The sequence below is a fragment of the Geothrix sp. genome, from assembly GCF_020622065.1.
Taxonomy (GTDB): Bacteria; Acidobacteriota; Holophagae; order Holophagales; family Holophagaceae; genus Geothrix.
This window is the reverse complement of record NZ_JAHRYQ010000001.1, coordinates 790,787-904,309: the sequence shown is the minus strand read 5'-3', so window position 1 is coordinate 904,309 and position 113,523 is coordinate 790,787. Positions and strand designations below refer to the sequence as shown.

98 protein-coding genes and 4 tRNA genes (2 of these 102 only partly in view) are annotated in these 113,523 nt (G+C 65.3%); 36 read left to right on the top strand and 66 right to left on the bottom strand.

What is annotated here, in order from left to right:
• The 3 genes in view from secD to tgt are tightly spaced (at most 57 nt apart) and all read right to left on the bottom strand, a layout consistent with a single transcriptional unit that may run on beyond the window.
• Positions 1-880, bottom strand: partial view of a protein translocase subunit SecD gene (secD, locus tag QZ647_RS04190; protein ID WP_291270963.1) — the 5' portion only. 1,967 nt of this gene lie to the left of the window's left edge; 880 of the gene's 2,847 nt are visible here — the first part of the coding sequence; its start codon is at positions 878-880; its stop codon lies beyond the left edge, outside the window.
• Positions 881-937: 57 nt separating this feature from the next.
• Positions 938-1,249, bottom strand: a complete 312-nt coding sequence (gene yajC, locus QZ647_RS04185; RefSeq protein WP_286353605.1) for a preprotein translocase subunit YajC — start codon at positions 1,247-1,249, stop codon at positions 938-940.
• Positions 1,250-2,398, bottom strand: a complete 1,149-nt coding sequence (tgt, locus tag QZ647_RS04180) for a tRNA guanosine(34) transglycosylase Tgt (RefSeq protein WP_291270962.1) — start codon at positions 2,396-2,398, stop codon at positions 1,250-1,252. It lies immediately after the preceding gene.
• A 264-nt stretch (positions 2,399-2,662) separates the two neighbouring features.
• Between tgt and QZ647_RS04175 the strand changes: the two genes are divergently transcribed.
• Genes QZ647_RS04175 through QZ647_RS04160 form a run of 4 tightly spaced genes read left to right on the top strand, consistent with a single transcriptional unit; the run spans position 2,663 to position 5,296 of the window.
• Positions 2,663-3,463, top strand: coding sequence for an energy transducer TonB (locus tag QZ647_RS04175; RefSeq protein WP_286353607.1), 801 nt, complete (start codon positions 2,663-2,665; stop codon positions 3,461-3,463).
• Between the two features lie 49 nt (positions 3,464-3,512).
• A complete protein-coding gene (locus QZ647_RS04170) occupies positions 3,513-4,235 on the top strand; it encodes a MotA/TolQ/ExbB proton channel family protein (protein ID WP_286353608.1) in 723 nt (240 codons plus the stop codon).
• Between the two features lie 60 nt (positions 4,236-4,295).
• The gene (locus QZ647_RS04165) at positions 4,296-4,796 is read left to right on the top strand and encodes a biopolymer transporter ExbD (RefSeq protein ID WP_286353609.1); all 501 of its coding nucleotides are present in this window, start codon (positions 4,296-4,298) and stop codon (positions 4,794-4,796) included.
• Entirely contained in the window at positions 4,796-5,296 is a 501-nt protein-coding gene (locus QZ647_RS04160; RefSeq protein ID WP_291270961.1) for a biopolymer transporter ExbD, read from the top strand. The genes QZ647_RS04165 and QZ647_RS04160 overlap by 1 nt, the downstream gene beginning before the upstream one ends.
• A gap of 43 nt (positions 5,297-5,339) precedes the next feature.
• On the opposite strand, the gene QZ647_RS04155 is transcribed toward QZ647_RS04160, so the two are convergent.
• From QZ647_RS04155 to QZ647_RS04135, 5 genes are all read right to left on the bottom strand, one after another.
• Entirely contained in the window at positions 5,340-6,236 is an 897-nt protein-coding gene (locus tag QZ647_RS04155) for a DMT family transporter (protein ID WP_291270960.1), read from the bottom strand.
• Positions 6,237-6,269: 33 nt separating this feature from the next.
• Complete coding sequence (locus QZ647_RS04150) at positions 6,270-7,745, bottom strand: DUF512 domain-containing protein (RefSeq protein WP_291270959.1); 1,476 nt, start codon at positions 7,743-7,745, stop codon at positions 6,270-6,272.
• 219 nt (positions 7,746-7,964) lie between these two features.
• Positions 7,965-10,004, bottom strand: a complete 2,040-nt coding sequence (locus QZ647_RS04145; protein ID WP_291270958.1) for an elongation factor G — start codon at positions 10,002-10,004, stop codon at positions 7,965-7,967.
• A 219-nt stretch (positions 10,005-10,223) separates the two neighbouring features.
• Positions 10,224-12,587 (bottom strand): 3-hydroxyacyl-CoA dehydrogenase/enoyl-CoA hydratase family protein, encoded by a 2,364-nt coding sequence (locus QZ647_RS04140; protein ID WP_291270957.1) that lies wholly within the window; start codon positions 12,585-12,587, stop codon positions 10,224-10,226.
• Between the two features lie 34 nt (positions 12,588-12,621).
• On the bottom strand, positions 12,622-13,770 hold the full coding sequence (locus QZ647_RS04135) for a thiolase family protein (protein WP_291270956.1): 1,149 nt from the start codon (positions 13,768-13,770) through the stop codon (positions 12,622-12,624).
• A gap of 148 nt (positions 13,771-13,918) precedes the next feature.
• Between QZ647_RS04135 and QZ647_RS04130 the strand changes: the two genes are divergently transcribed.
• From QZ647_RS04130 to QZ647_RS04115, 4 genes are all read left to right on the top strand, one after another.
• On the top strand, positions 13,919-14,869 hold the full coding sequence (locus QZ647_RS04130; protein ID WP_291270955.1) for a MoxR family ATPase: 951 nt from the start codon (positions 13,919-13,921) through the stop codon (positions 14,867-14,869).
• 233 nt (positions 14,870-15,102) lie between these two features.
• Positions 15,103-16,851, top strand: coding sequence for an ABC transporter permease subunit (locus QZ647_RS04125; protein WP_291270954.1), 1,749 nt, complete (start codon positions 15,103-15,105; stop codon positions 16,849-16,851).
• 7 nt (positions 16,852-16,858) lie between these two features.
• Complete coding sequence (locus QZ647_RS04120) at positions 16,859-18,142, top strand: nitrate/sulfonate/bicarbonate ABC transporter ATP-binding protein (protein ID WP_291270953.1); 1,284 nt, start codon at positions 16,859-16,861, stop codon at positions 18,140-18,142.
• 2 nt (positions 18,143-18,144) lie between these two features.
• Positions 18,145-19,467 (top strand): carbohydrate porin, encoded by a 1,323-nt coding sequence (locus QZ647_RS04115; RefSeq protein ID WP_291270952.1) that lies wholly within the window; start codon positions 18,145-18,147, stop codon positions 19,465-19,467.
• Here the strand turns inward: QZ647_RS04115 and QZ647_RS04110 are convergent.
• From QZ647_RS04110 to QZ647_RS04085, 6 genes are all read right to left on the bottom strand, one after another.
• The gene (locus tag QZ647_RS04110; protein WP_291270951.1) at positions 19,457-20,371 is read right to left on the bottom strand and encodes a DMT family transporter; all 915 of its coding nucleotides are present in this window, start codon (positions 20,369-20,371) and stop codon (positions 19,457-19,459) included. The genes QZ647_RS04115 and QZ647_RS04110 overlap by 11 nt on opposite strands.
• 24 nt (positions 20,372-20,395) lie before the next feature.
• A complete protein-coding gene (locus tag QZ647_RS04105; protein ID WP_286353621.1) occupies positions 20,396-20,767 on the bottom strand; it encodes a response regulator in 372 nt (123 codons plus the stop codon).
• Between the two features lie 83 nt (positions 20,768-20,850).
• Positions 20,851-21,987, bottom strand: a complete 1,137-nt coding sequence (locus QZ647_RS04100; protein ID WP_291270950.1) for a D-alanyl-D-alanine carboxypeptidase — start codon at positions 21,985-21,987, stop codon at positions 20,851-20,853.
• A gap of 6 nt (positions 21,988-21,993) precedes the next feature.
• Positions 21,994-22,554 (bottom strand): hypothetical protein, encoded by a 561-nt coding sequence (locus QZ647_RS04095; protein WP_291270949.1) that lies wholly within the window; start codon positions 22,552-22,554, stop codon positions 21,994-21,996.
• Between the two features lie 22 nt (positions 22,555-22,576).
• Complete coding sequence (locus tag QZ647_RS04090) at positions 22,577-24,367, bottom strand: HD domain-containing phosphohydrolase (RefSeq protein ID WP_291270948.1); 1,791 nt, start codon at positions 24,365-24,367, stop codon at positions 22,577-22,579.
• A 117-nt stretch (positions 24,368-24,484) separates the two neighbouring features.
• On the bottom strand, positions 24,485-25,405 hold the full coding sequence (locus QZ647_RS04085) for an ACP S-malonyltransferase (protein WP_291270947.1): 921 nt from the start codon (positions 25,403-25,405) through the stop codon (positions 24,485-24,487).
• A gap of 32 nt (positions 25,406-25,437) precedes the next feature.
• Between QZ647_RS04085 and QZ647_RS04080 the strand changes: the two genes are divergently transcribed.
• Positions 25,438-26,424 carry a hypothetical protein gene (locus QZ647_RS04080; RefSeq protein WP_291270946.1) on the top strand — a complete coding sequence of 329 codons (987 nt, stop codon included), beginning with the start codon at positions 25,438-25,440 and terminating at the stop codon, positions 26,422-26,424.
• An 87-nt stretch (positions 26,425-26,511) separates the two neighbouring features.
• Here QZ647_RS04080 and QZ647_RS04075 read toward each other — a convergent pair whose 3' ends face one another.
• From QZ647_RS04075 to carA, 3 genes are all read right to left on the bottom strand, one after another.
• Positions 26,512-26,913 carry a CoA-binding protein gene (locus QZ647_RS04075; protein WP_291270945.1) on the bottom strand — a complete coding sequence of 134 codons (402 nt, stop codon included), beginning with the start codon at positions 26,911-26,913 and terminating at the stop codon, positions 26,512-26,514.
• 105 nt (positions 26,914-27,018) lie between these two features.
• Positions 27,019-30,237, bottom strand: a complete 3,219-nt coding sequence (gene carB, locus QZ647_RS04070; protein ID WP_291270944.1) for a carbamoyl-phosphate synthase large subunit — start codon at positions 30,235-30,237, stop codon at positions 27,019-27,021.
• Positions 30,238-30,336: 99 nt separating this feature from the next.
• On the bottom strand, positions 30,337-31,416 hold the full coding sequence (gene carA / locus QZ647_RS04065) for a glutamine-hydrolyzing carbamoyl-phosphate synthase small subunit (protein ID WP_291270943.1): 1,080 nt from the start codon (positions 31,414-31,416) through the stop codon (positions 30,337-30,339).
• 299 nt (positions 31,417-31,715) lie between these two features.
• Between carA and tadA the strand changes: the two genes are divergently transcribed.
• Together tadA and QZ647_RS04055 are read left to right on the top strand one after the other, a co-directional pair.
• Positions 31,716-32,171, top strand: coding sequence for a tRNA adenosine(34) deaminase TadA (tadA, locus tag QZ647_RS04060; protein WP_291271922.1), 456 nt, complete (start codon positions 31,716-31,718; stop codon positions 32,169-32,171).
• Between the two features lie 61 nt (positions 32,172-32,232).
• Positions 32,233-33,339 (top strand): diguanylate cyclase, encoded by a 1,107-nt coding sequence (locus QZ647_RS04055; protein ID WP_291270942.1) that lies wholly within the window; start codon positions 32,233-32,235, stop codon positions 33,337-33,339.
• Between the two features lie 19 nt (positions 33,340-33,358).
• Here the strand turns inward: QZ647_RS04055 and QZ647_RS04050 are convergent, their stop codons facing one another.
• Both QZ647_RS04050 and QZ647_RS04045 read right to left on the bottom strand, forming a co-directional pair.
• A complete protein-coding gene (locus tag QZ647_RS04050) occupies positions 33,359-34,423 on the bottom strand; it encodes a DUF2891 domain-containing protein (RefSeq protein WP_291270941.1) in 1,065 nt (354 codons plus the stop codon).
• A 55-nt stretch (positions 34,424-34,478) separates the two neighbouring features.
• Positions 34,479-35,120, bottom strand: coding sequence for an HTH domain-containing protein (locus QZ647_RS04045; protein WP_291270940.1), 642 nt, complete (start codon positions 35,118-35,120; stop codon positions 34,479-34,481).
• Between the two features lie 125 nt (positions 35,121-35,245).
• Between QZ647_RS04045 and QZ647_RS04040 the strand changes: the two genes are divergently transcribed.
• The 5 genes from QZ647_RS04040 (at position 35,246) to QZ647_RS04020 (ending at position 39,033) form a co-directional block, all read left to right on the top strand.
• The gene (locus tag QZ647_RS04040; protein WP_291270939.1) at positions 35,246-36,472 is read left to right on the top strand and encodes a hypothetical protein; all 1,227 of its coding nucleotides are present in this window, start codon (positions 35,246-35,248) and stop codon (positions 36,470-36,472) included.
• Between the two features lie 31 nt (positions 36,473-36,503).
• The gene (locus tag QZ647_RS04035) at positions 36,504-36,902 is read left to right on the top strand and encodes a hypothetical protein (protein ID WP_291270938.1); all 399 of its coding nucleotides are present in this window, start codon (positions 36,504-36,506) and stop codon (positions 36,900-36,902) included.
• A 62-nt stretch (positions 36,903-36,964) separates the two neighbouring features.
• Positions 36,965-37,054 (top strand) — tRNA-Ser (locus QZ647_RS04030).
• Between the two features lie 357 nt (positions 37,055-37,411).
• Complete coding sequence (locus QZ647_RS04025; protein ID WP_291270937.1) at positions 37,412-38,866, top strand: aminoacyl-histidine dipeptidase; 1,455 nt, start codon at positions 37,412-37,414, stop codon at positions 38,864-38,866.
• 76 nt (positions 38,867-38,942) lie between these two features.
• Positions 38,943-39,033 (top strand) — tRNA-Ser (locus QZ647_RS04020).
• Positions 39,034-39,122: 89 nt separating this feature from the next.
• On the opposite strand, the gene QZ647_RS15565 is transcribed toward QZ647_RS04020, so the two are convergent.
• From QZ647_RS15565 to QZ647_RS04015, 3 genes are all read right to left on the bottom strand, one after another.
• On the bottom strand, positions 39,123-39,332 hold the full coding sequence (locus QZ647_RS15565; RefSeq protein ID WP_366526131.1) for a helix-turn-helix domain-containing protein: 210 nt from the start codon (positions 39,330-39,332) through the stop codon (positions 39,123-39,125).
• 738 nt (positions 39,333-40,070) lie between these two features.
• Positions 40,071-40,811, bottom strand: a complete 741-nt coding sequence (locus QZ647_RS15560; protein WP_366526130.1) for a response regulator transcription factor — start codon at positions 40,809-40,811, stop codon at positions 40,071-40,073.
• On the bottom strand, positions 40,783-41,958 hold the full coding sequence (locus QZ647_RS04015) for a histidine kinase (protein ID WP_291270936.1): 1,176 nt from the start codon (positions 41,956-41,958) through the stop codon (positions 40,783-40,785). Before QZ647_RS04015 ends, QZ647_RS15560 begins: the two co-directional genes overlap by 29 nt.
• 318 nt (positions 41,959-42,276) lie before the next feature.
• On the opposite strand from QZ647_RS04015, the gene QZ647_RS15555 reads away from it, so the two are divergent.
• Positions 42,277-43,047 (top strand): lantibiotic dehydratase, encoded by a 771-nt coding sequence (locus QZ647_RS15555; protein WP_366526129.1) that lies wholly within the window; start codon positions 42,277-42,279, stop codon positions 43,045-43,047.
• A gap of 361 nt (positions 43,048-43,408) precedes the next feature.
• Here QZ647_RS15555 and map read toward each other — a convergent pair whose 3' ends face one another.
• The 16 genes from map to QZ647_RS03940 form a co-directional block, all read right to left on the bottom strand.
• Positions 43,409-44,155: a type I methionyl aminopeptidase gene (gene map / locus QZ647_RS04010; protein ID WP_291270935.1), complete on the bottom strand. Its 747-nt coding sequence runs from the start codon at positions 44,153-44,155 to the stop codon at positions 43,409-43,411.
• A gap of 145 nt (positions 44,156-44,300) precedes the next feature.
• Positions 44,301-44,756, bottom strand: a complete 456-nt coding sequence (locus tag QZ647_RS04005) for a hypothetical protein (RefSeq protein ID WP_291270934.1) — start codon at positions 44,754-44,756, stop codon at positions 44,301-44,303.
• 855 nt (positions 44,757-45,611) lie between these two features.
• Positions 45,612-46,013 (bottom strand): hypothetical protein, encoded by a 402-nt coding sequence (locus tag QZ647_RS04000; RefSeq protein ID WP_291270933.1) that lies wholly within the window; start codon positions 46,011-46,013, stop codon positions 45,612-45,614.
• 981 nt (positions 46,014-46,994) lie between these two features.
• Positions 46,995-47,450 carry an energy transducer TonB gene (locus tag QZ647_RS15550; protein WP_366526128.1) on the bottom strand — a complete coding sequence of 152 codons (456 nt, stop codon included), beginning with the start codon at positions 47,448-47,450 and terminating at the stop codon, positions 46,995-46,997.
• Between the two features lie 557 nt (positions 47,451-48,007).
• Positions 48,008-48,502, bottom strand: a complete 495-nt coding sequence (locus QZ647_RS03995; RefSeq protein WP_291270932.1) for a hypothetical protein — start codon at positions 48,500-48,502, stop codon at positions 48,008-48,010.
• Positions 48,503-48,648: 146 nt separating this feature from the next.
• Entirely contained in the window at positions 48,649-49,782 is a 1,134-nt protein-coding gene (locus tag QZ647_RS03990) for a S1C family serine protease (protein ID WP_291270931.1), read from the bottom strand.
• 736 nt (positions 49,783-50,518) lie between these two features.
• The gene (locus tag QZ647_RS03985; RefSeq protein WP_291270930.1) at positions 50,519-50,935 is read right to left on the bottom strand and encodes a hypothetical protein; all 417 of its coding nucleotides are present in this window, start codon (positions 50,933-50,935) and stop codon (positions 50,519-50,521) included.
• Positions 50,936-51,928: 993 nt separating this feature from the next.
• Positions 51,929-52,525 carry a hypothetical protein gene (locus QZ647_RS03980; RefSeq protein WP_291270929.1) on the bottom strand — a complete coding sequence of 199 codons (597 nt, stop codon included), beginning with the start codon at positions 52,523-52,525 and terminating at the stop codon, positions 51,929-51,931.
• A 149-nt stretch (positions 52,526-52,674) separates the two neighbouring features.
• Positions 52,675-52,905: a hypothetical protein gene (locus QZ647_RS03975; RefSeq protein ID WP_291270928.1), complete on the bottom strand. Its 231-nt coding sequence runs from the start codon at positions 52,903-52,905 to the stop codon at positions 52,675-52,677.
• A gap of 290 nt (positions 52,906-53,195) precedes the next feature.
• Positions 53,196-53,765: a hypothetical protein gene (locus tag QZ647_RS03970; protein WP_291270927.1), complete on the bottom strand. Its 570-nt coding sequence runs from the start codon at positions 53,763-53,765 to the stop codon at positions 53,196-53,198.
• A 549-nt stretch (positions 53,766-54,314) separates the two neighbouring features.
• Complete coding sequence (locus tag QZ647_RS03965) at positions 54,315-54,806, bottom strand: hypothetical protein (RefSeq protein ID WP_291270926.1); 492 nt, start codon at positions 54,804-54,806, stop codon at positions 54,315-54,317.
• Positions 54,807-55,789: 983 nt separating this feature from the next.
• Complete coding sequence (locus QZ647_RS03960; RefSeq protein ID WP_291270925.1) at positions 55,790-56,164, bottom strand: hypothetical protein; 375 nt, start codon at positions 56,162-56,164, stop codon at positions 55,790-55,792.
• 32 nt (positions 56,165-56,196) lie between these two features.
• On the bottom strand, positions 56,197-56,661 hold the full coding sequence (locus QZ647_RS03955; RefSeq protein ID WP_291270924.1) for a hypothetical protein: 465 nt from the start codon (positions 56,659-56,661) through the stop codon (positions 56,197-56,199).
• A 142-nt stretch (positions 56,662-56,803) separates the two neighbouring features.
• The gene (locus QZ647_RS03950; RefSeq protein ID WP_291270923.1) at positions 56,804-57,226 is read right to left on the bottom strand and encodes a hypothetical protein; all 423 of its coding nucleotides are present in this window, start codon (positions 57,224-57,226) and stop codon (positions 56,804-56,806) included.
• Positions 57,227-57,351: 125 nt separating this feature from the next.
• A complete protein-coding gene (locus QZ647_RS03945; protein WP_291270922.1) occupies positions 57,352-57,834 on the bottom strand; it encodes a hypothetical protein in 483 nt (160 codons plus the stop codon).
• Positions 57,835-57,964: 130 nt separating this feature from the next.
• Positions 57,965-58,693 (bottom strand): hypothetical protein, encoded by a 729-nt coding sequence (locus tag QZ647_RS03940; protein ID WP_291270921.1) that lies wholly within the window; start codon positions 58,691-58,693, stop codon positions 57,965-57,967.
• A gap of 1,196 nt (positions 58,694-59,889) precedes the next feature.
• Between QZ647_RS03940 and QZ647_RS03935 the strand changes: the two genes are divergently transcribed.
• Positions 59,890-60,402: a hemerythrin domain-containing protein gene (locus tag QZ647_RS03935; protein WP_291270920.1), complete on the top strand. Its 513-nt coding sequence runs from the start codon at positions 59,890-59,892 to the stop codon at positions 60,400-60,402.
• A gap of 2 nt (positions 60,403-60,404) precedes the next feature.
• On the opposite strand, the gene QZ647_RS03930 is transcribed toward QZ647_RS03935, so the two are convergent.
• From QZ647_RS03930 to QZ647_RS03915, 4 genes are all read right to left on the bottom strand, one after another.
• Positions 60,405-60,926, bottom strand: coding sequence for a hypothetical protein (locus QZ647_RS03930; RefSeq protein ID WP_291270919.1), 522 nt, complete (start codon positions 60,924-60,926; stop codon positions 60,405-60,407).
• Positions 60,927-60,982: 56 nt separating this feature from the next.
• On the bottom strand, positions 60,983-61,771 hold the full coding sequence (locus QZ647_RS03925; RefSeq protein ID WP_291270918.1) for a sulfite exporter TauE/SafE family protein: 789 nt from the start codon (positions 61,769-61,771) through the stop codon (positions 60,983-60,985).
• Between the two features lie 41 nt (positions 61,772-61,812).
• Entirely contained in the window at positions 61,813-62,961 is a 1,149-nt protein-coding gene (locus QZ647_RS03920) for an ABC transporter substrate-binding protein (protein WP_291270917.1), read from the bottom strand.
• 67 nt (positions 62,962-63,028) lie between these two features.
• Positions 63,029-63,658 carry a HutD family protein gene (locus QZ647_RS03915; protein WP_291270916.1) on the bottom strand — a complete coding sequence of 210 codons (630 nt, stop codon included), beginning with the start codon at positions 63,656-63,658 and terminating at the stop codon, positions 63,029-63,031.
• A 32-nt stretch (positions 63,659-63,690) separates the two neighbouring features.
• Here QZ647_RS03915 and asd point away from each other — a divergent pair, with 32 nt between their 5' ends.
• The 3 genes from asd to QZ647_RS03900 are packed head-to-tail and all read left to right on the top strand — an operon-like array spanning position 63,691 to position 65,533.
• Positions 63,691-64,623 (top strand): archaetidylserine decarboxylase, encoded by a 933-nt coding sequence (gene asd / locus QZ647_RS03910; protein WP_291270915.1) that lies wholly within the window; start codon positions 63,691-63,693, stop codon positions 64,621-64,623.
• Positions 64,620-65,288 (top strand): SMC-Scp complex subunit ScpB, encoded by a 669-nt coding sequence (gene scpB, locus QZ647_RS03905; RefSeq protein ID WP_291270914.1) that lies wholly within the window; start codon positions 64,620-64,622, stop codon positions 65,286-65,288. The genes asd and scpB overlap by 4 nt, the downstream gene beginning before the upstream one ends.
• Positions 65,285-65,533: a hypothetical protein gene (locus tag QZ647_RS03900; protein ID WP_286353644.1), complete on the top strand. Its 249-nt coding sequence runs from the start codon at positions 65,285-65,287 to the stop codon at positions 65,531-65,533. Before scpB ends, QZ647_RS03900 begins: the two co-directional genes overlap by 4 nt.
• 27 nt (positions 65,534-65,560) lie before the next feature.
• Here the strand turns inward: QZ647_RS03900 and QZ647_RS03895 are convergent, their stop codons facing one another.
• The gene (locus tag QZ647_RS03895) at positions 65,561-65,791 is read right to left on the bottom strand and encodes a hypothetical protein (RefSeq protein ID WP_286353645.1); all 231 of its coding nucleotides are present in this window, start codon (positions 65,789-65,791) and stop codon (positions 65,561-65,563) included.
• Positions 65,792-65,922: 131 nt separating this feature from the next.
• Positions 65,923-68,022: a protein kinase gene (locus QZ647_RS03890; RefSeq protein ID WP_291270913.1), complete on the bottom strand. Its 2,100-nt coding sequence runs from the start codon at positions 68,020-68,022 to the stop codon at positions 65,923-65,925.
• Between the two features lie 146 nt (positions 68,023-68,168).
• Here QZ647_RS03890 and rpsU point away from each other — a divergent pair, with 146 nt between their 5' ends.
• The 3 genes from rpsU to QZ647_RS03875 all read left to right on the top strand — a co-directional run bounded on the left by rpsU (position 68,169) and on the right by QZ647_RS03875 (position 72,509).
• Positions 68,169-68,375: a 30S ribosomal protein S21 gene (gene rpsU, locus QZ647_RS03885; protein ID WP_026852993.1), complete on the top strand. Its 207-nt coding sequence runs from the start codon at positions 68,169-68,171 to the stop codon at positions 68,373-68,375.
• Between the two features lie 91 nt (positions 68,376-68,466).
• On the top strand, positions 68,467-70,887 hold the full coding sequence (locus QZ647_RS03880) for a Smr/MutS family protein (RefSeq protein ID WP_291270912.1): 2,421 nt from the start codon (positions 68,467-68,469) through the stop codon (positions 70,885-70,887).
• Between the two features lie 68 nt (positions 70,888-70,955).
• Entirely contained in the window at positions 70,956-72,509 is a 1,554-nt protein-coding gene (locus tag QZ647_RS03875; protein WP_291270911.1) for a methyl-accepting chemotaxis protein, read from the top strand.
• Positions 72,510-72,699: 190 nt separating this feature from the next.
• On the opposite strand, the gene QZ647_RS03870 is transcribed toward QZ647_RS03875, so the two are convergent.
• From QZ647_RS03870 to QZ647_RS03850, 5 genes are all read right to left on the bottom strand, one after another.
• A complete protein-coding gene (locus QZ647_RS03870) occupies positions 72,700-75,744 on the bottom strand; it encodes a TonB-dependent receptor (protein WP_291270910.1) in 3,045 nt (1,014 codons plus the stop codon).
• A gap of 204 nt (positions 75,745-75,948) precedes the next feature.
• The gene (locus QZ647_RS03865; protein ID WP_286353650.1) at positions 75,949-76,353 is read right to left on the bottom strand and encodes a bacteriohemerythrin; all 405 of its coding nucleotides are present in this window, start codon (positions 76,351-76,353) and stop codon (positions 75,949-75,951) included.
• Between the two features lie 175 nt (positions 76,354-76,528).
• Positions 76,529-76,615: transfer RNA gene (locus QZ647_RS03860), tRNA-Leu, on the bottom strand.
• Between the two features lie 34 nt (positions 76,616-76,649).
• A complete protein-coding gene (gene nadE, locus QZ647_RS03855) occupies positions 76,650-78,359 on the bottom strand; it encodes an NAD(+) synthase (protein WP_291270909.1) in 1,710 nt (569 codons plus the stop codon).
• A 140-nt stretch (positions 78,360-78,499) separates the two neighbouring features.
• On the bottom strand, positions 78,500-79,642 hold the full coding sequence (locus tag QZ647_RS03850) for an ATP-binding protein (protein ID WP_291270908.1): 1,143 nt from the start codon (positions 79,640-79,642) through the stop codon (positions 78,500-78,502).
• 23 nt (positions 79,643-79,665) lie between these two features.
• Here QZ647_RS03850 and QZ647_RS03845 point away from each other — a divergent pair, with 23 nt between their 5' ends.
• Positions 79,666-80,493 (top strand): pyruvate, water dikinase regulatory protein, encoded by an 828-nt coding sequence (locus QZ647_RS03845; RefSeq protein WP_286353653.1) that lies wholly within the window; start codon positions 79,666-79,668, stop codon positions 80,491-80,493.
• 14 nt (positions 80,494-80,507) lie between these two features.
• Here QZ647_RS03845 and pap read toward each other — a convergent pair whose 3' ends face one another.
• Positions 80,508-81,980, bottom strand: coding sequence for a polyphosphate:AMP phosphotransferase (gene pap, locus QZ647_RS03840; RefSeq protein ID WP_291270907.1), 1,473 nt, complete (start codon positions 81,978-81,980; stop codon positions 80,508-80,510).
• 103 nt (positions 81,981-82,083) lie between these two features.
• Between pap and QZ647_RS03835 the strand changes: the two genes are divergently transcribed.
• Positions 82,084-82,956, top strand: coding sequence for an energy transducer TonB (locus QZ647_RS03835; RefSeq protein WP_291270906.1), 873 nt, complete (start codon positions 82,084-82,086; stop codon positions 82,954-82,956).
• Between the two features lie 21 nt (positions 82,957-82,977).
• On the opposite strand, the gene QZ647_RS03830 is transcribed toward QZ647_RS03835, so the two are convergent.
• Entirely contained in the window at positions 82,978-84,621 is a 1,644-nt protein-coding gene (locus QZ647_RS03830; protein WP_291270905.1) for an FAD-dependent protein, read from the bottom strand.
• Between the two features lie 133 nt (positions 84,622-84,754).
• Between QZ647_RS03830 and QZ647_RS03825 the strand changes: the two genes are divergently transcribed.
• Positions 84,755-85,675, top strand: a complete 921-nt coding sequence (locus tag QZ647_RS03825; protein WP_291270904.1) for a TIGR01777 family oxidoreductase — start codon at positions 84,755-84,757, stop codon at positions 85,673-85,675.
• Positions 85,676-85,729: 54 nt separating this feature from the next.
• Here QZ647_RS03825 and QZ647_RS03820 read toward each other — a convergent pair whose 3' ends face one another.
• The 3 genes from QZ647_RS03820 to QZ647_RS03810 all read right to left on the bottom strand — a co-directional run bounded on the left by QZ647_RS03820 (position 85,730) and on the right by QZ647_RS03810 (position 88,808).
• On the bottom strand, positions 85,730-88,027 hold the full coding sequence (locus QZ647_RS03820) for a UvrD-helicase domain-containing protein (protein ID WP_291270903.1): 2,298 nt from the start codon (positions 88,025-88,027) through the stop codon (positions 85,730-85,732).
• 9 nt (positions 88,028-88,036) lie between these two features.
• Positions 88,037-88,417: a cytochrome c gene (locus QZ647_RS03815; protein WP_291270902.1), complete on the bottom strand. Its 381-nt coding sequence runs from the start codon at positions 88,415-88,417 to the stop codon at positions 88,037-88,039.
• Positions 88,418-88,481: 64 nt separating this feature from the next.
• Positions 88,482-88,808, bottom strand: coding sequence for a cytochrome c (locus QZ647_RS03810; RefSeq protein ID WP_291270901.1), 327 nt, complete (start codon positions 88,806-88,808; stop codon positions 88,482-88,484).
• A gap of 47 nt (positions 88,809-88,855) precedes the next feature.
• Here QZ647_RS03810 and QZ647_RS03805 point away from each other — a divergent pair.
• Positions 88,856-88,941, top strand: a tRNA-Leu gene (locus QZ647_RS03805).
• A gap of 29 nt (positions 88,942-88,970) precedes the next feature.
• On the opposite strand, the gene QZ647_RS03800 is transcribed toward QZ647_RS03805, so the two are convergent.
• Positions 88,971-89,513, bottom strand: a complete 543-nt coding sequence (locus tag QZ647_RS03800) for a hypothetical protein (protein ID WP_291270900.1) — start codon at positions 89,511-89,513, stop codon at positions 88,971-88,973.
• 65 nt (positions 89,514-89,578) lie between these two features.
• On the opposite strand from QZ647_RS03800, the gene QZ647_RS03795 reads away from it, so the two are divergent.
• Positions 89,579-90,499: an aldose 1-epimerase family protein gene (locus QZ647_RS03795; RefSeq protein WP_291270899.1), complete on the top strand. Its 921-nt coding sequence runs from the start codon at positions 89,579-89,581 to the stop codon at positions 90,497-90,499.
• On the opposite strand, the gene miaB is transcribed toward QZ647_RS03795, so the two are convergent.
• From miaB to QZ647_RS03765, 6 genes are all read right to left on the bottom strand, one after another.
• Positions 90,496-91,800 (bottom strand): tRNA (N6-isopentenyl adenosine(37)-C2)-methylthiotransferase MiaB, encoded by a 1,305-nt coding sequence (gene miaB / locus QZ647_RS03790; protein WP_291270898.1) that lies wholly within the window; start codon positions 91,798-91,800, stop codon positions 90,496-90,498. The two genes, QZ647_RS03795 and miaB, sit on opposite strands and share 4 nt — an antisense overlap.
• Positions 91,801-91,855: 55 nt before the next feature.
• A complete protein-coding gene (locus tag QZ647_RS03785; protein WP_291270897.1) occupies positions 91,856-93,973 on the bottom strand; it encodes a TonB-dependent receptor in 2,118 nt (705 codons plus the stop codon).
• Positions 93,974-94,017: 44 nt separating this feature from the next.
• Complete coding sequence (locus QZ647_RS03780; protein WP_291270896.1) at positions 94,018-96,777, bottom strand: TonB-dependent receptor; 2,760 nt, start codon at positions 96,775-96,777, stop codon at positions 94,018-94,020.
• 84 nt (positions 96,778-96,861) lie between these two features.
• Positions 96,862-98,238 carry an ATP-binding protein gene (locus QZ647_RS03775; RefSeq protein WP_291270895.1) on the bottom strand — a complete coding sequence of 459 codons (1,377 nt, stop codon included), beginning with the start codon at positions 98,236-98,238 and terminating at the stop codon, positions 96,862-96,864.
• Positions 98,225-98,956 (bottom strand): response regulator transcription factor, encoded by a 732-nt coding sequence (locus QZ647_RS03770; RefSeq protein WP_291270894.1) that lies wholly within the window; start codon positions 98,954-98,956, stop codon positions 98,225-98,227. The genes QZ647_RS03775 and QZ647_RS03770 overlap by 14 nt, the downstream gene beginning before the upstream one ends.
• On the bottom strand, positions 98,956-99,579 hold the full coding sequence (locus tag QZ647_RS03765) for a hypothetical protein (protein ID WP_291270893.1): 624 nt from the start codon (positions 99,577-99,579) through the stop codon (positions 98,956-98,958). Before QZ647_RS03765 ends, QZ647_RS03770 begins: the two co-directional genes overlap by 1 nt.
• Positions 99,580-99,666: 87 nt before the next feature.
• Here QZ647_RS03765 and QZ647_RS03760 point away from each other — a divergent pair, with 87 nt between their 5' ends.
• Positions 99,667-100,545, top strand: a complete 879-nt coding sequence (locus tag QZ647_RS03760) for a hypothetical protein (protein WP_291270892.1) — start codon at positions 99,667-99,669, stop codon at positions 100,543-100,545.
• Positions 100,546-100,557: 12 nt separating this feature from the next.
• On the opposite strand, the gene lepA is transcribed toward QZ647_RS03760, so the two are convergent.
• Positions 100,558-102,375, bottom strand: a complete 1,818-nt coding sequence (lepA, locus tag QZ647_RS03755; RefSeq protein WP_291270891.1) for a translation elongation factor 4 — start codon at positions 102,373-102,375, stop codon at positions 100,558-100,560.
• 137 nt (positions 102,376-102,512) lie between these two features.
• Between lepA and QZ647_RS03750 the strand changes: the two genes are divergently transcribed.
• Genes QZ647_RS03750 through QZ647_RS03735 form a run of 4 tightly spaced genes read left to right on the top strand, consistent with a single transcriptional unit; the run spans position 102,513 to position 106,726 of the window.
• The gene (locus QZ647_RS03750) at positions 102,513-103,322 is read left to right on the top strand and encodes a response regulator (RefSeq protein WP_291270890.1); all 810 of its coding nucleotides are present in this window, start codon (positions 102,513-102,515) and stop codon (positions 103,320-103,322) included.
• Positions 103,319-104,830 (top strand): carboxypeptidase-like regulatory domain-containing protein, encoded by a 1,512-nt coding sequence (locus QZ647_RS03745; protein ID WP_291270889.1) that lies wholly within the window; start codon positions 103,319-103,321, stop codon positions 104,828-104,830. The genes QZ647_RS03750 and QZ647_RS03745 overlap by 4 nt, the downstream gene beginning before the upstream one ends.
• Before the next feature lie 19 nt (positions 104,831-104,849).
• A complete protein-coding gene (locus QZ647_RS03740; RefSeq protein ID WP_291270888.1) occupies positions 104,850-105,329 on the top strand; it encodes a nuclear transport factor 2 family protein in 480 nt (159 codons plus the stop codon).
• 29 nt (positions 105,330-105,358) lie between these two features.
• Positions 105,359-106,726 (top strand): M20/M25/M40 family metallo-hydrolase, encoded by a 1,368-nt coding sequence (locus QZ647_RS03735; protein WP_291270887.1) that lies wholly within the window; start codon positions 105,359-105,361, stop codon positions 106,724-106,726.
• On the opposite strand, the gene QZ647_RS03730 is transcribed toward QZ647_RS03735, so the two are convergent.
• The 3 genes from QZ647_RS03730 to QZ647_RS03720 form a co-directional block, all read right to left on the bottom strand.
• Entirely contained in the window at positions 106,719-107,504 is a 786-nt protein-coding gene (locus QZ647_RS03730) for an FKBP-type peptidyl-prolyl cis-trans isomerase (RefSeq protein ID WP_291270886.1), read from the bottom strand. The two genes, QZ647_RS03735 and QZ647_RS03730, sit on opposite strands and share 8 nt — an antisense overlap.
• A gap of 89 nt (positions 107,505-107,593) precedes the next feature.
• Complete coding sequence (locus tag QZ647_RS03725) at positions 107,594-108,301, bottom strand: flagellar motor protein MotB (RefSeq protein WP_291270885.1); 708 nt, start codon at positions 108,299-108,301, stop codon at positions 107,594-107,596.
• Positions 108,276-109,043 carry a MotA/TolQ/ExbB proton channel family protein gene (locus tag QZ647_RS03720; protein ID WP_291270884.1) on the bottom strand — a complete coding sequence of 256 codons (768 nt, stop codon included), beginning with the start codon at positions 109,041-109,043 and terminating at the stop codon, positions 108,276-108,278. The genes QZ647_RS03725 and QZ647_RS03720 overlap by 26 nt, the downstream gene beginning before the upstream one ends.
• Positions 109,044-109,160: 117 nt before the next feature.
• Between QZ647_RS03720 and QZ647_RS03715 the strand changes: the two genes are divergently transcribed.
• The gene (locus QZ647_RS03715) at positions 109,161-110,918 is read left to right on the top strand and encodes a radical SAM protein (protein ID WP_291270883.1); all 1,758 of its coding nucleotides are present in this window, start codon (positions 109,161-109,163) and stop codon (positions 110,916-110,918) included.
• A 24-nt stretch (positions 110,919-110,942) separates the two neighbouring features.
• Here QZ647_RS03715 and QZ647_RS03710 read toward each other — a convergent pair whose 3' ends face one another.
• Positions 110,943-111,803: a methyltransferase gene (locus QZ647_RS03710; RefSeq protein ID WP_291270882.1), complete on the bottom strand. Its 861-nt coding sequence runs from the start codon at positions 111,801-111,803 to the stop codon at positions 110,943-110,945.
• 58 nt (positions 111,804-111,861) lie between these two features.
• Between QZ647_RS03710 and QZ647_RS03705 the strand changes: the two genes are divergently transcribed.
• A protein-coding gene (locus QZ647_RS03705) for a bifunctional (p)ppGpp synthetase/guanosine-3',5'-bis(diphosphate) 3'-pyrophosphohydrolase (RefSeq protein ID WP_291270881.1) crosses the window boundary here: on the top strand, positions 111,862-113,523 show its 5' portion. It continues 564 nt past the right edge of the window; only the first 1,662 of its 2,226 coding nucleotides appear in the window; the start codon lies at positions 111,862-111,864; the stop codon falls past the right edge of the window.

Sequence of the window (113,523 nt, the reverse complement as noted above, 5' to 3'; positions counted from 1 at the left end):
CGCCCTTCTTGTTCAGGGTGAAGTTGACTTCGTTGGCTTCGGTCTGCGAGTTCGAGGCCCGGTGCGAGTCGATGATGTCGGCACCGTCCACGGCCACGCGGCTTTCCAGCAGCACCCAGCGGCTGATCTTCTCTTCGCCGGGCTTGGCCTTCACCACGGGCTGGCCGGCGCGGCGCGCCTGGCGGTCGCTCTCGATTTCGGGCAGCAGCTCGAACTCGGGGGGAATCGCCCCCTTGAAGTAGGTGAGGGCGTCTTCCTTGGAGGCGAAGTAGATCTGCGGGGCCTTGGCCAGCAGACGCTGCTCCAGGTGGCCGGGGGTGGCCAGCAGGTTCTTGATGCGCTCGCGGTCGCCCTCCTCGATGCCGGGGATCTCGACCACGATGCGGTTGCCTTCGGCGCCGCTGGCGGTGATCTCGGGTTCCAGCACATTGGCGGGGTCGATGTCCCGGATGCGCTTCTCGATGACTTCCAGGGCCCGCTTGTTGGCGTCGTCCTTGAGGGTCTTCTGGTACTCAGTCTTCTGGGTGAGGCGGAACGAGCCCCCTTCCTGGGCCAGCGCGTAGCCGGGGAAGAAGTCCTTGGCGACCTTCTCCACCGTGGCCTTCTGATCCGCCGGCACGCCTTCGACGCGGAGGGCGTCGCCCTCCACGACGGCCGTGGCGCCCTGCAGGCCCTTCTCCTTGAGCCGGGAGGCGAGGCGGTCCTTGCCGTCGCGCAGATCGGCCGCCAGGGCCTCCTGGCCCTGGACCTCCAGCTCGAAGTGAACGCCGCCCCGAAGGTCGAGGCCGAGTTTCACCTTCGTCAGAGGCGTGAAGAAGTATCCGCAGCCGAACAGCACGGCCAGGAGGATGACGAGGCGCCAGAGGCTCCGCTTGGTCACGGGGCACTCCTCACAGAAGGCGGGCCGGATCGGATCCGGCCCGGGAGGTCAGGAAGGTCAGTTCTTGGTTTCCGGTTCGCTGGCCAGGGAGGCCACGGCCGCGCGCCGGGCCTTGACCACGGAGCCGCCGAGCTTCACCCAGATGTGCTTGTCCTCGACCCGGTCGATGGTGGCGTAGAGGCCGGAGGTCAGCACGACCTCGTCGCCGGCCTTCAGCTTGGACAGGCGGGCCTCCATCTCCTTCCGGGCCTTGCTCTGGGGGCGGATGAGAAGGAAGTAGAACATCAGGGCCATGCCGCCGATGAACACGAACTGGGTCCAGCCCGGAGGGCCGGCCGGGGCGGGCGACTGCAGAAGGGCGTACATCATTCAGGGCTCCTCGGTCATCCATCCGGAACGCGCGGACTGGGCGAAAGCTGGAAAACGGTTCTCCAGCAGGGCCTGCCGCGCGGCACGGGTGAGCCCCACAGTGTAGCTCAGGTTGTGGATCGTGTTCAGCGTGAAGCCCAGCAGCTCTCCGCAGCGGAACAGGTGGTGCAGGTAGGCCCGGCTGAAGGTCCGGCAGGTGTAGCAGGAACAGGCGGGATCCAGGGGCAGGTCCCCCTCCCGGTGGCGGGCGTTCTTCAGGTTGAGCCGACCCCGGCTGGTGAGGATGCGGCCGTGGCGGGCCTCGCGGCTGGGCAGCACGCAATCGAAGAGGTCCACCCCCTGTTCGATGCCGAAGAGCAGGTCCTCCGGCGTGCCCACGCCCATGAGGTAGCGGGGGCGGTCCGCCGGCAGCTCCGTCACGAACTCCGCCAGCACGGCGTTCATCTCCGCCTTGGGCTCCCCCACGCTGAGGCCGCCCACCGCGAAGCCCTGGAAGGGAGTCCCGGCATCGAGCTCCAGGGCCTCCGCCAGGTGCCGGCGCCGCAGGTCCAGGTGGGTGCCGCCCTGGTTGATGGCGAAGAGGCCCTGGTGGGGCTGCAGCGGCACGGCCCGGCTGCGGGCCAGCCAGCGGGTGGTGCGGGCCATGCTGATCTCGAGCTTCGCGCGCTCCATGCGCCCGGGCGGGCACTCGTCCAAGGCCATGCAGATGTCCGAACCCAGGTTGCGCTGGATCTCCATGCTCCGTTCCGGCGACAGGAACTGGGGACTGCCATCGATGTGGCTCTGGAAGGTGACGCCTTCTTCCGTCATCTTCCGCATGGAGGCCAGGGAAAAGACCTGGAAACCGCCGGAATCCGTGAGGATGGGCCCCTCCCAGCCCATGAAGCGGTGCAGGCCGCCCAGCTGGGCCACCAGGGCGTCTCCCGGCCGCAGGCCCAGGTGGTAGGTGTTCCCGAGAATGACCTGGGGGCCGATCTCCCGGAGCTGGACCGGCGTGATGCCCTTCACGGTGCCCTGGGTGCCCACCGGCATGAAGGCCGGGGTCAGGACCTCGCCATGAGAGGTAAGGAACCGGCCGGCCCTGGCGGGGCGCTGGGCCTCGCCCGTTTCGGGGATGAATGAGAAATCGCGACTTGTGATTTTCGACATGGGGCGGACCAGACTTCCTTACTAAAAATTAACAATCCCATCCTTTGAGGGGGTGGATAGGTGTCGCGGTAGGCAGTAAAAAACCGGGGGACGCCGTATTTACGGGGTATTCCGCCCGTTATCCGGGCTTGACCTGCCGCCGACCCTTTGCCATCTTAGCCGTTGGGCTCGTCCCAGTTCTTTACCCTATTTCTCGGTGGCCGATTCGATGTTCCCGTCGTATCGGCTCGCTGTTTTTTCCCCTGGATCTTTCAAGGGAGTCGCATGAGCAAAGATCCCCAGAAACCTGTTCCCGCCAAGTCGGCTGCTCCTGTGGAGACGCTGGAGGATGCTGTCTACAAATCCTCCCTCGCCGCCGGGAACGACGCCATCCGGCGGGGCAATCCCCTGGTCACCATCCCCACGACGGTGGCCATGTACGCCCTGTTCGGCTTCGTGGCTTTCCAGCTGGCCAAGCACACGGAGACCGGCAAGAAGGTGATCAAGACCGTGGGCATCGACCTCGCAGAGCAGGCTGATGCTGCGGCTCCCCCGCCTCCTCCTCCGCCGCCTCCGCCGCCGCCGCCGCCGCCGCCTCCGATGGCCGTGTCATCCGCCAAGGTGGATTCGACCCCCATCGACCCGCGCCAGGAAGTGGTGCCTGAGCAGGCGCCGAAGGAGCTCCCCAAGCAGGATCACTCCCTTGGCGGCGTCCCCGGCGGCGTCCCCGGCGGTGTTCCCGGCGGCGTCATCGGCGGTGTGGTCGGTGGCGTGGTCGGTGGCGTGGTCGGCGGCACCGGCAAGGTGGTGGACTTCGACTTCAGCCAGATCAAGGTGAAGTACCAGCCCCCCGCCCCGCCCTATCCGCCCCTCGCCAAGATCGCCAAGATCCAGGGCACGGTGGTCGTGGAGATCGTGGTGGGTCCCGATGGGATTCCGACTTCGGCCGCTGCGAAGGAAGGTCCTCCCCAGCTCCGTCCCACTGCCGAGGCCTATGCCATGCAGTGGAAGTTCGAACCGGCCCTTCTGAACGGCACCCCTCAGTACGCCCGCTTCAAGCTGACGATGCCTTTCCGGCTGAAGTAGTCCGCACTCCTTCCCACGCCACTCACTCTTCCTCCCATAAGGAACTCTCATGAACCTGCTTTTCGCTCCCCTGATGCTCGCCGAAGGCGGCGCCGACGCCTTCTCCGCCGCTGAAATCTGGCGCGCGGCTTCCATCGCCAACAAGTTCATCATCACCGTCCTCTTCATCCTGATGGCGTACCAGATCTATGTCGCCATCGAGCGCTTCGTGACCTACGCCCAGAGCAAGCAGGCCTCCGACAAGTTCCTCAAGCTCTTCATGGACACCCTCCGCCGCGGTGATTTCGAGGCCGCCAAGCGCGCCGCGACCACCCACAACAAGAGCCACATCGCCCTCGTGCTCAAGCACGGCCTGGACATCTTCCAGTACGAGAAGCAGCTCAAGACCATGAATCCCAACCACGACGCCATCCAGCCCGTGGAGCGTGCCATCCAGCGCGGCACCGCCGAGGTCGTCGAGCTCCTCAAGAAGGGCATGAGCGGCCTGGGCACCATCGGCGCGCTGGCCCCCTTCATCGGCCTGCTCGGCACCGTGATCGGCATCATCAAGGTCTTCTCCGACCTGAAGACCAAGGGCGCCGGCGACATCAACGCCCTGGCTGGCTCCATCGGTGAGGCCCTGGCCACCACCGCGCTCGGCCTGTTCGTCGCCATCCCGGCCGTGTGGATCTACAACCTGCTGACCACCAAGCAGGATGTGGTCGTCACCAACATCAACAACGCGGCTTCCCAGATGATCGACGAGTTCATCCGCCGCGAGAGCCAGAGCTAGGTTTTTCCACCCCCGCCCGGGGGCGCAAGCTCCCGGGCGATTTTCTGAGGAGAACACACCATGGATGCAGGTGGTTCCAAGGGTGGGATGAAGTCCGACATCAATGTCACGCCCCTCGTGGACATCGTGCTCGTGCTGCTGATCATCTTCATCGTGATCACGCCCGCCGTGAACGACAGCGTGAAGCTGCCGCTCTCCAAGCACAGCCCGAAGGTGGAGAAGGACCAGGGTGCCAAGTACCTCACCCTGATGCTGGCCTCCAAGCGCAACGCCAAATATGAAGTGATCGGCCCCGGCGCCGTGACCATCGACGACAGAGAAGCCAAGGACGAGCGGTTCTTCATCAACAACGAAGCCGAACGCCAGAAGCTCGAAGACTACATCAACCGCAATGTCTCCCAGTTGAACGACAAGCGGGTGTTCGTCAAGGCCGATGCCGACCTTCCCTTCAAGTACATCAACGATCTGTTCCAGTCCTGCCGGAAAGGTGGCGCCGATGAGGCCTCCATCGTGACCAGCGAAGTCAAGGACACGGACAAGAAGCCGGAAGGGGGCAAGTAATGGACGCCGGTGGTGCCAAGGGCAAAGCCAAAACCGATATCAATGTCACCCCCCTGATCGACATTGTGCTGGTGCTCCTGATCGTGTTCATCGTGATGGTGCCCGGCCTCAGCAGGGCCATGAAGGTGGTGGTTCCCCAGGTCCAGGTGACCTCGGCCCCCCCCAAGCCCGATCCGAACAACATCCTGATCCAGGTGGATCAGGACGGATCGCTCATGCTCCAGTCCGAGAAGATCGACGCCGAGGGCATCAAGGCCAAGCTCCCCGACGCGGTCATGCTCCAGCCCCTCAACTACCGGAAGGTCTTCCTGAAGGTGGACGAGGATGTGAAGTACCAGGTCATGGTGGATGTGCTCGATGCCATCCGCGTGGCATCGGACTCGGCCAAGAAGAAGTCTCTGGAACAGCTCGACAAGTTCCAGGGCCAGGATGGCGGCGATGTGAAAGTGGCCGTCTCCCTGAAGCGCCGGGCCGCCGCTGCCACCGCGCCGGTCAGCTAGAACGAATTCGACGATGAAAAAGGGCCCCGAACGGGGCCCTTTTTCATGCCCGTCGCCGGTGGCCAAAGGCGGTGCCGTAGGCCACGCCAGCGACGGTGATGAGCACCCCAGCCAAGCCGAAGCCCGTGGCGCGCTCGCCGAGCAGCGGCACCGCCAGCAGGAACTGGACGATGGGCAGCAGCTGGAGCCAGACTGCCGCCTCCGACACCGACAAGGTGCCGTAGGCCTCCGACATCAGGAGCTGCCCCCCGTAGGCCAGGAGACTCATCAGAACCCCCAGGCCCCAGATGCCGAAGCCTCCCGTCAGGCGGGGCCAGGGGTCCAGGGCGAAGGGCAGCACCACGGGCAGGCCTGCCAGGCAGAAATAGAAAAAGATGGTGGCCGCGTTTTCCGTGTGCCGGGCCGCCCGGATCGCGTTGGCGCTGGTGGCCGCGAAGACCGCCGCCGCCAGCGCCGCCACCCCGCCCCTGCCCAGGCTCAGTCCCGCATGGCCCTGCCCCAGGACCAGCACCACACCCAGGGAGGCCGCCAGCACCGCCAGCCAGAGGTGGATCGTGGGGCGCTCCCGGAAGAGGAACAGGGACATCACCACCGCGATCACCGGGAAGACATTGTAGAGGATGCCCGCCTCGCCGGCGGGCATGTGGGCCAGGGCGTAGAAGTAGAGCACCACCACGGCGCCGCCGGACAGGCCCCGGGTCACCAGCAGCCGGTAGTTGCTGGGCCAGTAGAGGCCCGGCAGCAGCCGGAAGGCCGCGAGGCTCACGAGGGCCCCCACCACGAAGCGCAGCACGGCCAGGTGCCCCGCCGTGAACCCCGCCCCGGGCAGCGTGAGCTTCCGCGCGAGAATGGCCATGAGCCCGAAGCAGACGGCGGAACCCGCCAATTCCACCCGGGCCATCAGGCGGCGGCGGGACAGGGCGGCGGTGGCGGCGGGCATGTCCTCCATCCTGCCGCGAATGCCGCCTTCAGGTCAGGGGTTGTACGCGCCCTGGGGAAGGTTCAGGCCCGCGGCGTGGAAGGCGGACTGGAGCGCTCCTCCCCGGAAGGCACCGCGGTCCGCGGCCTCCAGGTGATCCAGCAGGTGGGACAGGTTGGCGCCGCTGGGGACCGTGGGCACCCCGAGCTCCGCCGCCAGCTGGGGCAGGGTCAGGTCGTCCAGGAAGGTGCCCTCCTCCCGCACCACGGCGCCCCGCAGGGTGTACTGATCGGTGGGGCCGGTGTGGGTCCGCAGGCTGGCGGAGGGCACCACCACGGCATCCACCCAGCCGGAACCTCCCTTGGCCTCGCGGTCGGCGTGGGCCGCGTACTTCAGATCCTCGCCGCAGAGCAGACCCGCCACGGTGACGCTGTCGCCGAAGCTGAAGTTCTGGGCGGGCACCACGCGCAGGTGGCTGCCCACGGCCCGGTTCAGGTCGGTGGCCACGCGGGAGAGCGTGGGCGCAAAGCTCGACCCCGTCAGCAGCAGCACCCGGCGGCCGGCGAACCCCTTCGCCCGGGGGCTCTTGATGAAGCGGCGGCTATGCTCCAGGAAGCGGCGCACCAGGCCCACGCCGTTTTCCAACTGGGCCCAGGATTTCGAGTAGAAGGCACGGCCCGGCACCTCGATGCCCGCCCGGGTGAACCATTCGTCCGCCAGCAGCAGCCACGGCTCCCCATCGCTGGCCTTGGCGTACTTCCGCACCTCCGGCGTCCAGCGGGCCACCCAATCCCGGGCGAAAGCCGCGTCCACATCCTGCACCGAAGGCAGGTGCTCCCGGTGGGTCGTGAGGCCCACGGGCACGCAGGACAGGCTCAGCACGCTGCCCCGCCCCACACGATGGCGGGACCAGAGGTCGTCCACGGTCTGCTGCCAGATGGCTCCGTCGTTGAGCCCCGGCGCCACCACGGCCTGGGTGTGGACATCGATGCCGCCCTCCAGCAGACGGTCGATCTTGCGGAGGATGTCGCCCTCCCGGGGATTGCCCACCACCTTCACGCGAGCCGCGGGATCCGTGGCGTGGACCGACACATGGATGGGGCTCAGGCGCTCGCGCACGATGCGATCCAGCTCCGCGTCATCGCTGCTCGACAGGGTCGTGAAGTGGCCGTAGAGGAAGGAAAGGCGAACATCCTCGTCCTTCAAATAGAGAGACTTGCGGAAGCCCTTGGGCATCTGGTGCACGAAGCAGAAGACGCAATTCTGCTTGCAGACCTTCACCTCGTCCTGGGCCAGGTCCACCCCGATGCCCTCGCCGCCGTTCTCCACGAAGGCCTTGAACGAGCTGCCGTCCGGCCGCTGGACGAGCAGTTCCGCCTCGTCTTCCCGGGTGATGAGGAACTGGTAGTTCAGCTGGTCCAGCACCGCCTCGCCATGGATCTCCAGCAGGGTGTCCCCCGGGCGGATCCCAGCCTCCTCGGCCAGGCTGCCGGGCTCTACCGCGATGATCTGTACGCCTTTCTGGGCCAAGGGGACACTCCATGCTCCGGAGTCCCTGGGGAATCCGGAGATAGATTGTCTCATTGCGAAGGAATTATGGCTTTTCCTATTCTCCGGCCCGCCTGGGGCCAGGGCCTCGGTGGACTAGGCGCGGAGACCAAAGAACGAGCCCGGCTCGGCCGGGCTCGTTCGCGGGGGTCCCGGGGGTGTTCGCGCAGCACCGCGGCGCGAACACCCCCGGAGAAACAACTAGGCCGTGGCCTTCGCCTGTTTCCGCGCCTCGACCACCTTGTCGGCGTCGCGGCCCACGAGTTCCTGCAGGTGGTGGAAGGCCCAGGTGAAGGAGCCGACGCCCATGGTGAGGCTGCGGAGTTCCACGATGACATCGCTCATCTCGGCCTGGGGGATGTAGGCGGAGACCACATCCCAGCCGTTCCAGCCCGGTTTGGCGTCGAAGCCGAGGACCTGGCCGCCGCGCCTTCCCGTGACCAGTCGCTGGGCCTTGGGCGTGAACTCGCTGGGGACGCTGATGTGGACTTCGGAGATGGGCTCCAGCAGCACGGGATGGCAGACGGGAGCGGCCTCGGTCATGCCAATGCGGGCGGCGGTCTTGAAGGCCATGTCGGAGCTGTCCACGGTGTGGTAGCTGCCGTCCACCAGGGCCACATGAATGTCCACGACCGGGAAGCCCAGGGGACCCCGCTTCATCCACTCCACCACGCCGTGCTCGACGGCGCCGAAGAAGTTCTTGGGCACCACCCCGCCCACGATGCGCTCCTCGAACTGGAAGCCGGTGCCGCGCGGAAGGGGCTTGATCTCCAGCCACACATCGCCGAACTGGCCGTGGCCACCGGTCTGGTGCTTGTGGCGGCCGTGGACCTTGGCGGCTTTCGTGAAGGTCTCCCGGTAGGGGACCATGGGCGGATGCTGCTGGACATCGAGGCCGAAGCGGCTCTTGAGGCGGTCCAGGGCGCACTTGAGGTGCACTTCGCCCTGGCCCCAGAGGATGCGTTCCTGGGTTTCGGCGTTCTGCTCCACCTGCAGGGAGGCGTCCTCCTCGCAAAGCTTCTGCAGCGCAAGGGAGAGCTTCACATCGTCACCGCTCTTGGTGGTGTGCAGGCTGAGGGCCAGCATGGGCTGGAGGGGTTCCGGCCAAGCCAGCTCAACCTTGGCGGAAGGCGTGAGGGCCTCGCTGGTCTTCACCTCATCCATGCGGCCCAGGGCCACCACCTCACCCGCCGAGGCCTTCTGCTGCTTGACCTGCTGGGCGCCGAACAGCTTGTTGATGCCGCTCACCCGATTGCCGGCCAGGGAAGTGCCATCGGCCACTTCGCCGCGCCACACGCGGGAGATGCTGAGCTTGCCCACATGCTGGGCGTGGACGGTCTTGAACACCTGCACCAGGGTGTCCTTGCCTTCGGGAAGGCCCAGGCGCTTGGCCGTGGCGTCCACCCGGGGAGCTTCCTCGCAGAGGGCCTGGAAGAGCCGCCGGACGCCAGCATCCTTGTCGGCGGAGCCGAAGAAGACCGGCACCAGCAGGTCGTCACGCACATCCTTGGCCATGTCCTCCGCGACCTCCTCCAGCGTCGGCACCATGTCGCTGAGCAACTCCTCCATGAGGTGGTCGTCGAAGTCGGCCAGCTTCTCCAGCATCTGCTGGCGGGCCTCCCGTTCCTCGGGCAGCACGGACTCGGGCATCTGCAGGAGGTCCGCATCCTTGTCGGCCTCGTACCGATAGGCGTGCTCGCTGATGAGATCGACATAGCCCGTGACCTGGTCGCCCTCGCGGATGGGGACCTCCACCAGGACCAGCGGCCGCTCCGAGATGATCTGTAGGGCGTTGAGGGCATCCTTGAGCTTCCCCGCGCTGCCGGGGGCCTCCATCTTGTTGATGAAGACCACATGGGGGATCTGGTGATCGTCGAGGAACTTCAGGGCGGGCGCGGCCATGAGGGCCCGGGCCGGATCGGGATCGCAGACCACCACGGCGATGTCGGCGGCCATGAGCGCGTGCACCGTCTCCTGGCGGAACTCCACGGAGCCGGGGCAGTCGATGAGGGTCCAGGCCTCACCCTGGAACTCGCACGAGGCCAGGCTGGCCTCCACGCTCATCTGGCGCGCCTTGGCCTCCATGGAGGCATCACCCACGGTATTCCCCTCCTTGACGGAACCCTTGCGCGGCAGCGCACCCGCCGCGAAGAGAAGGCTCTCCATCAAGGAGGTCTTTCCAGAGAGGTAGGGACCCACGATGGCCGCTACGCGTGGAGTTGACTGAGAATTTCCGCTCACAGTGCCTCCTGATTGTCTGGTTCCATGTTGGACCGCCCCAAGTGTTCCGATCTGCCGTAACGCTGGCAACACAAAAAACAACCGCCTCGGAAAAGGCGGCTTAGGTCACAAATCAGGCAAGCAGGAGGACCCGCCCAAGGCTTTTTTTCACCACCGAGGGCGCCGAGAATAACGGGACCACCCGTTCCGTCCTCGGCGCCCTCTGCGGTTGGCCTCGTTTTAGTTTCTCAAGGGTTTACCGGTCTTCAGGATGGCGTCCATGCGGGCCTGGGTCTTCTCGTAGCCACACAGGCGGGCGAAGGCCTGCCGTTCCAGTTCGAGGATCCTCTCTTCGGTGATTTCCTGGACGAGGCTGACATCTCCGCCGCACAGGATGTTGGCCAGCTCGCCCATGATCACGGCGTCGTGCTCGCTGGCCAGACCCTGCAGCTGGAAGTCCCGCACGGCCATCTTGAGGGCCTCGCTGCCCCCCCGGCCCGGCAGGCGCAGGGTGCGCTCCTTCACAGGCTGGAAGTCCGCGGCCATCTTCAGGACTTCCTGCTTGGCCTCATGCAGCAAGAAGGCCTTGTTCATCACGCGGCGGTCCGTACGGCGCAGGTAGCCGTTGCGCTGCGCCTCGTCGAAGCTGGTGTTCACATTCGCCGTGCCGATGGCCTGGAAGGCCGCCTTCACCTTGGGCATGGGGCCCAGCTCGCCCTTGGCGGCCATGGCCTCTTCCATGCGGAGCAGCATCTGGAGGCAGCCGCCACCCGCCGGAATGACACCCACGCCCACTTCCACCAGGCCGATGTAGAGCTCGGCATGGCCCACGGCCCGCTGGCAGGCCATGGTCATCTCGCAGCCGCCGCCGAGGGCCAGGTTGAAGGGTGCCGACACCGTGGGGAACGGGGCGTAGGTAAGCATGCGGCCGGCATACTGCAGGCGCCGGGCCACTTCCTCGATCAGGTCGAACTGCTTGTCCTTGGCGGCGTTCAGCACCATCACCAGGTTGGCGCCGGCGCTGAAGTGCTGGCCCTGGTTGCCCAGCACCAGCCCCTTGAAGCGGCCGGGCACATGCTTCTGGACGGTGTCCTCCATCAGACCGATGATGCCGTCGTCCAGGGCGTTCATCTTGCTGCGGAAGCTGAGGCAGGCCACATCGTCGCCCAGATCGTAGAGCTGACAGCTGCCGTTCTCCGCGATCACCTTGCCCCGACCCTCCTCGCGCTTGAGGATGATCACGCGCCGGTCCTCGAGGATGGGATCGTAGGCCAGAGTCTTCGGATTGAGCTGGGCCACGGGAACGCCGTGCTCCCACCGGTAGAAGCTGGTGAGGCCCTTGGCCAGCATCTGTTCCACGAGGGGCGGCACGGGCAGCTCCTCGAACTTCATGCGGGCCACCACCCGGTCGACGCCCAGGGTGTCCCAGGTCTCGAAGGGCCCCAGCTCGAAGGCGAAACCGTTCTTGATGGCGCGATCCACATTCAGGGGGCCGTCCGTCACCTCGCCCAGCCGGTTCACGGCGTAGGTGAGGTTCGGTGCGATGCAGCGCCAAGCCAGGCGGCCCGCTTCGGTGTCGCTGGTGAGCAGCGTCTTCACCTTCTCCGCCGGATCATCGAGACCCTTCAGCTCCTTCAGGATGGGCCAGTCCCGCTTCACCTGCGGGATGTACTCGCGGGTGGCGGGATCCAGCGCCAGGAAGGTCTTCTTGCCCTTGGCGTCCTTGGGGCCCTTCTTGAAAAAGCCCTGCTTCGTCTTGTTGCCCAGGAGCTTGTTGTCCAGCATGTACTGGAGGAATGCCGGGAACTTGAAGGTGTCGCGCACCTCGTCGTTCGGGCAGAGGTCGTATACATTCTTGGCCGTGGCCGCGAGGATGTCCACGCCCGCGAGATCCGCGGTCCGGAAGGCCGCGCTCTTGGCCCGGGCCGCCGCATCGCCCAGCACCGAATCCAGCACCTCGAAGGGGATCTTATCGGCCAGCGCCATGTGCAGGGTGGCCATGATGCTGTGGATGCCGATGCGGTTGCCGATGAAGGTGGGGCTGTCATAGGCCGGCACCACTTCCTTGCCGAGGGCCTCCTCCAGCCAGGTGCGGAAGGCCAGGGCCTCCGCCTCGTCCACTTCGGGGCCCTTCACGAACTCCAGCAGCCGCAGGTAGCGCACGGGATTGAAGAAGTGCGTGATGACGAAGTGCTTCCGGAAGGCATCGGTCCGCCCCTCCACCAGCAGCTTCAGCGGAATGCCCGAGGTGTTCGAGCTGACCCAGGCGCCCGCCTTCAGCTGGGGCTCCAGGCGGCCGTACAGCTCGCGCTTGATGGCCAGATCCTCCTTCACCACTTCCACCACCCAGTCGCAGTCCGCCAGACGGTCGAGGTGATCCCGCAGGTTGCCAGGCCGGATCTTCTTCAGGAAGGAGGCGTGCATGGCCAGCGCCGGCTTGGACTTCGCCAGCGCCGCCAGGGCTCCCTCCGCCAATTTGTCCGGCGCCGCCTCGTCGATGACGATGTCCAGCAGCTCCACCTGACAGCCCGCCGACGCCACATGCGCCGCGATGCCCGAGCCCATCACGCCCGACCCGAGGACTCCGATCTTCTTGATGTTCATGTCCAACCTCCTGATGTCGATTCGCGTGGTTGGATCAGAGCTTCTCGATGATCGACGCGATGCCCTGGCCGCCGCCGATGCACATGGTGGCGATGCCGTACCTGCCGCCGTCGATCTCGAGGCGGTTGAGCAGGGTCGTCAGGATGCGGGCGCCGCTGGCGCCGAGGGGGTGACCGATGGCGATGGCGCCACCCCAGGCATTCACCTTCGCCAGGTCGTAGCCGCCCTCGCGGATCACGGCCAGGCTCTGCGCGGCGAAGGCCTCGTTCAGCTCCATGGCGTCGATCTGGTCGAGTTTCAGGCCGAAGCGGTCCAGCGCCTTCCGCACGGCGGGCACCGGGCCGATGCCCATGCGGTCCGGCTCCACGCCGGCCACGGCCCCGCCGAGGATGCGGGCGCGGGCCTTCAGGCCGAGGGACTTCGCGAGGCCCTCCTCCATGACCAGCAGGAAGGCGGCGCCATCGGTGATGGGTGAGCTGTTGCCGGCGGTGACGCACCCATCGGCCAGGAAGGCGGGCTTCAGTTCACCCAGCTTCTCCAGGCTGGTGTCGGCGCGGACGCACTCATCCTGCTTGAGGGTGACGGGCTTGCCGTCCAGCCCCTTGGTCTCGAAGCGGACCACCTCGTTCTCGAACTTCCCGGCCTTCCAGGCGGCGGCGGCCTTCTGGTGGCTCTGGTAGGCGAACTCGTCCTGTTCCTTGCGGCTGATCTTGTATTCCTTGGCCAGGTTCTCGGCCGTGATGCCCATGGAGCAGTAGGCCTCGGAGTAGGTCTCGGCGATGAAGGGATCCACGCTGGGGTTGAACCCCATCATCGGCACCTTGGACATGCTCTCCACGCCGCCGGTGAGGAAGAGGTCGCCCTGGTTGGCCATGATGGCCCGGGCTGCCATGAGCATGGTCTCCTGGCTGCTGCCGCAGAAGCGGTTGATGGTGGCGGCGCCCGCGGTGATGGGCAGGCCCGCGCGGAAGCTGATGAGGCGGGCCATGTTCATGCCCTGCTCCCCTTCGGGCATGGCGCAGCCCACCAGCACATCCTCCAGCCCCGACCAGTCCTTCAGGAGGGGCTTGATGGCCTCGATCACGACCGCGCCCAGCTGTTCGGGACGGGTGGCGGCATAGGAGCCCTTGATACCCCGGCCGACGGGAGTGCGCTTGGCTTCGACGATGACTGCGGATCGCATGGGTCCTCCGGTGACGATGGTTTGGAGATCTGGGAATCCGCTGAGCCTAGCACCCGCCGGAATCGGCGGAAGCACTTACCGTAGGTCAACGGGAGCGTTCCGGCCGGGACCCATTCCAGTCAAGATGGGGGAACTTCCGGGACACCCCATGGCCGCCTCCACCACCCCTCTGGAACCTCTCCTCGCCGAATGCCGCAAGGTGATCGTGGGCCAGCCCCAGCTGCTGAGTCGCCTGCTGGTGGCCCTGCTCTGCCGCGGCCATGTGCTGCTGGAGGGCCTGCCCGGCCTGGCGAAGACGCGCACCATCAAGACGCTGGCCGCGGCCAGCCACACCAGCTTCCGCCGCATCCAGTTCACGCCGGACCTGCTGCCCAGCGATGTCGTGGGCACCCTCATCTTCGACCCCAAGCAGCTCACCTTCACGCCCAAGCGGGGGCCCATCTTCGCGAACCTGCTGCTGGCCGACGAGATCAACCGCGCGCCCTCCAAGGTGCAGGCCGCTCTCCTCGAGGCCATGGAGGAACGGCAGGTGACCCTGGGCGACGAGAGCTTCCCTCTGCCCAACCCGTTCCTGGTGCTGGCCACGCAGAACCCCCTGGAGCAGGAGGGCACCTTCCCCCTGCCCGAAGCCCAGATGGACCGCTTCCTCTTCAAGCTCCGCGTGGACTATCCCAAGCAGGAGGAGGAGATCGAGGTGCTGCGCCGGGCCCATCTGAATGGCGATGAAGTCCGGCCGGTGGTGGATGGCCCCAGCCTGCTGGCCTTGGGCCGCGAGGCCGAGCAGGTCCGGCTCGACGACGCCATCCGCTCGTACATCGTCCGGCTCGTCCAGGCCACCCGGCCCGGTCATGGCAAGCCCTGGAAGGGCAAGGAGCTGCTCCGCTGCGGCGCCAGCCCCCGGGCCTCCCTGGCCCTGCAGGCCTCCTCGCGCGCCCTGGCCTACCTCCAGGGCCGCGACCATGTCCTGCCCCAGGATGTGGTCGACCTGGCGCCCGATGTGCTGCGTCACCGGCTGCTCCTCACCTTCGAAAGCGAGGCGGACGGGGCCACCACGGACCACGCCATCGCCCAGCTGCTCCAGGCCGTGCCGAGGCCCTGAACTTCCTGGGGATTCCCGGGTTGACCCCCCCCTTCATGGGCGGTCAGACTGGCTTTGGCCCTGGCGCCGGAAAGGAGGTTCGATGGGACGACAAGCCGACCTCTCCGAACCTCCGTCGAGTCGCGCCGCCCGCTGAGGCGGCACCCCTACGCTTTTCCGGCTCCCCCGAATCCGCACCCTGAACGGGATGGCGACGCACCCGACCGCGCCGCATCCACCTGACCGGACCGGCCATGATCCATCGCCTGCTCGACACCGTCTGGGGCCAAGCCGCGGCCCTCATGTACCCCATCAAACGCCGCCGCTGGGTGGACCTCCTGGTCCTCCTGGCGGGCTGCGCCATCCTCTATGGCCTGGTCATCATGGGCCGCCAATGGACCGGAGCGCACCGGCCCCTGGTGGAGATCAGCCTGTCGCCTTGGGCTCTGCCCAAGTACACCTTCTTTTCCATGATGCGGGGCCTGGTGGCCTATGCCATCAGCCTCGCCTTCACCCTCGTCTATGCGTTCTGGGCCGCCAAGGACAGCCGCGCCGAGAAGCTGCTCATCCCCCTGCTCGACATCCTCCAGAGCATTCCCGTGCTGGGTTTCATGCCCGGCCTGGTACTGGCCCTGGTGGCCCTGTTCCCCCGCAGCAACCTGGGTCTGGAGCTGGCTGCCGTGGTGATGATTTTCACCGGCCAGGCCTGGAACATGACCTTCAGCCTCTATCACTCACTGAAGTCGGTACCTCAGGACATGCAGGAGGCCGGTACGGTCTACGGCTTCAACTGGTGGCAGCGCTTCAAGTGGGTCGAGCTGCCTTACGGCACCACGGGCCTCGTCTGGAACAGCATGATGAGCATGGCCGGCGGGTGGTTCTTCCTCATGATCACGGAGGCCTTCAAGCTCGGCGACAAGGACTTCCGCCTGCCGGGTCTCGGCTCCTACATGAGCGTGGCTGTGGAACAGGGCAATGTGCCCGCCATGATCTACGCAGTCCTGGCCATGGTGATCATGATCGTGTTCCTCGACCAGCTTCTCTGGCGCCCGGTGGTGGTGTGGGCCCAGCGCTTCCGTGTCGAGGAGAGCAGCCAGGCTGAGGCACCCCGGAGCTGGCTGCTCAAGCTCGTCCGCCGCTCCCGACTCATCCGCTGGCTGGAGACCCGCCGCGTCCACCTGGTCAAGTCCGCCTCGTCTCGACCCGCCGCCCCGCGGAGCCTGCCCGAACGCCGGATGTCTCCGCGGCTGCGTGGCGGCCGCTGGCTCGCGAACCTCGCGCTCGTGGTCCTCATGGTCTTCTCCATCATTGCCGCCATACGGCTGCTCGGCGTCCTGAAGACCATCCCTCCGGCGCAGTGGTGGAATCTGCTCAAGGCCGGCGGCCTCACCCTGTCCCGGGTGCTGATTTCCACCATCCTCGGTTCGCTCTGGGCCGTTCCGGCCGGCCTCGCCATCGGGCTGTCCCCGCGCTTGTCCAAGATCCTCCAGCCCGTGGTGCAGGTGGCAGCCTCCTTCCCTGCTCCCATGCTCTTCCCCATTGTCATCGCCGTGCTTGCGGCCTTCGGCGTGGGACTCAACTACGGCTGCATTCTGCTGATGCTTCTCGGCACCCAGTGGTACATCCTCTTCAATGTCATCGCTGGCGCCATGGCCATTCCCGGCGACTTGCGGGAGGCGGCGACGAGCTTCCGCCTGTCGCGCTGGCACCGCATGAAGGCGCTCTACCTTCCGGCCATCTTCCCCTACCTGGTGACGGGCTGGGTGACCGCGGCGGGCGGGGCCTGGAACGCCAGCATCGTGGCCGAGTACGCTGAGATCAAGGGCCATGTCCTGAGCACCTGGGGCCTGGGATCCACCGTGAGCGCCGCGGCGTACCACAAGGACCTGCCCCTCCTCGCGGCGAGCGTCATGCTCATGTCCACCCTGGTGGTGGCCTTCAACCGCCTCGTCTGGAAGCCCTGCTACAAGCTCGCCTCCACCCGCTATTCCCTCACGAAGTAGGTGTCCCATGGCTGACGCTCCGATCTGCGAACTCAAGGCCGTCCAGAAATCCTTCGACCGCGGCAACGGCAACATGCTGCGCGTCCTGGAGGACATCAATCTCGACATCCGGCCCAACGAGGTGCTCTGCCTTATCGGCCCCTCCGGGTGTGGAAAGTCCACCATCCTGCGCATCTTCGCGGGCCTGATCGACCCCTCCAAGGGCGATGTGCGGTACCACGGCGCGCGCCTTGAAACCCTGAACCCCGGGGTCTCCATCGTGTTCCAGGGTTTCGCGCTCTATCCCTGGATGACCGTGGAGGAGAATGTCCGCACCGTGCTTCGCGCCAAGGGCATGCCCGAGGAGGAGGTCCGTTCCCGCGCCAATCGAGCCATCACCCTGGTGGGTCTGGAGGGCTTCGAGGAGGCCTATCCCCGTGAGCTGTCGGGTGGCATGAAGCAGCGCGTGGGCATGGCCCGGGCCCTGAGCGTGGATCCCGAGATCCTCTTCATGGACGAGCCCTTCAGCCAAGTGGACGCCCTCACGGCGGAAGGCCTCAGGGCGGAGATCCTCGACATCTGGGAGGATGCCGAACGCAATCCCTCCTCCATCCTGATGGTCAGCCACGACATCAAGGAAGTCGTCTACATGGCGGATCGCATCGCCGTGCTTTCCGCCAATCCGGGCCGGGTGCGCACCATCGTGGACAATCCCCTGCCCCGCCCCCGGAACATGCGCTCGCCCGAGTTCCTCCGGCTGGTGGACCAGCTCCACGACATCATCACCTCCACAGAACTGCCGGACATCCAGGTGACCACCGTGGAGCCTTCGCTGGAGCCCGATGTGGTCGAGCCGCTGCCGAGTGCCCAGAGCACGGACATCCTGGGCCTCATGGAGTATCTCGAGACCCAGGGCGGCAGCTCGGAACTCTTCCAGGTGGTCGCCGCCACCCATGTGGCCTTCGAAAAAGTGCTGTCCTCGGTGAAGGCCGCGGAGATGCTCGACCTGGTGGATACGCCCAAGCGCATGGTGCTGCTCACGCCGCTGGGCACCCGCTTCATCCGCGCCGGCATGGAGGAGCGCAAGGAGATCTGGAAGGAGCGCCTGCTGGACCTCAAGCTCTTCCGCGTCATCCGCGACATGCTGGAATTCCACGAGGGCAAACTGCCCCGGGAGGAGGTCCTGGCCGAGATCCATTCCCGGCTGCCCATGGAGAACCCCGACCTGACCTTCGAGACCCTCGTCGCCTGGGGCCGCTTCGGGGAGCTCTTCGCCTACCGCGAGGAACGGGGCGTTCTCACGCCGGAGTAGCCATGCGAATGATTTGGACCGCCTTTCTGGGCCTCGCCCTGCCTGCCCTCCTGATGGCGCAGGGACCCGCACCTGAGCTGCTGGGCCTCCAGGCCACCTTCATCGGCCAGGACCTGCGGCCCTTCACCAGCCCCTACGCGGGGCCGAACAGCCTCACCGGGGGCGGGGACCGGGCCATCACGCAGACCTACGGAGCCTACTTCGGAACCCAGTTCACGGCCCGCTTCCAGATCTATCTGGATGTGGAGCTGTTCCGGGGATCGGGCGTGGGAAAGACCATCGGTCTGGCCGGCCTGCCGAATGGGGATGCGGTGCGCCAGGGTTCCGGCGACCTCGGGCAGAGCCCCTACCTCGCCCGGCTTTTCGGCCGCTGGACCTTGCCCCTGGGAGGAACCGAGGAAACCGTCAGCCGCGCCATGGACCAGCTGCCCGGGCGGGTTCCCACCCGGCGCCTCGTTTTCACCCTGGGAAAACTGGCCGCCAACGATCTGTTCGACACCAGCGCTTTCGCCGGCGCGCCGCGGACCCAGTTCATGAACTGGAGCCTGTTCAACGCCCCGGCCTGGGACTTCGCGGCCGATACCCGCGGCTACACCCGCGGCCTGGCCGCGGAGCTGCACCAGCCGGGCTGGGCCCTGGCTCTGGGCCGTTTCCAGATGCCCACCGAGGCCAACGGCAACCAGCTCGACGCCGCCCTTCCCCAGGCCCACAGCGACAATGTCCAGCTCACCCTCCAGCCGGACGGGGGTCCCATCCTCCGCCTGCTGGCCTTTGCGAACCACGCCCGGATGGGTGATTACGCGGCGGCCCTCGCCCTCGCCGGGACCAGCGCCGGAACCAGCACCGGGACCGGCACCGGGGTCCCCGATGTCACCGCCACCCGCCGCCCCGGCCGCGCCAAACGCGGCTGGGTGCTGAACCTGGAGCAACCCCTCGACCCCGAAGCCACGAAGGGGTTGTTCCTCCGCCTGGCCTCGAACGACGGTCGCACCGAATCGTTCGCCTTCACCGAGGCGGATCGCTCCCTCTCCTTCGGGGGCCAGGCGCGGGGCCGGGGGAGCGAGGATCGGTGGGGCCTGGCGCTCTCCATCCAGGATCTGTCCCCCAGCCACCGGGCCTACCTGGCCGCGGGCGGGCAGGGCTTCGTCCTGGGCGATGGCCGCCTGGCGGCCGCCCGCGAGCAGGTGGTCGAGGCCTACTACGCCTGGGCACCCCGCCCCTGGTTGCGGCTGTCGCCCGACCTGCAGTGGATCCGCAACCCCGGCTACAACCGCGACCGGGGACCAGCCAAGGTCCTGGGCCTGCGGCTGCGCCTCAGCGTCTGACCTCCGGTTCACCGGCCGCCACGGGCGGCGCGAAGGCGCAGGCGGCGATGCCGGCCAACACCAGGAGCGTGCCGACGCCCTGCAGGGGCCGCACGGATTCGCCCAGCAGCAGCCAGCCCAGGATCACCGTGGCCACGGGCTGGACCATCAGGCCCATGGCACCCAGGTTGGTGGGCACATGGCCCATGCCCCAGGTGATGAGCCACCAGGCCACCACCTGCACCCCGAGCCCGAGCCCCGCCAGGGCCCACCAGGCCTGGGACGGGTACCCGTGGAAGGCCTCGCCCTGGGCGAGGCCCAGCGCCCCGAAGCCCGCCGTGCAGCAGAGGATGACCCAGAACAGCGCCTCGGGCGCGCTGAGGTCGCGCCGGGCCCGCCCCAGGGCCAGGGTGAAGGCCCCGTAGGCGAGGGAAGCCAGGGCGCCGAGCAGCTCGCCCAGGCCCGTGCCCCAGCGGGCCCCCTTGGCGAAGCCCAGCACCAGGGCCCCCGCCAGTGCAAGGACCACGCCCAGCCAGAACCGCTTCCGGAGCTTCGCGCCCATCCAGGTCACGGAGACGACCGCCACCCAGATGGGCGCCAGGGCCACCAGGAGCGTGGAGTTGGCCGCGCTCGTGTGGTGGAGGGAGGTGTGCCACATCCAGAGGTCTGCCACGAAGCAGACCCCCGCCACGGCCGCCCAGAGCCGGGCCCGGCTTGCGCCGGGCCCTCCGCTTCCGCGGGCGCGCCAGGCCAGCCAGGCCACAGGCGGCAGGGCGATGGCCATGCGGTAGAAGCCGATGGCCAAAGGTCCCGCCGGGGCGGACCAGCGCACGAGCATGGCCGCGAACCCCAGCAGGGAGGCCCCGAGCACCAGGGCCGTCAATCCCCTTGCGTCCGGGGTACCCGGCGCCACCGTTTCAGACATGGATCCAGCCTCTCCGCGGGGGGATCAACCCGCAAGGGCCTCGGCCACCCGGTCGGCCAGGGTCGAGGCATCCACGGGCTTCAGGAGGAACCCCGAGATGCCGAGCTGCTGGAGCCGGATCAGGCTGGCGTCGTCCCGATGGGCCGAGACCACGAGGATGGGCAGGTCCTGGAGGGCCCCGTCCTCCCGGCAGGCGCGGATCAGGCTTTCGCCGGGACAGGCCGGCATGAGGAAATCGGCCAGAAGCAGGTCCACGGGCGTCACCCTCAACACCCTCAGCACCTCGAAGAGCGAGGTGGGCTCCACTTCCACCGTCTCGAACCCCTTGGCCCGCAAGGCGGCCGCGGCGAAGGCCCGAACCAGCCGGCTGTCGTCCACGATGGCAATACGGGGCATGAGAACTCCTGCACCTCTCTATCGTCCCCTCGGCGGAGACCTTCAACAATGACCGATCTGAGGGTCATCAACCCGCGGAGCCTTCAGTTGGCCCAGCGGGACACCTGCTCCCAGACATCCTCGTCACGGGCCGGGCCGTTCAGCAGGATGGCAAACACGCGGACCTGGCCGTCGAGGGTCTGGAGGTAGCCGCAGAGGCTCGTGACGCGGTCCAGGTGCCCGGTCTTCACCCGCACCCGGCGGGTGAGGTTCGCATCCTTCACCCTCAGCTTCCAGGGTTCGCCCCCGATGATCTTCAGCGAGGCCACGAATTCGGGCCCCACCTCGAAATCGTAGTAGGCGCCCCGGAGGATGGTGCCCAGGGTGCGGGCCGACAGCCGGTTGTCCTTGCTGAGGCCCGATCCGTCCGTGATCTGGATGGCCTCCGGCCCCAGGTTGAAGGCCGTCCGGTAGAAGGCCTGGATGCGCTGGACCCCTCGGGGCCAGGATCCCGCGCCGAACCGGCGCACCAGCATCTCGATCATGAAGTTGTTCGACCATTTGTTGATGTCGAGCACCAGGGCGCGCAGTGGCGGCGAGGTCCAGGAGGCCAGCTTCCGGGGAGTGTCCTGGAGGTTGGCCCGGCCCTCCACGGCGATGCCGGTCTCCTGCAGGATCTTCTGGATGGTCTCCCGGGCCAGCCGGTCGGCATCCCCCGCCAGGCGGCCGTTCTCATCGCGGTTGAAGTTCACGGAAAGGGCCCGCACCTCGGGCAGCGTGTCGGCCGAGGTGTTTTCCCATCCCGACGGCTCGCGCTGGGCGTCGAAGGCGCTCTGATCCAGCCGGATGCTACCTGCGACGCGCCGGATCCCCTGCTTCTTCAGCGATTGGGCCAACAGCCAGATGCGCTCGCTGGTGAAAAGGGGATCCCCATCCCCTTTGAAGGTCAGGTCCCCCTGCACCACCCCGTCCTTGAGATCGCCCCAGACCTCGGTCTCGATCGTGGAGTCCGGCTTGAGCGTCTTGAGGAGCGCGTAGGTGGTGACCGCCTTGGTGGTGCTCGCGGGCACCAGGGCCTGGGTTTCCCGGTGGCGGTCCAGGGCCTTGCCGGTTTCCGCATCCCAGATCCCCGCAGATACGGCGATGCCCCGGGCTTCCAGGCCCCGGACCCAGCCCCGGAAATCCTGGGCGCCCAGGGCGAGGGCCGGCACCAGGAGGGCGGTCAGTACTTTCAGGTTCATGCACCCTCACAATTTCGGGGAAGCGGGCGTCACCGGGGTGGCACCGGGTTTGGTCCCGGTCTTGCTCCGGTCATCACCCGAGGCCGCGCCTGACGCCGCCCCCGGAGCCCCGCCAGGGCCAAACCCCAGCAGGTTCTGATCGGCGGTGAAGAGCCAGTCGTGGTACAGCTCCTTGTTCTGATAGATGCGGAAGCTGTCCTTGATGCTGCGGCTGCGCACGCCGACGATGGGAAGCCCCTCGGTGTTCCCCGAAGCCCCGGGCTGCACCTGGGTGATGAATTCCCAATCGCCCGCGGCGGTCATCGGATCCTTGTACTTCTGCCGCAGGATGCGGGGCCGGATCTTCATGACTTCCTCGAGATCGGTGGGGTAGCGACCGTTCTTGGCGAAATAGACCCGGAGCGCCGTGGCGATGGCCTCCCCCCGGAAGATCAGCTCGGCCTCGTTCTCCCGCTGGACCTCCGCGCTCACCAGGGGGCCGATCTTCAGCAGCATCACGCCCATCACCACGATCATGGCCAGGGCCAGGGCCATCGTGAATCCATGCTGGGAACGGGGGGTGGGCATGGGAGCTCCGGAACCTAAATTATCAGGCCCGCTCGCCCTTTCGTGTCATGAGCTCGGAAAACGCCTCCAGGACGGTGGGATCGAACTGGGAGCCGGATTCGTTCTGCAGCTCCGCCAGCACCTGGCGGAACCCCTTGGGCCGTCGGTAGCCCTTGCCGCTGGTCATCACCTCGTAGGCCTCGATGAGGCCGATGATGCGGCTGCCGATGGGGATGGCCGTCTCGCGCAGCCCGTCCGGGTAGCCGTGGCCGTCCCAGCGCTCGTGATGGTGCCGGATCATCTTCACCACATCGAAGGGGAAGCGCAGGTCCTTGAGGAAGACCGCCGCCAGCTCGGGATGGTTCCGCACCTTCTTGAGTTCCTCCTCCGTCAGCTGCGGTTTGGCGAGCATCTGGGGATCCAGCAGCAGCAGGCCCACATCGTGGAGGATGGCCGCGATGCTCACGGCTTCGACTTCCTCAGTGGGCAACTCGAGGCGCAGGGCCAGATCCCTGGCCAGGCGGGCCGTGGCCAGGCTGTGCGGCCGCAGGGTGGGCACGCGGCTTTCGCCGGACTGCAGGATGCGGTGGCTCACCGACAGGAACGCGTGGTGGTACCGCTCGTGGAGGCGGGCCTCCTGGAGGTAGAGCCCCAGCACCCGGCTCAACTGCTGGATGGCCTCGATCTCGGTGATGGAAAACGAGTGGTCCTCCGTCCGGAACACCATCATCAGGTCATGGCCCTGGGGCGTTTCGTTGAGCAGGAGGGGCATGTAGGTGGCGAAGGCACCCTTGAGCTCCGGCACCTCGGGCATCTCCGTCCGGGTGATGAGGCGGAGGTCCGTCTCCCGCACCGCGGGCAGGTGGAAGGTGGCGTGGGCCAGGATCTGCTGCTGCAGTTCCGGCGAGAGCGGAAGCGTGCTGAAGGCCAGGATGGGGCGGATCTCCTCGGGGTCCTCCACCCAGAGCGCCACTGCGCTGGCCGACAGGATCTGACACAGGAGGCCCGCGATCTCCCAGAAGAAGGCCCGCTGCTCGGGCGGCATCATCCCATGCTGGCGTTCCGGGCTCACCGGGGGAGGCGCCACCCAGCCGCTGAGGGTGCGGTCCGCTTCCCAGGGCAGCGCGGCATAGCCGTCCTGGCCCCCCGGGAATCCGTGAAGCTGCTCCTGGTCGGCGGGTCCGCTGGAGGGGAGGCGCGTTTCGGGGGCGCGGATGGCAGGCACCGCGGATCCCACCACCGGCAGCAATCGCTCGGGCACGGGGGCCACTTCATCGATGATGGCGGAGGCCGTGGGCAGGTCGCCGGGGGCCGGACCGGGATCGAGGTCCCCTGCGGGAACGGCCAGGGAGGAGCCGGTTCCCGACCCGCCGTAGAGGTGAAACTCCTTCAAGGACACGGCCAGATCCTCGCAGATGGCCACCGTGGGCGGGCCATCCCGATCCGCGTCGAAGGTCCCGCCCTTGATGCGGTCCCGCTGGATCAGCAACCCCACCCAGTCGCCCTGGAGGTAGACCGGCGTGATGAGGTAGCGGGGCCACTCCCCACCCTGCCCGAAGGCGGCCAGCTCCGGCGATTCCGAGGCGTCGTTCACCACGAAGGTCCGGCGTTCCCGCTGGGCCCGCACCGTCAGCGGGTGATCCAGGGGCAGGGAGACCGGGGGCCGGGTGCCCCGGGGCCAGCCGTAGAAGCTCACCACCTGGAAGCCGACTCCATCCGGCACCCGCAGGTAGAGGGCCCCCTTGGTGCTCCCGACCTCCTCGAGACAGCGGTAGAGCACCTGAGAGCACCGATTGGCGAGTGCTTCACCGAGGATGAGAGAGGATGCCGGCATCGGGCGCGTCCTGGGGAAGGGGGTGAGGTGCCCATCATGGCAGAGCCCCCGGCGGCATAGCTAGGGGACCGCGCCCATGTCGGAATCGCTTTTTACCAATCCATTCCGATGGGCGACTCAGGAAGGTTGCGGGGGGACCTGGAGCGAATCCACCATCAGTCCGCGCTCCGCCCAGCGGGTCAGGCCCGACAGCTGGCTGCCATAACCGCACTCCGCCAGGGGCGCGGCCAGCACCTTCAGACGCGCCACCACCGCCAGCCAATCCACGGGAAGGGCCACGGAGGCGAGGCCCTCATCCCAGGCCGCCGCCCCATCGACGATCAGACGCCCATCGAAATGGGAGATCAGCGGAAAGGCCGGCGCCGCAGGCTCCACCGCCGCCAGCCGGCGGGCCAGGGCGGGCAGCAGGGCCGCCATGTGGGGCCCATGGAGGGGATGCCGGACCGGCAGCAGCCCGGCCTTCATGGCCGAGGGACGAAGGGCCTCCACCAGACCTTCCAGGGACGGCAGCGGCCCGGACACCGTGAACTGGGCCCGGCCGTTGCGGTTGGACAGCACCAAGTCCGCGCGGTCGGATAGCGCCTGTCGGACCTCCGCCTCGGCCACGCCGATGACGAAGGCCATGCCCATGGGCGTGCCCGCGAAGGCCGCCGCGCTCAGATCCTCCACGGCCGAGATCAGCGCCAGGGCCGCCTCCAGGGGCACCACCCCCGCGGCCACCAGGGCCGAATAGAAGCCCATGCTGTGCCCGGTCGCCGCCACGGGGAGGGGCATGCCGGCCTCGCGCCGGGCCTGGAAGATGCCCACGGAATGGGCCAGCACCGCGAAGGGCGCGTGGCACTGCCGGCGGAGCTCCTCCAGGGGGCCTTCGGCCATCAGGCGTCTCAAGGGGCTGCCCGTGTGGGCCTCCGCGGCCTCCAGCGCGCGGCGCCAGGCCCCATGGGCTTCCCAGCCCGCGGACATGCCCACGGCCTCCGTGCCCTGGCCGGGAAAGAGGAGGATGCGCGCAGATTCGGACCGGGATTCTGAGGAGGACATGGCTCCGAGCATATCCCGCTAGGCTGGGGGTGATGCCCCCCGACCCGCTCCGCCCGCCGGCCCCCTGGCACCAGGTGCCCTGGCATGAGCGTCGCTCCTACTGGGAGCTGGAACCCGCGGAGCGGAGGGACCTCCGGGGGGCCCTGGAGGCCGAGGCCGCAGGCCTGGCCCGCCGCTCCGACGCCGCCTTGGACGACTACGCCGCCCGGCCCGGCACCCTCGACGGCCAGCTGGTCAACGGCGATGTGCTCGCCACCCTGCTGCCCAGCCTCCGCCGCAACCCCACGCAGGGCTACGAGGCCCTGGAGGATCCAGCGGGACGCGCCTCCATCCACCTGAACGCCCTGGGCAAGCGGCTGCGGGACCGCGCCCTCGCCCGCGCCCACGGCGAGCCCGTGATCCTCTTCATGGGCGGCCAGGCCACCGGCAAGACCACCGGCGCCCTGGCCCTGGGGCCGGCCTTCGGCGCCGTCTTCGACGCGCCCCACACGGACCCCGAGGGCGTCGCCTTCCTCCTGGGCCGCATCCGGCGTGAGGGCTGCGGCGAGATCCACCTGGCCTACACGGACCGCGACCCGGAGGGCTCGCTCCGGGCCATGCTGGCCCGCTCCGAGCGCGAGGGGCGCTATGTGCCCCTGGATCGCATGGCCCGGGCCCACGCCTGGGCGCCCTTCACCTTCCTGGGCCTGGCCCCGCGGGTGGGCCGCTCCCTGCAGGTCTACCATGTGCGGGTGGATGAGGAAGGATCGGGCCGCATGACCGAAGGCCAGGATGCCCTCGCCAGCGTGCGCGCACGGCCCAAGCCCGTGGAATCGGTGGTTGCCTACCAGCTCCAGACCGCTTACCTTTCTCTTCTGAGGAACCCCACCCATGATCCCCAAGCCTGGTACCCGCGAGATGTCCTCGCAGGACTCAATCGAACGCTCGACGCCTGGCGCCGAAGCGAAGCCGACCATCTCCTTCGCCGCTTTTTCGACGCTGTGGCGCAGCGAGGTGCCGAAGGTGATCCAGGCCCATGAGGAGCACCGCCTGGAAGTGCGGCGGAGCCTGGGGCTGGCCTAGGCTGATGGTCCAGCCCTTGTCCGAGTGAGGCCGCGCAAGCGGCCTCACTCGTGATACCCCATCACCACAAGCAGACACGGGCCGCCCGCGATGACGTTCATTCCCAGTGCTTCGGCCGTGGCGATGGCCGCGTCGCTCTCAGCGCCAGGCTGCATCCAGATGTGCTTCACACCTGCGGCCGCAGCCTCGCGCACCACCGACTCCGTGGCGGCGGGCGGCGTGATGATCGAGATGGCCGGCACCTGCACCGGCAGCGCCGCCAGCGAGGGATAGGCCTTCAGGCCCTCCACCTCCGGCGCCTTGGGGTTGATGGGATAGACCTCTTTCCCGTGCTGCTGGTAGCAGCGCAGCACCTTGTTGCCGTACTTCGAGCGGTCCGTGCTGGCGCCCACCACCGCGAAGGGGCCCGAGGCCAGGAAGGACTGGATGCGGTCGGTGACGGACATGGGAGCCTCCGGAGGAAAGACTCTAACCGCGAATGACGCCCATGGGCGCGAAGTCGCGAAAGCGACCTCGCTCCCCATGCGCGATTATTCACGCCATTCGCGGTTTCACGCCCCCGGGGCCAGATTCTGGATGGCCCGCACCTTCATTTCGCCGCGCAGGGTCTCCACGGCTTCGCAGGCGGCGAGGGCGGCGCTGAGGTTGGTGAGGCAGGGGATCTTCAGGCGCAGGGCCTCCTTGCGGATGGCGCCTTCGTCGAAGAACGCGTCGCGGCCCAGGGGCGTGTTGATGACCCACTGCACCTCGCCGTTCTTCAGCAGATCCACGGCGTTGGGGCGGCCTTCGTTCACCTTGAAGATGCGGCGCACCTTGAGGCCCACGGATTCCAGCGTGCGGGCCGTGCCTTCCGTGGCGCAGAGGCCGAAGCCCAGGGCCACGAGCTTCTGGGCCAGCTCCGGCAGCCGCGCCTTGTCGGCATCGTTCACCGTGAGGAACACCGTGCCCGACAGGGGCAGCGGAATCCCAGCCGCCAGCAAAGCCTTGGCATAGGCCTCGCCGAAGGTCTCGCCGATGCCCATGACCTCGCCGGTGCTCTTCATCTCGGGGCCCAGCACCGGATCCACGCCGGGGAACTTGGCGAAGGGGAAGACCACGCCCTTCACCGAGACCGCCCGGGGCACGCCGTCCGTGACGCCCTGGGCCTTCAGGCTCTGCCCCAGGCCGATGCGCGCGGCCACGCCGGCCCAGTCCATGCCCGTGGCCTTGCTCACGAAGGGTACCGTGCGGCTGGCCCGGGGGTTGGCCTCCAGGCAATAGGCGATGCCGTCCTTCACGGCGAACTGCAGGTTCATGAGGCCACGCACGCCCAGGTCCAGGGCCAGCTTGCGGGCGTAGCCCTTGACGGTCTCCAGGATGTCCCCGGGCACGCCCAGGGCGGGGATCACGGCGTAGCTGTCGCCGCTGTGGATGCCCGCCTCCTCGATGTGGGCCAGCAGGCCCGCGATGACCACCTGCTCGCCGTCGCAGACCACATCGATGTCCAGTTCCTGCGCGCCGTCCAGGAAGCGGTCCAGCAGCACGGGCTGGTCGTTGCTCACGGCCACGGCCTCCCGCATGTATTTTTCCAGACCCGCGTCGTCGAAGACCACGGCCATGGCCCGGCCCCCCAGCACGAAGCTGGGCCGCACCATCACCGGATAGGCGAGGCGGTGGGCGATCTCCTTGGCCTGCTCGAAGCTGGTGGCCATGCCCCAGGCGGGCGCGGGGATGTTCAGGCGCTTGAGGGCCTGGCCGAAGCGCTCGCGGTCCTCCGCGTCGAGGATGGCGCTCAGCGGCGTGCCCAGCAGCTTCACGCCCGCGGCATGCAGGGGCGAGGCCAGCTTCAGCGGCGTCTGGCCGCCGAACTGGGCGAAGACACCCAGAAGGTGGCCCCCCGCGGCTTCGCGGTCCACCACGGCCTTCACATGCTCGTAGGTGAGGGGCTCGAAGTAGAGGCGGTCGCTGGTGTCGAAGTCCGTGCTGACAGTCTCGGGATTGCAGTTGATGAGGATGGCCTCCACACCGCTGGCCCGGATGGCCTCCACGGCCTGCACGCAGCAGCAGTCGAACTCCACGCCCTGGCCGATGCGGTTGGGGCCGCTGCCCAGCACGATGGCCTTGGGCCGGTCCGTGGGTTCCGCTTCGCTGAAATCCTCCCAGGTGCCGTACAGGTAGGGCGTTTCGGCCCGGAACTCGCCGGCGCAGGTGTCCACCCGCTTGTAGGCGGGGCGAAGCCCCAGGGCCTCCCGCCGCGCAGCCACCTCGGCCTCGGTTCCCGAGCAGAACACCGAGATCTGGTCGTCGGCGAATCCCGCGCGCTTGGCCTTCTCCAGCAGCTCCACGGGCAGCCGGTCCACGGGGAAGCTGCGCAGGCGGCCCTCCAGCACCACGATCTCCTCGATCTCGCGGAGGAACCAGGGCGTGATCTTCGTGAGGCGGTGCAGCTCTTCCACGCTGTGCCCGGCCTTCAGCGCGTGGTAGACCCAGAAGATGCGCTGGGGCCCGGGGATCAGCAGGTGCTCCTTGAGACGGCCCAGGTCCAGCTTGCCCTCCAGGGCGCCCGAGATCCCGCGGTGGCCCTCCTCGAGCGAGCGGATGGCCTTCTGCAGGGCTTCCTGGAAGCTGCGGCCCAGGGCCATGACTTCACCCACGCTCTTCATCTGGGTGCCCAGCACCTTGTCGGCCTGGGGGAACTTCTCGAAGGTGAAGCGCGGAATCTTCACCACCACATAGTCCAGCACGGGCTCGAAGGCCGCTTTGGTCATGCGGGTGATGGCGTTGGGCAGCTCCCACAGCCGGTAGCCCAGGGCCAGCTTCGTGGCCACCCAGGCGATGGGGAACCCCGTGGCCTTGGAGGCCAGCGCGGAGCTGCGGCTCACGCGCGGGTTCATCTCGATGACGATGATGCGGCTGGTCTCGGGCTCCAGGGCGAACTGGATGTTGGACCCGCCGGTCTCCACGCCCACGGCGCGGATGACGGCCAGCGCCGCGTCGCGCATGCGCTGGTACTCGGGATCCGTGAGCGTCAGAGCCGGGGCCACCGTGATGCTGTCCCCTGTATGGATGCCCATGGGATCCAGGTTCTCGATGGAGCAGATCACCTCGACATTGTCGTCAAGGTCGCGCACCACCTCCAGCTCGAACTCCTTCCAGCCCAGGATGCTCTCCTCGATGAGCACCTGCTTGGTGGGGCTCAGATCCAGGCCCCGGGCCACGATGGTCTCGAACTCGTCCACATTGTAGGCGATGCCGCCGCCGCTGCCGCCCAGGGTGAAGCTGGGGCGGAGAATGGCGGGAAAGCCCGTGAGCTTGAGGAGGTCGCGGGCCTCGGCCATGTTGTGGGCGAAGCCGCCACGGCAGGTCTCCAGCCCCAGGTCATCCATGAGGGCCTTGAAGAGCTGGCGGTCCTCGCCGCGCTTGATGGCCTCGGGCTGGGCGCCAATGAGCGTCACGCCCGTCCGCTCAAGCAGACCGCTCTCGTGGGCCTCCATCGCGAGGTTCAGGGCCGTCTGGCCGCCCACCGTGGGGAGGATGGCGTCGGGCTTCTCCGCCTCGATGACCTTCTCGAGGACCGTCAGCGTGAGGGGCTCGATGTAGGTGGCGTCCGCCCGGCCCGGGTCCGTCATGATCGAGGCCGGGTTGGAATTGAGCAGGATCGTGCGGATGCCCTCTTCCCGCAGGGCCTTCAGCGCCTGCGTCCCCGAGTAGTCGAACTCGCAGGCCTGCCCGATCTGGATCGGCCCCGATCCGAGCACCAGCACACTTTTCAGATCCGTTCGCTTAGGCATCACCCATCCTCTTTGTTTGACCGCAGAGATCGCAGAGGGCGCAGAGGAAAAGCCGAGGACACCTGCTTTCTCCGTGCCCTCTGGGTCCTCTGCGGTTGATCATCTTGGATTCTTTTCCATCAGCTCGACAAAGCGCCGGAACGCGGGATGCGCGTCGTGGGGACCGGGCGAGGCTTCCGGGTGGTGCTGGAGCGAGAAGATCGGGAGCTGGGTGTGCCTCAGGCCCTCGACGGTGCCGTCGCTGAGGTGTTTGTGCGTGACCTCGATCTCCCGGGGCAGGCTGGCCTCGTCCACGGCGAAGCCGTGGTTCTGGGCCGTGATCTCGATGCGGCCGGTCATGAGGTCGTGCACGGGCTGGTTGGCGCCGCGGTGGCCGAACTTGAGCTTGAAGGTCCGCCCTCCGAAGGCCTGGCCCAGCAGCTGGTGGCCCAGGCAGATGCCGAAGATGGGCAGCTGGCCGATGCAGGCCTCCACCTCCTTCTGCATGCCGGGCAGCGCGGCGGGGTCACCGGGGCCGTTGCTCAGGAACAGACCGTGGAAGCGCCTGTCGGCGAGTTCCGTGGCCGGCGCGTCCCAGGGGAAGACTTCGAGATGCAGGCCGACGGCCTCCAGCTGCCTCAGGATGCTCAGCTTGATGCCGCCATCCAGCACCGCCACGCGGAAGGCACCGCCGGGGTTCAGCTCGTAGCGGTCCGGGCAGCTCACCTCGGCGCAGAGGGCCTGCCCCGTCATGTCCGGCAGGGCCTTGGCCTTGGCCACGCCCGCCTCGACGCTGCCGTCCAGCTCGGTCCAGATGAGGGAGGGTTGGGAACCCTGGTCGCGCAGGTGCTGGGTGAGCGCCCGGGTGTCGAGATCGGTCATCACGGGGATGTGGTGGCGCTTGAGCCAGCCCGCCAGGTCGCCTTCGCTGCGGTGATGGTCCGGCGCGAAGGTGAGCCGCCGGCAGAGCAGGCCCGTGGCCCAGGGCCGGGTGCCCTCGTTGAGGTCGGCGTGGATGCCGTAGATGCCCTGCTCGGGGAAGGTCATGCAGACCATCTGCCCCGCGAAACTGGGATCGGTGAGGATCTCCTGGTAGCCCGCCATGGCGGTGGTGAACACCGCCTCGCCGCCCCCCCCGAAGCCCAACGGCGCCCGCCCCCGGAAGATGGTTCCGTCCTTCAGGATCAGGTGCGCGCGCATGTGCCTCCTTCGTTGTCAGACCGAGGCGCCAGGCATGGCCTGACGGCGAGGTGGGGGCTCCGGGGGACTTTGCGGGCGGCGTGAGCAGGCGGTCCCCCCGGACCATGCCAAGAACCCTGCAAAAACCCCGCGAAGGCCAAGCCATCGCGGGGCGGTGAGAAATGACTCGATCCTTCGGGATCAAAGTGAGTGTAACGACCTGGGAATCCGAGGATCAGCCTTTTTGTTCAAGGGAATATCGGCCATACTGCTCCTTTGTTCCTGATGTACGGACCGCTGTTTCGGGCGACACTTGAATGATGTGGAGCGGCGACGACATCTATTTCATGAAGCTCGCCCTCGAGGAGGCCGAGAAGGCGGATCGCCTGGACGAGGTGCCCGTGGGGGCCGTGCTCGTCTCCGAGGGGGCCCTGCTCGGTCGGGGCCACAACCACCCCGTGAAGCTGAACGACCCCACGGCCCACGCCGAGATCCAGGCCCTGCGCAGCGCCGGTTCCTGGGCGAAGAACTACCGCCTCACGGGCGCCACGCTCTATGTGACGCTGGAGCCCTGTCTCATGTGCTTCGGAGCCCTGATCCATGCACGCGTGGGACGGGTGGTGTTCGGTGCTTCCGATCCCAAGGTGGGCGTCAGCCGCTGGCTGGACACGCTCGACGGCGCCGCCCTGAACCACCGCTTCGCCTTCGAGGGTGGACTGCTGGAGCCCGAGTGCCGCGAGCAGCTCCAGGCCTTTTTCCGGCGGCGCCGCGGCTGATGTGGCTATTTTCATGTTCAATCCCCAGCCGGTCGATTCTGGGGACTACTGGAGTCACGCCTTGATCACCCCGGGGGTTCTCGCCTTGCCGATCCTCTCCGCGGGGATCGCCGCCATCGCCTTCCTGGGCTGGTGGCGCGCGGCTGCCCGGAGCCGTGCCCTGGGCCATCTGGCCGCGGACCTGTCCCTCGAAATCGACCGGCTCCGCGAGGACCTCAGCCGCATGGAGGAGACCGCCAGCTTCGATCGGCTGACCGGTGCCTGGAACCGGCGCCGGTTCGATGAGGCCGTCGCCTCCGAAATGGGCCTGGCGCGCCGCCGGCGCGCCCCGCTCTCGCTCATCATGCTCGATCTCGACCACTTCAAGCGGATCAATGATGCCTACGGCCATCCAGTGGGCGACACGGTGCTGGCCGGCGCCGCGGCCGCCTTCCGGCCCGTGCTCCGCACCTCGGATGCCCTGATCCGCTGGGGTGGAGAGGAATTCCTGGTCCTGGCTCCCGCCACCACCCTCGAGGGGGCCATCAGCCTCGCCGAGCGCCTGCGGTCCGCCCTGGAGGCCGCGCCCTTCCCCAACGCCGCCCCCATGACCCTCAGCGCCGGCGTGGCGGAGTATCTGGACGGCGAATCACCGGAGGCCTGGGTGGCCCGCGCCGATCAGGCGCTCTACCGGGCCAAGACCGAGGGACGCAATCGGGTCATGGCCAGCCGGAATGAGGGCCCTTCCGGCAACCAGCGGGGCCCGAACCTGCTCGAGCTGGTCTGGGAAGAGGCCTACGGCAGCGGCCACCGCCTCATCGACGAGCAGCACATCCTGCTGTTCGACCTCTCGAACGCCCTCCTCTCCGCCCTGCTGGAGGGCCAACCTCCGGCCGTGGTGGAGTCGCACCTCGATACCCTGCTCCACCACGCCGAGAAGCACTTCCGCGACGAGGAGGCCCTCCTCCGGAAGGCCGCCTATCCCGACCTGCCGGAGCACCACGCCGAGCACGCCCGGCTCCTCGCTTCCGCCCACCGCCTGCAGGCCGAGCTGAAGGCGGGCCGGATCGATTTCGGCCGCCTGGTCACCTACCTCGCCACGGACCTCGTGAAGGGGCACCTGCTCACAGAAGACCGCCACTACTTCACCCACTTGAATGCGAGCCTGGGACAGGAGTCCCGGGCCTGAGCGGGATTCGACCAGGATCTCAGCGCGCCTCGAGCATCCGCACGGCAAAAGTCGCGAGCCAGTGCTCGCCCTCGTAGCTGCCGGAGGCCAGGTGGGGCAGCGAAGCCCGGGCGTGCCGATCGGCGGAGCGCACCAGGGCCGTCCGCCGGGGGTCCTTCGGCCCGAAGGTCCGGGCGAGGTCGTACAGCGCCCGCGCGCGGCTCAGATTCAGGCCGTCCAGATGAACGATCTTGGGATCGGTGCGATCCGAGACCCGGGCCGGACCGAGGGTTCCGGGCAACCCCGGCAGGAAGCCCCCGAGCCATGAGATGAACCGGCCCCGGGGCAGGACTTTCGCCATGAGGGCGGCTTCCTCCAGGCAGGGCGACAGGAAGTCCTCGCCCCCCGGTTCCCAGGCCAGGGGCCCGCGGCGGTCACGGCCAAACCAGCTCTGCGCCCGCTCGAGGACCACGGCCTCCAGCCGGGTATCCTTCGCCGCGCGCGCGTAGTCCAGGGCCAGATCCAGGCTGAAAGCCGAGTTGGGATGGACGCCCGTGCGGATGGGATAGGTCTGCTTCGGCAGGAAGTCCAGGAAGGCCCCCGCCACGCGATCCGCCAGCGGCTGCAGGGCCGCCGACCAGCGCCGGGCCTCGGGCGTGTCCCAGGTCTTCAGTTCCGCCGCCAGCTTGAGCAGCCAGGCCCAGCCGTAGGTCCGCTCGAAACTCCGGCGGCCGGGCTGGTCGAAATAGGCCACCTCCGCGGCCAGGGGGCCCGGGGCGAGATTCTCATCGAGCACCGCGCGGATCTCAGCGGCCTTTGCCATCTCCGGATGCGTCCGCAGCAGCCGCACCAGCATCCAGTGGCCGTGGACCGAGGAGTGCCAGTCGAAGCAGCCGTAGAAGGCCGGGTGCAGCGCCTTCGGGGCCTTCACCTCCCCGGCATCGTTCATCACATGATCCAGCTTGTTCGGGTATTCCTGCCGCGCGCACTTCAGCGCCAGGGCCGCGAAACGGTCCGCGGCCGCGTCCGTCAGCGCAAGATCCGCCTCCTGCGCGAACATCGATACCGCCGCCGCCAACACCAGCATCCCCACCCCAACCCTCATGCCAGCCTCCCGGATGCTGGATTCTAGCGGGCGCGGCAGCCGACAGCGTCCGACCTCAGCGTCGGCCTTCCTTTGAGACGCAGAACCGGCATACCGCGCCCCCCTTGGCGATGCAGGTCTCCAGGTGGACGCTCATGCCGGAGGCCTGCTCGATCAGGCTCACATCGAACTGGCAGAGCTCCGGGTGCACTTTGGCCACGGAGTGGTACACGCAGTTGACGGCCTCGATGGCGGCCTCTCCGGGCGCCTCCCCGGGCTTCAGAACGGCCCGGTAGCCCAGGTCATTCATGAGCGCGGTGACCTTCCTCAACCGCTGCGCCGGCGGATCGGCGGGGTTCACCGGGCTTTCCAGCGAGGCCGCCACAGCCCCGGCCAGGTTCTTCATAAAGGCTCTCGCGCCGCCCGGCCCCAGGTCCGAGGCCAGCTGGGCCAGGATGGCGTTGGCCAGCCAGGAGTACTTCTTGGGGAAGGTGTCGATCCCCTCATCCGAGATCAGGTAGCGTCGCCGCGGCCGGCCCACCGACCCTTTCGTGTCCGCGTAGGTCAGGTAGCCGAAATCCAGCAACCTCAGGACATGTTGCTGAACCGCGGTCCGCGTGAGGGCCAGGTGCGCCGCCAGTTCATCGAGCGAGGCGCCCTCGTGGTGGCTGAGCAGGTGCTCCAGGATCTTGCGCTGGTTGTCGGACAGGTTTTTCACGGCCGCCTCCCAGGCGCATCGGCTGAGGAGAGTTTAAACAATTTAAACATTCTTGTTTGTTTTTATTGGATCCCTAGATTCAGGTGGTGAACCGAAGAAGTGCCCATCCGGCCAAGGAGTCCACCATGAAACTACCCCTGAGATACGCCCTGGCCCTCCCGGTCGCGGCCCTGCTCATCGCCGCCGGTTGTTATTCCAACCATCGCGTGGGGGCCCTTCCGGGCGAACCGCCCCTGGATCCGGCCCTGGTCGCCCAGGGCAAGGCCATCTTCCGCGACGACACCTTCGGGGACGAGGCCTTCTGGACCGACACCCTAAGCATGCACCAGGTGATCGCCTCGGCCGTGGATCCGACGACCGCGCTGTCCGTGGGCCTGAAGGTGGATGCCGAGGCGCTGCCCCCGGCGGTGGTGCAGGGGATCCAGAGCGGGACCATCAGCCTGACGGACCCGGCCACCACGGTGGCCCTGTTGAAGCTCAACGCCGTCGTGGGCGTGAAGGGCACCGTGGAAAGCATCAACGGAAAGGACACCCTCACGCGGATCGGCATCACCTGCGCGCTGTGCCACTCCACCGTGGACGATTCCTTCGCGCCGGGCATCGGCAGGCGCCTGGATGGCTGGGCCAACCGCGACCTCAACCCGGGCGCCATCATCGCCCTTTCCCCCGCGGTGCCCGCGGGCGCCAAGGCCGTCTACGCCTCCTGGGGCAAGGGGAAGTACGATCCCCGCTTCAACCTCGACGGGCAGAACGGGCCGCAGGTGATCCCGCCCGCCTACGGACTGCTGGGCGTGCACAGCGTCACCGCCACCGGCGACGGCAGCGACCTCGCCTACTGGAACCGGTATGTGGCCGTGACCCAGATGGGCGGCCAGGGCAGCTTCTCCGAGCCCCGCACCGGCGTGAGCGTGACGCACGGCACCACCGACCTGGTGTCCGCCAAGCTGCCGGCCCTCCAGGCCTACCAGCTGAGCCTCGCCGCGCCGCGGCCGCCGGCCGGAAGCTTCGATGCCACCGCAGCGGTGCGGGGCAAGGCGGTCTTCGAGGGCCCAGGGAAATGCACCACCTGCCACGCGGGCCCAACGCTGACCGACGCCAATGTCCGGCTGCACCTGCCCAGCGAAGTGGTGAGCGAGCCCGAACCCGCCGGTGTGCCCAGCTACGCCTCGCGAAGCGCCACCAGGCAGTACCGGACCGCCCCCCTGGCCGGGCTGTGGCAGCACGCGCCCTACTTCCACAACGGCACCGCCCCCACGCTGGACGCGGTCGTCGAGACCTACGACACCCGGAAGGGCCTCGGGCTGACGAGCGCCCAGAAGGCCGACCTCGTCCAGTACCTGAAGAGCCTGTGAACCCGCGCTCCCGAAAGAAAGGAACCTGACCATGAACGACAAACTGAACGCAAGCTGGTGGGCCCTGCGCATCGGCCTCGGCGCCGCGCCTTTCCTGGCCGGCCTGGACAAGTACTTCAACCTCCTCGCCAAGTGGGAGCTCTACCTGAATCCCCTGGTGCTGCGCCTGCTCCCCGTCTCCCCCGTGACCTTCATGCACGCCATCGGGCTCGTGGAGATGGCCGTGGGCCTCGCCATCCTCACCCGCTGGACCCGCCTGGGCGCCTATGTGGCCGCGGCCTGGCTCGTGGGCATCGCCCTGAACCTGCTCACCATGGGCGCCTTCCTCGATGTGGCGGTCCGCGACCTCCTGCTCGCCCTCGCCGCGCTCACCCTGGCCCAGCTCACGGAGGCCCGGCAGGCCGTGGCCGAGGGCCAGATCCCGGGATGAGGCCCCGCCCGCGCCTCCCCGAGGCTGGATTCTCCCCGCCGGTTTGATAGAATGACCGTTCCGGAGAGATGGCCGAGTGGTTGATGGCACCGCACTCGAAATGCGGAGACGGGGAAACCTGTTCGGGGGTTCGAATCCCTCTCTCTCCGCCATCTGCGCCCCGCCCAGCGGGGCGCTTTTCATTGGCGGGGAGAGTGGGATTCGAAGTCACTGAAAGGCTGGCAGGTAGCCGTAGGCCTCGGCAGCCCGGGGGGCTGTCGGGGCCGTGAAGCGGCGTGCCAGGCTTTCGTGCGGCCGGAGGGGACGCGGCGTAGCCGTGGCCCCGGAGGGGATCCCTCTCTCTCCGCCATCTGCGCCCCGCCCAGCGGGGCGCTTTTCATTGGCGGGGAGTGAGGGATTCGAAGTCGCGTCCCCCCGGCACCCGTGATCCCCGTCACGCCCTGCCCCTTTCCCGGCCGGTACAGTTGATGGAACCGCCCCGGCTGCCTGGCTGGGCGCATGGAGGTTTTGTGGACGCGCTGCTCGAATCCCTCGAACCGAAAGCCATCTGGTCCTACTTCCTGGAGCTGTCGAAGATCCCGCGCGGGTCCAAGCAGGAGCAGGCGGCGGCCAAGTGGGTGCTGGACCAGGCGAAGGCCATGGGGCTGGACGCGCAGCAGGATGCCATCGGCAATGTCATCGTCCGCAAGCCCGCGACTCCGGGCCGCGAGAAGGCGCCCATCACCGTGCTCCAGGCCCATGTGGACATGGTCTGCGAGAAGAACGAGGGCACCCAGCATGACTTCCTGAAGGATCCGATCCGCGTCGTGCGCGACGGTGAGGTGCTGCGCGCCAGCGGCACCACGCTGGGCGCCGACAACGGCATCGGCGTGGCCGCGGCCATGGCCGTGATGGCCGCCAAGGACATCGCCCACGGGCCGCTGGAGTTCCTCATCACCATCGACGAGGAGACGGGCCTCACGGGCGCGGGCAACCTTCAGCCCGGGCTCCTCAAGGGCAAGTACTTCCTCAACCTCGACAGCGAGGAAGAGGGCGACCTCACCATCGGCTGTGCGGGGGGCATGGACACCGTCGCTACGAAGACCATGAAGCTGGTGGCTCCCGCCGCGGGCACAAAGGCCTACCGCATCAAGGTGCTGGGCCTCAAGGGCGGCCACTCCGGCATGGAGATCCACCAGGGCCGCGGCAATGCGCTGCGCATCCTGGGCCAGATCCTCTTCCGGGTGGTACCCGCCTTCGATCTCCAGGTGGCCTCCTTCACCGGCGGCAACAAGCGCAACGCCATTCCCCGCGAAGCCTCGGCCACGGTGTTCCTGGATCCCGCCAAGGAACCCGCCCTCAAGGCCGCGCTGGCGACGCTCCAGAAGGAGATCCAGGACGAGCTGGGCGCCTTCGACCCGACCCTGGCCCTGGACCTGAGCCCCGCCTCGGAGGCCCCCGCCCAGGCTTTCGCCGCCGATGACGCCGATGCAGTGGCCGACTTCCTGTTCGGCATGGTGCACGGCGTGGTGGCCATGAGCCCCGACATCCCCGGGCTGGTGCAGTCTTCCACCAACCTCGCCATGATCGCCACCCAGGGAAACCAGGTGGAGGTCTGCCTCAGCCACCGCTCCTCCGTGGAAAGCGCCAAGTACGCTGTGGCCGATCGCGTCCAGGCGATCTGCCGTCTGGCAGGCTTCACCACGAAGCGCGGCGACGGCTACCCCGGCTGGAAGCCCGAGCCCAACGCCTCGCTGGTGAAGGTCGTGAACGGGGTCCACACGAAGGTCTTCGGCAAGGCCATGGGCATCAAGGCCATCCACGCCGGCCTGGAATGCGGCCTCATCGGCGAGAAATACCCCGCCATGGAGATGGTCTCCTTCGGCCCCGACATGTGGGATGTGCACACCCCCGACGAGCATGTGAGCATCCCCTCCGTCGGCAACTTCTGGAAGCTGCTGGTGGCGGTCCTCGAGGCCGTGTAGCCCCTCCGATCACGGCCCTTGGCCCGCAGCCGGGGCCGTGATAACCTTGCTGCTTCCGCCGATCAGCGGAGCCACGGGAGAGTTGTCCGAGTGGCTGAAGGAGCACGATTGGAAATCGTGTAACGGTCAAAAGCCGTTCGGGGGTTCGAATCCCCCACTCTCCGCCAGACTTAGCACCAAAAAGAGGCCCCCAGAAATGGGGGCTTTTTCTGCCTTGGCTACCACCGAGCCACAGAGCAAAGCCCCCTGGCGGGGGCTAGGATGCTTCGGGGAATTCGTGGATTGTATGCCGTTCCAACCACGCTTCTAGGGCCTCCTGACTGTAGCGGGCACAGCCTCGGGAGACCCGAATCCAGGGCGGTTCTCTTCGTTGCCATCGCCAGTCGGCAAGAGTGCAAGGCTGGAGGCCAAGAAGGGCTGCGGTTTGATCCGTATTGAGGTGGACCGTCGTGCCCCCAACGACCACTCAACCTTTCCGGCAACCTCGACCCCCTCCACCCGAACCCTCCCCGCATCCTGCCTGGATGCATCAAGGAAAGATCGAGCCTTCCACCTGCGTCTAACAAGCCGATATTCCGGGAGAGATGGAAGCACCGCTGAGAGCGGCGTTCCGCGCGGCAGAGACCATCGACTTGCCCGCCTGGTCCGTCAGAGCCATGGCGCAGGGCGCGGCCTTCCGGCCCGGGTGCGAGTTTCGCATGGCTGACTTGGACATCCCCTTCTTTCACCTGGGGTTTTCCTCTCTGGGGGAAGAGGATCCTTCTGAATCGGTTCGCCGAATGAGGCAACCCTGAGAGGAATAGGGATCCGCCCCACGCCTCAACGGAGAAGTGCCCCTTCAGCCGATGGTCAGCCATCAAAGGTTGGCCCCCGGGTTGGAAGTGATTCAACTTCCCGCAGGTCAACCGAAACCCTCTTCAAAGGTAAGAAAGCACGCGGGTAAACCCTAGGGCAGTCATACCTCTGATTGCCCCGGGGCCAAGTCCTCCACAAACATTGAGGGCATGGGGCGTGATTTTCCAATCATCACCGATCCCTCCAAAAACGGATGGAATTCACTCTTTGGGGAGCAGATCTGGCAATAACATTCACAACTGTATTAAATATTATACAATATGTTTTAATTAATGTCATTCAAGCATTTATAACCAGTCCGGGATCTTTTGGATGGGCATCGGAACCCATTCGATTGCTTGCGGACAGATCACGGACCTCCGGCCTTGATGCACTCCCTGACTCTGGGGGTCATGGCGCGACTGACGGTTAGCTCCACCTTCGGGGCGACCAGAACACTGACCCGGCCGACAGACGCCGGTCGCATTCCGCGTACCATTCGCGGGCGAAGCAGCAGATGTCTTTGGATTCGCAACATCCCATCATCAGGAAATGCCTGTTCGACTTCTGACAAGGCCGTCCAACGGGTCAAATATCGATTGAAGCCCCGACATGCCCACACTCGATCATTCTGAAGCTCAAAATGTGTTATGAGGTCCAACTCCATGTATATCTCCCCCTCCTTCACCCGTATTGGGAATCGAACAGGCGGCGGAAGGAGCATTTTTAGTTCTGACGGGCTGAGTCGTCGTATCAACCGATCATGAAGGTGTTGGAGGCACTTCGCCAGGCGGTCCTCAAACACAGGCTTCAATAGGTAGTCCACGGCTGCGAGTTCGAAGGCGCGAACAGCGTATGAGGAGTAGGCCGTAACAAAAACCACGGGGGGGGCATTGGGCACTTCCGCCAAAACTTCCATCCCGCTCAGGCCAGGCATTTGAATGTCCAAGAATATGACATCCACTTCATGTGACTCTTTTAACCATTCGAGCAGGGCGATGCCATCACCAAGCTCTCCTACAACACAACATTGAGCTTCCTGGAGCAGGCGAGAGAGGCGCTCCCTTGCCAAAGGTTCATCGTCAACGACTAGGGCTTTCAGCTGTCTCATGGATAAATTCTACTTGAGTCGCTTCAATGCGGATGCAGGCGAGTGTCCCCTGGCCGGACGGCCCTATGGAAAGCGTGGCACCCTGCCCTAGGTTGAGGGCTAAGCGGGCGCGCAGGTTTTTAATCCCGATTCCGCTCACGGCCCCGCGATTTTGGTAGGGCATTCCAGAGTTCCACACTTCAAGGGAAATCGCTCCATCTCGAGACTGGGCCCTAAGGATCAGATCTCCACCTGGAACGCTAGGTGCAATGCCGTGCTTGATCGCGTTCTCGACCAAAGGCTGGAGGAGGAGGGGGGGGAGTTCGACGGCGTCTAGGCTCTCGTCCCATTCCCATACAACCCTAAGTCGAGTGCCAAGCCGGATGGACTCTAAGGCCAGATAATCCGCGACGATCTTCCGCTCTTCACCAAGAGGCAAACGCGCATGCTCCGTTGCAACGAGGATGCGTCTGAGGAGGTCGGAAAGATGCCGGACAGCTCTTTCGGCAGCTCTTTGGTCCTTGTAAATGAGTTCTGCAAGGCCGTTAAGAGCATTAAACAACACATGTGGATGAACTTGCCCCTGAAGCAGGCGATTCTTGGCAATTTGAGCTTCGCTTTCAGAAGCCCTTCGAAGGTCCTCCGAGCGTGCTCGGGCTGCAATGAGGCCGCCGACAATCATCATGGCTGGGCCCACAAATGAGATGTATAGATCCACGATCTTGCGCAGGTTGAATTGGGCTGTCTCGTGGGAAAAGAACCACGCGTCAATGACTGGAAGAAGAGCGGATACCAGCTCACAGGTGACCACTGAGAGTACGAAGCCGACAATATGGCTCCAAGGTGAGCGAAGTCGGCGCGGCAAAATCCAGGGAAGAGGAGAGATGAGAGCGAAGGCGCCGATGTGAGTAATCGGAATGGAGAGAACGCTGGCCCACATCCACTTGGAACCGGATCGATCCGAGGTCCAGAGGCCATATGCGAGGAAAAGGGCCCAGAGAACATAGCAAACCGCGATGGTCCGCCAGTTCTTGGCCAGAGGGAAGTAGGAGCCCTGATAACCGTATGAAGCCAGAGTCTTGGGATCCCCTTGATCGAAAAATCCGGCAGGGCTATCAACCGAGTGTGAAGGTGGAGGTAATGGTGGTGACGGGCTGCCGATGGTCACGAGCAATCCTTGGTTCTGGGGTTACTGTGAATCCTTGAGGCGCGTCGTTCATGGATTCGCTCGCATTGCTCGAGCTTTGGATTGTTTCCTTCTTGAAAGTAAGAATGGCGTTCATGAGAGCCCCTAGGCAGCGCACTTCGGCGCAACCTTGGTTCTGAGCCATTCAGAGAGGGCGACCAACGGATTCCCATCAACGGTATCTAACCACGACTTCAACCGTTGAGCGCCCAAGGAGACACCGCTCGGGGGTCTGGTTGGCTTTCTAGCCTTCGGGAGTGGTCCCCTGACCCCGATTCACTTCTCGAAAGCGTTTGCGACATGCCGCCTCCAACCACATGCCAAGCTGCCGATTTTTTCGTCATGCGTACGCCGAGCCTTCCATTGGATGTGCTCAATGCTTCTGGTCAACGCCCACAAGGGTTTTGCTCTGACTCCTTCTCGCCGGATCGTGTGGAGGCATCTAGAGAGTCATCGCGGAGTCGATTGCGTGAACTCCTGCAAGACCACGCCATACGAGAAGCGATAACCCTTGCCTCACCGGACCTTGCCTCCAGGACCAGACTTTGGATGGAGGGTCGGCTGGAGAGTGGAGCTGCGCTGCGCGTCGAGCAGGCCCTCCTGAGATATCTCATCCGGATGAGCAGTCGGTCGACGCCCTTCGGCCTGTTTGCGGGAGTTTCAATAGGGGGCTGGGAATCCGCTAGCCGACTACTGGTCACTTCGTGGTCATCATCCCGCAAAGTCGTAAGGTTGGACTGGGGCGTGATGGAACGATTGGTGGATCGGTTGTCACGAGATCCGAATGTTAGGGCCTCACTTCAATATCAGGTCAACTCGAGCCTCCATGCCTGTGCGGGATGGTACCGGTTCATTGAGCACAGAGACCAGCATGGGCAAGACCGGAGTTATCACCTTGAAGCTGTGGAGGCCTCACCTCACCTAGGCCGTGGCCAACCGCTTGCTGATCGACTTGGCAGCCACCTGGAATCCGTTGGCCAACCATCTCAACGCGGTCGCCGGGCGGCTCCTGGAACTGGAGCGCACCATGGCTCCCGAGCCGGAGCCAGCCATGCAGGACCTGCGTCTTAAGGCGCGCCTGGCCTTGTTTGAACGATTCCAGAGGGCACTTTGGTATTGCGATCTGGCCTGGTGTCAGATCGCCTCAGCGAGGCGCCCGCACCCCCACAGAAGCTTTCTCCGTCCACCTCAGTCCAGGTGAAACAACCATGAGGGCTCGTGACTTGCCCTGACTGGGCTCACCTGCACCCGGACCACGAGCAGAGTCGAGATGGCGAAATGCTGAGAGAGTGGAAAGCAATGCCGGCAGAGTCGGGCTTGAGCGGAGGGTTAGACCGATGACGGGTGGTTTAGGGAATGTGTTTCTTGATGCAGCGGATGACGAGTAAAGCATCGGTAACGCTAGGCCGAGGAAGGCTATACACGAGAAAATTCAGTGTTGGGTAACGACAATGGGTTCGCCCTTGGTAATTATCATTGTGTGCTCGTATTGAGCTGACAAATTGCCACGCATGCCAACCAAGGTCCATCCATCGGACGCCTCGGTTACCACGCGGCTTTTTGTCGAGAGGAAGGGTTCAATGGTAATCACCATGCCTTCTCGCAAGGTGCGCCTGTCCGTCGGATCGAAGTAGGCGGGAATGTATTCGGGTGCCTCATGCAGTGCGCGACCAACCCCGTGGCTACCGAGGTTTTCGATAATCCTTAAGCCGTAGGCCTTCGCAGTTCGCTGGATTGCAGCGCCGATGCCATTGATGGGCTGGCCAGCTCGGGCCTGCTTCATGGCTTGCTCGAGGGCCGTGCGGGTGGCAAGGCACAAGCTCGTCTTCTGTGGATTGGTCGGAGGAACAACTTTTGTTCCTCCAGTGTCGGCGAAGTAGCCTCCCAGCTCAGCAGAGACATCGATGTTCAATACATCGCCAGGTCGAATCACTCGATCCCCTGGGATGCCGTGTGCGGCCTCTTCGTTGATGCTGATGCAGGTTGATCCTGGGAAGCCGTATGTGAGTCTAGGTGCTGACCGTGCCCCATGTTTCTCTAACAATTTCTCACCGAATGAATCCAGCTCTCGCGTAGTCATGCCCGGTTCTGCAGCCTCTAGCATCTCCTGAAGCACAAATGAAACGATCTTGCCTATGCGTTTGAGTGCAATTACATCCTCTTCGGTTTCGATGGACACAGGATCTCCTGATGAGGTGGGTGAAGAGGCCTAACGAAGGATGTTAATCGGCCCCATTGCCGCGGGGACTCGGAGGCCGAATTCTTTGAGGACCCTAGCGCGCAGCGATAGGATCCGAGTTGAGTGGAAGGTTAGGCATTGACCCCTACTCAGTAACTTGCGCCACCAGGCGATCCCCAAGGTAGATCTTGACAGGGAAGTTGAGGCGACCTGTTAAGACATACTCAGTGCTCAATCGCGCCGCTGGGGCAATGCGGAAGGTGAGTGGAGTGGTGTCATCGGCCTTATTGATTTCATAAATGGGTAAAGCCTGAACCCCATCGCCTCCGACAAAGCATAGATCAGAGGGAGAGAATGTTTGGAATGAAGAGCTCTTGTTTTCGAAGGTGATTTTTACATGAGCACGGCCAGCCCATTTAGTAATTGAAGCGATAAGCTGGTGGCCATTGAGTCCTGTGATGGTTATGGAAAGACCATTGGCTTGAAGCGGGTGAGTGGCAAGCTCGTTGGCTTTCAGCTTGAGAGCTTCCTGCGCACTTAGAGGCCTGAATGCAAGACAAGCCGCCAAGACCAAACCAACAAGGGGTGCTGTTCGACGCATGTTGATGCCTCCTGATAAGTGATGCCTAACGAATGAAGCTCAGCGGACCAGGCCTGGCGCCTGGGTCCACTGCAGCGAGAGGTTAGGCGCGGCGTGAAATGGGTGCGAGAGCGACCCGAACTGCCGCGCCAAGAGTTCTGAGGACTGAAAAGCAAAGAGCGAGTGCTGCAGGAAGAAGGCTTTAACTGGTGGGCGTGGACCCAGGTTACCTCGACGATGGCAGATGCTCGGTCGTTTCTGGGTGGGCCACCGCGAACGGTACTGAAATGCGGCGCGAACGGTAACTGCGGGCCAGGGGCGCAATAGTGATGGTTACGCCTAACGAAGAATGCTAACCGGACCCGCCTGCATCGAGGCACTGAGCGAAGCCGAGGAAGCGGAATGCTGAGAGAGAGCGGGAGGCAATGCAGGCGGGGGCCGAGTTGAGCTGAGGGTTAGGCCGATGGTGACCAGGAACCACCAGAACCGTGATAGGTCTCGGCAATGAGTTTGAAGCCTTGGTGGCAATGCTGACATTGGAAAGCGAAGTCAAGAATATCTGGCCAACCTTCGCCGCCGACAGCAACATTGAAAGCTTCTTGGCTATTGGATTGAATCTCGTGGAGAGTTCCGTCGGCCAACTTGCTTTGAACGATTAAAATGACCTTCCTCAAATCAGAAGGCCGATTGATGTCGAACTTGGTGCCTAGTTCGTTGCAGTGCACGCAAGACATGCGAGAGGCCTAACGATTGAGCTAAGCGGCCGCGCCTGCACCGAGGTGACGAGCGGAGCCGAGTTAGCGGAATGCTGAGAGAGAGAGGAGGGCAATGCAGGCGGGGTCCGACTTGAGCGAGAGGTTAGGCGCTGGGCTGATTTTATAACCATTGCAGTGTTGCCGATTCACAAGCGAAGAAGAAGCAGGTGTTGATGTCGGTGCTGTAAAGGTAATAGGTAGGATTCTCTGGGGTGGATTCTGGCAGAGGAATGCCGGGTTTGTAATCGTCAGGAAGCTCTCTGACATCGATACACAAAGAATCCTTGGAGAGCGGGAACTCACTTGGATCAGTTGGCTGTGAAATCCAGAACGCGAGATTGACGAGCCGTACCTCGGCATGCTGGTATTTCTCTCGTTCATCGTGTTTATTGGAATCCAAGTTCCCGATCCAAATATCCAGGACCAGCCTCACCTCCTGATTGACGAGATCAAAAGTCAGTTCTCGTAGCTCAGAATCATGGAGCCCGTTTGGCAGGGAATATAAGAGTTCAGCGAGAGTCATGGGATTCGTCTTGGTGAGCGCCTAACGGAAGAAGTTAAGCGGACCAGGCGCTTGCGCTTGGGTCCGCTTGAACGAATGGTTAGGCATTTCGAGGCTGATGTTAACGAGCGACCCGAGTTGCGATACCAAGCGTTCTTGAAAGTGGAAAGAACGAAGAGAACGCGGTGAACAGAAGGCTTGAAATGCTGGGCGTGGACCCAGGTTACCGACCAGGATGGATGATGATGACAAGAGTCTTAGTGTTTCTGGGTGGGCCACCGCGAACAGTGTTGGTTCGGCGGGCGAACGGTAACTGCGGACCAGCAGGGGAAGAGAGTTGGTGAGGCCTAACGAAGGAAGCTAAGCGGCACCGCCTGCACCGAGACGATGAGCGGAGCCGGGATAGCGAAATGATGAGAGAGGGCGAAAGGCAATGCAGGCGGGGTCCGACTTGAGCGGAAGGTTAGGGCGACGACAGCTTTTTGGCTGCCTTTGCGAGTTCTTGAGGTGAATTATAAGCCGGACCTTTTGCCCAAGTGATTCGACCAGTTGTCATTTCGATACGCATGGGCTCTTTGTCTTGGTTACAGTCTTCATCCGAAGGTGGGTAGCAGACCCAATAATTACCAGCGGAGGTAGTCACAGTTGGAAGACAGCGCTGATGAATATGAACGGAGTAGTAAAGGTTAAAAATGGTGCTTGCCTGCTCATGAGTAATCTTTGGCGTAGGCCGAATGCGCGCCACCTTCTGAATTGGGTCTGATGCCGAAGTCGGAACTACCGAACCGACTAGAAGAATTGCGAGAAGAATGGCTCGGCTGCCTGGAGTCATGAGAGCCCTAACGAATGAAGCTAAGCGGCCACGCCTGCACCGAGGCGATGAGCGAAGCCGGGATAGCGAGATGCTGAGAGAGAGCGGGAGGCAGTGCAGGCGGGGTCCGACTTGAGCGGAGGGTTAGGCCAGCACGAGCAACAATCTCGATATGTAGTCATTTGTTGAATTTAGTGAAGTCGGAATGGCATTTTCAATGTTAATTCGGTGTACCGCGGTTTGCCATCCTGAAGTATGGGTTCAAACCGCCACTGCATTGCATATTCCATGGCGAGCTTTCGGAGTTCTGAAGGGCCTTCTACGGCCTCGGCATAAATCGGATTGCCATTAGGCTCGACGATCAACTTGACGACCACAGTTCCCTGAATGCCAGCTATCTTGAGCGAGGTGGGATAGGGCGGTATTGGTGGTTGATATCGAACCCTGATCCGAGCTGAATCGGCGTAAGGTGGGTGCTCCCCAGGAGGAAAACCGGGGAATGTATAGCCAAGTGATGTTCTTGAGACGTTTGCTTTAGATGTATCCCGAGAAGACGAAGTGATCGGAGTAGGTTTGGTCTCTACGCTGTTGCATCCAACAAGAACCAGTGGCAAGACAAAAGGTGCGAGGTGCTGGTGTTGTTTCATATTTGATCCCAACGATGAAATACGAATTTGAGGTGTGGCCTAACGAATGTGGCTAACCGGCCGCGCCTGCACCGAGGCGTTGAGCGAAGCCGAGGAAGCAGGGAGATGAGAGAGAGCGGGAGACAATGCAGGCGGGGTCCGAGTTGAGCTGAGGGTTAGGCCGATGCCCGATTGTAGTTTCTGGTGTAGAGACGATAAGCCGTGAGCAAATATTTAAAGGTCCAGGGTAAACAGCCACCTAGAGCCATTAAGCCGCCCGCGAGACGACCATGGTTAATCAAATAGACAGAGCAGAGTGAGAAGGCCAGGAATATCGTTCCGAAAAGCAACGCCCAGACAGGCTTGATCGTGCCTGCGGTTATTGCCCCACAATGCGGACACCATTCCGCTTTCTTGGGCAGATGCGTCTGGCACGTAGAGCAGGTGGAAGGCATGAGAGGCCTAACGAATGAAGCTAAGCGGCCCCGCCTGCACCGAGGCGACGAGCGGAGCCGGGGTAGCGAAATGATGAGAGAGAGCGGAAGGCAATGCAGGCGGGGTCCGACTTGAGCGAGAGGTTAGGAATCCGCGAGTTGGGATTGGTTTGGTATTTCTTTCTCTAGAACTTTAACCTGCAATGCAAGAAGGGCATCCTGCGGTTGTTGCACATGTATGAGCCATTCCTGGAACCCGACCTTGGCCATTCGGTATCCAATTACACTGCCAACGACGGCGAGAATGAGAAGGCCATAGATGTTTCTAAGGTGAAACCGTGCCTTATTCAAATTACCTCTTGTCTCAGCATTGCGTTCTGCAAGCTGAACTCGCTTCTGATCTAAGGAATTGATTTCTTCGGCAGTATTTATTGATTTGCGTTCGAAGCGTTCAATTTCCTTTACTAGCTGGCGTGAATTAATTTCATTTTTCTGAATTTGGGTTTCTACTTCGATGGTCTGAAGCTCTACATCAATCATCCGGGTTACCGTGAACCCCAACACAATGGCCACGATGACCACCCCTACGATGGCTTTGAATTTATATAAATTGTCTGTAGGAACTTGTGGAATGTCCATTCGGATTCCTAACGAAGGAAGCTAACCGGCCCCGCCTGCATCGAAGCGCTGAACGAAGCCGAGGAAGACGGAACAAGAGAAAGAGCGGAAGACAATGCAGGCGGGGTCCGAGTTGAGCGAAAGGTTAGGCCGCCAATTAGGGCGATTCAGTTGGTGTTTACTTTTTGTTTGAGTTGATTGAGCATCATAAAAATATCTTCGAGGCCATCTTTTGATCTAGATGCAATGAATACAATGCTATCAGATCCCTGTGATTCACCAGTGTTTGATAAGATACATTTAGAACCATCAATCGAAATGGCAGTAATGTTGTAATATTTATTATCTCTTTTGCCGAGTGGAACCTGTTGTGATCCAATTGTAAATGCAACACGAGTTAAAGGTATAATGGTTTCCTGGTCAGGAGCATTCTCTATTCCATTGCCAGAAGGACTTGCACTGTAATCACCAGTATGACGAACAAACATGTTTCGATAATCTTTGCTAAATGAAATTCGCGTATTAGTGCATAGGGACATAATAATTTTGCCGTTAGATAATCCACCGAGGATTGGTTCTGAGACAGCAAGGGTTTTCTCTGATATTGCTCTGCCTAGGATATCAATGCTGTTATCGATTTTATCATTAGTAATAATTGGGAATTTTATTGCTTGAATATTATTGATAGAAAGCGGAAGTACTTCTTCAATTGGGACTGCAAAATTTAAATTTTGTCCCTTAATCATAGTAAATGTCGTAATGCCTACAAGTTTTCCATTTTTATCAAAAAGACCGCCACCACTTGAACCCGGACTTATTGGAGCCGTGGTTTGGATGTATCTAACTCCATTATCCACGCGGAAAGACGAAATAAGACCGTCGGAAAGTGTTTGATCAAGACCCAATGGGCTGCCAATCGTATAAATTTTATCACCCACATTCAATTCAAGCGAGCTCCCTCGTTTCACTGGTGATCCTAACGAGTTATCAAATTTTAAATATGCTAAATCCTTATCTTGACGGTATGTTATAGAAATTGGCTCAAATCTTTTCTCGTCTATTACGACTGCAAACCGACTTCCATTTGCAATGACATGAAAATTTGTGACAACTATATTTTGTTCGATTAGCACAGCACTACCCTGCGATAGGGGTTTTCCATCAGGGTTAAGAACAATAATTGTGGCTGAAGAATTTTTTAGATTTTTGAAAATGGTTTTAGGCGTTATCGAGGATTGGCAGGTCGCAGGATGTGCGACGAGAACAGCTGATAAAGCAAGAAGGGATGAAGGGTAGTTCATGTCACCTCCGATTGATTGGACTATGTGGGCGGCCTAACGAATGAAGCTAAGCGGCCACGCCTGCACCGAGATGATGAGCGGAGCCGAGATAGCGAAATGCTGAGAGAGAACGGAAGACAATGCAGGCGGGGTCCGACTTGAGCGGGAGGTTAGGCAGGCCGGGCAAGCTCATCAAGCAGCTGAAAGATCTTAAATCCGACGTAGTCTTTGATTCTTGGGAAAGCTGATCGATAGTAGCAGTCCCAGTAGCTGACCATTCGGCTCCGGTTCTGCTCATAGAACCTGGGGTTTTCTAGGATGAATGCCCGAAGGTGATCTTGGTTGTATGAGCCTAGGTTCGCCTGGATGGCTTTCAAGATCTCGATGACGTATTCCCCGCACAAACGAATAATGAACGGGGCGACGAGTGGATTGTCTGAAATGATGACTTTCTTAATGAATTCTTCTCGTACATGCCCGTCATGGTGGCGAGTCAACTTGCAATAGAGACGCTCTTTGGGGCCCTTTGGAATCAAGGCCAAGAGAAATGCATTTGGGGGTGGGATATGAACCCGGTAGGGAATCAGAAGCTTCTCTCCCTGGATTGACACTTGGAAGTCCTGAGACATCGGGGGGGCTGCCTAACGAATGAAGCTAACCGGCCGCGCCTGCACCGAGGCGCCGAACGAAGCCGAGGAAGCGAGAAGTTGAGAGAGAGCGGAAGGCAATGCAGGCGGGGTCCGAGTTGAGCGGAGGGTTAGGCCGACGCGCACTGACGTTTTTGACTTAGCAACTTGGTGAGCCAAAGAAGGCAGACCCCGAAGAAAAGAAAGATCGAAAGATTAATTGGGTAAGCAACAAAGGATATCGGCCCACCAAAATCTCGCCAAGGCGCATCTATAGATACACGCTGGAAAATCAAATAGGGACAGGGAAAGCCAAAGACTTGTGTGTTTGGATTGGCAAAGAAATGAAACCGAAAGGTGAAAAAGTAGGCCGCTGAGACTGCGGAAACGAGGACGGCCAGTAGGCCGGAACGATACAGGCGTGTGTGCGTAGGTGCTTTCCAGATCGAACGTGATTGTTTGTTGATAAAGACGAGAATAAAAACTAATGCCACGAGGTACAGAAGATTGACTATGAGGAATGCGATCAGGTCAATGAATTCGCTCATGGGCGGCCTAACGGAAGAAGTTAAGCGGACCAGGCGCTTGCGCTTGGGTCCGCTTGAACGAATGGTTAGGCATTTCGAGGCTGATGTTAACGAGCGACCCGAGTTGCGATACCAAGCGTTCTTGAAAGTGGAAAGAACGAAGAGAACGCGGTGAACAGAAGGCTTGAAATGCTGGGCGTGGACCCAGGTTACCGACCAGGATGGATGATGATGACAAGAGTCTTAGTGTTTCTGGGTGGGCCACCGCGAACAGTGTTGGTTCGGCGGGCGAACGGTAACTGCGGACCAGCAGGGGAAGAGAGTTGGTGAGGCCTAACGAATGAAGCTAACCGGACCCGCCTGCACCGAGGCGACGAGCGGAGCCGAGGAAGCGGGAAGCAGATAGAGGGCAGGAGGCAATGCAGGCGGGGTCCGAGTTGAGCTGAGGGTTAGGCATGTGCCAAGACCACCAGGTCCTTAGGTAAGGGTAATGAGCGTATCAATGATTTTACCATTTCGAAGGAGTTCAAGACCTCCAGTTCCATGGATAGCCCCAGGTGGAGGCGGCGCATAGAACTCAATAAGAATGTCCGTAGGTTGGATCTGGGATTTGAACTTCAACCACTCCGCATGATTGAAACCGAATGCGACAGGTTCTTTCCCCAACCTTGGATCTGTGACCGAATGCTTTCGCTCTGCCTCTTCGATGCTGATAGGTCGACGAAACCCCTTATCCCAATCCGAATTTCCGGGAGCGGGGACTAGGGGTGAATTTGAGGGTGCATTGCAGCAAATTGACCCGAATGTGAGCCCAAGACTGAGCAATCCGACTATTGGTCTCATGGATTCCTCAAATGCCTAACGAATGAAGCTAACCGGCCCCGCCTGCACCGAGGCGCTGAACGGAGCCGAGGAAGCGGAAGGATGAGAGAGAGCGGAAGGCAATGCAGGCGGGGTCCGAGTTGAGCTGAGGGTTAGGCCAAGACCAGAACCAGATTTGGTTTGCACAACTGGTTAGTCCTGTTCTTCAGGGTCGCTTGGTAGGAAGTCGTGCACGCATGCCATATAAAGTTCAAATATTTTCTCGATCTGACCGATAGTGAAACATATGACGGGTCGTAGCGTTACATACGGAGATGTCGCGAACCTATCAAAACGGTTATTGTGATCTTTAGTTGCAGAGAAGTCTGGGCCATAGTGGACGAGGTGGTTCCTCACTTCTTGCAGCAAGAGTAGCTCTTTCCAATGATTAAGATTAATATCAATCTCGTACCCAAGAACTTTATTCGCGTAGGTCAGGGATCGGACTATGCCTCTATCCTTTAGTTCGGAAGCGAGCAGCAAGATGTTTTTCTTTTTGCGTTCCATCTCAACGAGCTCATCAAGGTTTTGCTCGAGAATCGCATAAGAAGCAATGAACGCGGCCCGTAGGAGGCTCTGTCTGGTGGCGTTAATATTTCCAATTTTGTTTCTATCTTCGTCTGTAGACGGTTCCGGCAATTTTGAGGCCAGGTGTTCATCAGCGACTTTGGTGGCGTCCAATAGGTACGCCAGATCAATGAACGAGAGAAATCTGGGAACACTGTAGGTGACATCTTCAGGTTTCAGCATAGGTTCTCGAAGGGCCTAACGAATGAAGCTAACCGGCCCCGCCTGCACCGAGGCGACGAGCGGAGTCGAGGAAGCGAGAAGTTGAGAGAGAGCGAAAGGCAATGCAGGCGGGGTCCGAGTTGAGCTAAGGGTTAGGCGCTCGGTGTGTTTCATTTAGCTCTAGCCATAAAATTAAGCACAGCCGCCACGATAGCCAAAACGATTGATACACCAAGAGTAGCTTCGAAGGCGTAGACGTAGGGCATATGCCTGTCGATAACTTGGTTGCTTGGGTTACCGCTGGAAGAGAACAAATGAGCAAACCCGAAGGCCAGAATTAGCAGGCTGACAATGAACATGCCTTGAGCTAAGCGGGCGAGTTTGGGCGCAGGGTTCGTCATGCGGCGGCGCCTAACGAATGAAGCTAACCGGCCGCGCCTGCACCGAGGCGATGAACGAAGACGATATAGCGAGAAGCTGAGAGAGAACGGAAGGCAATGCAGGCGGGGTCCGAGTTGAGCGTAAGGTTAGGCAGCCGGACAGTTAGAGTTATTAAAAGCGTGAATTATAATATAGTTTAAGCATTCTTAATAGGCGCATTAGTTGTTTGCATTATATGCCAACTGAGCTTCACATTCCTGGTTATTGGAACATGAAGCTCAGGTGGTATCTTATTCAAATTATGACCTCTTTATTGTTTTTTAAATGACTTCTTCTTTTCCAATTCCAATGGTTGTTCACAACTGTGCCGACTAATTCCCCATGATATCTGTCCAGAAGGAACAACTCTGTGGAAAACAGATATACAGACGGGAATATTGTCTCGATGGAAGGGTTGGACAAGAAAGGGTAGTGTGCTAGTTTTTTCGAAAAGAGTTGAGCCATCTCTTGAAATTAAAATATCTACTTGAAATAGAATTAAACTCTTCTTTCCGCCTACAGAACTTGAGGATACTTGGCCTAATTCTATAGGAAAGACTTTGGAAGGGAGTGAACCATCCGCTTGAACGATTTCGGAATAGCTGATGTCGCCTGAAATCAAATCTCGTGAGGAAATATCATCTTTTGTAAATTCTCCACGGCCTCCAAATTTACTTGGATCCAATTCACCCACGGAAGAATGAACTTTAAACGAGACTATAGCCCCAGGCGGTAGCTTATCCATGGAGCCAAGATTAAGTTGAATGATTCTATTGATGGAGTCTTGTGCCAATACACTGACTGAAAAAACAAGGGATGCAATAAAAAATAGAATTTTCATTTGTCAATCTCCTTTTAGCAGGGTCCAACATCGTTGTACCAGCAAGTCGTTGCATCTTCAGAATCGAAAATCCAGAGTCGGCACTCTCCGCTCGTGAGGTCGAATATCACAAGATATGGACAAGAGGGGCTTCGCGCAAATGCTGGCCCAGAGCTAAAAGCTATTGTCATGGCGGTTGCCACCAGGGCTCGCCACACTCGACGAAATGACATTTTCACACCCCCTTATCATATGGCGGCATGGCCGCTAGTTGGGAATTTGCCAGAAGCGCCATAATTTATTGGGAATAATGGCTAACTTAGGCCAGTTGAACTGGGCATCACCCTAACGCGTCAACGGCAGTGGAGGAAGATATTCCGCCGAACGGTATCAATTCAGCCCCTGAACGGGTACTAGAATGATGGAGCAGGACGCATTAAAGCCGTAAAGCCGCCTAACGAATGAAGCTAACCGGCCCCGCCTGCACCGAGGCGAAGAGCGGAGTCGAGATAGCGAGAAGTTGAGAGAGAGCGAATGGCAATGCAGGCGGGGTCGGAGTTGAGCGCAGGGTTAGGCCAGCGTAAACCCATGATCTAGAACCGAAAAAACAGCTTTTAACCAATGTGTGTGGTCATGATTTAGTTGCCCGATAATAGGATAAGCTGCAAATTCTGGATTTTCACAAATAAATATAGGACTAAATGTGCCAAGTGAACATTTTTCATAAAATTTTTCCATACCTTCACTACGCCTGCCATTACTGATCAGATCAGCAGCTTCTTGATCAAGATCTGTATATTTTGCGAGATCAATTTTCGAAAGTATTGAAGGCGAGATGATTAGTGGTATTCGATGTGCCGAAGGATCACGGAATTTCTTTAAATCTGCAATCCAATCCTGTAAATTATTCAATGATTCTGTAAGTTTAATTAAACCATTTGATTTCAATTGGTTTTTGAATGTTAAATTTGATAAAGTCGCTAATTTACGATGATCACAATTGTTTTCGTCGATATTTTTTGGATTCAATTTATATAAAAGTGCCCATGCGAGATTATCCATGGAACCACAAATATTTATGTAGTACGAATTAATTAATAAGCACACTTGGTCTGATTGATAAATGCTGAGGGGCTCGGTTCTATTGTGTGTCGTTTCATCTAGCTCAATTAGTGCCCTTTCAATCATAGAGAGCCTCACAAGGAGCCCTCGATGTAGATGGCGCTTGATGTGTTCTGAGTTGATGGTTCTGCAAAGCTCGAGTACAAGCTCAGTGATCGATGAGTGCATTGGAAGGAATTGGTCTCGATCGATGCCGATGTTCATAGGGGCCTAACGGAAGAAGCTAAGCGGCCACGCCTGCACTGAAGCGACTAGCGGAGGCGAGTTAGCGAAATGCTGAGAGAGAGCGAAAGGCAATGCAGGTGGTGTCCGACTTGAGCGGATGGTTAGGCGGCGACATGTTCAAATTATGGTAATTCCAAGGCGCCTAGAACCGGGTAATTTGAAAGCTTGTCATTATAGATAATCTTGTATTTTCCTGGGCCAGGAATTGGGACTTCGACCGAAAAGTTAGTGTTGAAATTGCGATATTGGCGATATTCGACGCACTTGTATACCGTAAGCACTACTGTATTCTCTTGAATCTTCGCGGTGGCTTTATAAAGATAGAACCCATCACTTGCCGGCTTATGCCAAGCGAGATACTTGTTTAAATGGAAATTTAATTTAATGCCAGTGCTGATGTTTTCTGATCCGTCGAATACTACACCTCCGTATTCAGACTCCATGTACCACCAGGGGGCAGGTGATGAAGTCATCCAATTGAACACTGGATCTGAGCAGCCAAAAATGACTAGAAGAAGGCAGAGACCTGAAGCAACAGCGCCGTTCTTTCTTAGATCCATACTGGACCTCACTGGTAGACGCCTAACGGATGAAGCTAAGCGGCCACGCCTGCACCGAGACGATGAACGGAGCCGAGATAGCGAAATGCTGAGAGAGAGGGGAGGGCAATGCAGGCGGGGTCCGACTTGAGCGGAGGGTTAGGCCCGGAACAAAGGCTTGTAGCTTTCACGATTGGAATAGGCAACGAACGAATTGGCCAAGACTAGGAAGATGGCTACGGGTAGCCCTTTTGGATCGAGGAAAGAATGAATCAACAGGATGTTGACGATGATTGGGGATATCAGAATTGAAGCGAGTGGAACAAACCGCCCTGACATGAATGCAAGGCCGCAGGACAGTTCAATTACTTTTACTGTTGGAAAGAGGTAAACAGAAGCTACAAGTCCATCGTTGAACACCTTCATTGCACCAACAAGCGGTGGCGGTGTGATGAGCTTGAAAAAGTATGTGATGGAAGCGAAGAGGAACAGAAGCCCCATCAGGCTTCGTACGATGATGGTCGCAATTCTCATGAGAGGTCTCCTTTCGAGTGCTGTGGTGAGGCCTAACGAAAGAAGCTAACCGGCCCCGCCTGCACCGAGGCGACGAGCGGAGCCGAGATAGCGGAATGCTGAGAGAGAGCGAAAGGCAATGCAGGCGGGGTCCGAGTTGAGCGAGAGGTTAGGCGCTCGGAGGTTGGCTTTTTTTGGCGCTTGAGCCATTGGGAATATGAATCGATGAAGCAACCGGCGACCTCGTAGTGCTTGATGACACCTGAGGTTTTGCTGACAACGAATCGGTCGAGCAGGTCTGAAGCAAAATTACCGCCACACTTCTCTTGGTCAAAGCGAACGGAAAATTGAAAATAGGTCGGTGTTTCTTGATCGAGAACGGCGTAGAGGCACTCCGGTCGAATTTGAGGGAAGGCCTGATCAAGTCTGCGGCGTGTGAGAAGCCTTATTTCGGCGACAGGTCTGGTGACTGGCGAATGGCCAGCTACCAAGAGGGCATAGGCGGCGACGAAAATCATGAAGCGCCTAACGAATGAAGCTAAGCGGCCACGCCTGTACCGAGGCGATGGGCGGAGCCGAGATAGCGAGATGCTGAGAGAGAACGTAAGGCAATGCCGGCGTGGTCCGACTTGAGCGAGAGGTTAGGCGTTACGGGCTGCATTATTTGGAATCGGGTGATCGAAACTGCTTGTTGTTGTTAGTGCGTAAGTAGATTTCATGATTAGGAGTGTTGAAGATAACTTTGATTCTAAAAGTACAATCCGTCCACTTTTCATCGAATTTGGCGGGTTGAAATATACAGGCCATAACATATTCTTCAGCGGCTGATGCAAAGGCTGAGGATTGGGCCGTGGCTTTTGCCCCGGTTGGGAGACCCTGTTTATCAATCTGGGTATCAACATCGATGACCACCTTCTCCGAGGTGGCCGGGTTTGATGGGAACTTGAATCCAATCGGAGTGGATTTCAATGTTGGTTCCCAGTAATCACGGAAATCAACGTTCAGTGGCTGATATGGCTCTGATGAAGGAGTCCGTGGCGTGCAAGCCATGAGTAGAAGGGCCATCACGAGGAGTGATTTCATGGGTAACGCCTAACGAATGAAGCTAACCGGACCCGCCTGTGCCGAGGCGCTGAGCAGAGCCAAGGAAGCGGAACGAAGAGAAGGAGCGGAAGGCAATGCAGGCGGGGTCCGAGTTGAGCGGAGGGTTAGGTTTCGCACAATTCTGGGCCTTTCCTGCGGGACAGGAGCCGACGCTGTGTTTTACGCTGTTCATCATTCTGAACATATTGAACGCTACGGACCGGATCGAGTTTCCACTGACTCGGTGTAAGCGGAACCCGATCGATGTTGCGGTGACCAACGGGAAGAAACCCGATTTGTAGAAATGTCACTCGGGCGAGAGTGGCGGCAAGGCTCGAAAAGAGTTCATCGAGTTCAGAGCACGATTCGACAAGAGAAATCCCCCGTTGGATATGGCTTTGAAGCTCTGCCATCCACTCATCGTCATAGACCTGAACTGTTGCTGCGAGGGAGATGGAAACCGCTTTAAGTAGTCTCTTGGATTCCGTTCGCCAGGCTTTGATTGAGCCATAGTCCTTTACCTTGGTGAAGCTTTCACGGCCGAGAACTTCTTCGAACACGGCCTTCATCGCGTGGTATTGGCTTTGGTCGAAGCGAGTTTCGGGCATCAGAAACCTAACGAATGAAGCTAAGCGGCCACGCCTGCACCGAGACGATGAGCGGAGCCGAGGTAGCGAAATGTTGAGAGAGAGCGGAAGGCAATGCAGGCGGGGTCCGACTTGAGCGGAGGGTTAGGGCTCATCGGTATGGGTGACTGTCATTCTGGAATAATATTTCATCAATTGTGAAATTCTCCTTGAGCAAAATCCGCAAGGATTCTTTGGCTGCTCTGAGGAGGTTGTTCTGATTCTGGATCATGCTGAGAAGTTCATCGCCGGCTTCATTGCTGATACTTTGGAGATCGATCTTTTGTATATCGCGGCTTAGGAATTCAAAGGCTCCATGCGGCCAAAAGTGTTTGACATGCTGAGCTTCTGCCTCTTCTGAAGATTGATACATGGCTTCAAGTTGATTGAGCTCGACATTCCCGTTTGGAATATTAAGCGTGATGGTAGCTACGCCTGCTCGGCGGTCGATGGTTATCGAATTCGAAATGTAGTCAAGAAAACCACCCTTGCCGGAATAAATAGCACTGCAGCACTTGGCCAGCGATGGGTCGATGATTTCCAGACCACCTTGTAACTCTTCTGAGAGCTCCATGAACATATTGGATGCGAGCTCGAGGTCCCTTTGGTGGTTCCGTAGACATGTCACTAGGGCGCTTGCTGTTCCATATTTGATAAACCCTTGAAAGGTATAGAGCAGGGTTTGAGTGACATCGTCGAGGCACTGGACAGAGTAGTAAAGCTTGGTCAAAGTCCGACAGGCCTTCTTGCGTTTATCAAATGGGAGCGTGATTAGTTTCGATGCTGACTTCTCGGCAATAAGCGTAAGCAGTTTTGAAAGAAGGCCAGCAGAGGTAAGCACGATGACTCCATGAGCCCTAACTTTGAATTGGACGGCGAAGACGAAGATGTTCGTAGTTCGCCTAGTCCGGTAGGGGAAAAGCGAAAGGATTGAAAACACCGGGAACTTCGGAAGTGCGCTGACTGGTTATGCAGACTAAAAAATTGCGGACCAGAGGTGAAATTCGGGGGTTGATGCCTATGAGTATGATGCGGCTTAAATTCTAGGCAAATCCGGCCTCCGATGAACCACCAAACGGATAACAGAACCTCCGGTAAAGAGGCCCCCCTTTTCCCACATGGAGCCAGAAGTCTTGGCTACCCGCCCCATGCCTCTGCAATCGGTGCGCTCACCGAGGCAGCAGCCTATCTGGCCTTCCTGACTTTGGCGTAGCGCTTCTCTGTCGTTCTGGCACCCTTGTGTCCGGGCAGATCCGCACCAGTCTTAGGGTTGATCGCCTGTGCCCCGGCCTAGGACGCGGCCAGTGACCGAGAATCGTGCAGGTGCAGGTCCTTGATCCCAGCTCTCTCACAAACGGCCAGTCATGTCTTGTGGCGTCCGTTTCGCGTGAGGGATTCTCCCTTGGCTCTGCCCGGGGAGTCGTGAGGGTTGCCCTTCTCCTTCGGAAGGCCGCGAAGGATCTTCTCGGCGGGCGCTGGTAACGCCAGGCGCTTGCCCCCCGAAGAACCCCGAGTCTTATGAACCCGAATCATCGCGTGGCCTTTTCCCAGGAAGGCACCCCGATCTCGGCGTAGACCCGGCACTTCAGACACGCGCCCCAACAGAGCAGAGCCGCCCGAACGGCCGCCAAAGCGCATGGGCTGTGTTCTCCTGCCAAATACTTGCAAGCCTGTCCGATGGCCGCCAGCTCTGCCTTGGCGATGTCACTAAGCCTTGAATTCTCTGGATTCCGTGACACATTCAGCCACGGGTTCACACCCTCCCGAATTCTCCCACTCTTCAATTGCCGGGATCATCATGCATGACAGGACTGCCAAGGCCCGGTTCGCCACGATGATTTGTTTCGATCTTCCTGTGCCACTTCCCGATCTGATCCCGGGTGATGGCTTTGACGCTCCGTTTTCCAAGGCCGGAAAGGATGTGGGACACCCGGGGAGGGGACCGAAGGCCGCTGCCATGACCCGCCGTGAAGCGGGTGGTGAGTGGGGTTTCCCATCGTTCTCCAGGAGCAGGCTCGGCCAGAAGGAGGTCCTTCCTTGAGCGAATTCCCCCAGGGAGCCCCGGCCGACGACCCCCAGGCCCGCTCCCTGACTGCCGAGCTGACGACCGACCACCGCGAGATCGATGGCCTCTTCCTGGAGGCGCGGACGGCCCTGGAGGACGGGCGGCCGGAGGAGGCCCACCGGGCACTGGACCGGATCTGGATGCGCCTGGCCGTTCACATCCGCGCCGAGCACAAGGTGGTGTTCCCCGCATTGGCAAAGGATCGACCCGATCTCCAGGCGACGCTCCAGGCCCTCCACGAGGACCACGACTTCTTCATGGCCACCCTGGCGGCCGCCGTGCAGGGCCTGCGCGGCCCGTCACCCGACCCGGCTTCGGCCCGGGCGGCGATGGAGGCCGTGCAGCAGCGCCTGGCCGCGCACAACGCCCTCGAGGAGGACCAGGTCTACCCGGAGGCGGACCGGCTGCCCGGGGCGGAAGGGGCGCGGATCACTCGGGATGCGGCCCGGGAGCTAGCGTTCCTCCCCCGGCGCCACGGACCCTGATCCTACTTTCCGGGCATCTTCTTCAGGTCCATCCGCGAGGCGCGGTGGGGCAGCCGGGTGTTGAGCTTGTCCAGGAAGGCCCCGTCGTGGCACTTGCCGCAGGTGGCGTCCATGTTCTTCCGGGCCACCTTGGAGGCCGGATCGCTCTTCGTGACGATCTCGTGGGCCTTGCCGTGGCAGGAGGCGCAGGTGGCCGCATGGTCCTTCCCCTTCATGCGGGCCAGGCCATGCACGCTGTTGGCGTAGTCCTTGGCCTCATGGGCATGGCAGCGGGCACACTTCACCGGCGGCAGCTTTTCGGGATGCGGAAGCTCGGTGATGGCCGTGTGGCACTGGACGCAGGCCAACCCGCCATGGGCGCGGGGGCGGAACGCCTCCAGATCCACCTGGTCGTGGCAGGCGACGCAGTCTTTCGCCTGGGGGGGCGGCGCGGCGGCCCGTGCCAAGGCCGGTGCGAAGGACAGCGCAAGGGTCAGGGCGAGGGCGGGGACGAGGGCACGGGAACCCACGGGCAGCGGTCGCATGGGGCCTCCTTGGGGGATGTGGCCACCACCCTAGCACACCCGGCCTGCCGGCCGCCTCAGGCGGCGTAGGTCTTGTAGAAATACCAGGCCGTCAGGACGAACCCGATGCTGATGACGCCGAAGCGCACGGTGGTGCGTCCCACGCGATGGGCCATGTGGGAGCCGAAGAGCCCGCCCAGGCCCGCGGCGACGGCCATGAGGCCCACGATGCCCCACTGGACATTGCCGGGGTGGCGCAGGTACTCCATCCCCAGGAACGCGAAGATCGCCACGCCGTTGATGCAGAGGGCCAGCAGGTTCTTCAGGCCGTTCATCTGGTGGATGTCCGTGAGCCCCAGCAGGCTCAGGGCCGCGAGCATCAGGATGCCAATGCCGGCGCCGAAGTAGCCCCCGTAGATGCCGACGATGAACTGGAAGATCATCGCGCCGATCCACCACCCGGCCGTCCGGTCGTGGCCCCCGATCTTCTTCAGCAGCTTGTTGACCGGATCATTGGCCGCCAGCAGCACCGTGGCCGCCAGGATCAGCCAGGGCACCAGCTGGTCGAAGAGCTTCTGCGGCGTCACCAGCATGAGCCAGGCCCCGAGCGCGCCGCCGAGGAGCGAGACCGGCATCAGCCGCAGGGCGAATTCCTTCGTCCCGGCCAGGTCCTCACGATGCCCCCAGAACCCGCCGATGGAGCCGGGCCACAGGGCGATGGTGCTGGTGACATTCGCCTGCTGGCCCGTGAGGCCGATGCCCAGCAGCGCGGGGAATGACACGAGCGTGCCGCCCCCCGCGATGGAATTGATGGCTCCGGCGAGGAAGGCCGCCGCCATGACCGTGAATGCGTGTCCGATGTGCATGCCATCCAAGATGACAGGCCCGGGGGACAATCAGAAGGCGGCTACTTCCACCGGAAGGGGTACACCGGTTTCTTCGTACCGTACTCCGGCGGCCACACGGTTTCGTGCTTTCCGTTCTGGATCTGCTCCACCAGCATCTGGTGCCGGTTCTGGTTCGTGTAGCCGTTGTAGTCCACGAACCGCACCGGGCCCATGATGCCGTTCCAGGTGCCGTCGCGCAGCGCCGTGCGGATCTTCTCGCGGTCGCCCCCCGCCTTCGCGGCGGTCTCGGCCATCACCATCATCGAGGCGTAGGCATTCGCGGCATGGTAGGGGACTTCGTCCTTGCCGAACTTGGCCTTGTACCTCTTGCCGAAATCCTTGGCTCCAGGCCAGCTCACATCCGTCGTCCACTGAGTGCTCGAGAACACATGGCTCGAAATGGCCTGCTCGCGGGCGAACTCGGAGGAGGCGAACCCCGCCCCCGCGCCGAGGAAGGCCTGGGGCTGGAGGCCCACCTCCCGCGCCTGCCGCATGAGCAGGATGCCGTCGGCCACATAGGAGACCATGAAGACCAGGTCAGGCTTGAGGCCCTTGACCTTGGCCAGGGTGGAGCGGTAGTCCGGCGAGCCCGACGCGTAGGCCTCCTCGGCTACCACCTGAATGCCCACCTGGGCGGCATAGGCCTTCGCCGACTTGGCGCCCGAGGTGCCGAAATCCGTGTTCTCGTTGAGGATCGCCATGGTCTTCGGCTGACCCAGCTTCTGGGCCATGGAGATGAGGATGGAGGCGTAGTCCTCGGTGGTGGCGCTGAGGCGGAAGACGAACTTCTGGTTCTGGCGCGTGATGTCCTCTTTCGAGGCCACGGGCACCAGGAGCGGCACCTTGTATTTCTCCGCCAGCTTCGAGACCGCGTTGGCACAGGCGGAGCTATACGGGCCCACCACCGCCGCCACGCGGTCGCGGGTGACGAGCTTCTCCATGGCGGACATGGACACCTGGGGCTTGCCCGTGTCGTCCTCGATCACCAGTTCCACCTTGATGCCCTTCTTCAGCAGATCCTCCAGGGCCAGCTTGTAGCCGTTGCTCATGTACTCGCCGATGGGGGCCTGGGTTCCGGTCGCGCAGTTGATGACGCCGATCTTCAGCGGCGTCTGACCCTGCAGGGCGAGACCGGATGCCAGCAGCAGGGAAAGAATCCCTCGGTTCATGGTGGGCCTCCTGGGGGTGGGTGCTGAAGCGTGGGGCCTGCCCCCGGGCAGGTCAAGACCCTGAGGGTCAGGCCCTCGGATCCACCCGGACCACCACCAGGCTCGCGCCGCCCAATCCCGGAGCCAGGGCCAATAACCGGACTCCGGGGCCGACCCCGGCCCTGGCATTGGCTCCGGCATCGACATCGACATCGATCCGCAGCGTGTGCCTCTGGCCCAAGTGCAGCCCCAGCGCCGGTACCGATACCGTGCCCCGGGCGACGAAGATCGCCACCGTGGCCGCACCCAGATCCAGTCGGCGGGGAACCTCCAGGGAGAAGGCCTCGACGCGCGCCCGGCACCGGCGGGGGTCCGCCATCACATTGAAGTCGGTGCACGGGCCGTCCACCAGGCTCGCGGACACGGGCCAATCGCCGGAGAACACGAAGGGGACCAGGGGATCCCGCACCTCGGCCCACCCCCGGGGCCCCAGGTCCAGGGTGAATCCGGCTCCCTCCAGGAGCAGCAGGGTCCGTTCGAGGCCCGGGAAGGCCGAGAAAGGGCCAGAAACGGCCACCTCCGCTGTGCTGAGGCGCCAGCCAAACCCCGAATCCACCGCAGCGCCAGGGGGGTCCACGAGGATTTCCAGAGTCCGGCCCCCACCATTCTTCCAGGGCATGAGGCGGCCATCCGCGGGCTTCAGGTGGATCCAATCCATCGATCGATTCTACAGACGGCTATTCTGGTGGGATGCATCTGTCTTGGCCCCCACCGGCGCGCGTCGCGCTCGTCCTCGCCCTGGTCTGGGCGCTCTATGTGCTGATCTGGACCCCCGGCCCCCTGCCCCTGAGGCTGCTGGGGCTCTACCCCAAGAAGCTGGGTTCCCGCGTGGTGGGCTGGGCGGCCGCCAAACGCCTGCCGGCCGCCTGGCGCGAACCCCTGCTGGGCCGCTTCGCCCGGCACTACGGCATCGACCTCGCCGAGGCCGAGTTCCCCCTGGCCGACTACCCCAGCCTCCAGGCCCTGTTCACCCGGCGGCTCAGGCCGGGCCTCCGCCCCCAGGAGGGGCCCCTCCCGGGCTACCTCAACAGCCCCGTGGACGCCCGCATCATCGCCAGCGGCCGCATCGAGGCCGGTACCGCCATCCAGGCCAAGGGCCTGCCCTACCGCGTGGCGGAATTGCTCAAGCACGAGCGGGGTGCCGAGCGCTTCGAGGGCGGTCACTACCTCACCCTGTATCTCTCGCCGAAGGACTACCACCGCATCCATGTGCCGCTGGAGGGCCGCGTCAGCGCGGTCAGCCATGTGGAAGGCGAGCTGTGGCCCGTGAACGACGCCAGCACGGGCCATGTCCCCCGCCTCTATGAGCGCAACCGCCGCGCGACCTGGATCGCCCTGGGGACCGGCCCCTGCGAGGGCCTGGAGGTGGCTGCGGTGCTGGTGGGCGCCACGCATGTGGGCGGAGTCGTGATCGACGGGCGCTGGCTCGGGGGCCGCGACCTGCCCAAGGATGGCGGTTTCCCCGTGAGCCTGCTGCCCTGCGCCCCCGGCGAGGATCTCGGCACCTTCGAATTCGGCTCCACGGTGGTGCTGCTCGTGGGCGGTCCGAGGGCCAGAGATTGGGCCCCGCTGCGCGCCGAGGGGGCCGTCCGCATGGGCCAACGGCTGGGAGCCTACCGGTGAACGATTCCGAGATCTTCCACCAGGATCCGCTCTGGGATGAGGGCGGCGACCTCCCGGGGGCCCTGGAGGCCCTGTTCACCGCCGCCGGCGAGGTGCTGGACTTGGCGCGGCTCCGCGAGCTGACAGGCCTGGGCGACGGGGCCCTCCAGCAGGGCATCGAGAAGCTTCAGGAGCGTCTGCAGGGCGCCTCCGGACTGCGCCTGCTGGAAGTGGGCGGGGGCTGGCGCATGGCCACCAGCCCCGTCTACAAGGAAATGGTCTCGCGCCTGGTGACCACCACCCGCAGCGGCAAGCTCACGCCGGCCCAGATCGAGGCGCTGGCGATCATCGCCTACCGGCAGCCCGTCACCATCACCGAGCTGAACGCCATCCGGGGCGTCACCAGCAGCGCCAACCAGGTGAAGAGCCTCATGGAGCGCCAGCTCATCACGCCCGCCGGGCGCAAGCCCGTGGTGGGCCGTCCCATGACCTACGCCACCACCCAGGCCTTCCTCCTGCACTTCGGACTGAAGGGCCTGCACGATCTGCCGCAGCTGGCGGACTTCGGCGAGGGCCGCCTCGAGGCCGAGGCCCTGGCCGCCCTGGAGCCGCCCCTGCCCGAAGACGGCCTCTTCGGCGAAGGCATGCTGGCAGACGATTCCTCCGACGAAAGCGCCGAGCCATGAACCAGCCCACCCTCAGCCTCGAAGAACAGCCCGCCAAGCCCAAGGCGGAAAGCCCCACGGGTGTCTTCCTCCAGCCCTGGCAGAAGGGTGGACTGCTGGTGCTGATCCTCGGCTTCCTCTACCTGAGGATGTGGCGCCGCAAGCGGGCCCACACCCTCGTGTGCAGCCACTGCGGCAAGAAGAATCCGCCTCACCAGAGCAACTGCCAGAAATGCGCTGCCCCGCTGATGCGGATTCACGGATAGCGTGCCGGTCGGCCCGGCGGCGGATTCCTAGAACTCGATCTCGATGGACTCTTCGGCGAGGTCGTTCTCTTCGCCCAGCACTTCGCACGCGGCGCCGTACATCTGCAGCACGGCGGTCTTGCGGTTGCTCAGGCTGGTGAGCAGATCCTTCACGCGCTGAACCTCGGAGGCGATGGTGTTGTTGATCTGAGACACCTCCGAGCGGCAGCGCTCGCGGGTGGTCTCGTAGAAGGCCTTCTGGTCCTGGCTCAGATCCATGGGAACTCCTGGCGGAAAAAGGGAACACAAGGGGGAAGCCCCGAGTCTACCCCGGTTGGCGCCTTGCGGTTCATCACAATGCCCCCGCGGCGGGCCGGCCAAGCAGACTCCGGGACCGGAGGATCAGCGGTTCAGGACCACCGGGCGATGGCCAGCATGACCACCAGGAGCGCGGCCAGCCCCAGAATCAAGGGCAGCAGCCAGCGCGGCCGGAGGGCCGTCTTGGGCGGTTCCGGGAAGTCTGTGGCGGGCTCCTGCGGCGACGCCTCGCTGGCAGGAGCGGGAGCGCGTCCGTACGGGGCCGTGGTGCCCGTGTGGTCGCTCATGGACCGGTAGGCCCCGCTGGTGAGGCTGGTGGGCACGGGGAATTGGGTGGCCACCAGGTGTTCCAGCCGCTCCCGGGTTCCGTTGAGCAGGGTGTTCACATACTCGGCCACATCGTGCTCGGCGATGGGCGTCCCCAGGCGCTGGAGGTAGTCGCGGAGATCCCGCTCCATGAACCGGGCGGAGGGGTAGCGATGATCCACGCTCTTCTGGAGGGCCCGGTTCACGATGGCCACCATGTCCCGGGACACATTCGGATTCAGGGCGTGCAGGTCCGACACCCGGCCCAGGCGCACCTTCTCCAGCACGCCCAGCTCGGAATCCGCCTGGAAGCACCGTTCCCCCGTGAGCAGCTCGAAGAGCACGAGGCCCAGCGAATACAGGTCCGAGCGGTTGTCCAGGGGCTGCCCCGTGGCCTGCTCGGGGCTCATATAGAGCAGCTTGCCCTTGAGCGCGCCAGCTACCGTATGGCTGGCCTTGTTGGCTGCCTTGGCGATGCCGAAGTCCACCAGCTTCACGGCGCCTTCGGTCGAGAGGATCACATTCTGCGGGCTGATGTCCCGGTGGACCAGCTTGAGCTCACGGTCATCGAAGCCCCGCTTCCGGTGCGCGTAGTCGAGCGCGGCGGCCACCTTCATCACCACGAAGGCCGCGATCTGCTCCGGGAAGGGCTGCCCGTATTCCCGCACCTTCCGCAGCAGGGTGCGCAGATCCCGGCCGTTCACATATTCCATGGCGATGTAGTGCGAGCTCCCGGCCTTCCCCAGATCGAAGATCTGGACGATGTTCGGATGGGTCAGCTGGGCCGCCAGCTTGGCCTCGTCGATGAACATCGTGACGAAGTCCTCGTTGTCGCTGAAGTGCGGCAGGATCCGCTTGATGGCCACGATCTTCTGGAAGCCCTGCACGCCCCGCTGCTGGGCCTTGAACAGCTCCGCCATGCCGCCGATGGCGATCTTCTCCAGCAGGAAGTAGTTCCCATATTCCTCGAGCACTTCCGGAGTCCCGCTCGCGACCGGGCGGGCCACGGGCGCCACGGCGGGAGGCGCGGCGGCCCCCTCCCCGGCCCACTCGAAGGGATCGTTCACGCCCGAGATTCCGCTGAGGGTGAAGTCGGAAGGCCCCAGCGGTTCGGTCAGGGCCGGCGGGGGTGCGACCGGAGCCTGCGGCGCCGAGGCGGGTTTCAGAGGTTCCGCAACCTTCACGGCGGCCACCGGCAGGTTGCCCCGCTCGGGAACGGCCACCGGAAGGGGCACGGCCCGAGGCGTCCGGGGCACAGGAAGGGCCTCCACCTCCTCGATCACCTGGCCGAAGATGTCCGCTGCGCTGAGCGGAGGCTGGGAGCCCTGACCAACGGCCGCTTCGGGGGGCAGCCCCGCCTCCCCCTCGAACAGGGAAAACGGATCGGCCGGGGGTTCCGGCTTGGGTTCCAGGCTCGAAACCGGGCTCGAGGCTGGCCTCGAAGAAACGCCCGGGCTGGGATCCACATCCGCCCCCCGCTCCAGGTCGGCCAGGAGGTCCCCGAAGATGTCGTCCGTGGTGAGCTGGGTGTCCTCCGGGCGGTAGTGGCGCAGGGCCGCGAGGATCTCCGCCTCGGATCCGGATCGCTCCAGGAAACCCTGGAGGCCGAGTTTCCCGCGCGCCTCGGCGGCCTGCTCACCCACCCAGGCCAGCACCGGAAGGGTGGGCTGCCGTTCCCGGAGGACCTGGACGAGCCGATGGCCGATGGCCTCTGGCGAAGCCAGCTCCACCAGGAGCAGGTCCGGATCCAGGCCCGTCTGCAGGAAGGACTCCGCTCCGGCAGCCCCCACCCAGCGCACGGCCCAGCCGTCCCCCTCCATGGCGGAAACCAGACCAGGCGTCCGGTAGGACTCGCCTTCCACGATGAGGAGCAGGGGACGGGGCATTGGGATCCAGAAGATGCAGTGAGGATCCAGGGTAGCGGGAGGGATTCCACCTCGCCATAACTCGGAATCTGAGATACACTTCTCGTTCGGTCCGGCCCCGTTCCCTGGCGCCGCCCCGAAATCCACGGGAAAGGAGGTGCATCCACATGCCTTTGGTCAAGGTCAAAGAAGACGAAACTTTCGAGTTCGCCCTTCGCCGCTTCAAGCGGAAGTGCGAAAAGTCCGGCATCCTCAGCGAGCTGAAGAAGCGCCAGCACTACGAAAAGCCCAGCACCAAGCGCAAGCGCAAGATGCTCGCCGCCCGCAAGAAGACCCTGAAGCGCCTCGCTCAGGAACGGCGCATGATCGGTTGAGATGAAGCTTCGCTTCCTCTCGAAAAAGGCCCGCGAAAGCGGGCCTTTTGTTTTACTGAAGACTCAAGACTGAGGACTCAAGACTCCCGCCATGAACCCTGAACTCGACGCCCTGGAATTCCCCGATGCGATCCGGCTGGTGCAGGCGGGTGCGCGCACGCATCCCGCCCGGGCGGCCCTCGGCGCCATGCACCCCTGGGATGGGCTCACGGGGCTGCGGCGGCTGTACCAGCTGGAGCTTCAGGATCTCTGGACCGCCTCACCCGACCGGCTGCCCATCCTCCCCATGGATGAATCCCTGGACGAGCTGCTCAACCCTGCGGGCTGGCTGCTGCCCGAGCACTGGCGGCAGCTTCGGGATGGCCTGAAGGCCCTGTCCCGGCTGCTCTCAAGCCTGGCCGCCCTGCCCTGGCCCGAGTCCCGCCCCGCGCCGCCGGGCACCCACCTCGGCATCGATCGGCTCCAGGTGACGGCCGCCCTGCTGCCGGATCCGGCTCCCGTGGCCGAGCGGCTGGCCAAGAGCTTCAACCCCGACGGCCAGCTGGACCCCCTGCGCATCCCCGCCCTGGCCAGCCTCCACCGGAGCCGCCAGGAGGCCTTCCAGGCCGTGCAGGCCAAGCTCCAGAAACTGCTGCGGGCCACGCCCGATGCCTTCAACGAGGCCATGGTCGTCGATCGCAACGGCCGCTTCTGCCTGCCGGTCCGGTCGGAGCGGCGGAGTCTGGTGCCAGGCCTGGTGCTGGACCGCAGCGGCAGCGGAGCCACGGTCTTCGTGGAGCCCATGGAGGCCGTGCCCCTCAACAACGCCTTCGTGGAGGCCGACCGCGACTACGCCCAGGCCGTGCAGGCCTTCCTGCGCGACCTGCTGGCGGAGCTGCGCACCCGGCGGGAGGACTTCACCCGCTGGCGCGACCTCCAGGCCCGGGCGGACCAGGGTCTGGCGCTCCTCCGCTGGGCGGTCCTCTGCGACGGCCGCCTGCCCGAGCTGGAAGCCGATCCGAAGCAGGGCCGCCTCTGCCTCCTGGAGGCCCGCCACCCCATGCTGCTGCCCGCCGTGCGCGAGGCCATGGGCCTGGAGCCCCTGCCCCACCCGGTGGTGCCCCTGAACCTGGTGATGGAGGCGGAGAAGCCGGGCCTCGTCATCTCCGGCTCGAACACCGGCGGCAAGACCGTCGTCCTCAAGACCGTGGGCCTGCTCTCGGCCCTGGCAGCCAGCGGCTGCGCGGTGCCGGTCCGGGAAGGCTCCAGCTTCCCCGCCCTGCCCAGCCTCCACGCGGACATCGGCGACCACCAGACCATCACGGGAAGCCTCTCGACCTTCAGTAGCCATATATTGCATTTGAAGGAGATCCTTAAAAGCGTCCATGACGGCGGACTGGTGCTGTTGGATGAGTTGGGCACGGGCACCGATCCCAAGGAAGGCGCCGCCCTGGGCATCGCCCTCCTCCAGACCCTGTCCCGGCGCCGCTGCTGGATCCTGTGCTCCACCCACCTGGGCGAGATCAGCCAATGGGTCCTGCGCCACATGCGGTTCCAGAATGCCTCGGTCCAGTTCGACGAGGACCGCCTGGCCCCCACCTACCGCCTGCTGGTGGGCCAGCCGGGGCAGAGCCGCGCCCTCACCATCGCCGCCAAGCTGGGCCTGCCCCGGCCCGTGCTGGAGCACGCCGACAAGGTGCTGGGCAAGCGTGAGCAGGACTGGCGGGACTTCCTGCGGGAGCTGGAAGCCGAGCGCTCGCGCCTGCTGGAGGAGGCCGAGACCCTGCGCCAGGGGCAGGCCGCCGCGGAAAAGGACCGGGAGATCCTCCGCCAGCGGGAGGAGAAGCTGCGCCTCGAGCGCGAGACCTTCCAGCGGGAATCCAAGGAGAAGGTTGCGCGGGTGCTGGATTTCCTCGACCACGAGGGCAAGCGGCTGGTGCGCGAGCTGAAGGAGCGGCAGAAGGCGGCCGAGGTCAATGCCGACCGCCTGGGCACCGAGGCCCACGAGCGGGTGAAGCAGCTGACACGCCTCGCCGAGGCCGAGCTGTCACCCGGCCGGAACCCCGCCCGAAGCGCCGCTCCCGTGGAAGTCCGCGAAGGCGGCTTCGCCCGCCACCGGGGGCTGGGCGTCGAAGGCAGGGTGGTGACCCTGAAGGGCGACCGGGCCACGCTGGAGACGCCCCAGGGTCGCCGCCTGGAATGCCGCCTGGGGGAGCTGGAGCCCATCGGGGCCCGGGAGGCCGCGCCGAAGCCCACAGGCCGGGTCCGGGTGCGCGCCGAGGCCCAGGACATCGAATCGGAAATGAACCTCATCGGCCGGGCCAGCGACGAGGTGGACAGCGAGATCTACCGCTTCGTGGAGGAGGCCCTGGCCGCAGGTCGCCGGTACATCCGCATCGTCCACGGCCACGGCACCGGAAAATTGAAAGCCGCGGTCCGGGAGGCCCTGCGGGGGCACCCCGGCATCGCCCGCGTCGAGGATGCACCGCAAAATCAGGGCGGCGCCGGAGTGACCCTCATCTCCCTCCGATAGCGCCTCGAAACTCAACCCGCAGTCCCGCCCGCCCGATGGGTTGTGGACACACCTCTTTAGGGGCGGCCATGAATTTCTGGAACAACCTCAATGTCCGAAAGAAGCTGCTGTATTCCATCCTCGCCCTGGCGGCGGTGCTGGGCACTGCGGCCACGGTGTTTTCCCTCTGGCGCCTGAACACCGCGCTGAACGACGGCCTCAAGCTCGAGGCCAGCAGCCTGGCTTCCCTGGTCTCGGATGGCATCCAATCGGGTGTCCAGTTCGAGGACCTGGGGCTCGTCGAGCGCGGCCTGGACGGCATGAAGGACAACAACGACATCACCCAGGCCGCCCTCGTGGCCCTGGATCCTGCCACCAAGGCCCCCAAGGTGGTCACCAAGTCCAAGGCCAAGCCCTCCCAGATCGACCTGGCCCCCTTCGCCGGCGCCTTCCTCACGGAAGCCGCCAAGAAAGATCTTTCCAAAGACAACCTGACCTTCGAGAAGGACGGCTTCCTGGTCGTCGGCTCCCTCGTGAAGATCGAAGGGGCCGCCAACAAGTCTTACCTCATGCTGCTGGCCAACCGGGACCGTGTCCGCAAGGACCAGATGGGCGCCCTCCTGGGCATGGCCATCCTCGGCGTGCTCATGATCGCCGCCGGATTCGGTGCGGCCTGGTTCCTGGGCAACGCCATCGTCACCCCCCTGGAGAACATCCAGCGGCGCATGCGCGACATCTCCGAGGGCGAGGGCGACCTCACCGCCCGCCTGGATGTGCACGGCAACGATGAGATCGCCGCCCTGGCCGGCCACTTCAACCGCTTCGTGGAGAACATCCACCAGATCGTCCAGCAGGTGATGGCCATCTCCACCAACATCGCCTCGGGTTCGCTCCAGATGTCGGCCGGCATGTCCGAGATGCACAGCACGGCCCAGAGCATCGCCCACTCCGCCGAGAACCAGAAGGCCAGCGTCACGACCACCACCAGCAGCGTCCAGGGCATCGCTGGGTCCTCCCAGGTGGTCAATTCCAATGTCGCAGACGCCCTCCTGGTCTTCGAGCAGGCCCAGCAGGCCGCGGGCAAGGGGGGCACCGCCGTGGGCAGCGCCATTTCCGGCATGCGCGCCATCGACCAGAACTCGAAGCAGATCGGCAACATCCTCACCGTGATCACCGAGATCGCCAACCAGACGAACCTCCTCTCCCTCAACGCCGCCATCGAGGCCGCCAAGGCCGGCGAACACGGCAAGGGCTTCGCAGTGGTCGCCGAAGAGGTGCGCAAGTTGGCCGAACGCAGCGCCACCGCCGCCAAGGAGATCACGGCCCTCATCCAGACCTCGAACCGGGCCATCAACGACGGCACGAAGATGGTGAACACGGCCGGCGAGGCGCTGAACAGCATCCAGAGCGCCATCACCGATTCCGCCGAGCGCATGAAGACCATCGGTGGTCAGAGCGAGACCCAGAGTCACGACAGCCAGTCCGTGGTGGCCGCCATGGGCAACCTCACCGCCATCGCCGAGCAGAACGCCGCGGCCATGGAGGAGATGGCCGCCACCATCAAGGAATCCACCCGCACTGTGGACGAATTGAGCCATCTGGCCGAGCAGCTCAATTCGCTGGTGGCCCGCTTCAGGATCTGATCCGCGGTCTTGCTGCCCGAAAAGCCCCGCCCATGCGGGGCTTTTTCTGATCCAGCCGTAGGCCGGCCGGACAGGGACCCAGCGCTAGGCCGCCGCTTCTCTGCCGGGAGGCGGGGCAGCGCAGGTGCCGGGGTTCCACCCAAAGGAAAGGCCCCGCGGTCGCGGGGCCTTTCCTTTGGAGCCGGGACGATCAGAACCGGGCGCGGACGCCCAGCTGGACCTCGCGGGTGTTGCGGTCGGGCAGGTTGATGAAGCCGAAGTCGGTGGTCGGCTGGCCGCCCGTGATCGTCGTGCGCTGGGCCGCCCAGTTGGCCAAGTTGAAGACATCGATGAAGGCTTCGGCCTTGAACCGCTTCGTGAACTCGAAGTTCCGGCTCAGGCGGAGATCCAGCTGCTTCACATGGGGCTGGCGGTACTGGTTGCGCTCGGTGCCGGGGGTGTAGTCGTTGCGGCCACTATCGCCGTTGAGGTCATTGGTGGAGATGGAACTGTAGGGACGGCCGCTGGTGTAGCTGTAGTTCACGGCGCCCTGGATGCCCCAGATGATCGGGAAGAAGCCCGCGAAGGTCACACGCAGGCGGCGGTCGTTGTCGCTGTAGGCCTCGGTGCCGGAGGGATTGGCGGGGTTGTTGGTGTTCGAGTCGGCCGTGGAGCTCGCGGTGGTGCGCTCGTTGGAGTTGTTGTCGCGGGCCTTGGACCAGGTCAGCGTGGAGTTGAAGCCCCAGCCGCTCTCGGAGCGCTTGGAAGCCGTCAGGATGAGGGCCTTGTAGGTGCCTTCACCATCGTTCTTGCTGAGGAACACATTGCCGAAATTCGTGAAGTCCATCATCCGGCCGTTCACCACGGCCCGGTTGGGGCGGCCGACGGTGGAGAAGGTGTTCGAATTGGGCAGGGCGTAGCCGTCGTTGTAGTAGGAGCCGGCCGGAGCGCCCACCTGGGCCAGGTTGATGTTCACGAAGTACTGCAGGTTCTCGAACTTCGCATAGACAGCCTGGAGGCCGAGGGTCAGGCCGTTGTCATAGGCGTGCTCGACGCCCAGGGCCGTGCGCTTGGCCACGGTCATCTCGTTGCGGGGATCCCAGACCTGGCCCACGCGGCTGGCGGAGGCCAGGCCCGCCAGCAGGTTGGACGGCAGGGCGCTCAGGATCGTGCCGCCGGCGGAGACGCGCTGGGCGTAGGAGAGGGCGCCCGAGTTGAAGAGCGCGTTGGTGGCGGCCCCGTTGTTGATGAAGTAGGTGGAGGTGGTGTTCCCGTTGCTGTTCATCGTGTTGGACACGGTGAGGCTGGGGTTCGGGCTGGAGAACCAGCCGTAGCCGCCGCGCAGCAGCGTCTTGCCGTTGCCCTTGAGGTCGTAGGTGAACCCGAAGCGGGGATCGTACGAGGTGGTGTCGTTGGCCTGGTCGAGGCCGGCGAACTGGGCGTTCGGCCGGGGGTTGTCCGGCTGGTCCTCGCGGGTGGCGCGCAGGCCCAGGCTCAGCATGAGGCGGCGATCCAGCAGGCCCTGGTACTGGCCCTGGACGAAGCCCGCGAAGAGCTTGGATTTGTAGGAGATGGCGCCACCGAAGTCGCTGTAAGCGCCCACATAAGTCAGGCTGTCGGCCGCGGCCACGGTGCCGGTGGCCCACTTGTTGGCGATGGAATAGTTTCCGAACTGGATGGAACCGTTCTGGTAGCGGAAGAAGGTGTTCTTGAAGTCGAAGAACTGGAGGTCCACGCCGCCCTTGACCGTCCAGTCGCCCTGGGTCCAGGTGAGGTTGTCGATGACCTGCCAGCTGTACTCGTCCAATCCGTTGGGCAGGAAGTTGTTCTGGCCGGCCGTGAAGCCGCCGTTCACCTGGAACTCGGGGGAGGCGGTGCTGTTCGCGATGCGGGGCCGCCGCTCGATGGCGCGCTGGACGCGGGCCTCGTTCACCAGGTTGGAGCCGAGGACGCTGTTCAACTCCACCACCCAGCTGAGGCCGCTGTTCTTCTCCTGGCCCTGCTGGGTCTGGCCCGTGGTGGGCGCGAAGCTGCTCGTGAAGGAGGTGGTGCCGTTCTCGGACTTCCAATCCTGGGCGTTCACGCGCAGGGTGGCGCGGTGGTTCTCGTTGATCGTCCAGTCCAGGCGGCCGAAATAGACCGTGTTGGTGCGGTCGTTGGTGTAGCTCCGGCCGCTTTCCTGGGCCAGCGTGCGCCCGTCATTGCCGACGATCAGCTTGCCGTAGGTGTTGAGGAAGTTGGTGAAGTTGGGCACGGGCGAGTTGCTGTTGCCGCCCGAACTCGAGATGGCGAAGGAGGGCGTGAAGTCCTCCTTGTACTTGTAGGTCTCGACGCCCACGAAGAAGTGCAGCTTGTCCTTGATGATCGGGCCGCCCACATTCACATTGAACTGGGTCTGGGTGAAGTTCTTGGTGAGGGCCTGCTGGGTGTTGATGGTGCCGGCCCGGTCGTAGGGCACCGGGGTGATGCGCGCCACCAGGGACTTGGGCCGCACCTGGTAGAGGGCCGAGCCACCGAACTCGTTCGTGCCGGTCTTGGAGACGGCGTTGATCACCGCGCCCGCCGCGTTGCCGTACTGGGCATCGAAGGCGTTGGTGATGATCTGGAGTTCCTTGATGGTGTCGGCGCCGAAGGCGAAGGGGATGCGCGTGGAGCCGCGCTGCTCGCCGAAGAAGTTCGACTGGTAGGAGGCGCCGTCGATGGTCAGGTTGTTCTGGATGCCTCGGGCGCCCTCCATGGACACGCGGTTGTTGTCCGGGTCGTAGACCGAGCCGGGCGTGAGCTGCACGAGGTTGGTGAAGTCGCGGCCATTGAGGGGGATGGATTCGACCAGCTTGGCGTCCACGGCCGTGACGCTGTTCACCTGCGTGGTGTCCAGGCTCTGGCTCGAAGCGACGATCTCCACCGTGGCGGAGGCTTCGGCCTTGTCCAGGCTGAAGTTCGCGGTGGTGTTCTGGCCCAGCGACACCTGCACGCTGGTGTCCTTCAGGGTGCGCATGCCGGCCGCGGTGACGGTGAGTTCGTAGCCGCCCACGGGCAGGAGGCCCATGTGGTACTCGCCCTGGGCATTGGCCGTGGTGGTGCGCACCAGACCCGTCTCGCGGTTCCGCAGCGACAGGGTGGCGCCGGCCACGCCCTGGCCGCCCTTGTTCTTGATCACGCCCCGGATGGCCCCGGCGGTAGAGGAAGTCTGGGCCGAGGCGATCGTGGCACAGGCCAGCGCCGTCAAGGTGAGGGTCGACCAGCGTCGATTCATGCGTCACTCCTAGTGGCCATTCCTGGCCGATCATTTGGACTGCGGATTCTCCGGGCAGAAGTGCCTGGGGCGTCCGTGGCAGATGGGATGCCCCAGGATCCCCGAACCCAGCCGGGCGGCTCAAGTGCCTTTTTTGCCCGAAAGGTTTCCTGGAAAGCCTGCAAAAAGACACAACTTCGTCACATCAGGCCGCTTCAGGGCCATTCAAGCCAGGTTGCGCGCCTTCAGGAAGGTCACGAACCCGAAATCCCCATCGCTGATGTGGTGCTTGAGCCAGCCCTCCATGAAGGTCGGCACCATCAGGGCCAGGGCGTGCGGGCTTTCCCGGAACTTGGCGTGGAGCTCGTGCAGGCTCGTGAGCATGGAGGCGTGCTCGGATACATGCTGCGTCAGGTCCGGGTAGCCGAACTTGGCCATGAACGCTTCTTCCGTGGAGAAATGGCGTTCGGAGCACTGGATCAGATCCGACAGCAGGGCCTCGATCTCCTCGCGGGCTGAGCCGCCCTGGACGGACTTCCGCAGCCGGTCCACGGTGGCGAAGAGTTCCTGGTGCTGCTCGTCGATGATGTGGATGCCCGTGTTGTATCGGGTATTCCAAACGGCATCCATGGCCCGAGGCCTCCCTTGGCATTCGACAACCTGCAAGACCCGGGTGCATCGGCGGAAGGCTACCTGGGCACCGGAATCCTGATCATGCTAACGACAGTTGAATGTAAACTTCTGGCGACCTGCATATCAAGTGATTTGAGACTGTCGATTGCAAAACGCCCCAAAAGGGCCGAACTGGTACCGGTGGTCGGACTCGAACCGACACTCCTTTAGAGGGAAACGGATTTTGAGTCCGTCGCGTCTGCCATTTCGCCACACCGGCTATGGGGCTAGGGTAACCCAGAGGCGGGGCTGTTTCATAGCGCGGTGAGCGGGATCCGCCGTCCCGCGCCGAAGGCCTTGGGGCTCACCTTGAATGCGAAGGGCAGCTGGCGCCGCTTGAACTCGGTGCGGCGCAGGAGGCCCAGGATGCGGGGGAGCGCCGCCCGGGCCTGGACCAGGACCTCGCCCTCGAGCAGGAGGGCCAGATCCTCGGCCAGGCCCTCTTCCGGTCGCTGGGCCTCAAGGGCCGCGCCCAGAATGGCGTCGAGCTGGGCATAGGGCAGGAGGCTGGCCTCGTCGGTCTGACCGGGGCGCAGCTCGGCGGTAGGGGGACGGTCCACCACGCCCCGGGGCACGGCCTCCCCCAGGTCCCGGGCCAGGGCATACACGCGGGCCTTGAGGCAATCCCCCAGCGGCGCGAAGGCGCCAATGCCATCACCGTAGAGGGTGAAGTAGCCGGTGGCGGCCTCGCTCTTGTTGCCCGTGTTCAGCACGGCGACCCGCTCCGTGCCCAGGCGCCGCTGGATGTCCGGCTCCGAGGTGAGCGCCAGGAGCAGGCTGCCCCGGCAGCGGCTCTGGAGGTTCTCGTCCGTCAGGCTGAAGGCGCGTCCCGGCAGGGCCTTTTCCAGGGCCGCCGAAAAGCCTGCGAACGGAGCCTCGGCGTCGAGGTTGAGGAAGGCCAGCCCGAGGTGCCGGGCCTGCTGTTCGGCGAGGGCCGAGCTTTCCGCACTGCTGAAGCGCGTAGGCAGAGCCGCGCCCAGCACCCGTCCGGGGCCGAGGGCCTCCACCGCCAGGGCCGCGGCCACGGCGCTGTCGATGCCACCCGACAGGCCCACCACCAGGGCCTCGAGGCCCTGCTTCGCCAGGTTGTCGCGAAGGCCCGTCACCAGGGCCTTGCGCAGCCAGGGGCCGTCTTCCACGGCGTGCCAAGCCTCGCCCGGGGCACCGGGGTCCACGCTGAACAGGCCCTCGTGAAAGGGTGCACAGCCCTGCCAGCGCCCGTCCGGCAGCGCCAGGCCCGAGCCGCCGTCGAAGAGCAGCCAGCTTTCCGCCCCCACGCGGCTGGCGTACGCGATGGGGAGGCCGTGCTTCTGGGCCAGGCCCGGCAGCAACCGGCGGCGCTGGGCATCCTTGGAGGGGATGGCCCAGGGGGCGCTGCGGCCCGGTGGGAGGTAGCTGCCCAGGGCGCTGGGGCTGGCGCTGGCGTTGAGAATCAGCGTGGCGCCCGCAGCGGCCAGGTCCGCGATGGGGTCCACGCCATAACCCACCGGCGCATTGCCCAGCTGGGGATCAGCCCAGAGATCCTCGCAGATGGAGAGGCCGATGCGGTGGCCGTGGAACGCGACGAGCGGCTGGGGGGCGGCATCTGGCTCGAAGTAGCGGTGCTCGTCGAACACATCGTAGCTGGGCAGCACCCGCTTGTGCGCGCAGTGCCGGAGGGCGCCGCCTTCGCACCACCACAGCTCGTTCCAGAGCCGGCCCGAAGGCGCGGGCCGCGCCGTGCCGAAGACCAGCGGTACGGTGCCGGAGAGCGCCGCCAGCCGGTAGGATTCCGCCTCGATGCGCCGGCGCATCCCGGGCTCCCAGAGACGATCCTCCAGCAGGTAGCCGGGGATGGCCAGCTCCGGCGCCAGCACCAGTTCCGCACCTGCCGAGACGGCCTCCGCGTAGGCCTTCTCCACCCGGCGGCCGTTCCCTTCGGGATCCCCGAGGCGGGCGTTGAGTTGGAGCAGCGCGATCTTCACGCGCCGCCTCCGCCTATCGCGCGCGCTGCGCGCTGCGGTTCACTCCGCTCACCGAGGCGTAGCCTCCCTGCGGCGCGCCCTTCGGGCTTCGGCTTCGCCACAGTGGCACTCCGCTCCTGCTTCGTCCTCATCTCTTCACCTTACCAGCGGATCTCGGCGCAGGTGCCTCCCTCGGGCCGCGGCACCAGCCGCAGGTCCGCACCCTGGGCGTTGAGCCACTTCAGGGCCAGGGGGAGGCCCAGGCCCGTGCCGTCTGGACGGCCGCTCTCGAAGGGCCGCAGCATGCGGATGGCCGTGTCCTCCGACAGACCCGGCCCCTCGTCCAGGATCGCCAGCTGGGCCTCGGAGATCCGCACCAGCACCCGGCTGCCCAGGGGGCTGGCCTGGCAGGCGTTCTCCAGCAGGTTCACCAGGGCCTGGTGCAGCAGCACGGGATCCCCCGTCGCCATCCCCCGCCCTTCGGCCACCAGCTGGCGCCCCTGGCTCACGGGGCGGCGCTTCAGCTCCGCCAGCGCCTGGCCCACGGCCTCTTCGAGCTGGAGCGGCTCCGAGGCCGGATCCAGGGGCTTGGCCCACTGGAGGAAGCGCTGCACCAGCCGCTCGAGCTCCTCGGTCTCCTCCAGCAGGGCCTCGGCCGAAGCCCCATGGCCCGCCCGCTTGAGCAGCTGTCCCTGGCCCTTCAGCACGGCCAGGCCGTTCTTCAGCTGGTGGGCGACGCCGGCGGTCATCTCGCCCAACTCTGCGAACCGCTCCCGCAGCTGGCGGCGGCGATCCTCCAACTCTGCCTCGGTGACATCCTCGAACTGCACCAGGGCACCGATGCGGTCCGGCGCCTCGATGCGCTGGATCCGCCAGCGGCGGCCCTGGGCCCCGAGGCGATGGGCCGGCCCGGGGTCGCCCGCCAGGGCTTCCCGCAGCCAGGGAAAGGGCTCCAGCACGAAGGCCGCTTCCAGACCCACCACGCCGGGGCGAACGCCCAGCAGGTCGCAGCCCCGCTGGTTCAGGGCCGCGAGTCGCTGGCGCTGATCCACCCACAGCAGCCCCATGGGCAGCGCGTCCAGCAGGCGCTCATGGACCGTGCGGAGTTCGCCCAGGGTGGCGGCCAGCTCGCCCCGTTCCCGCAGGCTGCCGGACACCGCCGAGAGCAGCAGGGCCTCCGGATCGGCCGGCGCCCGGCGCCGCAGCTGGGCCCAGCGAACCAGGAGCACCGCGAGGCCGCCGAGGGCCCCGCCCACGGGAATCGCCACCGCGAGCCAGGCGAGGGCGTGGGGGAAAGGTTGCATGGCCCCAGGGTATGCTGAATTCCATGGACAGGCAGCCCATCTATGTGGTGTCGGGAGGATCCGGCGAAACCGCCCAGCGCATGGTGCAGGCGGCGCTGACCCAGTTCGCCAAGGGCGAGAGCTCGGCCCTGGTGCGGCGGTTCCAGAATGTGCGCTCCCACGAGGATGTGGAGCGCGTCCTCCAGATGGCCGCGGAGAAGCGCGCCGTCATCATCCACACCACCGTCTCCCGCGAGATGCGCGCCTACCTGGCCGACCGCTGCGCGGAGCTGCGCCTCACCCAGGTGGACCTCTTCGGCAACCTGCTGGACACCCTGGCCCTCTACCTGCGCGAACGGCCCGAGGAGCGGCCGGGCAGCTTCCACGCCGTGGGCGACAAGTACTTCCGCCGCATCGAGGCCATCGAATACGCCCAGAAGTACGACGACGGCATCGACATGGGCGGCCTTCCGGACGCCGACATCGTCCTGGTGGGCATCAGCCGCACCAGCAAGACGCCGCTCTCCATGTACCTCGCCATGGAGGGCTACAAGGTGATGAATGTGCCCCTGGTACCCGGCATTCCCCTGCCCCCGGAGCTTGAGCAGATCCCCCAGGGCCGCATCGTGGGCCTCACCATCGAGCCGGACCGTCTGCAGGAGATCCGCGCCTACCGCCTGAAGCGCCTGGGCGCCTCCGGCAGCGCCGACAGCTACAGCGACCTCGGCCAGATCCTCGAGGAATTGGCCTTCGCCGATGGGATCTTCAAGCAGCACCGCCGCTGGCCCGTCCTCGATGTGACCGGCCGCAGCATCGAGGAGACCGCCGGTCTCGTGCTGGACCGGGTGTTCGGCAAGGAGCGGGCGGTCTAGAGCAGGGAGCTCTCCTACAGCTCGTCCTCCAGCCGCTGCACCAGCGTCTTCAGGATCTTGATCCGTCCGTAGTATTTGTCTTCGCTCTCGACGAGGGTCCAGGGGGCGATCTCGGTGCTGGTGCGGTCGAGCATGTCGCAGATGGCGGCCTCGTAGGCCGGCCACTTCTCGCGGTTGCGCCAGTCCTCCTCGGTGATCTTGAAGCGCTTGAAGGGCGTGGCCTGGCGCTCCTCGAAGCGGCGGAGCTGCTCCTCCTGGCTGATGGAGAGCCAGAACTTGAGCAGCAGACTGCGGCTGCGGACGATCTGGTCCTCGAACTCATTGATCTCGCTGTAGGCCCGCTGCCAGTCTGTCTCGGCGCAGTAGCCCTCCACCCGCTCCACCAGCACCCGGCCGTACCAGCTGCGGTCGAAGATGGCCACCCGACCCCGCCGCGGGAGGTGCCGCCAGAATCGCCAGAGGTAGGGTTGGGCCCGCTCCTCCTCCGTGGGCGCCGCAACGGGATGGATGTGATACATGCGGGCGTCCAGGGCCTGGGTGATCCGGCGGATGCCACCCCCCTTCCCCGCGGCATCCACCCCCTCGAACACCAGCACCACGGAATGCTTCTGGAAGTTCCGATGGCGGGTGAGCAGGTTCAGCCGGCCCTGCAGCGTGAGCAGCTCGTCCTCGTAGTCCTTCTTGTCCAGCCGCTTTGTCAGATCCAGGGCCCTGAGCACATTCATGCCGTCCAGGGACGGGCGCGGATGCGTGGGGATCACCGGCACCACCGGAGCGGGGTGGTCCAGGCGTGCGCGGAGACGCTCCAGCAGGATCTTCCCCACCGTGAGGCGCTGGTAGCGCGCATCCGTGGCCTCCACCACGATCCAGGGCGCGTCCCCGGTGCTCGTGGAGCGCAGGGCCCGCTCAGACACCTGGCGGAAGGTGTCGTACATCTCAAAGTGTTTCCAGTCCCTGGGCGTCACCCGCCAGCGGGTCTTGGGATCCTTCTCCAGGCCCTTCAGCCGCTTCTTCTGGGCATCCTTGCCCAGGTGCATCCAGAACTTCAGCACCAGGGCGCCCTCGTGGATGAGCATCTGCTCAAAACGCGCCACCCGGGCCATGTCCTGGTCCAGGTCCGAGGTCTTGCTGCGGCCGCAGGCCCGCTCCAGGATGGGCCAGGTGTACCAGGACCCGTCGAAGATGCCGATCTTCCCCTTGGGCGGGAGCATCCGCCAGTAGCGGTACATGTGCGGCCGCTCGCGCTCTTCGTCCGAAGGCTCCGCCAGGCCATGGGTCTGGATGTGGCGCGGATCCATCCACTCGTTGAGGGTGTTCACGGTCTCGCTCTTGCCGGCCCCGTCGACGCCCGCCACCAGGATGACCACGGGGAACTTCGCCGCGGCCAGGTCGTATTGGGCGTCCAGCAGCGCCTCCCGCAACGCGGGAACCTCCCTGTCCCAGACCTCTTTCGATACCTTGTGGCCAAGTTCCGCGGATTCGAACATGGTTCCTCCGGGACAGGGGCGCGCCTTCGGGTCGGCGCGAGAGTCACGATAGCGGATTACCGACCCCGAAGGCATGAAATGATGGGGGTTCCCCGGAGCCTCCATGCCCCAACCCGCCGCCATCCTGTGCCTCGCCTCCGCCCTCGGGGCCCAGGCCCCCGGGCCCACGGCGAGCCTGGGCCCCGTCCGTTCGGTCAGCCTGAAGGTGCTCATTCCCGATTCGAACCGGGCGGCGGTGGGTCTGGACCCGGATCAGGTCCGGGAGGATCTCACCACCTTCTTCACCCGCAATGGCCTCCCCGTCCTGCCCGCCTCCGAGGTCGAAGGCGCGGAGGGGGCCTACTGCCTGGAGGTCAGCCCCATCACGCTCCAGTACGGCGAGGGGACCTGCCTCCTCAGCGTCAGCGAACGCCTGCTCCCCCTGGACTCCCAGAAGGCCGGCGCAAAGACACCTCCCCAGGAGTGGGGCGCCAACTACATGGCGGCCCAGGCGGGCGACCAGGGGCTCCTCTTCCAGACCCGGCAGATCGTCCTGAGCATGGCCGCGCATCTCATCCGGCTTTCCCGGGGTGGGACGACGCCGCCCCTGACGGTCCAACCCCTCGCCGCCCCCGCCCAGGCGGATGCGGCCCAGCGCCCGGCGCCGGAGCGGCCGAAGGCCCAGGAGATGGACTTCAGCCGCGTGAAGGTCAAGGTGCGCCCGCCGGCTCCGCCCTACCCCGCGGCCTCCCTCAGCCAGGGCACCGAAGGCACCGTGGTCGCCCAGGTCACCATCGATCCAGATGGCCGGCCCAGGCGGGCCATCGCCGTCAGCGGCCCCGCCGAATTGAAGCCCACGGCCCTCCGGTACGCCCTGCAGTGGGTCTTCGAACCCGCCCGGCTGAACGGCGAGCCCCAGTGGGCCACCTTCAACCTGACCCTCGCCTTCCGCCTGCATCCGGGGTCCCTGCTGGACCAGCCCCCCAAGCGGCACTGACCGCCGGGACGGGCCTCCCCCTCAGTACTCGTTCGCCAGGTCGCCGGCCCGGACCTGCTTCTCGAAGGGCTGGAACACGGGAGCCCCCGCGCTCTGGGCGATCCACTCGGCCACGCGGATGCCGTCCACTGCGGCGGAGGTGATGCCGCCCGCGAAACCCGCGCCTTCCCCGCAGGGGTAGAGCCCCGGGTGGGACACGGATTGCCCGTCCTCGCCGCGCAGCAGCTGGATGGGGCTGCTGGTGCGGCTCTCGATGGCCAGGAGGATGGCTTCGCGGCTGGCGAAGCCGTGGATCTTCTGGTCGAAGGTGGGCAGCGCCCCGGCCAGCTGCTCCTGGACGAAGCCCGGCAGGCACATGCTCAGATCCGCCGCGACGGCGAAGGGCTTGAAGCTGGTCCGCGGCAGCTTGCCCGTGGCGCGGCCCTTCAGGAAATCCTGCACGGCCATGGCGGGGGCGCCGTAGGTCTCCCCCGCGGCCCGGAAGGCGGCCTGCTCCCACTTCCGCTGGAAGTACATGCCCCCGAGGAGGTGGTCGCTGCCGAAATCCGCCGTGTTCACCTTGGCCACCAGGCCTGAGTTGGCGAAACCCGAGTCGCGTTTCTCGTTGCTCATGCCGTTCACCACCACGCCACCGGGCTCGCTGCTGCACTGGATGACTTCGCCGCCGGGGCACATGCAGAAACTGTAGGCCGCGCGGTTGAGGCCGAAGTTGCAGACCAGCTTGTAGTCCGCGGCGGGCAGGGAGGGGTGGCCCGCGCTGGGGCCGTACTGGGACCGGTCAATGAGATCTTGAGGATGTTCCACCCGCACGCCCATGGCGAAGGGCTTCTGGCGCATGGCCACGCCATGGCCGTGCAGCATTTCGAAGGTGTCCCGGGCGCTGTGGCCCGGCGCCAGCACCAGGGCCTCGCAGGGGAGCTCCTCGCCGCTGGCCAGCACCGCCGCGCGGACGCGGCCCTGGTCATCGAAGCGGACCTCCGCCAGCCGGGCCCGGAACCGGTACCGGGCACCCCGGGCCTCGGCCTCCTTGCGGATGAGCACCGTGCAGCGGCGGATGACATCCGTGCCCACATGGGGCTTGGCGAGGTAGAGGATCCGGGGGTTCGCGCCGAAGCGCACGAAGGCATCCAGCACATAGCGCGTGGCCGGGTGCCCGATACGCGTGGTGAGTTTGCCATCGCTGAAGGTGCCCGCCCCGCCCTCGCCGAACTGGGCATTGGCCTCGGGGTCCAGCACCGCGTCCTTCCACAGGCCCGCGATGGCCTGCACCCGTTCGCCCATGGCGGGCCCCCGCTCCAGCACGATGGGTTCAATGCCGTAGTCCAGCAGGCGCAGGGCGCAGAAGGTCCCCGCAGGGCCGCTGCCCACCACCACCACCCGCGGACGGCGGGGGGGCGGGACCACCGCGTAGGGGGCCGGCTCCGGCGCCCGGTCGAGCTTGAGCCCGCCGGGCCTCGGCCCCAGCTCCAAGGCACGGTCCGTCTCGAAGCTGAGGGTCGTCAGGAAGCGGATGGCTCCCTTGTGGCGGGCATCCAGGCTGCGGCGCTCCAGCACCACCGCGCGGTAGTCCCCCGGCGCCCCGCCCAGGGCATGGGCCAGCGGCCTCGCCAGATCGAGCGCCTCCTCACCCAGGTTCAACGACAGGTTGGAGAGCAGGAAGCGCATGGGGTCCTCGGCGAAGGGGAGCCCGCCCGGGGCTCAAGGCCAGCCCCATGGTACCCGGACCTGGACAGGCGGGTTTTCCCGGCCGGACGCCGGCCCGGGAAGGCCTATGCTTGCATCCGGAGCGGAGTCCGCCATGGCCGAACAGCCCTTGCAACGCGTGGTGGTGGCCGGAGGCACCGGCCTGGTGGGTCGGGCCCTGGTGAAGGCCCTGGTGGCCGCGGGCGCCGAAGTGGTGGTCCTCACGCGCCGACCGGGCTCGGCGGTGCTGCCTCCCGGGGCCAGGGCTCAGGGGTGGGAGGATCCCGCCGAAGCCCTGGATGGCGCGGATGCGGTCTTCAACCTCGCCGGCGAGGGCATCGCGGACCGGCGCTGGACCGCCAAGCGGAAGCAGGTCCTCCTCCAGAGCCGGGTGGGCCCCACGGAGGCTCTGGTCGAGGGTCTCCGGGCCTGCGCCCGCCGCCCTGCCGTGCTGGTGAACGCCTCGGCCATCGGCTACTACGGCGCGGCCCCCGACGACACCCCCCTGAGCGAGCTGAGCCCGGCCGGCACGGGCTTCCTGCCGGAGACCTGCCAAGCCTGGGAAGCCGCGGCCCTGACCGCCCGGAGCCTGGGCATGCGCGTGGCGATCGCGCGCCTCGGCGTGGTGCTGGCCCGGAACGGCGGGGCCCTGCCGAAGATGGCGCTCCCCGTGCGGCTGTGGGCCGGCAGCCGACTCGGGGACGGCCGTCAGGGCCTCAGCTGGATCCACCTCCACGACCTGGTGGCCATGCTGATGGCGGCGGCCCGGAACCCGGCCTGGGAGGGCCCCTTCAATGCCACGGCCCCCGAGCCCGTGTCCCAGGCGGTCTTTCTCCGGCTGCTGTCGAAGCAGCTCCACCGCCCGCTGGCGCCCATCCCGGGGTTCCTCGCCGCCGCCGGCGTCCGCCTGGCCCTGGGGGAACTCGGCCGCGACCTCCTTCTGCAGGGCGCCTTCGTCCATCCCGGCAAAGCCGAGGTTCTCGGCTTCCCCTTCCGTTTCCCTTCGCCGGAGGAGGCCCTGCAGGACCTGCTGTGAGGGAGAGGACCGTCACCGCGCCGGACGCAAGGGAAGAGGTGCGGGCCGGCTGGATCAGACCCGCTCCAGCCCCCCGAACCGCGCCATGATGCGCTTGTCGCCGCCCTGATCGAATCGCACGGTGTAGGTCAGGCCATCCCCCCGGCCGGAGGAGGCCAGCACCGTGCCTGCGCCGAACCGGGCGCTCTTCACCCGCGTTCCCGCCTCGAAAGCAGTCGGATCTTTGGATTCGGCAGGTTCGGAGAACCGGTCGCCCTCCGGTTCACCCGAAGGAGCCGGAACCTCCTTCACCCGGTCGAAGAAGCTGCGGATGCGCTGCAGTTCCGTCGCCACGGAAGCGCCGCCGGACCCGCGGGTGAAGGAGCTGCCCGGCCGCACGCCCTCGCCCGACTGGTAGAGCTCGGTGCCCCATCGGATGGGCGCCGTCAGGGCCTCGGCGGGAATCTCCCGCAGGAAGCGGCTGGGCATGGAGAGCATCTCGGTGCCCATGATGCGGCGGCGGCGGGCGGCGCTGAGGGTGAGGCGCCGCTGGGCCCGGGTGATGGCCACATAGAAGAGCCTGCGCTCTTCCTCCAGGCCCTCCGGCGTCTCCCGGGCATTGCGGTTGGGGAAGACATCCTCCTCCATGCCGATGACGAACACATAGGGGAACTCCAGCCCCTTGGCGCAGTGGATGGTCATGAGGCTGAGCTGCGCGGCCTCCTCCAGCTGGTCCGTGTCCGAGGCCAGGGTGATCCGATCCAGGAACTCCGACAGGCGCAGGCCCAGGGATTCGGATTCGGCGGCGGCGCTGAGGAATTCCTCCAGGTTGCGGATGCGCCCTTCGGCCTCCAGCGTGGCCTCATCCTCCAGGCTCTGGAGGTAGCCGCTCTCCTGGAGCACCCACTTCACCAGGCCCGCCAGCCCCTGGGCTTCGCGCTCCGATCCGGCGCGGTGGAACAGCTCGAGGAACTTGCCCAACTCCCGCTGGGCTCGGCCCTTCAGCTCGCCCGCCCTCAGCAGCAGCGCGAGCCCTTCGAGCGGCGTGCCGCCCTCGGGAATGGCCGCCTCGATCTTCCCCAGCGTGGTGGGCCCCACGCCGCGGCTGGGCGCGTTCACGCAGCGACGGAAGCTCACCAGATCGAAGGGGTTCGAGATGAGCCGCAGGTAGGAGATGAGGTCCTTGACCTCCTGCCGCTCGTAGAACTTCACCCCGCCCACCAGCCGGTAGGGCAGGTTCTGGGCGCGCAGGGCCTCTTCCATCTGCCGGGACTGCCAGTTGGCGCGGTAGAGCACGGCGACCTTGATCTCCGGTTCGAGATACCGCAGCTCCTGGATGCGCTGCACCACCCACTCCGCCTCCAGGCGCCCCTCGTCTGCCAGCTTGAACTGGATGGATTCACCGTCCCCCAGGTCGGTCTTCAGCGAGCCCTTCCCCTCCACGCGCTGGGAGTTGTTGGCGATCACCTCGGATGCAGCGTCCAGGATCTTCTTCGTGGAGCGGTAGTTCTGCAGCAGCTCGATGCGCACGGCCTCGGGAAAGTCCTGCTGGAAGTCGAGGATGTTGCGGATGTCGGCGCCGCGCCACCCGTAGATCGACTGGTCCTCATCACCCACCACGCACAGATTGTGGTGGCGTCGAGCCAGGTGCTGTACCAGCAGGTACTGGGCCCGGTTGGTGTCCTGGTACTCATCCACCAGGATGTAGCGGAACCGCTCGCCGTAGGTCGCCTGCATCACGGGATCGCGGAAGAGCCGCTCGGTCCAGAGCAGCAGGTCGTCGAAATCGCAGGCGCGATGGTTCTTCAGGCCCTTCTGGTAGAGGTCGTAGGCGTCCAGCACCTTGCGGGTCCAGGGGTCCAGGGCTTCCTCGCGGGCCTCCTCCGGCAGCAGGCAGCGGTTCTTGAAATCGCTGATGATCTCCAGCACCTTCTTGGGGTGGAACTGCTTCTCGGGCAGCTTCAGCTCCGCCAGCACCTGCTTGACGAGGCTCTTCTGGTCGGCCGGATCGAAGATGACGAAATCCCGGCCCACGGGCGTGCGCTCCCCCTCCCGGCGAAGGATCCGGGTGCAGAAGCTGTGGAAGGTGCTCACCCACATCTGCGCGGCAGGTACGGACACCAGGCGCTGGACGCGCTCCCGCATCTCCTCGGCGGCCTTGTTGGTGAAGGTCATGGCCAGGATGGAGCCTGGATGGACGCCCTCCTCCTCGATGAGCCACGCGATGCGGCGGGTGATCACCGTGGTCTTGCCGGACCCCGCCCCGGCCAGAATGAGCAGGGGCCCGCGGGCATGCTGGACGGCTTCCCGCTGGGGGGCGTTCAGGTTGCGGAGCAGGGGGTGGGTGGAGGGGTCGGAGAGGGCGCCAAGCATCCCTTCATCCTATCGGCCCCCCTCCGGTTCCGCGGCGATGGCTTTGCCCTTCTCGGCCTTGCGGAGCACCTCCTTCACCAGAAGCGCCATGTCCGCCTCCGTCAGCTGGTCCTTGAAGGAGGGCATGACCCGACCGAAGAAGATGCCCTTGCGGATGGTCTTCACCATGTCGGCATCGGTCTCCCCGGCGACCTTCTTCGCATCGGTGAAGTCGAACCCGCCCAGCTTCTTCCCCTCGGCGTTGCGGGCCGAGCCATCGGGACCGTGGCACTTCACGCAGTTCTGCGCGAAGAAGGCCCGAAGCTCCGTCACCGTTCGGGCGGGCTGGGGGGATTCGGCCGCCCGGAGGCCGATGGCCAGCAGGCAGGAGAGAAGCAGGGGCATTCGCATGGGCACCTCGGCGGGATCAACCCTCCTGCCAGCTTGCGCCATGCGCCCGGCGGCGCCAGATCCGCTAGCGATTTTTCCGCTGGGCCGGTGGGCGCACGATGGTCGCCAGGAGGTGCCGCGCCTCGGCTTCCGACACCTGGCGCCCGAACCCCGGCATGGCGCCGCGTCCTTTCAGGATCGAGACCACCAGTGCGCCCTCCTCCTGCCGGGCCAGCCACCGGGCATCCGCGAGGTTGCGTCCGCCGAGCTTCGCACCGCCGGGACCCCGGCCTGAACCGTCCGTCCCGTGGCAGACCTGGCAACGCTCGCGGTAGAAGGCCTTGAGATCCCGAACCTCGGCGGAAAGGGAGGGCAGGATCGCCAGCAGCAGCGCGGTGGTCCGTAGCTTCATGGGTCGAAGCTACCACGATGGCCCGGTCGCCGTTAGGCTGGAACGGCGCGCCCGTGGCGGAATGGCAGACGCCGCGGACTTAAAATCCGCTTCCGGAAACGGAGTACCAGTTCGAGTCTGGTCGGGCGCACCAACACCTCGCCGATGGCCCTGTGAATGCCTTCAGGCCTGCTCCGGCATCAGCTTCAGCAGGGAGATGAGGATCCCATTGAATCGTTTCCAGCCGGACAAATCGCCGCGGACCAGGCGATGGGCCTTCACCCAGTCGCCGTCGGCGGCAGCCTTGGGCACGCCTTTCAACATGAAGTCGTAGGCCAGGATGCGGGCAGCCACAGCCGGATCCAGCGCCCGGTCCGGATCCTCCACCAGATCCACGCCCACCAGCTTGCCGAAGCGGGCGTACTCGGCGCGGCCCAGCACGGGAATGAAGCCCCGGCCGCAGAAGCGGGCGCCGTCGCCGGGCTCGGTGTTGCCCAGGGCCCGCTTGAACGCGTACATGCGCCGGAAATAGGCCTCCGTGCCCTGCTCCTTCTCGGGTGCGAACAGGTAGCTCTCGGCCCCGATGATGGCGATGGCCGCCACCTCCGTGGCCGGCTCCAGGATCTTGAGGGTGGCCAGGGCCTCGGTCACCAGCGGCCAGTGCTTCTCCACATTCGCGAGGGGCGCATGGAGAGTCGTCGCGATGACATCCGCCGTGAAAGACATGGCTGCTCCCGGAGAATTGCGGCAGGCTAGGCGGGCAATCTACCACGGTCCGGTAACCTGACGGCATGGACATCCACCGATTGCAGGCTGGCCCGTCGAGCGCGGCCATCAGCACCACCGGAGCCGAGCTCCACGCCCTGCGCCTCGCCGGACACGACCTGCTCTGGGACGCGGGCCCCCTCTGGCCCCGGCATGCCCCCCTGCTCTTCCCCATCGTGGGCCGGTTGAACGGCGACACCCTCCGGCACCGGGGCCGGACCTTCTCCATGCCCCGGCACGGGTTCGCCCGGGAGCGGGACTTCACCTGGATCGAGCGGTCGGAAGGCACCTGCACCCTGGAACTTCGCGATGACGCCGCCACCCGGGCCTGTTATCCCTTCGCCTTCTCGCTGCAGGTGACCTGGACCCTGAGCGCCATGGGTCTGCGCATGGATCTCGCCCTGCACAACCCGGGACCCGATCCGCTTCCCGCCAGCCTGGGCCTTCATCCCGCCTTCCGCTGGCCGCTGGCCCCCGGCCTTCCGAAATCGGCCCACCGCCTGGTCTTCGCAGCCGACGAACCCGGCCCCCTCCATCGCCTCACCCGCGAGGGGCTCCTCGATCCGACCCCGCGGACCAGTCCCATCCAGGACCGGATCCTGCCTCTCCGCGAGTCCCTCTTCACGGACGATGCACTCGTCTTCGATCGGCCTCGCAGCCGCGCTCTGCGCTTCGAGGCCGAAGGCGGACCCGCCCTCGACCTGCGCTGGGAGGGCTTCCCCCACCTGGGCCTCTGGGCCAAGCCCGATCCCGGTCCCGCCTTCCTCTGCCTCGAGCCCTGGGAGGGGCATGCCGATCCCCAGGGTTGGACCGGGGCGTTCAGCGAGAAGCCCGGGAGCTTCCTGCTGCCCCCGGGCGCCGCCCGCCGCTGGGCCCTCGACATGTCTGTGACGGCGGGGCCCTGGGAAAGCAGCTTTGCCGCGTTCCCAAGGACTCCCACGACCTAGACCAGTTCCGCGCCCAGGAAATGGGGACTGGCCAGGGTGACCCGGGCGCGCACGAGCTCGCCGAACGGCAGCTCGCGGCCCGGCCCGGCCGCCAGATGGATCGTCTTCCACTCGCCGCTCCGGGCCAGCCACCAGCCCTGCTCGTTGGGACCGTGGGTCTCGATGCGCACAGGAATCTCACGGCCCAGGAACCGCTCGTTGCTGGCCCGCGTGAGCTCGCTCTGGCGCTGCTGAAGGCGCGTCAGGCGGGCGGATTTCACCGCCAGGGGCAGGTCGTCCTTGAGGCGCAGCGAAGGCGTGCCGGGCCGCGGCGAGTAGATGAAGCTGAAGGAACTGTCGAAGGCCACCTCGTCCAGCACCCGCATCGTGGCTTCGAAGTCCTCGTCGGTCTCCCCGGGGAAGCCCACGATGAAGTCCGTGCTGAGGGCCATGCGGGACCGGCCTTCGCCCAGGTAACCCAGGCGCTCCAGGTACTCGGCCACGGTGTATTCGCGCAGCATGCGCTTCAGCACCCGGTCGCTGCCGCTCTGCAGGGGCAGGTGGAGGAAGGGCGCCACTTTCGGATTGGTGACCAGGACCCGCGCCAGGTCCTTCGTGAAGTTCATGGGATGGCTGGTGGTGAAGCGGATCCACTCCAGGCCCTCCACCTCGGAGACGCGCTCCAGCAGGTCCGCGAAGGTGCAGCCTCCGGCGTAGCTGTTCACATTCTGGCCCAGCAGCTCCACCTCGCGGTAGCCGCGCGCGACCAGACCGCGCACCTCGGCCAGCACATCCTCGTACGGCCGGTGGCGCTCGGCGCCGCGGGTGGTGGGCACGATGCAGTAGGTGCAGGCGTGGTTGCAGCCCTCCGTGATGGTCACCAGGGCCTTGGCCGTATCCCGCCGCCGCGTGACCGAGGGGGGGAAGAGGTGGTTGTCCGGGTATTCGCCTGCATCCATCACCCGGGCCTTGCCCGCCTGGGCCTCGGCCACCAGCCGCGGCAGCTGCTTCAGCGCCATGGTGCCCAGCACGAAGTCGATGTGGGGCGCCCGCTTGAAGAGCGCGGCCTGTTCCTGCTGGGCCAGGCAGCCGGTGACGCCCACCATCAGCGGGCGCCGCTGCTTCTCCTCGCGGAGGCGGCCCAGCTCCGAATAGACCTTGTGCACGGCCTTCTCGCGGATGGAGCAGGTGTTCAGCAGCACCAGCTCGGCGTCTTCCACCGAATCCACCGCCTCGAAACCCTCGGCCGACAGCAATCCCGACAGCTTCTCGCCGTCGTGATCGTTCATCTGGCAGCCCCAGGTCTGGATGTGGAACTTCATGCACCGGCCCAAAACCATCGATTGTACCGGAAGCCTGTTGAAACGCCTTCCCAGATCAGAACCGGTACCGGGCGCCCAGGGTCACCTGCCGGCCGGGCAGCAGGTAGTACTGGGCATCCCCCAGCTCGCTCTCGGCCACGGGCTTGCGGCGGTCCGTGAGGTTCTGGCCGCTGAGGCGGAGGTCCCAGCGGCGCTCCCGCCATCCAAGGCTGGCGGCGTAGGTGGCGTAGCCGCCCGCGGGCGCAGTGTTGCGTTGGTTGAGGAGGACCGCCCCGGCATAGTTCATCTCCACCGTGGCCGTCAGTCCCCTGGCAGGCGCGTAGGCCAGGCCCAGCCCACCCAGGTGGTAGGGGGACATCTCCAGCCGCTTGCCCGCCAGCTGCGTGAGGGTGCCGTCCCCGAAGTCCTTCTGGTAGTTCCGGAACCGGGCGTCGTGGTAGCTGTAGGCCGCCCGGGCCGTGAGATCGCCGGCGACCCGGAAGCTGGCGCTGGCTTCGGCCCCCTGGAAGCGCTCCGCGCCGGCGTTCACGAGCACCGGCGCCCCCGCCGCGGATTGGGGGACGACCAGGTTCTGGAAGTCCATGAGGAAGGTGCTGACCTCGAGGGTGAGACGCCGGTCCAGGAGGTCGGCCTTCAGGCCGAGGTCGTAGCTGGTGGCCGTCTCCGGCTCGAGGATCCGGGCGCTGCTGTCCAGGCCAAAATCCATGGCCGCGGGTTTGAAGGTGCTGCGGACACCGGCGAAGAGGTTCACCCGGTCGGTACCCGACTGCCAAGCGGTCCAGGTGGCCCCGGCGCTACCCGACAGGCGCGTCGTGGTCTTGGTGTCCGAGCCACCGTCGAGGGCGCCGCTGCCGAAGTCCAGCGTGGCCGCGCGGCGGGCCTCGTCGGCCCGCGTGAGCCGGAGGCCGGCCTCCAGCACCAGCCTGGGCACGGCCTGCCACTGGACGAAGGCATAGAGTCCGGAAAAGTCCCGGCGGTCGTCGATGCGGATGTCGGCCTGACTGGGCAGGGTGGCCGCTCCGGGTGCGTTGGATCCGTCCAGGTTCACGGTGTAGTCGAAATCCCCGCCTCGACCGCTGCCCTGGCCGTGGAGGTGGTCCACGCCGGTGACGACCTTGAATGCCCCGCCCAGGGACCAGGTCAGGTGGGAATCGAAGTAGACATCCGTGAGGTCGATGCGCTCGCGGAATCCATGGGCGTTGGGATCCGCGGGGCCCACCTCGGTGAGGAACCCGCGGAAGGCATCCTGCCGGGCCCGCGCGACGGAGAGGGTGGTGGACCAGAGGACCGAGGCCTCCAGGAGCCGATCGTATCCGGTGGTGAAGGTGAAGCGCCGGTCGTTGAGGAAGGCCCCGGCCGGATTGTGGTTCGCATCCAGGGGCACCTGGTCGGTCAGGGCCCTGCCCACCCGGGGGAAGGGACTCGCGGGCTTCTGATCCACCGCCGCGCCTTCCAGATCGAACCGGATCACGCCATCCAGGGCCTGGAGCCGGTTCCGCCACAGGAGGTGGCTCCGCTTGAAATCGGTGCGGGCATCCTCGAAACCCTGCTGGTCGTGATCGACCGTCAGGCTGGAATCCACGCCCGACCAGACCGGCAGCCGCAGGGTCGCGCCAGCGCCGAAGCTGCCGTGAGTCCCCAGGGAGAGGCGCGCCGAGTTCTGGGTCTCCGCAGGCAGGCTGCGGATCACCTGGATCACGCCGACGAAGGAGGTCGCCCCGTACATCACGGGGGCCGCGCCCCGCTGGACTTCGATGCGCTCCACGCCCTCCAGGCTGAGGGTGGACAGGGCCGGATTGAAGGCGCCGCCCCAGGGCACCCCATCCACCACGAGCAGGAAGGCGTCGAACTCCTTCAGGCCCCAGAACTCCGGCACGCTTCCCGCCGGGCCGCCATCGCCACCGGGGGCGATGAACACCCCGGCCGCCAGACCCAGGGCGGACCGGAGGTCCGTGGCCCCGCGGTCCGCGAGCTCCCTGGCGGAAAAGACGCTGATCGAGGCCGGCACCTTGGCCGGATCCTCAGGGAACCGCGTGGCGGTCACCTCCACCGTGGCGGTACCTTCGACCTTGATGGCGGCCCTGGGCGCTGCCTGGGCAGGAGCCTGGGCCTGGAGGCCCGCGCCCGCCACCAGGAGGCAGGAGATCAGGGGCAGAAACGGATGGGGCGCCATGGGTGCTCCAGGGGCAGAAGGTGGAAACAGGATCGGACCGGGGCTCAGAACCCGGCCCGGAGGCTGAACTGCCACACGCGCGGCTGCTGGAAGTTGCCCGGCGTGAAAGCTCCGCCCAGGTTGTTCACCCAGGTCATGGGCTGGCGGTTGGTGGCATTGAGGATGTCCATCGCGGCCCGGAGATCCACCTTCTGGACGCGGATCCGCCAGGCCAGGCCCAGGTCGAGGCTCATGACATGGGGCAGTTCCTGGTCGCCGCGGGTGGTGCCGGGGGCCAGCACATTGTCGCCGGAGACCTTCACGAGGCTGCTGTACCGCAGGCCCGACCGCCAGAGGAACGCGAAGGACGACTCCAGGTTCCAGGGCAGGGCCGCGCTGCCGAAGGCCTTCCAGGCGTGCTTCACTTCCTCGTTCAGGGTGCCGTCGTAGGGCGACAGGCGGTAGTCCTGGCGCAGGCTCGGGATGGAGGCGAATCCCGTGTTCTTGCCGGTGGAGGTGTTCACATTGCCCACCTCGGAGTTGCCGTTCAAGTCGCCCTGGCTGTAGCTGAGCTGAAGCCGGTGGCCGCCCTCGAAGGCCCGCCGGGCCATCAGGTCGAAGCCCCGGAAGTCCCGCCTCAGCCCCGGCAGGTTGGCGATCACCTTCTTCGTGGCAGAGGCGTTGGCCAGGGCATCCAGCTCGGGCAGGTAGCCGTAGGTGGAACTGTAGGTGTCGATGAGATCGCGCACGGCCTTGACTGTGACCGTGGCCTCGAAGGTCCAGGTCCCAAACCAGGGCAGGTCCTGGACCCGCTCCACGCCCGCCTGGTAGAGGTCCGTCCGCGGGGCCTTGAGATCGCCCACCGCCACATTCTTCACGCCCTGCACGCCCGTGGCCTGCCAGGTGCGCCAGTCGTTCAGGGAGGGAACCCACACCTGCTTCACCGTGGCGGGGCCGCCGGTGGTGGCCCCGGCCGCGGCAAGGTTGCCCGGGGTCGCGGGGCTGTAGATGCGGCCGGCGTAGGCGTAGAGCCGCGTCCGCCCGTCCGTCGCGGGATCCCAGGACAGACCCACGCGGGGGCTCAGCAGGGTCTGGCGGTAGAGCTGCCGGCCGTCCTCCGCATCGAGACTCGCCCGATCCACCCGGAGGCCCAGGTTGGCGATCCAGCCGGCGGCGAAGGTCCAGTCATCCTGGGCGAAGAGCCCCAGCACCTCCTGCTTGAGCGGACTGCCGTAGGAGCCCGCCTCCGCCAGGGTGCGCTGGTAGAGGTAGCTGGCCCGGCCCCCCACCAGCTGGCCGGAGACCGGACTGGCGGTGGCGAGGCTGTCGCCGGCGGCGTAGCCGTAGTCGCTGCCGTGGATCGACAGCAGGCCCGCCCGGATCGCCGCCAGGTCGCCGGCGGCGGGTCCGGCGCCACCGGCGGCCCGGTCCAGGTAGGACAGGCCGAACGAAGGCCGCTGGAAGACCTTCGTGTACTCGGAGGCCAGGCCCTGGAAGCCGGCCTTGATCTGGTGCGACCCCACGAAGTAGGCGAACTCGCTCCGCAGGGTGAGGTTCTGGACGCGGTCCAGGCGATCCTCCGCATAGGCCCCGAAAGATTCGGCGCCAGGCGCGTCCAGCTGCCCCCGGGACGGCCCCGCTTCCGGCGTCGCCGGGAACCAGTGGAAGCGGGTGAGGTGCAGGCCTAGGGTGTTCTCCCAGGTGAGCTGGGGGCCCAGCGCGCCCACATGCTTCAGGAGGTAGCTGTCGCCGCCCCGGGTGCGGTTGGGCTGCTGGAGATCCTTCACGCTGCTGTCGCCGGCCGTGTCGAAGTTGGTCTGGGTGACGGGATCCCCGAAATAGCTGAACTCCAGGCGATGCTCCGCGCTGGCCAGCCAGGTGAGCTTGAGGAAGCGGTAGCTGCGGTCCTCCTCCTGGCTCCGCCGGTGGGGAGCCGCTCCTGCGGGCTGGACATTCTCGAAGTCCAGGTTCATCAGCTGGCGGTTGAAGGCCCCGAAGAAGAAGAGACTGTCCTTCACGAGGGGGCCGCCCAGGCTGAAGCCGAACTCGTTCGAGTCCGTGGGCCGCTCCTCCGGCGTGGTGGCCTTGCCCCCATCGGGCCTGGCGTTCAGCCCCCGGAAGATGCGGCTGGTGAACGCGGCCCCGTGGTACTCGCTGCCGCCGCTCTTCGTGACCAGGTTGTAGACCCCGCCGGAGGCGAAGCCCACCTCGGCCTTGTGGCCCCCGGTGGTGAGGGTCTGGCTCTCCAGGATCTCCGTCGAGAGGTTCATGCCGAAGCGGCCCGTGGAGCTGAGCCCCGTGGCCATCCCGTCCACCAGGTAGGCGTTGGCGTCGAGCATGGAGCCCAGCACCACGGGTTCCGGCTTGCCGGAGGGCGTGACGCCGGGAGCCAGGTAGGCATGCTCCACATAGCGATGGGGGGAGAAGGGCAGGCGGACGAGGTCCTCCGCGTCCAGGACCGTGTGGGCGGTGACGGAGCTGCCCTCCACCCGGAGCGGCGAGGCCTCCACGGCCACCGTGGCCTGGGCCTCCTCCAGGCGCAGGCGGATCTGGATCCGCTCGTCGGCCCGCAGGTGGAGGGTCCGACCCTCCAGGCGGTAGGTGCCCGGAATCAGGCCGGCCACCGTGGCGAGGCCCTGGCCGTCGGTCTTCAGGTTCCGCCGCTCGCCCCGCTCCACGGATTCGAGCACCAGAAGTGCGCCCGGCCGGGGCTTCCCGCCGCGATCGAGGACTTCCACCCGGAGCGCCCCCGTGGTCTGCGCGGCGGCAGAGGCAGCCAACAGAAAGGCCAGGGGTCCGAGGACGGGCACGCGGGGGAACGGCATGGAGGCTCCGGATGGGGAGGACGGATCCACCGCGGGCCCGAAGTCGGACGCCGAAGAGGTGAGGTTAACCTTACATCAACCTGATTATCGCGTCAGGTCCCGCGGAATCCACAGGTCCACCCGGGTGCCCTCACCCAGGCGGCTCCGGATCTCCATGCGGCCGCCGAGCATGCCCGCGATGCGCTTCACGATGGCCAGGCCAAGCCCATATCCCTCGAGGGGCCGGCCATCCGGCGGGCGGAGGAAGGGCGTCCCCAGCCGCGGGATCCACGCCTCGGGAATGCCCGGGCCATCGTCTTCCACGAACAGCGCCACGGTCTCCGAGGTCGCCTGGGCCCCCAGGGTCACGCGCCCTCCCCGGGCCGCCTGGCCCTGGGCCGCATGACGCAGGGCATTGGCCACCAGGTTGTGCAGGGCCCGGGTCAGGAGCAGGCGGTCGCCCTCGACGGCGAGGTCCGCCCCGGCCTCGAGGCACAGGGCCACACCCGCGTGCTCCGCCGCCGCCTCGAAGAATCCCCGGACTTCCTCCAGGAGCTCGAGGACGGGAACCCGGACCCGCTGCAGCCCCGGCGGTGCGTGCTCGGACCGGGCCAGGAACAGGATCTGCTCGATGAGGGCGGCCATGCGGTCGCACTCCTCCAGCAGCCCTCCCAGAGTGGCAGCCTCGGCTTCGGGGCAGTCCGGCCTCAGGGCCCGGTTCTCCAGGGTGCTGCGCAGGTTCTGCAAGGGCGTCCGCAGCTCATGGGCCAGTTCCGCGCCCAGGTTGCCCACCCGGTCGAAGGCCTCCTGAAGCCTCGAGAGCGTGGCGTTCAAGGTGGTCACCAGTTCCTGGAGCTCCCGGGGAAAGTGCTCTGTGGCCAACCGGCGGTCCAGGTTCCGGTCACTGATGGAGCCCGCTTCCTGGGCGATCTGGCCCAGGGGCGCCAAGCCCCACCGTGCGATGGCCCGGGCCACCAGGGCCGCCGCGGCCGTGGCCAACACGACGCCCAGCGCCAGCGTGCGGCGGAAATCGCGGATCAGGGCCTCTTCGTGGGTGCGATCCATGACGAGGATCAGCGTCCCCGCCTGCCCCCCGCCCGACCAGGCCCGGGCCACCACGGAATACACGCCCCCTCCCGGGGCCGGCTGTTCCAGGGCCGGTGCCCCCAAGGGTGGGGCCACCAAACCCGGAAGTGCCGCCATGTCTCCACTCTCGGCCAGGATTCGGCCCGAGGCGTCCCGCACGCGCCAGGCGGCCTTCTCCGGCCGCGGGTGTCCGCCTGGATCCAGCAGGGGCAGGCCGGCGGCCAGGCGCTGGGTGAGGGCCCGGGCCTGGCCCTCCATCACCTGGGCGTCTTCCGCCTCCAGCGAACGGCGCAGCGCCCCATCCATGAAGAGGGCCAGGAGCGCGGCCAGGACCATGGCCGCCAGGCCGAAGCCCACCTGGAGCTTGAGGAGGATGCTGCCGCTATGGGGTTTCACGGGGCTCCAGCAGGAGCCCCACCCCGCGGAGTGTGTGGATCAGCTTCACGGGGTAGGGTCCATCCACCTTCCGGCGCAGGCGCAGGATCTGGACATCCACCGCATTCGGATCCACCGCACAGTCCATGCCCCAGATGGCCTGCACCATCTGGCCCCTGGGAACCACATGGCCCGCATGCTCGAGCAGAAGGGTCATGAGGGCGTATTCCTTGGGCGTCAGATCGATGCGGTGGCCCGACCGGCTGATCTGGCGGTGCCCCGAGTCCCAGACCAGATCCGCCACCTGCACCCGCCCCGTCTGCTGCCGTCCCTGGACCCGCCGGGCGATGGTCCGCAGACGGGCCACCACCTCCAGGATGCTGTAGGGCTTGGCCAGGTAGTCGTCGCCGCCGGCCTCCAGGCCGTGCAGGCGATCCACCAGGTCCCCCTTGGCGGACAGGAAGATCACCGGAGTGTCGTTCCCCGCCTCCCGCAGGCGCCGGACCAGGGTGAGGCCCGAAATCCCCGGAAGCATCACATCGACCACCATGGCTTCGAACGCCTCTTCGGCGCAGAGGCGGAGACCCTCTTCCCCGCTGGAGGCCTGTCGGACTTCAAGCCCTGCGGCTTCCAACCCCACGCGGAGCTCCGAGGAGGTCCGGGCCTCGTCTTCCACGATCAGGACATGGAGCGAGGCGGGGCCCCGGGCCGACAGGGGGAGAATCCCGGTCCGCGGCATCAAGGCACCAGGTGATCAGGGTCGGTGGGCGGGCGTGGCGCCTGGACCTGGAGGCACCCGGCCAGGGGCTCGAGCCGCAGATCCATGTGGCCCGCCATGCTCCGGAGCCAGAAGGAGGCCAGGTTCTTCGGCGCGTCGGGAGGGGGATCGGTCCGAAGGGCCGGCGGCATGGGGGCATCGGTGATCCAGCGGAGCACCCAGACATCGGGCCGCGCCTCGGCTTCCACGATCAGGGGCCCCGGAACGGCCCAGGGCAGGATCTGTCTCGTGAAGACGGCGACCCAATCTTGCAGCATGGGCTCCGGCCAGAGGGAGTGCCGGGCGCCGGCATCCACCACCTCGACACGGCAACGGAAGAGGTCCGCCATGGGATCCAGGCGGCGACGGAGCCCCGCCTCCCACTCCGCCCAGGACGCCACACCTCCGGCGGGCAGGCGGCCCAGGGCCAGGGCCCGGGCCATGTCGATCAGGGATTTGCCGTCGTCAAGGACCGAGCCGAGCCGCATGCGGTTGCGCGGATCCATGGGCTGTCCCGGCTCGCTCAGATCCAGTACGCCCTGAAGTCCCGCCATCAGGTTGTTGAAGTCGTGCAGGGCCGCCCTCCAGAGCTCTTCCGAATCCATGCTCCCTCCGGGCCGCACAAAAAGCCTTGAATAAAGTTACCTTGGAGAGGACCTTCTGTGCATCATCGGAAGACCCCAGGATCTCTCATGCAGCAAACCATCAAGCGACTGGGCGAACTGCTCGTGGAGTCCGGCCTCATCACGCCGGCCCAGCTTCAGAGCGCCATCACCCATCAGAAGATTGCACGAGGCCGGCTGGGCAGCAACCTGGTGGCGCTTGGGTACATCAGCGAGGAAGTGCTGATGGACTTCCTCAGCCATCAGACCGGCGTGCCCCAGATGGATGTGAGGAACCTGGAGGTTCCCGCCGCGGTGCTCAAGCTCGTCCCCCAGCGGTTGGCCGACCAGTTCACGGTGCTGCCCATCGCCATCAAGGAACCCAAGTCCCTGGTGCTGGCCATGTCGGATCCCTCGGATCTGAACGCCATCGACAGCGCCCGGTTCGCCTCGGGACTGCACATCCAGCCCGTCGTGGCCTCCCACAGCGCCCTGAAGAAAGCCATCGGGGACCTCTACCGCCGGCTGGACGGATCGGCCCCGATGCCGCTGACCGTCGAGGTCGGCGGCGATAACGCCCAGGATGACGCCCTGCCGGTCACCTTCAGCCTCCAGCCCATGCCGGTGCCGGCCCCACCCCCCTCCGCCCAGGACCTGCTCTTCCCACCCGATCCCTTCTTCGGCACCGAGACCACCCCCACGCAGCCGGTCAACATCGACCCCTTCGGACTCTTCGAGGGCGCCGCTCCGGCCCGTTCGGCCCCACCGGCCGTGAGCGCCGACCTCATCCACAGCCGGACCCACAGCCAGACCGTTCCGCGCCTGGAGTCTTATCAGACCCGCGCCTTGGTGCTGGGCCTCATCCGGCTCTTCCAGCGGCGGGGCATCATCGGCCAGGACGAACTCCAGCGGCTCCTTGCCAACCTGATCGAGTCGGGCGAAATCAAGGATGACGATCGGATCGGCTAGCCGTTCAGGTTCCTAGTTGTCGACCTTGAGGATGGCCAGGAAGGCCTCCTGCGGGATGTCCACATTGCCGATGGACTTCATCCGCTTCTTGCCCTCTTTCTGCTTGTTGAGGAGCTTCTTCTTGCGGCTGACATCGCCGCCGTAGCACTTGGCGAGCACATCCTTGCGGCGGGCCTTCACATTGGTGCGGGCGATGATCTTGCTGCCGATGGCGGCCTGGATGGCCACATCGAACATCTGCTGGTGGATGACTTCCTTCATCTTCTGGCAGAGGGCGAGGCCGAGGGCCTGGCTCTTGCTGCGGTGCACCAGGATGGACAGGGCATCCACCGGCTCGGCGTTCACGAGGATGTCCATCTTCACGAGGTCGGATTCGGTGTAGTGCTTCATGTGGTAGTCGAAGCTGGCGTAGCCCTTGGAGATGGATTTGAGCTTGTCGTAGAAGTCCATCACCACTTCGTTCAGGGGCAGTTCGTAGACGAGCATCACGCGGTCCTGGCTCAAGTACTCAAGCTTCTGCTGGAAACCGCGGCGCTCCTCGCAGAGCTTGATCAGGCCCCCCACGAAATCCGTGCGGGTGAGGATCGTGGCCTCGATGATGGGCTCCTCGATCTTGGCGATCTTCTGGAGAGGTGGCAGCTTCGAGGGGTTGTCCACCGAGGTCTCGGTGCCGTCGGTCAGGTGCACATGGTAGCGCACGCTGGGGGCCGTGGTGATCAGGTCCAGGTCGAACTCGCGCTCCAGGCGTTCCTGCACGATCTCCATGTGGAGCAGGCCCAGGAAGCCGCAGCGGAAGCCGAAGCCCAGCGCGGTGGAGGTCTCCGGCTCGTAGGTGAAGCTGCTGTCGTTGAGGCGCAGCTTGTCCATGGCGTTGCGCAGGTTCTCGTAGTCGTCGCTGGAAGTGGGGAAGATGCCCGCGAAGACCACGGGCTGGATCTCCTTGAAGCCCTTCAGCATCTCGGTGGCGGGCTTGGTCGTGAGCGTGACTGCGTGGGTCACGGTGTCACCGACCTTCACATCCACCAGCTGGCGGATGTTGGCCACCAGGTAGCCCACCTCGCCCACGGACAGCGAGTCCTGCTTGTCCATCTTGGGATCGAAGATGCCGATCTCATCCACCCGGTGCTCGCTGCCCGTGGACATGAAGCGGATCTGATCCCCCGCCTTCAGCGTGCCGTTCACGACGCGGATGAGGTTCACCACGCCGCGGTAGGCGTCGTAGTAGCAGTCGAAGACCAGCGCCTGGAGCGGCGCGGCCGGATCGCCCTGGGGCGCGGGAATGCACTTCACGATCTGCTCGAGCACCTGGTCGCAGTTCTGACCGGTCTTGGCGCTCACATTCACGGCGTGGGCGGTGTCCACCAGGCCGATGACCGTGTCGATCTGCTGCAGCACGCGCTCGGGGTCCGCACTGGGCAGGTCGGTCTTGTTCAGCACCGGGAACACTTCCAGGCCGTTCTCCAGGGCCAGGTAGGTGTTGGCCAGGGTCTGGGCTTCCACGCCCTGAGTGGCGTCCACCACCAGGATGGCGCCCTCGCAGGCGGCCAGGCTGCGGCTCACCTCATAGGTGAAGTCCACATGTCCCGGCGTGTCGATGAGGTTGAGCGTGTAGGTCTGGCCATCCTGGGCCAGGTACTTCAATGTCACCGCGTGGGCCTTGATGGTGATGCCGCGCTCGCGCTCCAGATCCATGTCGTCGAGGATCTGGGCCTGCATGTCGCGGCCGGCCACGGTCTTGGTCAGCTCCAGCAGGCGGTCTGCCAGGGTGGACTTGCCGTGGTCGATATGCGCGACGATGGAAAAATTGCGGATGAGACTGGGATGCGCCACTGCGGAACCTCGAACTGGCCATTGTACCGTTGGAAACCCTTGCTGTCTGCGGAGTTTTACCAGGTTCCATCTTCATCCAGCGGTTGATTGGAACCGATAGGCCCTTTAACCTCGAGTTACGAGAGTAAGGAGCCAGCTTGACCCAGTTCGCGTCCCCCATGACCATCCTGATGGTGGAGGACAATGCCCTTCAGAGGCGCCAGATCGAGGCGCAGCTGCAGTCCCTGGGCCACCGCCTCGTGACGGCCGCCAACGGCCAGGAGGCGCTGGATCGCGTGAAGGAGGGCTCGCCCGACCTGGTGATCATGGATGCGGTCATGCCCTCCATGGATGGGTTCAAAGCCTGCGAGGCCATCAAGGCGGATCCGGCCACGGCGGGCATCCCGGTCCTGGTCCTGACGGCCCTGAGCCGCGACGCCAAGGACCGCAGCTACGCCGCCGGAGCCGACGACTTCCTCCGCAAGCCCGCCAACACCATGCTGCTCCAGGTGCGGGTGCAGACCCACCTGCGGATCCGTGCCCTGACCCGCCGCGGCGTGGTTCCGGCTCCGGCCCGGCCCAAGGTGCTGGTGGTCTCCGCCAGTTCGCTCGTACGGTCGCAGGTGCAGAACCACTTCGGCAAGGACCAGGCCACCTTCCTCGAGGCCCAGGGCGAAGGCCAGGCCCGCGCCCAGATCCTCGCCCACCGGCCCGATGTGCTGGTGCTGGACACGGACCTGCTCGAAGGCAGCGCGCAGACGCTGGCCCTGGCCGTGCACCAGTCCGAGGAGCTGAAGGACCTGCCCATCCTGCTGCTGTACAGCCCCGGCGAACTGGAGACCTGGTCCCGGTTCCAGGAACCCGTGGCCGACGCGCTGGAGAAGCCCCTGGTCGCTCCCGAGACCCGCCGTCGCGTCGCCCTCCTGGCGAAGCTGGCCCACCTCCAGAAGCTCGTCGGCGAGGCATGAGCCGGACGCTCAGGGCCGCCGCCCTCGGCCTTCTCGCCTCCGGTCTCGGGGCAAACCTCGGATCAGGCCTCAGCGCCGCGGCCCTGAAGGGCCGCATCACGGACGGCCACCGCGGCCTGGCGGGTGTGCGGGTCTATCCGGACCGGCAGCCTCGCATCTCTCCCGCCGGGGATCCCCCCCTCGCCCTCACGGGCGCGGATGGCTCCTTCCGCCTGGAGCTGGATCCCGGAGACCGCGTGCTGGCGGTGGAAAAGGACGGCTGGCGCCGGGATCTCGTGCCGGCCTCCGAATGGAACCGCGAGGTGGTGCTGACGCCCGAACCGGGGCACCGCGCGGAATCGGTGTTCATCGTGCGGCTGGACTTCACGGACGAGCCCTCGAAGCTGCCGGATGGGGCCCTGCGCGAGCTGATCTTCTCCCGGCGTCCCGGCGCGGCCAGCGCCGCCAACTACCTCTACGAGGTCAGCAAGGGCGCCCTCTCGCTCGTGGAGGGCCGCTTCCTCAAGCTGCGCAGCGCCGACTTCCCCGCCCCCCGCACGGACGCGCACAAGGCCGCCATGGCCGAATGGGTGCTGGAGCGGCTCCGCGGGGAGGAACTTGGCGACTGCGACCGCATCGACAACCGCACCGGCGCCTTGAAGCCCGATGGCAAGCCCGACCACCTCTGGATCATCACGCCCGGCGCCCCCCAGTCCCTCACGGCCGACGAATCCCACCTCAAGGCGGTGAGCCTGCTGCTGCCGCTGCCCTGGGAACGCTCCCGGCGCTGGCCCCTGCTCTTCCTGACCGAGGAAGTGCCTCTGGGCAACATCGTCCACGAGACCTTCCACGGCATGGGCGAGCATCGCGTGGACGACCTCTACCTGGGCTGCGAGGATCCCCTCACCGCCGGCATCTGGGATCTCATGGACGCGGGCCAGTACCGCGGCTGGGACCGCTCACACCCCGGGGAAGGCCCCTGGGTGGAGGACACGGGCTACAGCCCCTCCCATCCCATGGCCTGGGTGCGCTCGGAGCTCTGGTACCGGGGCCGGTTCCGCAGCGCCATCGCCCGCCACGCCGTGAAGGGCCGAGCCTGGGAGGGCTGGATCGCCCCCGCCAGCCGCGCCCCCGGCGCCGATCCCCAGTGGGTCACCCTGCCCGATCCCCGCAAGAAAGGCCGCTTCTTCAGTCTTGAGGTGCGCCGCCCCTGGGGCTTCGAGCGGGGCCGCGTCGGCGGCCGCTTCGGCCCCGGCCACGAAGGCCTGATCGTCGCCCGCATCGATCCCTCCCTCCTCAGCCCCGACGATCCCAAGGGTCCGGTGCGCGTGGTGGATGCCCATCCCGGCAGCCCCGAGCCCCCCAAGCCCCGCTTCCCCTGCGGGCGCTGGGAACTGGATGACGCGGCCTTCAACCTCGGCCCCGGCGAGAACCCCAAGGGCCGCAGCGGGCCCCTGTCCTGGGAAGTGCTCGAAACCGACGCCAGCGGCCGCATGCGGGTCAGGGTGGCGCTGGACCGCCCTCGCTGATGCCTTCGCCGGAGTTCCCGTGCGCCTTGCCCTGATCCCGACCCTGATCCTCTGTTCCACCCTGGCGCTTTCGGCGCAGTCGCCCACCGAAAAGGCCGTGGCTGCCGTCCTGGACGACTGGCATCGGGCGGCGGCCCAGGCCGATGGGGCCCGCTACTTCAGCCATCTCGCCGAGGGCGCCATGTTCCTGGGCACAGACGCCACCGAGCGCTGGCCCAAGGCCGCCTTCCAGGCCTGGGCCCACCCGATTTTCCTGCGCGGCAGGGCCTGGAGCTTCCGCGCCACGCGGCGGACGATCACCCTGTCGGAGGACGGCCGCACCGCCTGGTTCGACGAGGACCTCGACACCCCGAACCTGGGGCCCGCCCGAGGCACGGGCGTGCTGACACGGGCGAAGGATCGCTGGCTGATCCGGCAGTACAACCTCAGCGTGCCCATTCCCAATGCCTTGATGAAGGCCGTGAAGGCCCAGATCGAGGACCTGGCAAAAAAACCCTGATTTGTCGTTTCTACTAAGTAAGATGAGGCATGAACCTGACCCGATGCCTCCTCCTTGTGACTGCGACTGCCCTCGGCGCGCAAACCTCCCCTGAGGCGCTGCGCGCCAGCGCCGAGCGGCTGAGGACCGAAGCCTTCCGCACCCATGGTGCCTACGAGGATCTGGCTTGGTTGTGCGACCGCATCGGTCACCGGCTGTCCGGCTCACCCCAGCTGGATCAGGCCATCGCCTGGGCCCAGGACCGCATGAAGGCCGCCGGGCTGACCCAGGTCCACGCCGAACCCGTCATGGTGCCCCACTGGGTGCGGGGCCAGGAGCGGGCCGAGATGCTGGCGCCCCTGCCCCAGCCCCTCCACATCCTGGGCCTGGGAGGCAGCGTGGGCACGCCCGAAGGCGGACTGACCGCAGAGGTGGTCGTGGTGGGCTCCTTCGACGAACTGGATCGGCTGGGCGAAGCCGTGAAGGGGAAGATCGTCCTCTTTGATGTGCCCTACAAGGGCTATGGGCACACAGTGGTCTACCGCCATGACGGCGCGCCCAAGGCCGCGAAGTACGGCGCCGTGGCCGCCCTGGTGCGGTCCGTGGGCCCCGTGAGCCTCGACACGCCCCACACCGGCGTCATGGATTACGATCCCGCCTTCCCGAAGATCCCCACGGCCTCCGTGACCCTCGAGGCCTCCACCCAGATGCGGCGCATGCAGGCGCGGGGCGAGCGCATCCGCGTGCATCTCGAGATGGGCGCGAAGACCCTGCCGGACGCGCCCTCGGCCAATGTGGTGGGCGAGATCCGCGGCACGGAGAGGCCCGATGAAGTGGTGATCCTCAGCGGCCACCTGGACAGCTGGGATGTGGGCCAGGGCGCCCAGGACGACGGGGCCGGCACGGTCATCGCCCTGGAGGCGGCGCGGCTCATCCAGCGTCTCGGCCTCAAGCCCCGCCGGACTCTCCGCGTGGTCCTCTGGACCAATGAGGAGAACGGGCTGCGCGGCGGCAAGGCCTATCGCGACGCCCACCTGGTCGAGTTCCCCCACATCGTCGCCGCCTTCGAATCCGATTCCGGCAGCGAGCGCATCAAGGCGTTCAGCCTCGACCTCCGCAAGGCTGCGCCCGAGGCCAAGGCCGCCGCCTTGGCCACTTTAAAGGGCCTGGGAGAAGCGCTCGGCTCCTTCGGCGCCGTGGACCTCCGCCTCGGCGGCTCCGGCGCGGATGTGAGTCCCATGGTGGCCGAGGGGGTGCCCGGCATCGGCGTGAGCCATGCGGCCACCCACTACTTCGACATCCACCACACCCATGCCGACACCTTCGACAAGGTGGAGAAGGACGACCTGGCCCACAACGCCGCGGTCCTGGCCGCCTTCGCCTATGCGCTCGCCCAGTCCGAAGCCCGGTTCAATTAGGGGCGATCCCCATCAGCTCCACATCGAAGACCAGCATCCCCTTCGGCATTCCGGAGGCGCCGCGGTAGGCCAGCTTCTCGGGAATCCAGAAGCGCCGGCGCTCACCCACCACCATGAGCGGGAGCCCCTCGATCCAGCCTTCAATGGTGCCCTTCACCTGGAGCGGCACCGAGGTGCCTTTCTTCAGCGAACTGTCGAACAGCTTCCCGTCGGTGGTCCACCCCGAGTAGTGGACGGAGATCCAGCTGGAACGGGACGGATGGGCCGTTCCCGAACCCGGCTTGAGGATCCGGAAGGCCAGGCCGGACCGGAGGGTCGTGGCGTCCGGGGGCGGCGCGGCCACATCCGGGGGTGCCTGGCTCGGATCGGGAACGCTGTCCAGCAGCTCCAGGTCCATCACCACGGTCCCGGCGGGCCGCCCCTTGGCCCCGGCGAAGGCCAGAGCCTCCGGCACCCAGATGCGCCGCTGCTCACCCGGGACCATGGCCTGCAGGCTCTCCCGCAGCCCCGGCATCAGGCGCTCCAGGCTCAGGTAGGGCGCCTCGTCCAAGCTCCTCGTGTGGATGAAGGTCGCCCCGTCGGAGCCCCATCCCGTGAGGTGCGCCCGGACGAAATCCTTTGGGCCGGGAGAGGCACCGCCGCGCCCCGCCTGGATCACGCGATAGGTCACCCCGCCCGGAGTTCGCAGAGCCTCGGCAGGAGGCACCCGCAGGTCGGGAGGAGCCGCGAAGGCCAGGGCGGTGAAGGAGACGCAAAAAGCGGTACGCAGGCGCATCATTCCGGATTCCAGAGCGGCCGAGGGGCCGGCCTGGATCCAGGATAGAGGGGAATCCGGGCGCTGTCCGTCGGCGCCCGGTCAGCGCCCCCTCAGCGCTCGGCCACCCGCTGAAACCGGAACACCACGCGGCGCTGGAGGGCCCGGCCCTCGGGCGTGGCCCCATCGCCCTCGGGCTGGCTGTCGCCCCGGGCCTCGGAGGTCAGCCGGGCGGGGGGCAGCCCCAATCCAGCCAGGTAGCGCTGGGCCACGAGCGCCCGCTGCGAGCTGAGTTCCAGGGCATCGGCCCCGCCGCGACCGCGTTCGCGCGGCGCCGAATGGCCCTCGCAGACCAGCGTGAAGCCCTGATAGCGCGTGGCCAGCTCGGACAGCCGCACCAGCAGCACATCGCTGCCCGCCGTCAGCGTGGCGCTGCCTTCGTCGAAGATCAGGGCCCCGCGGAAGGTCACGAAGCGCAGGCGGCTGCCCACATCCGGCCCCTCGGTGGCCTGGGCGGCGCTGAGGAGCTTCTCCAGGTCCGCGGCCTTCGCGGGATCCAGCCCCGTGGACCCCGGGAGGATCCCGTCTCCGGCCGAGGGGGCCCCGGCAGGGTTCTGGACGCCCAGCGCCTTCTGGATGGAGGTGACGGCCTGTTGGAGCTTGACCTGGTCGTGGACCGAGAAGGAATAGAGCAGCGCGAAGAAGGCCATCAGCTGGACCATCAGGTCCGCGAAGGTCACCAGCCAGAGCGATTCCAAGTCCGCTTTGCGGCGCGCGAAGCGGACCGGAGCCTGATTACCCACGCGACCGCCGGTCGGCATTCCGTTCCTTCGGCGCCAGGAAGGCGTTCAGCTGGGCCTCGAGAACCGTGGGGTGCATCTCCGCCTCGATGCCCAGCACACCCTCCATCATGATCTGCTTGAGCTGCAGCTCCTCCTTGCTGCGCAGTTCCAGCTTTCCGGCGATGGGAATGGCCAGCAGGTAGGCGATGATGGCGCCGTAGAGCGTGGACAGCAGCGACAGCGCCATGGCTCCGCCGATGTTCGAGGGGTCCTTGATGCTGGCGAAGAGCTGCACCATGCCGATGAGCGTGCCCACCATGCCGAAGGAGGGCGCACTGAGGGCGATGAAGCGGAAGATTTCCTGACCCTGGTGGTGCCGTTCCTGGGTGGCCCGAAGTTCCTGGGCCAGCACGGCCTGGATGTGGCTCCGCTCGGCCCGGTCGACCACCATGCGGAGCCCCTTGGCCAGGAACCCTTCCACATCCATGGCCTTCTCCATGTTGAGCAGGCCCTCACGACGGGCCCGCTGCGACAGGCCCACGATCTGGTTCACCAGCGCCTGGGTCTCCGGCGCCCGGGTGAAGAAGGCCCGCGAGGCGATGGAGAACGCGTAACTCACATGCTCGAGGGTGAAGCGGATCAGCGTCGCGGCGATCACCCCGCCCACCACCACGATGGCGCTGGCCGGGTGGAAGAAGATTCGCGGGTTCGGGCCCAGGCCAATGGCCACGGCCAGCAGCGTGAACCCCAGCAGGACGCCCAGAAAACTTCCTCGATCCATGGTTTCGACCTCAAATCCCATTATCGGGAGGGAAGGCCGCAAATCCTAGAAATGGGGCATGGCCGCGGGCCGGGGGGGGACCTACCCTTGGGACTGTCGTCCCCAAAAGGGGGTTCCTTGGGCATCAGAGCGCTGCTGGTCTACCCGGAAATGCCGCCGACCTACTGGAGCATGCGCTATGCCCTCCCCTTCCTGGGCCGCAAGGCCGCCCTGCCGCCCCTGGGCCTGCTCACCGTGGCCGCCATGCTCCCGCCGGACTGGGAGCTGAGGCTGCTGGACCTGAATGTCGAGCCGATCACTCGCCAGGATGTCGAGGCCTCAGACCTGGTCCTCACCTCCTCGATGCTGGTGCAGCGCCCCTCCCTCGAGCGGGTGATCGCCCTTTGCCGGGAGGTGGGCCGGCCGGTGGTGGCCGGGGGCCCCTATCCAACCAGCTGCCGGGACCAGATCGCGGGCGTGGACCACTTCATCCTCGGTGAGGCGGAGGTCAACCTCCCGGCCTTCCTGGCGGACTTTGCTCAGGGCTGCGCGAAGGGCTGCTACGGCGACCGGGCGCATCCGGATCTCGCCCGCACGCCTGCCCCCCGGTTCGATCTGCTGAACCGCAAGCGCTATGCCGGGGCGGCCCTGCAGTACTCCCGCGGCTGCCCCCACCACTGCGAATTCTGCGACATCGTCGAGCTGTTCGGCCACCGGCCCCGGACCAAGGCACCCGCCCAGTTCCTGGCGGAGCTGGACCTGCTGTTCGAGGGCGGCTGGCGGGGATCCGTGTTCGTGGTGGACGACAACTTCATCGGCAACCGGAGCGAGGTCCGCCGCCTCCTGCCTGAGCTGGTCGGCTGGCAGACGGAGCGGCAGTACCCGTTTTCGTTCTACACGGAAGCCAGCCTCGATCTCGCGGCGGACGAGCCCCTGATGGACGAGATGGTGCAGGCGGGCTTCAACATGGTGTTCGTCGGCATCGAGACGCCCGACCAGGCCACCCTCGACGCCATCGGCAAGCGCCAGAACAGCCGATCCGACCTCCTGGCCAGCGTCCGGGCCATCCAGGCCAAGGGTCTGGAGGTGTCGGGCGGGTTCATCGTGGGCTTCGACGGGGATCGGGAGGACATCTTCGATCGGCAGATCCGCTTCATCGGCGAGGCCGCCATCCCCACGGCCATGGTGGGCCTCCTGACGGCACTGCCCCAGACCCGGCTGCATGCCCGTCTGGCCTCGGAAGGGCGCATCCTCACCCAATCCGTCGGGGGGAACAACACCCATGACCTCGAACTGAATTTTGCACCCCGCATGGATGCCGGCGCCCTCCGCGCGGGCTACAAGCGGGTGCTCGCGGATGTGTACCGCCCCAGCCGCTACTTCGCCCGCTGCCTCGGCCTGCTTCGCCGGATGAAGCGCCGGCGGGCCTCCTGCCGCAGGGTCCGGCTGCCGGAGCTGCGGGCCTTCGTCCATTCCCTCATCCGGCAGACCTTCTCCCGGTACGCCGTCGCCTACTGGGCCTACCTGCTGCGGGCCTTCTCCCTGCGTCCCCTCATGGCCGCCGAGATCGTGACCATGGCTGTGAAGGGGCACCATTTCATCCTCATCACCCGGAACCTGCTGGAACTGGAGCGCTTCAAGGAGCGGTTGATCCGTTCCCGCCAGGACCTGGAAGATCGCCTGCGCCACGCCCTGGTGGGCAATGCCCGGAGCCTGGCGGCCTGGAAATCCCATCGGGCGCGGCTGGTGGAACGGGCCCGGGCGCGCTGCAGCCGCCTCAACCCCGACATCAGGGGCAGCGCCCTCGCGGCCTTCGAGGAGTTCAGGGCTGCGGCGGAGCGGCTGCTGGCCCCGGGCGCCTTGGACCCGTCCAGCGCGGTGTCCCCGCATTCCTGATCCCCGGTCCTGGATCTTGGTCCGTCAGAGCCCCGGAGGGAACCCCACGGCCAGCCTCACCCTCGCGATGGCGGGATCCACACTGCCATCGGCGCGGCGGATGAGGATGGGCGCTTCGACTTCGGGGCACTGGGCCCGGGCCTCGAAGTCCTCGGGCAGGTCCTGGCGGCGCGCGGCGGCGAAGACATCCAGACCGTAGGGCTCCCCTTCCTTGAAGACGATCTCCCGGCGGTGGAGGCACAGCAGCCCCGCCTCGTGGAGGGCCGTCAGGGCCCGGCCCCGCTGGTCGTTCGGGAAGACACAGGCGAACAGCCCGCCCGGGGCGAGGAGGCGGGCCGCGGCCTGGGCGTAATCGGCGATGCTGCCACGCACCTCCAGGCGCGCGGGCACGGACTGTGGGTGGGCGGCGGGCAGCCGGTGGCCCTCGGGCCAGTAGGGCGGCGTGCCCAGCACCAGGTCGAAGGGGGCCTCGCCCGCGAACAGGCCGGGATCGCGGAGGTCCCCCAGCCGCGGGAAGATCCGGCCCTCCTGGCCGTTGTAGCGGATGCTCTTGAGGGCCAGGCGCAGGCTCTGCTCCTGGGCTTCCACCGTGTGGACCACGGCGCCGGGGCAGCGCCAGGCGGCCATGAGGGCCACGCTGCCGATGCCCGATCCCAAGTCCGCGATGCGGCCCGGGCTGGGGCACCAGGTGGTGCCGTACCAGGCGGTCACGAGGTCGTCCACACTGAAACGGTTGCCCTTCTGCAGCTGGAAGATGCGCCAGCGCCCGCTGAGACCGTCCAGCGTCTCGCCGGGTTCCACCTCCACACCGCCCGGCGGCACGGGGCCGGGGCGTGTCCAGCCCTTGTAGGCGGGGGCATCGTCGGGGGCGGAGGGGCGCGGCATTCCTTGAGTGTCGGATAAACCGCCTGGATTCAGAAGAGCGGCTGCGCGACACTCAACCATGGTCGTGTCTGGGAAAGCCCCGGAACCTATCCTCCGCGAGGGGGAAGGGTCGGCCTGCGAAGGCGATGCCTGTCTGACCCTGGACGGGGCCTTCGACCGGGTGAAGGCGGCCTTCCTGCAGCACCACCCCAAGGGTGATGTGGCCCTGCTCCGCCGGGCCTTCACCATCGGCCGGGACATGCACGCCACCCAGCTCCGCAAGAGCGGCGAACCCTACTTCTTCCACCCCCTGGCCGTGGCCCAGAGCCTGGCGGACTGGCGGCTGGACGCGGCCAGCGTGGCCTGCGGCCTGCTGCATGATGTGGTGGAAGACACCCTGATGACCCTGCCCCAGGTGAAGGCGCAGTTCGGGGACGAGATCGGCGAGATCGTGGACGGCCTCACGAAGATGAGCAAGCTGGCCTTCACGGACAAGCACCTGCTCAACGCCGAGAATGTCCGCAAGCTGTTGGTGGCCATGGGCAAGGATGTGCGGGTGCTGCTGGTGAAGCTGGCGGACCGCCTGCACAACATGAAGACGCTGGGCGTGATGGAGGAGGAGAAGCGCCGCCGGATCTCGCGGGAGACCCTGGAGCTCTACGCCCCCCTCGCCAACCGCCTCGGCATGGGCCTCGTGCGCCTGGAGCTGGAGGACCTGGCCTTCCGCCAGCTGGAGCCGGAACAGTACGCCGAGCTTCGCTCCGCCGTGGAATCCCGGCGCGCCAAGCTGTCGGCCACCATCCAGGAGATCCAGGGTTCCCTGGAGGCCATCCTCCGCCAGCAGGGCATCAACGCCCTGGTCACCGGCCGCATCAAGCACCTCTACGGCATCTGGAAGAAGATGGGCGCCCAGGCCAAGGGCTTCGACGACATCCACGACTGGCTGGCCTACCGCATCATCTGCCCCGACCGTGCCAGCTGCTACACGGCCCTGGGCCTCGTACACGGCCTCTACCGGCCGGTGCCGGGCAAGTTCAAGGACTACATCAGCCTCCCCAAGGAGAACGGCTACCAGAGCATCCACACCACGGTGCTGATGGGCTCCGGGGACATCTTCGAGGTGCAGATCCGCACGGAGGAGATGCACCTGCACGCCGAGGCCGGCATCGCCAGCCACTGGACCTACAAGGACGGCCGCATCGCCAACCGCTCCGAGATCAACCAGGTGGCCTTCCTGCGCCGCATGGTCGAACTGCACCAGGACGCCCAGGACAGCCGGGACCTGGTGGCCAACCTGCGCGGCGAGCTGACCTTCAACCGCATCCAGGTGTTCACGCCCAAGGGCGACCTGCGCAGCCTCGTGGAAGGCAGCACGCCCGTGGATTTCGCCTACGCCATCCACACCCAGGTGGGCCACCGCTGCGTGGGCGCCAAGGTGAACGGCCGGATGGTGCCGCTCAAGCACACCCTCCAGAACGGCGACCGCGTGGAGATCCTCACCCGGCCCGACCACAAGCCCAGCCGCGACTGGCTGGGTTTCGTGAAATCCGCGGGCGCCAAGAGCCGCATCCAGGCCTTCATCCGCGAGGAGGAGCGCGCCCACGCCATCACCCTGGGCCGCGAACGGCTGGAGCGCGAGGCCCGCGCCATGGGCGTGCGCCTGGATGATGCCGAATCCCAGACCAAGCTCGACGCGCGCCTCGTGGAGCTGAAGCTGGCCAACTGGGACGCCGCCTACGCG

What these genes read in the sequence shown, in the direction of transcription:
- yajC (WP_286353605.1), bottom strand. Translation starts at nt 1,249, where the DNA reads ATGATGTACGCCCTTCTGCAGTCGCCCGCCCCGGCCGGCCCTCCGGGC.
- tgt (WP_291270962.1), bottom strand. Translation starts at nt 2,398, where the DNA reads ATGTCGAAAATCACAAGTCGCGATTTCTCATTCATCCCCGAAACGGGC.
- QZ647_RS04175 (WP_286353607.1), top strand. Translation starts at nt 2,663, where the DNA reads ATGAGCAAAGATCCCCAGAAACCTGTTCCCGCCAAGTCGGCTGCTCCT.
- QZ647_RS04170 (WP_286353608.1), top strand. Translation starts at nt 3,513, where the DNA reads ATGAACCTGCTTTTCGCTCCCCTGATGCTCGCCGAAGGCGGCGCCGAC.
- QZ647_RS04165 (WP_286353609.1), top strand. Translation starts at nt 4,296, where the DNA reads ATGGATGCAGGTGGTTCCAAGGGTGGGATGAAGTCCGACATCAATGTC.
- QZ647_RS04160 (WP_291270961.1), top strand. Translation starts at nt 4,796, where the DNA reads ATGGACGCCGGTGGTGCCAAGGGCAAAGCCAAAACCGATATCAATGTC.
- QZ647_RS04155 (WP_291270960.1), bottom strand. Translation starts at nt 6,236, where the DNA reads ATGCCCGCCGCCACCGCCGCCCTGTCCCGCCGCCGCCTGATGGCCCGG.
- QZ647_RS04140 (WP_291270957.1), bottom strand. Translation starts at nt 12,587, where the DNA reads ATGAACATCAAGAAGATCGGAGTCCTCGGGTCGGGCGTGATGGGCTCG.
- QZ647_RS04135 (WP_291270956.1), bottom strand. Translation starts at nt 13,770, where the DNA reads ATGCGATCCGCAGTCATCGTCGAAGCCAAGCGCACTCCCGTCGGCCGG.
- QZ647_RS04130 (WP_291270955.1), top strand. Translation starts at nt 13,919, where the DNA reads ATGGCCGCCTCCACCACCCCTCTGGAACCTCTCCTCGCCGAATGCCGC.
- QZ647_RS04125 (WP_291270954.1), top strand. Translation starts at nt 15,103, where the DNA reads ATGATCCATCGCCTGCTCGACACCGTCTGGGGCCAAGCCGCGGCCCTC.
- QZ647_RS04120 (WP_291270953.1), top strand. Translation starts at nt 16,859, where the DNA reads ATGGCTGACGCTCCGATCTGCGAACTCAAGGCCGTCCAGAAATCCTTC.
- QZ647_RS04115 (WP_291270952.1), top strand. Translation starts at nt 18,145, where the DNA reads ATGCGAATGATTTGGACCGCCTTTCTGGGCCTCGCCCTGCCTGCCCTC.
- QZ647_RS04110 (WP_291270951.1), bottom strand. Translation starts at nt 20,371, where the DNA reads ATGTCTGAAACGGTGGCGCCGGGTACCCCGGACGCAAGGGGATTGACG.
- QZ647_RS04105 (WP_286353621.1), bottom strand. Translation starts at nt 20,767, where the DNA reads ATGCCCCGTATTGCCATCGTGGACGACAGCCGGCTGGTTCGGGCCTTC.
- QZ647_RS04100 (WP_291270950.1), bottom strand. Translation starts at nt 21,987, where the DNA reads ATGAACCTGAAAGTACTGACCGCCCTCCTGGTGCCGGCCCTCGCCCTG.
- QZ647_RS04095 (WP_291270949.1), bottom strand. Translation starts at nt 22,554, where the DNA reads ATGCCCACCCCCCGTTCCCAGCATGGATTCACGATGGCCCTGGCCCTG.
- QZ647_RS04090 (WP_291270948.1), bottom strand. Translation starts at nt 24,367, where the DNA reads ATGCCGGCATCCTCTCTCATCCTCGGTGAAGCACTCGCCAATCGGTGC.
- QZ647_RS04085 (WP_291270947.1), bottom strand. Translation starts at nt 25,405, where the DNA reads ATGTCCTCCTCAGAATCCCGGTCCGAATCTGCGCGCATCCTCCTCTTT.
- QZ647_RS04080 (WP_291270946.1), top strand. Translation starts at nt 25,438, where the DNA reads ATGCCCCCCGACCCGCTCCGCCCGCCGGCCCCCTGGCACCAGGTGCCC.
- QZ647_RS04075 (WP_291270945.1), bottom strand. Translation starts at nt 26,913, where the DNA reads ATGTCCGTCACCGACCGCATCCAGTCCTTCCTGGCCTCGGGCCCCTTC.
- carB (WP_291270944.1), bottom strand. Translation starts at nt 30,237, where the DNA reads ATGCCTAAGCGAACGGATCTGAAAAGTGTGCTGGTGCTCGGATCGGGG.
- carA (WP_291270943.1), bottom strand. Translation starts at nt 31,416, where the DNA reads ATGCGCGCGCACCTGATCCTGAAGGACGGAACCATCTTCCGGGGGCGG.
- tadA (WP_291271922.1), top strand. Translation starts at nt 31,716, where the DNA reads ATGTGGAGCGGCGACGACATCTATTTCATGAAGCTCGCCCTCGAGGAG.
- QZ647_RS04050 (WP_291270941.1), bottom strand. Translation starts at nt 34,423, where the DNA reads ATGAGGGTTGGGGTGGGGATGCTGGTGTTGGCGGCGGCGGTATCGATG.
- QZ647_RS04040 (WP_291270939.1), top strand. Translation starts at nt 35,246, where the DNA reads ATGAAACTACCCCTGAGATACGCCCTGGCCCTCCCGGTCGCGGCCCTG.
- QZ647_RS04035 (WP_291270938.1), top strand. Translation starts at nt 36,504, where the DNA reads ATGAACGACAAACTGAACGCAAGCTGGTGGGCCCTGCGCATCGGCCTC.
- QZ647_RS15560 (WP_366526130.1), bottom strand. Translation starts at nt 40,811, where the DNA reads ATGAGACAGCTGAAAGCCCTAGTCGTTGACGATGAACCTTTGGCAAGG.
- QZ647_RS15555 (WP_366526129.1), top strand. Translation starts at nt 42,277, where the DNA reads ATGCCGCCTCCAACCACATGCCAAGCTGCCGATTTTTTCGTCATGCGT.
- QZ647_RS04005 (WP_291270934.1), bottom strand. Translation starts at nt 44,756, where the DNA reads ATGCGTCGAACAGCACCCCTTGTTGGTTTGGTCTTGGCGGCTTGTCTT.
- QZ647_RS04000 (WP_291270933.1), bottom strand. Translation starts at nt 46,013, where the DNA reads ATGACTCTCGCTGAACTCTTATATTCCCTGCCAAACGGGCTCCATGAT.
- QZ647_RS15550 (WP_366526128.1), bottom strand. Translation starts at nt 47,450, where the DNA reads ATGAAACAACACCAGCACCTCGCACCTTTTGTCTTGCCACTGGTTCTT.
- QZ647_RS03995 (WP_291270932.1), bottom strand. Translation starts at nt 48,502, where the DNA reads ATGGACATTCCACAAGTTCCTACAGACAATTTATATAAATTCAAAGCC.
- QZ647_RS03990 (WP_291270931.1), bottom strand. Translation starts at nt 49,782, where the DNA reads ATGAACTACCCTTCATCCCTTCTTGCTTTATCAGCTGTTCTCGTCGCA.
- QZ647_RS03985 (WP_291270930.1), bottom strand. Translation starts at nt 50,935, where the DNA reads ATGAGCGAATTCATTGACCTGATCGCATTCCTCATAGTCAATCTTCTG.
- QZ647_RS03980 (WP_291270929.1), bottom strand. Translation starts at nt 52,525, where the DNA reads ATGCTGAAACCTGAAGATGTCACCTACAGTGTTCCCAGATTTCTCTCG.
- QZ647_RS03975 (WP_291270928.1), bottom strand. Translation starts at nt 52,905, where the DNA reads ATGACGAACCCTGCGCCCAAACTCGCCCGCTTAGCTCAAGGCATGTTC.
- QZ647_RS03970 (WP_291270927.1), bottom strand. Translation starts at nt 53,765, where the DNA reads ATGAAAATTCTATTTTTTATTGCATCCCTTGTTTTTTCAGTCAGTGTA.
- QZ647_RS03965 (WP_291270926.1), bottom strand. Translation starts at nt 54,806, where the DNA reads ATGGATAATCTCGCATGGGCACTTTTATATAAATTGAATCCAAAAAAT.
- QZ647_RS03960 (WP_291270925.1), bottom strand. Translation starts at nt 56,164, where the DNA reads ATGAGAATTGCGACCATCATCGTACGAAGCCTGATGGGGCTTCTGTTC.
- QZ647_RS03955 (WP_291270924.1), bottom strand. Translation starts at nt 56,661, where the DNA reads ATGATTTTCGTCGCCGCCTATGCCCTCTTGGTAGCTGGCCATTCGCCA.
- QZ647_RS03950 (WP_291270923.1), bottom strand. Translation starts at nt 57,226, where the DNA reads ATGAAATCACTCCTCGTGATGGCCCTTCTACTCATGGCTTGCACGCCA.
- QZ647_RS03945 (WP_291270922.1), bottom strand. Translation starts at nt 57,834, where the DNA reads ATGCCCGAAACTCGCTTCGACCAAAGCCAATACCACGCGATGAAGGCC.
- QZ647_RS03930 (WP_291270919.1), bottom strand. Translation starts at nt 60,926, where the DNA reads ATGCGACCGCTGCCCGTGGGTTCCCGTGCCCTCGTCCCCGCCCTCGCC.
- QZ647_RS03925 (WP_291270918.1), bottom strand. Translation starts at nt 61,771, where the DNA reads ATGCACATCGGACACGCATTCACGGTCATGGCGGCGGCCTTCCTCGCC.
- QZ647_RS03920 (WP_291270917.1), bottom strand. Translation starts at nt 62,961, where the DNA reads ATGAACCGAGGGATTCTTTCCCTGCTGCTGGCATCCGGTCTCGCCCTG.
- QZ647_RS03915 (WP_291270916.1), bottom strand. Translation starts at nt 63,658, where the DNA reads ATGGATTGGATCCACCTGAAGCCCGCGGATGGCCGCCTCATGCCCTGG.
- asd (WP_291270915.1), top strand. Translation starts at nt 63,691, where the DNA reads ATGCATCTGTCTTGGCCCCCACCGGCGCGCGTCGCGCTCGTCCTCGCC.
- QZ647_RS03900 (WP_286353644.1), top strand. Translation starts at nt 65,285, where the DNA reads ATGAACCAGCCCACCCTCAGCCTCGAAGAACAGCCCGCCAAGCCCAAG.
- QZ647_RS03895 (WP_286353645.1), bottom strand. Translation starts at nt 65,791, where the DNA reads ATGGATCTGAGCCAGGACCAGAAGGCCTTCTACGAGACCACCCGCGAG.
- QZ647_RS03890 (WP_291270913.1), bottom strand. Translation starts at nt 68,022, where the DNA reads ATGCCCCGTCCCCTGCTCCTCATCGTGGAAGGCGAGTCCTACCGGACG.
- rpsU (WP_026852993.1), top strand. Translation starts at nt 68,169, where the DNA reads ATGCCTTTGGTCAAGGTCAAAGAAGACGAAACTTTCGAGTTCGCCCTT.
- QZ647_RS03880 (WP_291270912.1), top strand. Translation starts at nt 68,467, where the DNA reads ATGAACCCTGAACTCGACGCCCTGGAATTCCCCGATGCGATCCGGCTG.
- QZ647_RS03875 (WP_291270911.1), top strand. Translation starts at nt 70,956, where the DNA reads ATGAATTTCTGGAACAACCTCAATGTCCGAAAGAAGCTGCTGTATTCC.
- QZ647_RS03870 (WP_291270910.1), bottom strand. Translation starts at nt 75,744, where the DNA reads ATGAATCGACGCTGGTCGACCCTCACCTTGACGGCGCTGGCCTGTGCC.
- QZ647_RS03865 (WP_286353650.1), bottom strand. Translation starts at nt 76,353, where the DNA reads ATGGATGCCGTTTGGAATACCCGATACAACACGGGCATCCACATCATC.
- QZ647_RS03850 (WP_291270908.1), bottom strand. Translation starts at nt 79,642, where the DNA reads ATGCAACCTTTCCCCCACGCCCTCGCCTGGCTCGCGGTGGCGATTCCC.
- QZ647_RS03845 (WP_286353653.1), top strand. Translation starts at nt 79,666, where the DNA reads ATGGACAGGCAGCCCATCTATGTGGTGTCGGGAGGATCCGGCGAAACC.
- pap (WP_291270907.1), bottom strand. Translation starts at nt 81,980, where the DNA reads ATGTTCGAATCCGCGGAACTTGGCCACAAGGTATCGAAAGAGGTCTGG.
- QZ647_RS03835 (WP_291270906.1), top strand. Translation starts at nt 82,084, where the DNA reads ATGCCCCAACCCGCCGCCATCCTGTGCCTCGCCTCCGCCCTCGGGGCC.
- QZ647_RS03830 (WP_291270905.1), bottom strand. Translation starts at nt 84,621, where the DNA reads ATGCGCTTCCTGCTCTCCAACCTGTCGTTGAACCTGGGTGAGGAGGCG.
- QZ647_RS03825 (WP_291270904.1), top strand. Translation starts at nt 84,755, where the DNA reads ATGGCCGAACAGCCCTTGCAACGCGTGGTGGTGGCCGGAGGCACCGGC.
- QZ647_RS03820 (WP_291270903.1), bottom strand. Translation starts at nt 88,027, where the DNA reads ATGCTTGGCGCCCTCTCCGACCCCTCCACCCACCCCCTGCTCCGCAAC.
- QZ647_RS03815 (WP_291270902.1), bottom strand. Translation starts at nt 88,417, where the DNA reads ATGCGAATGCCCCTGCTTCTCTCCTGCCTGCTGGCCATCGGCCTCCGG.
- QZ647_RS03810 (WP_291270901.1), bottom strand. Translation starts at nt 88,808, where the DNA reads ATGAAGCTACGGACCACCGCGCTGCTGCTGGCGATCCTGCCCTCCCTT.
- QZ647_RS03800 (WP_291270900.1), bottom strand. Translation starts at nt 89,513, where the DNA reads ATGTCTTTCACGGCGGATGTCATCGCGACGACTCTCCATGCGCCCCTC.
- QZ647_RS03795 (WP_291270899.1), top strand. Translation starts at nt 89,579, where the DNA reads ATGGACATCCACCGATTGCAGGCTGGCCCGTCGAGCGCGGCCATCAGC.
- miaB (WP_291270898.1), bottom strand. Translation starts at nt 91,800, where the DNA reads ATGAAGTTCCACATCCAGACCTGGGGCTGCCAGATGAACGATCACGAC.
- QZ647_RS03785 (WP_291270897.1), bottom strand. Translation starts at nt 93,973, where the DNA reads ATGGCGCCCCATCCGTTTCTGCCCCTGATCTCCTGCCTCCTGGTGGCG.
- QZ647_RS03780 (WP_291270896.1), bottom strand. Translation starts at nt 96,777, where the DNA reads ATGCCGTTCCCCCGCGTGCCCGTCCTCGGACCCCTGGCCTTTCTGTTG.
- QZ647_RS03770 (WP_291270894.1), bottom strand. Translation starts at nt 98,956, where the DNA reads ATGCCGCGGACCGGGATTCTCCCCCTGTCGGCCCGGGGCCCCGCCTCG.
- QZ647_RS03765 (WP_291270893.1), bottom strand. Translation starts at nt 99,579, where the DNA reads ATGGATTCGGAAGAGCTCTGGAGGGCGGCCCTGCACGACTTCAACAAC.
- QZ647_RS03760 (WP_291270892.1), top strand. Translation starts at nt 99,667, where the DNA reads ATGCAGCAAACCATCAAGCGACTGGGCGAACTGCTCGTGGAGTCCGGC.
- QZ647_RS03745 (WP_291270889.1), top strand. Translation starts at nt 103,319, where the DNA reads ATGAGCCGGACGCTCAGGGCCGCCGCCCTCGGCCTTCTCGCCTCCGGT.
- QZ647_RS03735 (WP_291270887.1), top strand. Translation starts at nt 105,359, where the DNA reads ATGAACCTGACCCGATGCCTCCTCCTTGTGACTGCGACTGCCCTCGGC.
- QZ647_RS03730 (WP_291270886.1), bottom strand. Translation starts at nt 107,504, where the DNA reads ATGATGCGCCTGCGTACCGCTTTTTGCGTCTCCTTCACCGCCCTGGCC.
- QZ647_RS03725 (WP_291270885.1), bottom strand. Translation starts at nt 108,301, where the DNA reads ATGCCGACCGGCGGTCGCGTGGGTAATCAGGCTCCGGTCCGCTTCGCG.
- QZ647_RS03720 (WP_291270884.1), bottom strand. Translation starts at nt 109,043, where the DNA reads ATGGATCGAGGAAGTTTTCTGGGCGTCCTGCTGGGGTTCACGCTGCTG.
- QZ647_RS03710 (WP_291270882.1), bottom strand. Translation starts at nt 111,803, where the DNA reads ATGCCGCGCCCCTCCGCCCCCGACGATGCCCCCGCCTACAAGGGCTGG.